This window comes from Caballeronia sp. HLA56 (assembly GCF_054655155.1).
Map to the genome: position 1 here is coordinate 1,033,163 of NZ_BAAHOB010000005.1, position 109,679 is coordinate 1,142,841.

General features: G+C 62.4%; 111 protein-coding genes, 1 tRNA gene and 1 riboswitch (2 of these 113 running past the window's edge). Of the genes, 58 read left to right on the forward strand and 54 right to left on the reverse strand.

Annotated features, from left to right (window positions below; genetic code table 11):
• On the forward strand, positions 1-204 hold the end of the coding sequence (locus ACYQ47_RS24390; RefSeq protein ID WP_459907313.1) for a DUF2827 family protein. It extends 324 nt beyond the left edge of the window; 204 of the gene's 528 nt are visible here — the last part of the coding sequence; its start codon lies off the left edge, out of view; its stop codon occupies positions 202-204.
• On the opposite strand, the gene ACYQ47_RS24395 is transcribed toward ACYQ47_RS24390, so the two are convergent.
• Entirely contained in the window at positions 89-1,204 is a 1,116-nt protein-coding gene (locus tag ACYQ47_RS24395) for a hypothetical protein (RefSeq protein ID WP_459907315.1), read from the reverse strand. The two genes, ACYQ47_RS24390 and ACYQ47_RS24395, sit on opposite strands and share 116 nt — an antisense overlap.
• On the opposite strand from ACYQ47_RS24395, the gene ACYQ47_RS24400 reads away from it, so the two are divergent.
• From ACYQ47_RS24400 to ACYQ47_RS24415, 4 genes are all read left to right on the forward strand, one after another.
• Positions 1,176-2,282 (forward strand): YadA family autotransporter adhesin, encoded by a 1,107-nt coding sequence (locus ACYQ47_RS24400; RefSeq protein ID WP_459907317.1) that lies wholly within the window; start codon positions 1,176-1,178, stop codon positions 2,280-2,282. The genes ACYQ47_RS24395 and ACYQ47_RS24400 overlap by 29 nt on opposite strands.
• A gap of 110 nt (positions 2,283-2,392) precedes the next feature.
• Positions 2,393-2,704, forward strand: a complete 312-nt coding sequence (locus ACYQ47_RS24405) for a hypothetical protein (RefSeq protein WP_459907319.1) — start codon at positions 2,393-2,395, stop codon at positions 2,702-2,704.
• A 262-nt stretch (positions 2,705-2,966) separates the two neighbouring features.
• The gene (locus tag ACYQ47_RS24410; RefSeq protein WP_244826209.1) at positions 2,967-4,331 is read left to right on the forward strand and encodes a GntP family permease; all 1,365 of its coding nucleotides are present in this window, start codon (positions 2,967-2,969) and stop codon (positions 4,329-4,331) included.
• A gap of 10 nt (positions 4,332-4,341) precedes the next feature.
• Entirely contained in the window at positions 4,342-4,836 is a 495-nt protein-coding gene (locus ACYQ47_RS24415; protein WP_244826208.1) for a gluconokinase, read from the forward strand.
• A 107-nt stretch (positions 4,837-4,943) separates the two neighbouring features.
• On the opposite strand, the gene purB is transcribed toward ACYQ47_RS24415, so the two are convergent.
• From purB to ACYQ47_RS24430, 3 genes are all read right to left on the reverse strand, one after another.
• Entirely contained in the window at positions 4,944-6,332 is a 1,389-nt protein-coding gene (purB, locus tag ACYQ47_RS24420; protein WP_459907322.1) for an adenylosuccinate lyase, read from the reverse strand.
• A 95-nt stretch (positions 6,333-6,427) separates the two neighbouring features.
• Positions 6,428-7,135 carry an N-acetylmuramate alpha-1-phosphate uridylyltransferase MurU gene (murU, locus tag ACYQ47_RS24425; protein ID WP_309844336.1) on the reverse strand — a complete coding sequence of 236 codons (708 nt, stop codon included), beginning with the start codon at positions 7,133-7,135 and terminating at the stop codon, positions 6,428-6,430.
• 6 nt (positions 7,136-7,141) lie between these two features.
• Positions 7,142-8,167, reverse strand: a complete 1,026-nt coding sequence (locus tag ACYQ47_RS24430) for an aminoglycoside phosphotransferase family protein (RefSeq protein WP_459907324.1) — start codon at positions 8,165-8,167, stop codon at positions 7,142-7,144.
• A gap of 247 nt (positions 8,168-8,414) precedes the next feature.
• Here ACYQ47_RS24430 and ACYQ47_RS24435 point away from each other — a divergent pair, with 247 nt between their 5' ends.
• From ACYQ47_RS24435 to rsmA, 4 genes are all read left to right on the forward strand, one after another.
• Positions 8,415-10,805 carry an LPS-assembly protein LptD gene (locus ACYQ47_RS24435; protein ID WP_459907326.1) on the forward strand — a complete coding sequence of 797 codons (2,391 nt, stop codon included), beginning with the start codon at positions 8,415-8,417 and terminating at the stop codon, positions 10,803-10,805.
• A gap of 125 nt (positions 10,806-10,930) precedes the next feature.
• On the forward strand, positions 10,931-12,295 hold the full coding sequence (locus tag ACYQ47_RS24440) for a peptidylprolyl isomerase (RefSeq protein WP_409014962.1): 1,365 nt from the start codon (positions 10,931-10,933) through the stop codon (positions 12,293-12,295).
• A 6-nt stretch (positions 12,296-12,301) separates the two neighbouring features.
• Positions 12,302-13,303, forward strand: coding sequence for a 4-hydroxythreonine-4-phosphate dehydrogenase PdxA (gene pdxA, locus ACYQ47_RS24445; RefSeq protein WP_459907328.1), 1,002 nt, complete (start codon positions 12,302-12,304; stop codon positions 13,301-13,303).
• A 47-nt stretch (positions 13,304-13,350) separates the two neighbouring features.
• Positions 13,351-14,160 (forward strand): 16S rRNA (adenine(1518)-N(6)/adenine(1519)-N(6))-dimethyltransferase RsmA, encoded by an 810-nt coding sequence (gene rsmA, locus ACYQ47_RS24450; RefSeq protein WP_250492708.1) that lies wholly within the window; start codon positions 13,351-13,353, stop codon positions 14,158-14,160.
• Positions 14,161-14,163: 3 nt separating this feature from the next.
• Here rsmA and ACYQ47_RS24455 read toward each other — a convergent pair whose 3' ends face one another.
• A complete protein-coding gene (locus ACYQ47_RS24455; RefSeq protein ID WP_244826201.1) occupies positions 14,164-14,391 on the reverse strand; it encodes a hypothetical protein in 228 nt (75 codons plus the stop codon).
• A 175-nt stretch (positions 14,392-14,566) separates the two neighbouring features.
• Here ACYQ47_RS24455 and ACYQ47_RS24460 point away from each other — a divergent pair, with 175 nt between their 5' ends.
• Entirely contained in the window at positions 14,567-15,835 is a 1,269-nt protein-coding gene (locus ACYQ47_RS24460) for a metallophosphoesterase family protein (protein ID WP_459907330.1), read from the forward strand.
• Positions 15,836-15,839: 4 nt separating this feature from the next.
• Positions 15,840-19,289 (forward strand): ATP-binding protein, encoded by a 3,450-nt coding sequence (locus ACYQ47_RS24465; protein WP_459907332.1) that lies wholly within the window; start codon positions 15,840-15,842, stop codon positions 19,287-19,289.
• Here the strand turns inward: ACYQ47_RS24465 and ACYQ47_RS24470 are convergent.
• The gene (locus ACYQ47_RS24470) at positions 19,286-20,359 is read right to left on the reverse strand and encodes a helix-turn-helix transcriptional regulator (protein WP_459907334.1); all 1,074 of its coding nucleotides are present in this window, start codon (positions 20,357-20,359) and stop codon (positions 19,286-19,288) included. The genes ACYQ47_RS24465 and ACYQ47_RS24470 overlap by 4 nt on opposite strands.
• Before the next feature lie 164 nt (positions 20,360-20,523).
• On the opposite strand from ACYQ47_RS24470, the gene ACYQ47_RS24475 reads away from it, so the two are divergent.
• The gene (locus ACYQ47_RS24475) at positions 20,524-21,117 is read left to right on the forward strand and encodes a hypothetical protein (RefSeq protein ID WP_459907336.1); all 594 of its coding nucleotides are present in this window, start codon (positions 20,524-20,526) and stop codon (positions 21,115-21,117) included.
• A 71-nt stretch (positions 21,118-21,188) separates the two neighbouring features.
• Here ACYQ47_RS24475 and ACYQ47_RS24480 read toward each other — a convergent pair.
• The 9 genes from ACYQ47_RS24480 to ACYQ47_RS24520 form a co-directional block, all read right to left on the reverse strand.
• Positions 21,189-21,264 (reverse strand) — tRNA-Lys (locus tag ACYQ47_RS24480).
• Between the two features lie 165 nt (positions 21,265-21,429).
• Positions 21,430-22,179: a tol-pal system protein YbgF gene (ybgF, locus tag ACYQ47_RS24485; RefSeq protein WP_244826196.1), complete on the reverse strand. Its 750-nt coding sequence runs from the start codon at positions 22,177-22,179 to the stop codon at positions 21,430-21,432.
• Between the two features lie 55 nt (positions 22,180-22,234).
• Entirely contained in the window at positions 22,235-22,741 is a 507-nt protein-coding gene (pal, locus tag ACYQ47_RS24490) for a peptidoglycan-associated lipoprotein Pal (protein WP_244826195.1), read from the reverse strand.
• A gap of 54 nt (positions 22,742-22,795) precedes the next feature.
• A complete protein-coding gene (gene tolB, locus ACYQ47_RS24495) occupies positions 22,796-24,088 on the reverse strand; it encodes a Tol-Pal system beta propeller repeat protein TolB (RefSeq protein ID WP_244826194.1) in 1,293 nt (430 codons plus the stop codon).
• 120 nt (positions 24,089-24,208) lie between these two features.
• Entirely contained in the window at positions 24,209-25,306 is a 1,098-nt protein-coding gene (tolA, locus tag ACYQ47_RS24500; protein WP_459907339.1) for a cell envelope integrity protein TolA, read from the reverse strand.
• On the reverse strand, positions 25,303-25,746 hold the full coding sequence (tolR, locus tag ACYQ47_RS24505; RefSeq protein ID WP_244826192.1) for a protein TolR: 444 nt from the start codon (positions 25,744-25,746) through the stop codon (positions 25,303-25,305). The genes tolA and tolR overlap by 4 nt, the downstream gene beginning before the upstream one ends.
• A gap of 9 nt (positions 25,747-25,755) precedes the next feature.
• The gene (gene tolQ / locus ACYQ47_RS24510) at positions 25,756-26,433 is read right to left on the reverse strand and encodes a protein TolQ (protein WP_016346195.1); all 678 of its coding nucleotides are present in this window, start codon (positions 26,431-26,433) and stop codon (positions 25,756-25,758) included.
• Positions 26,434-26,575: 142 nt separating this feature from the next.
• A complete protein-coding gene (ybgC, locus tag ACYQ47_RS24515; RefSeq protein ID WP_244826191.1) occupies positions 26,576-27,028 on the reverse strand; it encodes a tol-pal system-associated acyl-CoA thioesterase in 453 nt (150 codons plus the stop codon).
• Between the two features lie 134 nt (positions 27,029-27,162).
• Positions 27,163-27,912, reverse strand: a complete 750-nt coding sequence (locus ACYQ47_RS24520; RefSeq protein WP_250465598.1) for an SDR family NAD(P)-dependent oxidoreductase — start codon at positions 27,910-27,912, stop codon at positions 27,163-27,165.
• Between the two features lie 193 nt (positions 27,913-28,105).
• Positions 28,106-28,203: riboswitch (ZMP/ZTP riboswitch) on the forward strand.
• Positions 28,204-28,381: 178 nt separating this feature from the next.
• Here ACYQ47_RS24520 and glyA point away from each other — a divergent pair.
• The 7 genes from glyA to ACYQ47_RS24555 all read left to right on the forward strand — a co-directional run bounded on the left by glyA (position 28,382) and on the right by ACYQ47_RS24555 (position 32,985).
• Positions 28,382-29,629 carry a serine hydroxymethyltransferase gene (gene glyA, locus ACYQ47_RS24525; RefSeq protein WP_250465596.1) on the forward strand — a complete coding sequence of 416 codons (1,248 nt, stop codon included), beginning with the start codon at positions 28,382-28,384 and terminating at the stop codon, positions 29,627-29,629.
• 30 nt (positions 29,630-29,659) lie between these two features.
• Positions 29,660-30,142 carry a transcriptional regulator NrdR gene (nrdR, locus tag ACYQ47_RS24530; RefSeq protein WP_250465595.1) on the forward strand — a complete coding sequence of 161 codons (483 nt, stop codon included), beginning with the start codon at positions 29,660-29,662 and terminating at the stop codon, positions 30,140-30,142.
• A gap of 155 nt (positions 30,143-30,297) precedes the next feature.
• A complete protein-coding gene (locus tag ACYQ47_RS24535) occupies positions 30,298-30,846 on the forward strand; it encodes a GspH/FimT family pseudopilin (protein WP_244826187.1) in 549 nt (182 codons plus the stop codon).
• On the forward strand, positions 30,843-31,274 hold the full coding sequence (locus tag ACYQ47_RS24540; protein ID WP_250465593.1) for a type IV pilus modification PilV family protein: 432 nt from the start codon (positions 30,843-30,845) through the stop codon (positions 31,272-31,274). The genes ACYQ47_RS24535 and ACYQ47_RS24540 overlap by 4 nt, the downstream gene beginning before the upstream one ends.
• Positions 31,271-32,038, forward strand: a complete 768-nt coding sequence (locus ACYQ47_RS24545) for a PilW family protein (RefSeq protein ID WP_250526231.1) — start codon at positions 31,271-31,273, stop codon at positions 32,036-32,038. The genes ACYQ47_RS24540 and ACYQ47_RS24545 overlap by 4 nt, the downstream gene beginning before the upstream one ends.
• On the forward strand, positions 32,035-32,526 hold the full coding sequence (locus tag ACYQ47_RS24550; protein WP_459907344.1) for a pilus assembly PilX family protein: 492 nt from the start codon (positions 32,035-32,037) through the stop codon (positions 32,524-32,526). Before ACYQ47_RS24545 ends, ACYQ47_RS24550 begins: the two co-directional genes overlap by 4 nt.
• Before the next feature lie 9 nt (positions 32,527-32,535).
• Positions 32,536-32,985 carry a type IV pilin protein gene (locus ACYQ47_RS24555; protein WP_459907346.1) on the forward strand — a complete coding sequence of 150 codons (450 nt, stop codon included), beginning with the start codon at positions 32,536-32,538 and terminating at the stop codon, positions 32,983-32,985.
• A 4-nt stretch (positions 32,986-32,989) separates the two neighbouring features.
• Here ACYQ47_RS24555 and ACYQ47_RS24560 read toward each other — a convergent pair whose 3' ends face one another.
• From ACYQ47_RS24560 to ACYQ47_RS24575, 4 genes are all read right to left on the reverse strand, one after another.
• The gene (locus ACYQ47_RS24560; RefSeq protein WP_459907348.1) at positions 32,990-33,502 is read right to left on the reverse strand and encodes a DUF3318 domain-containing protein; all 513 of its coding nucleotides are present in this window, start codon (positions 33,500-33,502) and stop codon (positions 32,990-32,992) included.
• A gap of 21 nt (positions 33,503-33,523) precedes the next feature.
• Positions 33,524-33,904 (reverse strand): phage holin family protein, encoded by a 381-nt coding sequence (locus tag ACYQ47_RS24565; protein WP_244826182.1) that lies wholly within the window; start codon positions 33,902-33,904, stop codon positions 33,524-33,526.
• 197 nt (positions 33,905-34,101) lie between these two features.
• Positions 34,102-34,404, reverse strand: coding sequence for an ElaB/YgaM/YqjD family protein (locus ACYQ47_RS24570; RefSeq protein WP_244826181.1), 303 nt, complete (start codon positions 34,402-34,404; stop codon positions 34,102-34,104).
• 250 nt (positions 34,405-34,654) lie between these two features.
• On the reverse strand, positions 34,655-35,845 hold the full coding sequence (locus tag ACYQ47_RS24575) for an acyl-CoA dehydrogenase (protein ID WP_459907351.1): 1,191 nt from the start codon (positions 35,843-35,845) through the stop codon (positions 34,655-34,657).
• A 381-nt stretch (positions 35,846-36,226) separates the two neighbouring features.
• Between ACYQ47_RS24575 and ACYQ47_RS24580 the strand changes: the two genes are divergently transcribed.
• Positions 36,227-36,979 (forward strand): IclR family transcriptional regulator, encoded by a 753-nt coding sequence (locus ACYQ47_RS24580; RefSeq protein WP_244828103.1) that lies wholly within the window; start codon positions 36,227-36,229, stop codon positions 36,977-36,979.
• A 124-nt stretch (positions 36,980-37,103) separates the two neighbouring features.
• On the opposite strand, the gene kynA is transcribed toward ACYQ47_RS24580, so the two are convergent.
• The 3 genes from kynA to kynB are packed head-to-tail and all read right to left on the reverse strand — an operon-like array spanning position 37,104 to position 39,931.
• On the reverse strand, positions 37,104-38,000 hold the full coding sequence (gene kynA, locus ACYQ47_RS24585; protein WP_459907353.1) for a tryptophan 2,3-dioxygenase: 897 nt from the start codon (positions 37,998-38,000) through the stop codon (positions 37,104-37,106).
• Between the two features lie 12 nt (positions 38,001-38,012).
• Positions 38,013-39,263 (reverse strand): kynureninase, encoded by a 1,251-nt coding sequence (kynU, locus tag ACYQ47_RS24590; RefSeq protein ID WP_310396665.1) that lies wholly within the window; start codon positions 39,261-39,263, stop codon positions 38,013-38,015.
• Between the two features lie 35 nt (positions 39,264-39,298).
• Positions 39,299-39,931: an arylformamidase gene (gene kynB / locus ACYQ47_RS24595; protein ID WP_309844259.1), complete on the reverse strand. Its 633-nt coding sequence runs from the start codon at positions 39,929-39,931 to the stop codon at positions 39,299-39,301.
• Between the two features lie 130 nt (positions 39,932-40,061).
• Here kynB and ACYQ47_RS24600 point away from each other — a divergent pair, with 130 nt between their 5' ends.
• Positions 40,062-40,568, forward strand: a complete 507-nt coding sequence (locus ACYQ47_RS24600; RefSeq protein WP_244826176.1) for an Lrp/AsnC family transcriptional regulator — start codon at positions 40,062-40,064, stop codon at positions 40,566-40,568.
• A 32-nt stretch (positions 40,569-40,600) separates the two neighbouring features.
• Here ACYQ47_RS24600 and ACYQ47_RS24605 read toward each other — a convergent pair whose 3' ends face one another.
• Positions 40,601-41,113, reverse strand: coding sequence for a flavin reductase family protein (locus ACYQ47_RS24605; RefSeq protein WP_250465581.1), 513 nt, complete (start codon positions 41,111-41,113; stop codon positions 40,601-40,603).
• A gap of 437 nt (positions 41,114-41,550) precedes the next feature.
• Between ACYQ47_RS24605 and msrA the strand changes: the two genes are divergently transcribed.
• The gene (msrA, locus tag ACYQ47_RS24610) at positions 41,551-42,111 is read left to right on the forward strand and encodes a peptide-methionine (S)-S-oxide reductase MsrA (protein ID WP_244826174.1); all 561 of its coding nucleotides are present in this window, start codon (positions 41,551-41,553) and stop codon (positions 42,109-42,111) included.
• Positions 42,112-42,355: 244 nt separating this feature from the next.
• Here msrA and ACYQ47_RS24615 read toward each other — a convergent pair whose 3' ends face one another.
• The 3 genes from ACYQ47_RS24615 to pdxH form a co-directional block, all read right to left on the reverse strand.
• Positions 42,356-43,369: a DUF72 domain-containing protein gene (locus ACYQ47_RS24615; RefSeq protein ID WP_459909294.1), complete on the reverse strand. Its 1,014-nt coding sequence runs from the start codon at positions 43,367-43,369 to the stop codon at positions 42,356-42,358.
• 155 nt (positions 43,370-43,524) lie between these two features.
• The gene (locus ACYQ47_RS24620) at positions 43,525-44,739 is read right to left on the reverse strand and encodes an SAM-dependent methyltransferase (RefSeq protein WP_244826172.1); all 1,215 of its coding nucleotides are present in this window, start codon (positions 44,737-44,739) and stop codon (positions 43,525-43,527) included.
• Between the two features lie 139 nt (positions 44,740-44,878).
• Positions 44,879-45,520, reverse strand: a complete 642-nt coding sequence (gene pdxH, locus ACYQ47_RS24625; protein ID WP_250465577.1) for a pyridoxamine 5'-phosphate oxidase — start codon at positions 45,518-45,520, stop codon at positions 44,879-44,881.
• A 267-nt stretch (positions 45,521-45,787) separates the two neighbouring features.
• Here pdxH and ACYQ47_RS24630 point away from each other — a divergent pair, with 267 nt between their 5' ends.
• Positions 45,788-46,633 (forward strand): tRNA threonylcarbamoyladenosine dehydratase, encoded by an 846-nt coding sequence (locus ACYQ47_RS24630; RefSeq protein WP_459907357.1) that lies wholly within the window; start codon positions 45,788-45,790, stop codon positions 46,631-46,633.
• A gap of 274 nt (positions 46,634-46,907) precedes the next feature.
• Here the strand turns inward: ACYQ47_RS24630 and trxA are convergent, their stop codons facing one another.
• Both trxA and ACYQ47_RS24640 read right to left on the reverse strand, forming a co-directional pair.
• Complete coding sequence (gene trxA / locus ACYQ47_RS24635; protein ID WP_250465574.1) at positions 46,908-47,756, reverse strand: thioredoxin; 849 nt, start codon at positions 47,754-47,756, stop codon at positions 46,908-46,910.
• A gap of 97 nt (positions 47,757-47,853) precedes the next feature.
• Positions 47,854-48,753 carry a pirin family protein gene (locus ACYQ47_RS24640; RefSeq protein WP_250465572.1) on the reverse strand — a complete coding sequence of 300 codons (900 nt, stop codon included), beginning with the start codon at positions 48,751-48,753 and terminating at the stop codon, positions 47,854-47,856.
• Positions 48,754-48,966: 213 nt separating this feature from the next.
• Here ACYQ47_RS24640 and ACYQ47_RS24645 point away from each other — a divergent pair, with 213 nt between their 5' ends.
• Together ACYQ47_RS24645 and ACYQ47_RS24650 are read left to right on the forward strand one after the other, a co-directional pair.
• Positions 48,967-49,233, forward strand: coding sequence for a hypothetical protein (locus ACYQ47_RS24645; RefSeq protein ID WP_244826168.1), 267 nt, complete (start codon positions 48,967-48,969; stop codon positions 49,231-49,233).
• A 172-nt stretch (positions 49,234-49,405) separates the two neighbouring features.
• Positions 49,406-50,287, forward strand: a complete 882-nt coding sequence (locus tag ACYQ47_RS24650; protein ID WP_250492687.1) for an EamA family transporter — start codon at positions 49,406-49,408, stop codon at positions 50,285-50,287.
• A 613-nt stretch (positions 50,288-50,900) separates the two neighbouring features.
• Here the strand turns inward: ACYQ47_RS24650 and ACYQ47_RS24655 are convergent.
• The 3 genes from ACYQ47_RS24655 to tsaE form a co-directional block, all read right to left on the reverse strand.
• Complete coding sequence (locus tag ACYQ47_RS24655; RefSeq protein WP_370652123.1) at positions 50,901-52,172, reverse strand: IS256 family transposase; 1,272 nt, start codon at positions 52,170-52,172, stop codon at positions 50,901-50,903.
• 131 nt (positions 52,173-52,303) lie between these two features.
• Positions 52,304-53,839: an N-acetylmuramoyl-L-alanine amidase gene (locus ACYQ47_RS24660; protein ID WP_459907361.1), complete on the reverse strand. Its 1,536-nt coding sequence runs from the start codon at positions 53,837-53,839 to the stop codon at positions 52,304-52,306.
• Positions 53,821-54,384, reverse strand: a complete 564-nt coding sequence (gene tsaE / locus ACYQ47_RS24665; protein ID WP_244826165.1) for a tRNA (adenosine(37)-N6)-threonylcarbamoyltransferase complex ATPase subunit type 1 TsaE — start codon at positions 54,382-54,384, stop codon at positions 53,821-53,823. The genes ACYQ47_RS24660 and tsaE overlap by 19 nt, the downstream gene beginning before the upstream one ends.
• A gap of 18 nt (positions 54,385-54,402) precedes the next feature.
• On the opposite strand from tsaE, the gene queG reads away from it, so the two are divergent.
• The 5 genes from queG to plsY all read left to right on the forward strand — a co-directional run bounded on the left by queG (position 54,403) and on the right by plsY (position 58,315).
• Positions 54,403-55,662 carry a tRNA epoxyqueuosine(34) reductase QueG gene (gene queG / locus ACYQ47_RS24670; RefSeq protein WP_459907363.1) on the forward strand — a complete coding sequence of 420 codons (1,260 nt, stop codon included), beginning with the start codon at positions 54,403-54,405 and terminating at the stop codon, positions 55,660-55,662.
• Complete coding sequence (locus ACYQ47_RS24675; protein ID WP_250465565.1) at positions 55,659-56,135, forward strand: methylated-DNA--[protein]-cysteine S-methyltransferase; 477 nt, start codon at positions 55,659-55,661, stop codon at positions 56,133-56,135. The genes queG and ACYQ47_RS24675 overlap by 4 nt, the downstream gene beginning before the upstream one ends.
• Positions 56,132-57,058: a site-specific tyrosine recombinase XerD gene (gene xerD / locus ACYQ47_RS24680; protein WP_244826162.1), complete on the forward strand. Its 927-nt coding sequence runs from the start codon at positions 56,132-56,134 to the stop codon at positions 57,056-57,058. The genes ACYQ47_RS24675 and xerD overlap by 4 nt, the downstream gene beginning before the upstream one ends.
• An 81-nt stretch (positions 57,059-57,139) precedes the next feature.
• Positions 57,140-57,631: a Cys-tRNA(Pro) deacylase gene (gene ybaK / locus ACYQ47_RS24685; RefSeq protein ID WP_244826161.1), complete on the forward strand. Its 492-nt coding sequence runs from the start codon at positions 57,140-57,142 to the stop codon at positions 57,629-57,631.
• A gap of 39 nt (positions 57,632-57,670) precedes the next feature.
• On the forward strand, positions 57,671-58,315 hold the full coding sequence (gene plsY / locus ACYQ47_RS24690; protein WP_250492682.1) for a glycerol-3-phosphate 1-O-acyltransferase PlsY: 645 nt from the start codon (positions 57,671-57,673) through the stop codon (positions 58,313-58,315).
• Between the two features lie 140 nt (positions 58,316-58,455).
• On the opposite strand, the gene ACYQ47_RS24695 is transcribed toward plsY, so the two are convergent.
• Positions 58,456-58,941, reverse strand: a complete 486-nt coding sequence (locus tag ACYQ47_RS24695; RefSeq protein ID WP_244826159.1) for a YajQ family cyclic di-GMP-binding protein — start codon at positions 58,939-58,941, stop codon at positions 58,456-58,458.
• A gap of 149 nt (positions 58,942-59,090) precedes the next feature.
• Here ACYQ47_RS24695 and murB point away from each other — a divergent pair, with 149 nt between their 5' ends.
• The gene (gene murB / locus ACYQ47_RS24700; protein WP_459907367.1) at positions 59,091-60,125 is read left to right on the forward strand and encodes a UDP-N-acetylmuramate dehydrogenase; all 1,035 of its coding nucleotides are present in this window, start codon (positions 59,091-59,093) and stop codon (positions 60,123-60,125) included.
• 158 nt (positions 60,126-60,283) lie between these two features.
• Here the strand turns inward: murB and argF are convergent, their stop codons facing one another.
• Positions 60,284-61,213, reverse strand: a complete 930-nt coding sequence (gene argF, locus ACYQ47_RS24705; protein WP_250465558.1) for an ornithine carbamoyltransferase — start codon at positions 61,211-61,213, stop codon at positions 60,284-60,286.
• Positions 61,214-61,718: 505 nt separating this feature from the next.
• Between argF and ACYQ47_RS24710 the strand changes: the two genes are divergently transcribed.
• Positions 61,719-62,054, forward strand: coding sequence for a DUF3579 domain-containing protein (locus tag ACYQ47_RS24710; protein ID WP_244826156.1), 336 nt, complete (start codon positions 61,719-61,721; stop codon positions 62,052-62,054).
• Between the two features lie 135 nt (positions 62,055-62,189).
• On the opposite strand, the gene rpsT is transcribed toward ACYQ47_RS24710, so the two are convergent.
• A complete protein-coding gene (gene rpsT, locus ACYQ47_RS24715) occupies positions 62,190-62,468 on the reverse strand; it encodes a 30S ribosomal protein S20 (RefSeq protein WP_244826155.1) in 279 nt (92 codons plus the stop codon).
• 499 nt (positions 62,469-62,967) lie between these two features.
• Between rpsT and murJ the strand changes: the two genes are divergently transcribed.
• Complete coding sequence (gene murJ, locus ACYQ47_RS24720; RefSeq protein ID WP_309844240.1) at positions 62,968-64,518, forward strand: murein biosynthesis integral membrane protein MurJ; 1,551 nt, start codon at positions 62,968-62,970, stop codon at positions 64,516-64,518.
• Positions 64,518-65,363 carry a SirB1 family protein gene (locus tag ACYQ47_RS24725; protein ID WP_244826153.1) on the forward strand — a complete coding sequence of 282 codons (846 nt, stop codon included), beginning with the start codon at positions 64,518-64,520 and terminating at the stop codon, positions 65,361-65,363. Before murJ ends, ACYQ47_RS24725 begins: the two co-directional genes overlap by 1 nt.
• Before the next feature lie 30 nt (positions 65,364-65,393).
• Here ACYQ47_RS24725 and ACYQ47_RS24730 read toward each other — a convergent pair whose 3' ends face one another.
• The 5 genes from ACYQ47_RS24730 to lpxK all read right to left on the reverse strand — a co-directional run bounded on the left by ACYQ47_RS24730 (position 65,394) and on the right by lpxK (position 69,254).
• A complete protein-coding gene (locus tag ACYQ47_RS24730; RefSeq protein WP_250509450.1) occupies positions 65,394-66,152 on the reverse strand; it encodes a 3-hydroxyacyl-CoA dehydrogenase in 759 nt (252 codons plus the stop codon).
• A gap of 149 nt (positions 66,153-66,301) precedes the next feature.
• Positions 66,302-66,964, reverse strand: coding sequence for an adenylate kinase (adk, locus tag ACYQ47_RS24735; protein WP_244826151.1), 663 nt, complete (start codon positions 66,962-66,964; stop codon positions 66,302-66,304).
• A 285-nt stretch (positions 66,965-67,249) separates the two neighbouring features.
• Complete coding sequence (kdsB, locus tag ACYQ47_RS24740; RefSeq protein ID WP_244826150.1) at positions 67,250-68,041, reverse strand: 3-deoxy-manno-octulosonate cytidylyltransferase; 792 nt, start codon at positions 68,039-68,041, stop codon at positions 67,250-67,252.
• A 9-nt stretch (positions 68,042-68,050) separates the two neighbouring features.
• The gene (locus ACYQ47_RS24745; protein ID WP_244826149.1) at positions 68,051-68,257 is read right to left on the reverse strand and encodes a Trm112 family protein; all 207 of its coding nucleotides are present in this window, start codon (positions 68,255-68,257) and stop codon (positions 68,051-68,053) included.
• On the reverse strand, positions 68,238-69,254 hold the full coding sequence (lpxK, locus tag ACYQ47_RS24750; protein ID WP_250509448.1) for a tetraacyldisaccharide 4'-kinase: 1,017 nt from the start codon (positions 69,252-69,254) through the stop codon (positions 68,238-68,240). Before lpxK ends, ACYQ47_RS24745 begins: the two co-directional genes overlap by 20 nt.
• Positions 69,255-69,727: 473 nt before the next feature.
• Between lpxK and xseA the strand changes: the two genes are divergently transcribed.
• From xseA to ACYQ47_RS24765, 3 genes are all read left to right on the forward strand, one after another.
• On the forward strand, positions 69,728-71,095 hold the full coding sequence (xseA, locus tag ACYQ47_RS24755; protein ID WP_459907372.1) for an exodeoxyribonuclease VII large subunit: 1,368 nt from the start codon (positions 69,728-69,730) through the stop codon (positions 71,093-71,095).
• A 198-nt stretch (positions 71,096-71,293) separates the two neighbouring features.
• Positions 71,294-71,875, forward strand: a complete 582-nt coding sequence (locus ACYQ47_RS24760; RefSeq protein ID WP_250465492.1) for a superoxide dismutase — start codon at positions 71,294-71,296, stop codon at positions 71,873-71,875.
• 199 nt (positions 71,876-72,074) lie between these two features.
• Positions 72,075-72,227: a hypothetical protein gene (locus tag ACYQ47_RS24765; protein WP_244826145.1), complete on the forward strand. Its 153-nt coding sequence runs from the start codon at positions 72,075-72,077 to the stop codon at positions 72,225-72,227.
• Between the two features lie 9 nt (positions 72,228-72,236).
• On the opposite strand, the gene ACYQ47_RS24770 is transcribed toward ACYQ47_RS24765, so the two are convergent.
• The 3 genes from ACYQ47_RS24770 to ACYQ47_RS24780 form a co-directional block, all read right to left on the reverse strand.
• Positions 72,237-73,511, reverse strand: coding sequence for an EAL domain-containing protein (locus tag ACYQ47_RS24770; RefSeq protein WP_244826144.1), 1,275 nt, complete (start codon positions 73,509-73,511; stop codon positions 72,237-72,239).
• 281 nt (positions 73,512-73,792) lie between these two features.
• Complete coding sequence (gene mdtD / locus ACYQ47_RS24775; protein WP_250492674.1) at positions 73,793-75,226, reverse strand: multidrug transporter subunit MdtD; 1,434 nt, start codon at positions 75,224-75,226, stop codon at positions 73,793-73,795.
• A gap of 19 nt (positions 75,227-75,245) precedes the next feature.
• Positions 75,246-75,992 (reverse strand): GntR family transcriptional regulator, encoded by a 747-nt coding sequence (locus ACYQ47_RS24780; protein ID WP_244826142.1) that lies wholly within the window; start codon positions 75,990-75,992, stop codon positions 75,246-75,248.
• A gap of 257 nt (positions 75,993-76,249) precedes the next feature.
• On the opposite strand from ACYQ47_RS24780, the gene ACYQ47_RS24785 reads away from it, so the two are divergent.
• The gene (locus tag ACYQ47_RS24785; protein ID WP_459909297.1) at positions 76,250-76,558 is read left to right on the forward strand and encodes a type II toxin-antitoxin system RelE/ParE family toxin; all 309 of its coding nucleotides are present in this window, start codon (positions 76,250-76,252) and stop codon (positions 76,556-76,558) included.
• A 3-nt stretch (positions 76,559-76,561) separates the two neighbouring features.
• Positions 76,562-76,867, forward strand: a complete 306-nt coding sequence (locus ACYQ47_RS24790; protein WP_244826139.1) for an addiction module antidote protein — start codon at positions 76,562-76,564, stop codon at positions 76,865-76,867.
• Positions 76,868-76,872: 5 nt separating this feature from the next.
• Here the strand turns inward: ACYQ47_RS24790 and ACYQ47_RS24795 are convergent, their stop codons facing one another.
• Positions 76,873-78,087: an MFS transporter gene (locus ACYQ47_RS24795; RefSeq protein WP_459907377.1), complete on the reverse strand. Its 1,215-nt coding sequence runs from the start codon at positions 78,085-78,087 to the stop codon at positions 76,873-76,875.
• A gap of 352 nt (positions 78,088-78,439) precedes the next feature.
• On the opposite strand from ACYQ47_RS24795, the gene xdhA reads away from it, so the two are divergent.
• Genes xdhA through xdhC form a run of 3 tightly spaced genes read left to right on the forward strand, consistent with a single transcriptional unit; the run spans position 78,440 to position 82,845 of the window.
• A complete protein-coding gene (xdhA, locus tag ACYQ47_RS24800; protein ID WP_250509438.1) occupies positions 78,440-79,963 on the forward strand; it encodes a xanthine dehydrogenase small subunit in 1,524 nt (507 codons plus the stop codon).
• Between the two features lie 15 nt (positions 79,964-79,978).
• Positions 79,979-82,342, forward strand: a complete 2,364-nt coding sequence (gene xdhB / locus ACYQ47_RS24805; RefSeq protein WP_244826134.1) for a xanthine dehydrogenase molybdopterin binding subunit — start codon at positions 79,979-79,981, stop codon at positions 82,340-82,342.
• Positions 82,339-82,845: a xanthine dehydrogenase accessory protein XdhC gene (xdhC, locus tag ACYQ47_RS24810; protein ID WP_244826133.1), complete on the forward strand. Its 507-nt coding sequence runs from the start codon at positions 82,339-82,341 to the stop codon at positions 82,843-82,845. Before xdhB ends, xdhC begins: the two co-directional genes overlap by 4 nt.
• Positions 82,846-82,855: 10 nt before the next feature.
• Here xdhC and ACYQ47_RS24815 read toward each other — a convergent pair whose 3' ends face one another.
• From ACYQ47_RS24815 to ACYQ47_RS24830, 4 genes are all read right to left on the reverse strand, one after another.
• Positions 82,856-83,776, reverse strand: a complete 921-nt coding sequence (locus ACYQ47_RS24815; protein WP_459907380.1) for an AraC family transcriptional regulator — start codon at positions 83,774-83,776, stop codon at positions 82,856-82,858.
• A 57-nt stretch (positions 83,777-83,833) separates the two neighbouring features.
• Positions 83,834-84,805, reverse strand: a complete 972-nt coding sequence (locus ACYQ47_RS24820; RefSeq protein WP_244826130.1) for a LysR family transcriptional regulator — start codon at positions 84,803-84,805, stop codon at positions 83,834-83,836.
• A 196-nt stretch (positions 84,806-85,001) separates the two neighbouring features.
• A complete protein-coding gene (locus tag ACYQ47_RS24825) occupies positions 85,002-85,661 on the reverse strand; it encodes a 2-hydroxychromene-2-carboxylate isomerase (RefSeq protein WP_244826128.1) in 660 nt (219 codons plus the stop codon).
• Positions 85,662-85,790: 129 nt separating this feature from the next.
• A complete protein-coding gene (locus ACYQ47_RS24830) occupies positions 85,791-87,233 on the reverse strand; it encodes a TAXI family TRAP transporter solute-binding subunit (RefSeq protein ID WP_244826127.1) in 1,443 nt (480 codons plus the stop codon).
• Between the two features lie 677 nt (positions 87,234-87,910).
• Here ACYQ47_RS24830 and ACYQ47_RS24835 point away from each other — a divergent pair.
• The gene (locus ACYQ47_RS24835) at positions 87,911-88,273 is read left to right on the forward strand and encodes a BON domain-containing protein (RefSeq protein WP_244826125.1); all 363 of its coding nucleotides are present in this window, start codon (positions 87,911-87,913) and stop codon (positions 88,271-88,273) included.
• A gap of 258 nt (positions 88,274-88,531) precedes the next feature.
• Positions 88,532-90,655: a D-(-)-3-hydroxybutyrate oligomer hydrolase gene (locus ACYQ47_RS24840; protein ID WP_459907383.1), complete on the forward strand. Its 2,124-nt coding sequence runs from the start codon at positions 88,532-88,534 to the stop codon at positions 90,653-90,655.
• Between the two features lie 278 nt (positions 90,656-90,933).
• Here ACYQ47_RS24840 and ACYQ47_RS24845 read toward each other — a convergent pair whose 3' ends face one another.
• Both ACYQ47_RS24845 and ACYQ47_RS24850 read right to left on the reverse strand, forming a co-directional pair.
• The gene (locus ACYQ47_RS24845; protein WP_459907385.1) at positions 90,934-91,665 is read right to left on the reverse strand and encodes a DUF2242 domain-containing protein; all 732 of its coding nucleotides are present in this window, start codon (positions 91,663-91,665) and stop codon (positions 90,934-90,936) included.
• Between the two features lie 185 nt (positions 91,666-91,850).
• On the reverse strand, positions 91,851-92,168 hold the full coding sequence (locus ACYQ47_RS24850; protein WP_250509435.1) for a DUF4148 domain-containing protein: 318 nt from the start codon (positions 92,166-92,168) through the stop codon (positions 91,851-91,853).
• A 368-nt stretch (positions 92,169-92,536) separates the two neighbouring features.
• Here ACYQ47_RS24850 and ACYQ47_RS24855 point away from each other — a divergent pair, with 368 nt between their 5' ends.
• Together ACYQ47_RS24855 and groL are read left to right on the forward strand one after the other, a co-directional pair.
• On the forward strand, positions 92,537-92,827 hold the full coding sequence (locus ACYQ47_RS24855) for a co-chaperone GroES (protein WP_244826120.1): 291 nt from the start codon (positions 92,537-92,539) through the stop codon (positions 92,825-92,827).
• A gap of 93 nt (positions 92,828-92,920) precedes the next feature.
• Entirely contained in the window at positions 92,921-94,561 is a 1,641-nt protein-coding gene (gene groL, locus ACYQ47_RS24860; protein ID WP_244826118.1) for a chaperonin GroEL, read from the forward strand.
• A 119-nt stretch (positions 94,562-94,680) separates the two neighbouring features.
• Here groL and ACYQ47_RS24865 read toward each other — a convergent pair whose 3' ends face one another.
• The 3 genes from ACYQ47_RS24865 to ACYQ47_RS24875 are packed head-to-tail and all read right to left on the reverse strand — an operon-like array spanning position 94,681 to position 96,827.
• Positions 94,681-95,109 carry a hypothetical protein gene (locus ACYQ47_RS24865; RefSeq protein WP_459907388.1) on the reverse strand — a complete coding sequence of 143 codons (429 nt, stop codon included), beginning with the start codon at positions 95,107-95,109 and terminating at the stop codon, positions 94,681-94,683.
• Between the two features lie 28 nt (positions 95,110-95,137).
• Positions 95,138-95,914, reverse strand: coding sequence for a DUF72 domain-containing protein (locus ACYQ47_RS24870; RefSeq protein ID WP_459907389.1), 777 nt, complete (start codon positions 95,912-95,914; stop codon positions 95,138-95,140).
• 37 nt (positions 95,915-95,951) lie between these two features.
• Positions 95,952-96,827: a hydroxymethylpyrimidine/phosphomethylpyrimidine kinase gene (locus ACYQ47_RS24875; RefSeq protein ID WP_244828100.1), complete on the reverse strand. Its 876-nt coding sequence runs from the start codon at positions 96,825-96,827 to the stop codon at positions 95,952-95,954.
• Between the two features lie 322 nt (positions 96,828-97,149).
• Here ACYQ47_RS24875 and ACYQ47_RS24880 point away from each other — a divergent pair, with 322 nt between their 5' ends.
• On the forward strand, positions 97,150-97,320 hold the full coding sequence (locus ACYQ47_RS24880; protein ID WP_025527884.1) for a rubredoxin: 171 nt from the start codon (positions 97,150-97,152) through the stop codon (positions 97,318-97,320).
• 397 nt (positions 97,321-97,717) lie between these two features.
• Positions 97,718-99,109 carry a hypothetical protein gene (locus ACYQ47_RS24885; protein ID WP_459907390.1) on the forward strand — a complete coding sequence of 464 codons (1,392 nt, stop codon included), beginning with the start codon at positions 97,718-97,720 and terminating at the stop codon, positions 99,107-99,109.
• On the opposite strand, the gene ACYQ47_RS24890 is transcribed toward ACYQ47_RS24885, so the two are convergent.
• Positions 99,099-100,628 (reverse strand): cryptochrome/photolyase family protein, encoded by a 1,530-nt coding sequence (locus tag ACYQ47_RS24890; protein ID WP_459907391.1) that lies wholly within the window; start codon positions 100,626-100,628, stop codon positions 99,099-99,101. The two genes, ACYQ47_RS24885 and ACYQ47_RS24890, sit on opposite strands and share 11 nt — an antisense overlap.
• A 30-nt stretch (positions 100,629-100,658) precedes the next feature.
• On the opposite strand from ACYQ47_RS24890, the gene ACYQ47_RS24895 reads away from it, so the two are divergent.
• From ACYQ47_RS24895 to ACYQ47_RS24920, 6 genes are read left to right on the forward strand one after another with little or no spacing between them, the layout of a single operon-like run.
• Positions 100,659-101,237 carry a YqgE/AlgH family protein gene (locus ACYQ47_RS24895; RefSeq protein WP_244826109.1) on the forward strand — a complete coding sequence of 193 codons (579 nt, stop codon included), beginning with the start codon at positions 100,659-100,661 and terminating at the stop codon, positions 101,235-101,237.
• Positions 101,234-101,680 carry a Holliday junction resolvase RuvX gene (gene ruvX, locus ACYQ47_RS24900; protein WP_250465470.1) on the forward strand — a complete coding sequence of 149 codons (447 nt, stop codon included), beginning with the start codon at positions 101,234-101,236 and terminating at the stop codon, positions 101,678-101,680. The genes ACYQ47_RS24895 and ruvX overlap by 4 nt, the downstream gene beginning before the upstream one ends.
• Positions 101,667-102,182: a bifunctional pyr operon transcriptional regulator/uracil phosphoribosyltransferase PyrR gene (gene pyrR / locus ACYQ47_RS24905; protein WP_244826106.1), complete on the forward strand. Its 516-nt coding sequence runs from the start codon at positions 101,667-101,669 to the stop codon at positions 102,180-102,182. Before ruvX ends, pyrR begins: the two co-directional genes overlap by 14 nt.
• A gap of 27 nt (positions 102,183-102,209) precedes the next feature.
• Entirely contained in the window at positions 102,210-103,238 is a 1,029-nt protein-coding gene (locus ACYQ47_RS24910) for an aspartate carbamoyltransferase catalytic subunit (RefSeq protein ID WP_244826104.1), read from the forward strand.
• Positions 103,239-103,247: 9 nt separating this feature from the next.
• Positions 103,248-104,525, forward strand: a complete 1,278-nt coding sequence (locus tag ACYQ47_RS24915) for a dihydroorotase (RefSeq protein WP_244826102.1) — start codon at positions 103,248-103,250, stop codon at positions 104,523-104,525.
• 15 nt (positions 104,526-104,540) lie between these two features.
• Positions 104,541-105,356, forward strand: coding sequence for a lysophospholipid acyltransferase family protein (locus ACYQ47_RS24920; protein WP_250465469.1), 816 nt, complete (start codon positions 104,541-104,543; stop codon positions 105,354-105,356).
• Here ACYQ47_RS24920 and ACYQ47_RS24925 read toward each other — a convergent pair.
• The gene (locus ACYQ47_RS24925) at positions 105,316-106,182 is read right to left on the reverse strand and encodes a symmetrical bis(5'-nucleosyl)-tetraphosphatase (RefSeq protein ID WP_459909300.1); all 867 of its coding nucleotides are present in this window, start codon (positions 106,180-106,182) and stop codon (positions 105,316-105,318) included. The genes ACYQ47_RS24920 and ACYQ47_RS24925 overlap by 41 nt on opposite strands.
• A gap of 365 nt (positions 106,183-106,547) precedes the next feature.
• Here ACYQ47_RS24925 and rfbB point away from each other — a divergent pair, with 365 nt between their 5' ends.
• The 4 genes in view from rfbB to rfbD are tightly spaced (at most 10 nt apart) and all read left to right on the forward strand, a layout consistent with a single transcriptional unit that may run on beyond the window.
• The gene (rfbB, locus tag ACYQ47_RS24930) at positions 106,548-107,609 is read left to right on the forward strand and encodes a dTDP-glucose 4,6-dehydratase (protein ID WP_459907395.1); all 1,062 of its coding nucleotides are present in this window, start codon (positions 106,548-106,550) and stop codon (positions 107,607-107,609) included.
• Positions 107,610-107,619: 10 nt separating this feature from the next.
• On the forward strand, positions 107,620-108,513 hold the full coding sequence (gene rfbA, locus ACYQ47_RS24935) for a glucose-1-phosphate thymidylyltransferase RfbA (protein WP_459907397.1): 894 nt from the start codon (positions 107,620-107,622) through the stop codon (positions 108,511-108,513).
• Positions 108,498-109,049, forward strand: coding sequence for a dTDP-4-dehydrorhamnose 3,5-epimerase (gene rfbC, locus ACYQ47_RS24940; RefSeq protein ID WP_459907399.1), 552 nt, complete (start codon positions 108,498-108,500; stop codon positions 109,047-109,049). The genes rfbA and rfbC overlap by 16 nt, the downstream gene beginning before the upstream one ends.
• Positions 109,050-109,056: 7 nt before the next feature.
• Positions 109,057-109,679, forward strand: the 5' portion of a protein-coding gene (gene rfbD / locus ACYQ47_RS24945; protein WP_459907401.1) for a dTDP-4-dehydrorhamnose reductase. It continues 277 nt past the right edge of the window; the window shows 623 of its 900 coding nt (coding positions 1-623); its start codon is at positions 109,057-109,059; the stop codon falls past the right edge of the window.

A 109,679-nucleotide genomic window follows, 5' to 3' on the forward strand; every position in this document is an offset into this window, starting at 1 on the left:
GGCGGCGGAAAGATCATTACGATGCGCGTGGGTAATGACTACGTCATTGACATCGAGCGAATGGTCTTCAACCTGCAACACGCGCTGCTTATCTCGGGTGCGCCGTATGACGAGGTTTGGACGCTCCCGGAATACGAGCGCAGTTGTGCGCCATACTTCGAGACGCTCTTCCGTGCGCCCGTGAAGCTGATGCCGCAGGCTTGAGCACGACCAATAGCGCGGTCAATAGTCTTTCTACCGGGCTGAGCACCACCAACATCGCGGTCAACAGCCTTTCTTCGGGCTTCAGTACTGTCAATGGCAGTGTGAACTTGATGTCGTCGTCCGTGAGCTCCTTGTCCACCGGACTGAGCACGACGAATAGCGCGGTGACGAGCCTTTCCACCGGCGTCAGCACGGTGGGCAGCAAGGTTGACAGTATCTCCACCGGATTGAGCACCACGAGCAGTCGAGTGGACACGCTATCGACAGGCATGAGCTCGCTTTCGAGTTCCATCTCGACTGGCGCCAGCTCGTTGTCGACGGTTCTCGACACCACGAATAGTGCGGTGAGCAGCCTGTCTTCCGGCCTGAGCACCACGAACAGCTCGGTCGACAGCCTGTCGACAGGTTTTAGCACGACCTCAAGCGCGGTTAATGGTCTGGCGACGACGGTCACTTCGTTGTCGACCGGTTTGAGCTCCACCAACGGCGCGGTGAGCAGCCTGTCCACTGGTCTGAGTTCGACCAATAGCTCGGTCAGCACGTTGTCGACAAGCCTGTCCACGGGTGTTGATTCGCTCTCAACAGGCGTCAGCTCGTTGTCCACGTCGTCTTCGACGGCGATGAGTTCGTTGTCCACGGGTATCGACTCCATTTCGACGTCTTCGTCAACGGCCATCACCTCGCTGTCGACCGGTGTTGACTCGCTCTCGACGGGTGTCAATTCGCTGTCGACGTCGTCTTCAACGACGATCAATTCGATGTCCACGGGCGTGGATTCCTTGTCGACGGGCATGTCCTCGCTCTCGACAGGTGTGTCCTCGCTCTCGACGGGCTTCAGTTCGCTCTCCACGTCGATCTCAACGACCGTCAACTCGATGTCGACCACTGTGAACTCACTGTCGACGGGCATCGACTCGATGTCGACGACCGTGAGCACTGCGATGACCGACGTCACGAGCATCTCGACGGCCATGAGCACTGCCGCGAACGGGGGTGGCATCAAGTACTTCCATGCCAACTCCGTCTTGATCGACTCGTCGGCAACGGGCAAGAACTCGATCGCAATCGGCGGCAACGCCGTGGCGACGGCCGACAACGCGGTGGCTTTGGCTACCAACGCTGTCGCCGACCAGGCGAACACAGTGTCGTTCGGCAACAGCACGGACAAGCTGCGTATTACAAACATCGCGAACGGTATTGCTGACAGTGACGTCGCAACGGTTGGTCAGTTGAAGGATTCTGGCCTCTACGGCAATCAAACCGCGAAGACGGCCGCAACGTTCGACACGGATGCCAACGGCAACACCGACTACAGCAACATCACGCTGAGCGGCGCCCAAGGCACGCAGATCCATGGCGTTCAAGCAGGTGTCGCTCCGACCGACTTGGCCAATAAGGCGCAGCTCGACGCGCTGGCCAGTTCCATCCAGAACGTCACCGCGAGTGCGAATCCGCTCTTTGCGGCTGATGGCGACCGCACGACCGAAGCGGCCGTGGCTAGCGGTCCGCACGCTGTAGCAAGCGGCGCGAACGCACAAGCCACGGGCATGAGCACCACCGCAATGGGCACGAATGCCCTTGCGAGCGGGAACTACGCAACGGCGATCGGCGCAGGCAGCCAGGCTACGGCGGACAACTCCGTTGCCTTGGGTGCAAGTTCCGTGGCGGATCGTGCTCAGACGGTGTCGGTTGGTGCGGTGGGAAGTGAGCGTCAGATCACCAACGTCGCGGCTGGTACGCAAGACACGGATATGGTCAACGTGAACCAGTTGAACGACGCGGTCGCGCAATCCAACAGCTACACGGACGGTGCGGTTGCCGGGATGCAAAGCCAGGTCAACAACATCGGTCGCACTGCCTACTCGGGTATTGCAGCGGCTACGGCTCTGGCCATGGTCCCGCACATCGATCAGGACAAGGATATGTCCGTCGGTGTGGGTGGCGCCGCGTATCAGGGTTATGCGGCGGCTGCCGTCGCGATGAACCTGCGCGTCACGCAGAACCTCGTGTTGCAGGCGGGTGCGGGTACGAGCCGCAATGGCACCGTGTACAGCGCCAACGCTTCGTACCGGTGGTAAAGCAAGCTTCCTGACGTGAAAGTCAGGAAGCAAAGCCTGGGCATTCGCGTAGTCGCGCGTTTGCCCAGGCGCTCGATTCAAGCAACCATCAATTACCCGGCAGTTACAAGATGTTCAAGTATCTTATTTCCATCATCTCCGCAGCGGCAATGTTGTCTGCATGCACCACCGACACAGGCATGGCCTATACGGCTCGAAAGGTGAACATCGCAAATCAGGGCGAAGCCTATCGTGTCACATGCTCCGGTCTGTTCGAGTCGCAGAAGTCGTGCATGAGCGCGGCGACAAAGATTTGCCAGGATCGCCAAGTGGTTCTGGTGCAGGCAGTCGACGGTCTGCAAGGCAATCAAGGCCGTAACGATCCGCGTGAGATCACCTTCACCTGCGGTTCTGCCGCATCGACCGCGCATCCTGCGTACTGATTCAAGCTGTTCGAATTAGCGCGAAGCAATTTGCACGAAAGAGCCGACTCTCAACAAGTCGGCTTTTTTCACATTCAAGCGACGGCGCGCGCATCCAAATTCAGCTTTATGTTGTCCTTCGACCGCTTTACGGACGACTTTTCCGCTTACCAGTAAAATCCCGATTCTTCGGCGCGGTGCACGCGCTTGCCTGTTGCTTCTTTGCAGCGACGGCAAACGCACGCATAGCGCCAAAAACCTCAACAAAATCAAAGGAGGCGTCATGCCGGCCGTTCACGGGAGCATGCTCCTGCTCTATGCGGTAATCGCGATCGCGGTTCTGATCCTGATGATCGCGCGTTATAAGGTTTACCCGTTTCTCGTTCTGATCATCGTGTCCGTGCTGCTCGCGCTTGCGGTCGGCATGCCGATGGACAAGATCGTCAAGGCGTTCGAGACCGGCAACGGCAATACGCTCGGGCATATTGCCATCGTCGTGGGTCTCGGTACGATGCTCGGCAAAATGATGGCGGAATCCGGCGGCGCCGAGCGCGTCGCCAATACCCTGATCAATGTCTTCGGCGAAAAGAACATTCACTGGGCGATGATGGTCGTGGCGATCATCGTGGGCTTGCCGGTGTTCTTCGAGGTGGGTTTCGTGCTGCTGATTCCGATCGCGTTCAATGTCGCCAAACGCACGGGCAAATCCTTGCTGCTGATCGGTCTGCCGATGGTCGCCGGCCTTTCGGTCGTGCACGGTCTGATTCCGCCGCACCCGGCCGCGTTGCTCGCGGTGCAGGCGTATCACGCCGATATCGGCAGGACGATTGCATATGGTCTGATCGTCGGGATTCCGACCGCCATTGTCGCCGGGCCGCTTTTCGCGCTCATGATCCACAAGTACATCAAGCTGCCGGACGCCAACGCGCTGGCCGACCAGTTCATCAGCAAGCATGGCGACACGGAAAAAAAGCGCGATCTGCCGAGCTTCGGCATTACGCTCTTCACCATTCTGTTGCCGGTGATTCTCATGCTCGTCGGTAGTTGGGCTGACTTGGTCTTCACGCCGAAGACGCTGCCCAACGACCTGCTACGCTTCGTCGGTCAGTCCGACATGGCGCTTCTGATTGCCGTGCTGGTCAGTTTCTGGACTTTCGGTGCGGCGCGCGGCTTCAATCGCGATCAGATCCAGAAGTTCTGCGGCGAATGTCTTGCGCCGATCGCGGGCATCACGCTGATCGTGGGCGCGGGCGGAGGTTTCGGCAATATCCTGCGTGAGAGCGGCATTTCTCAGCAGATCGTCGCCACGGCTTCGCAAGCGAATCTTTCGCCCTTGCTGCTCGGCTGGTTCGTCGCCGCGCTGATTCGCCTGGCCACCGGCTCGGCGACTGTCGCCATGACGACCGCTTGCGGTATCGTGGCGCCGATTGCAGCGGCGGCAGGCGGTCACGTCAGTCCCGAGTTGCTGGTACTTGCTACCGGCTCTGGCTCGCTGATCTTCTCGCACGTGAACGATGGCGGCTTCTGGCTGATCAAAGAGTATTTCGGGATGACGGTCGGACAGACGTTCAAGACCTGGTCGTTGCTCGAAACGCTGATTTCCCTGATGGGTTTAGGTTTGACCTTCGCGCTCGCGGCGGTCGTGTAAGGAGATTTTGATGATTCTCATCGCGATGGGCGTCTCGGGCGCCGGCAAAACCCGCATCGGCGAAATGCTGGCGGAACGCCTGCAATGCCCGTTCACTGACGGCGACGCGTTCCACAGCGCCGCCAACAAGGAAAAGATGCACAAGGGCATCCCGCTGACGGACGACGACCGCTGGCCGTGGCTCAAGACGATCCGCGCGGCGATCGAAGAGAAAAAGCGCGCGGGCGAAACGGCGGTGTTCACGTGCTCGTCGTTGAAGCGCTCGTATCGCGACATCTTGCGCGATGGCGACAAGGACGTCGTTTTTGTCTATCTGCAAGGCACGTTCGACGTGTTGAAGGAGCGCCTGCAAACGCGCACAGGCCACTTCTTCGAGCCGTCGCTGTTGCAAAGCCAGCTCGATACGCTCGAGGAGCCGGGCGAAGACGAGGCGATCATCGAGAGTATTGAACTCACGCCTGAGCAGATCGTGGATAACGTGATCGAGAAGCTCAAGACGCGCTGAGTCAGGAGCGATAGGCATCAAAAAAGGCCCCGCGTGTTCAAGCGCGGGGCCTTTTTTTATGAAGCGAGCAAGTGCGGAAGGGCCGGCTCAAGCGGCCCAATCGAACGTCAAGCGATTCGCTTCGCCAGCTCGACCGCCTTGCCGATATACGAACCCGGCGTCATGTCGAGCAGCAACTGCTTCGCATCCGCGGGAATCGCGAGACCATTGATGAACGTCTGCAAGCCTTCGCGCGTAATGCCTTTGCCGCGCGTCAGTTCCTTCAGTTGCTCATACGGATTCTCGATGCCGAAACGGCGCATTACCGTTTGCACGGGCTCGGCGAGCACTTCCCAGCAATTGTCGAGATCTTCGTTCAGGCGCGCCGCGTTCACCTCGAGCTTGTCCAGACCGCGGATCAGCGCGTCGTAGGAGAGCAGCGAGTAGCCGAACGCCACGCCGATATTGCGCAGCACCGTCGAATCGGTGAGGTCGCGCTGCCAGCGCGAAATCGGCAGCTTGTCGGAAAGATGGCGCAGCGTCGCGTTCGCTAGGCCGAGATTGCCTTCCGAGTTTTCGAAGTCGATTGGATTGACCTTGTGCGGCATCGTCGATGAACCAATCTCGCCCGCCTTCGTGCGCTGCTTGAAGTAGCCAAGCGAGATATAGCCCCACACGTCGCGATCGAGGTCGAGCAGAATCGTGTTCGCGCGCGCGACGGCATCGAACAGTTCGGCCATGTAGTCGTGCGGCTCGATCTGGATCGTGTACGGATTGAACGTGAGCTTCAAACGGTTTTCGACGACATCCTTCGAAAACGCTTCCCAGTCGAACTCCGGATACGCTGACAGATGCGCGTTGTAATTGCCGACCGCGCCGTTCATCTTGCCAAGCAGCGGCACCTCGACGATACGTTCGATGGCGCACGACAGACGCGCCGCCACGTTGGCGATTTCCTTGCCGAGCGTCGTCGGGCTCGCGGGCTGGCCGTGCGTGCGCGAGAGCATTGGCTGTTCGGCGTGTGCGTGCGCGAGCTTCACCAGGCGCTCGTGCACCGAGCGCAGCGCGGGCACGATCACATGTTCGCGCGCGCCGGCGAGCATGAGCCCGTGCGACGTGTTGTTGATATCTTCCGACGTACACGCGAAGTGAATGAACTCGCTCGCGCGTTCCAGTTCCGGCTGACCCTTGACCGATTCCTTCAGCCAGTATTCGACTGCCTTCACATCATGATTCGTGACGCGCTCGATGTCCTTGATGCGCGCCGCGTCGTGCGCCGTGAAGCGCTCGGCCAAGCTCAGCAGAAATTGCTCGGATGCCTCGGAAAAGCGCGGCACTTCGGCGAAGCCCGCACGCGACAGCGCGATCAGCCAATGAATTTCGACCGTCACGCGGTGACGCATGAATGCGGCCTCGGAGAGCCATTCGCGCAGGGCTTCGGTCTTGGAGGCGTAGCGACCGTCGAGCGGCGAAAGCGCGGTGAGCGCGAAGAGGGTATCGGGACGGGTATCGGACATGATGGCTTGGCGTGTCAGCTTCTGCTTGCGGCTGGAAGGAAAAGACGGCAGAACTGCGCATTTTACCATCGGATGCGTCCCAATCCCGGCGCGCCTCAGGCTTGGGCGCGCAATTCCCGGTCGAGCGCGTCGAGTTGCGCGGGCGTGCCGACGTTCTCCCAGCGGCCTACGTACAACTCGCCGGTGGCGCGTTTCCCCACGATGGTCTCGCGGTAATACGGCGTCAGCGCGCGGCGCGTACCCGGAGTCAGGTCATGGAACATGCGCGTGTCGTAGAGACCGATGTTGCCGAACGTATGGCGCGGCGCGCCGTCGATGGCGAGCAGCCCGTCTTCGCGCAACGCAAAGTCGCCGTTTGGATGGAAGGGCGGATTGGGCACCATCACGAGATGCATGCCGGGCGTATCGCGCGATGCGAGCTTGTCGGCGCGCTCACCGAGCGACGCGTAGTCGAACTCGCAGAACACATCGCCGCTCACCGCGATAAACACGCCGCGCCCGATCAGATGCAGCGCCTGCGCGATTCCACCCGCCGTTTCCAGCGCGTCGGTCTCGGCGGAATAGCGCAACTCGACGCCCCAGCGCGAACCGTCGCCGAGCGCGTCTTCGATCTGCTCGCCGAGCCACGCGTGATTGATGACGATGGTTTGGATGCCCGCCGCCGCGAGCCGCTCGATCTGCCAGACGATCAACGGCTTGCCGCCGACTTCAAGCAGCGGCTTCGGGCAGGAATCGGTGAGCGGGCGCATGCGTTCGCCGCGGCCGGCGGCGAAGATCATCGCCGTGTTGAGGGTTTGACTCATGGCCGCTCAGAACGTATAGCCGACTTCGATCGCGCGGCCTTCCCACTGATCGAGCAGCCGCGCGAAGGGGAAGAGCGGCGCGTAGCGTTCGGCCACCTTGCGCGCGTAGCCGATGAAGCGCGGCAAGTCCGCCAGATAGTGCGACTTGCCATCGCGATAATGAATGCGCGCGAACAGCCCGAGCACCTTGATGTGCCGCTGCAGGCCCATCCACTCGACCTGACGATAGAACTCGCCGAAGTCCGCATCGACCGGAAGGCCGGCCTTTCGCGCGCGTTCCCAGTAGTACACGATGCAGTCGAGCTGAAACTCCTCGTCCCAGCTGATGAACGCGTCGCGCATGAGCGATGCGATGTCGTACGCAATCGGCCCGTACACCGCGTCCTGAAAATCCAGCACGCCGGGGTTCGGCTCCGCGACCATCAGATTGCGCGGCATGAAGTCGCGCAGCATGAAAGTGCGCGGTTGCGCGAGCGCGCTTTTGACGAGCAGATCGAAGGTCTTGTCGAGCGTCTTGCGCTCGGCTTGTGTGACCTCGCGGCCAAGGTGACGGCCGATGAACCACTCGGGCATCAACTCCATCTCGCGACGCAGGAACGCTTCGTCGAACGGCGGGAGCACGCCTTCGCGCGAAGTCTGCTGAAAGCGGATCAGCGCGTCGATGGCGTCGCGCATGAGCCCGCGCGCGTTCTTTTCATCGAGGACGGAGATGTAGGTGGTCGTGCCGAGATCGGTCACGAGCATGAAGCCGGCCTCGAAGTCGGCTTCGAGAATCTTCGGCACATGCACGTTGGCGGTTTCGAGCAAGCCTGCCACTTGCACGAACTCACGGCATTTCTCGGGCGGCGGGGCATCGACGGCGATGAGCGTGCTGCCATGCTCCGATGCGCTCTCCAGCCTGAAGTAGCGGCGAAAGCTGGCGTCGGCCGAAGCGGGCGCGAGCGTCGCGACATCGAGCCGGTAACGATCGGTGAGGGCTTGCAGCCACGAACGAAGTTGTTCGAAGCGGGAATCGGGGGGAATGTGCGTCATAAATTCGAGAGGCAAAACATCTTGCCATATAATACCCCACGACTTTTTTAAGCGATCCGTTTCCAAGCCTGGTGCCAGGCCCGACGACTGTCCGCGTCACCGTTCGATCGAGTGTCGTCCCTGCCTGGCAACGGACCGTCCAGTTTCGACCTCGACGCATGTGCGGTCACAGCGCGGCCAAAAGCGCGGCCGCAGACTTGTCGGCATCGCGCTCAGGACGCGAACGGGATCGAACCGCCACCCATACATGCCGCCACGACAGTTTCCCGCATCGAAGATTCCAGGCGACGCTCAGCCACGCCGGCGGCGGCTCGTCGCCGCGCTTTTATCCGTTCCGGGCCTGATGCCCGCTTTCGCGCACGCTCAGCTTTTAGGACCCGCAGCCGAACCGCAGCCAATCGACGGTCCCGGCAGCCTGCGTCTCGCGCCCCAACTGGAGGAGCGCCCGCTGAAGAGCGGCCAGCAGCCAACGAGTTTTCTTCTCGGCGACAAGACCACAGGCACGTCCGACGAGGACATGGCGGCGAAAGGTTCGGCGGAAATCCGGCGCACGGTGACGGTCATCAAGGGCGATGCGCTCCATTACGACCAGGACACCGACATGGCCGATGCTTTCGGCAATGTCAGGCTCATCAACAACGGCGTGTCGTTCGTGGGTCCCGAAGCGCATTTGAAGGTGGAGGCGAACGAAGGGTTCATGACGAACCCGAAGTACCACTTCCTGCTGACGGGCGGCTCGGGCAGCGCGGAGCGCATCGATATCATCGATAACGAGCGGGCGCGTGTCGATCACGGCACCTACACGGCCTGCGCGTGCGAAACCAATCCGGCCTGGTACATCAAGGGCAGTTCGTTCGATTTCGATACCGGCGCCGAAGACGGCGTCGCGCATAACGGCGTGCTGTTCTTCCAGGGCGTGCCGGTATTCGCAAGCCCGTGGCTGTCGTTTCCGTTGACGGGCGACCGCCGCAGTGGCTTTCTGCCGCCGACTTTTTCGGTAAGTTCGAACACGGGCTTCGAACTGACGGCGCCGTACTATTTCAACATTGCGCCTAATCGCGATCTGACGGTGACACCGCGCGTCATGACGCAGCGCGGTGTGCTGATGGAAGCGACGTACCGCTATCTGTCGCCTACTTACTCCGGCTCGTTCACTGGCGACTATTTGCCGAACGATCGCGAAACGCACACGAACCGCTATGCCATCTTCTGGAAGCATTTTCAGAACTTCGGCGGCGGCTTTGCGGGTTACGTCAATTACAACAAGGTTTCGGACAGTCAGTATCCGGAAGACCTGGGCAACGCGTCGAACCAGTTCCTGAACGGCACGCAGTTGCTCTACCAGCAGGAAGCGGGTCTGACATACAGCAACGGACCGTGGTCCGTGCTTGCGCGCGAACAGCGCTGGCAGACGTTGCAGCCGTCGGTCCCGCCGTATGCGCGCGAACCGCAGTTGAACGTGCAGTACAGCAAGTTCAACGTCGGCGGTTTCGACTACGGCGCCGAAGCGGATTTCACGCGCTTCACGATCACCGAGGAAGGCGCGACCGACGGTCAGCGCATGTACTTCAACCCGTACGTGAGTTACGGGGTCAACGCGCCGGGCTACTTTGTCACGCCGAAGATTCAGTGGCACTTCGCGTCTTACGACCTGAGCCATATCGCGACCGGGCCGATTGCGGGTCAACCGCTGACGCCGGCAGGTCAGCCGAAGAACTTCACCGAATCGATCCCGACGCTCAGTTTCGACTCGGGTCTCGTGTTCGACCGCTCGGTGCGGCTTTTCGGCCAGGACTACATCCAGACGCTGGAACCGCGGCTTTACTACGTCTACACGCCGTATCACAACCAGAATTTCGCGCCGATCTTCGATACCGCCGAAGCCGACTTCGGTCTCGCCGAGATCTACACGCCGAACACGTTCGTCGGCAACGACCGGATCGCGGACGCAAACCGCATCACGGCGGGCCTCACGACGCGCTTCATCAACCCGGCGACGGGCGATGAACGTGCGCGTTTCGTCATCGCGCAGCAGTACTATTTCACGAGCCAGCGCGTCACGATCTCCGAGGATCAGCCGATCAACGAGGCCAAGCACTCGGACCTCATCGCGGGCGCGGCGATCAAGCTGGGAGCTGGTTTCGCCTCGGAAACCGCGTTCCAATATAATGTCGACAATAATCAGCTCGTGCGCTCGAGCATCGGCTTCGCGTTCAGTCCGGCCGACCGCAAGGTGATCAACGTCGGCTACCGCTACACGCGTTCCAACCAGACCACGCTCGTGAACGAGCCGATCAACCAGATCCTGGTGTCCGGCGAGTGGCCACTCACGAATCGTCTCTATGCGGTCGCTCGTGTCAATTATGATCTTGCGAGTCATCGGCTCGTCGACGGCCTCGTGGGCTTCCAGTACGATGCCGACTGCTGGGCGCTTGGTTTCGGCGCGCAACGTTACGCCAATGGCGTCAACACCAGCGGTCAGCCCTCGTCCGGCACGCGCGTGCTCGCGCAGCTTACGTTCAAGGGCCTGTCGAACGTCGACAACGGCCTCGTCAGCGCGTTCCGCGCGAGCGTCCAGGGCTACCAGCCTCCGCCGCCAGCAGCGCCGCCGCTCGCCCGCTACAGCAACTACGAGTGAGCCTCGGGGAACGCAGGCGGACAAGGCATCCTCTAACACGCAGCTAAGAAGCAGTAAGGCGGCTCGCCAGAACCGCACGAGAAGCAGCATACGAACGGGCACGACCCGTATTTGATGGAGTATCTGTGGCAAACGTGAATATGTTTCGATCGACGGTAGTTGCAACAAGCGTGATCGCTGCCGCTCTGATCCTGAGTTCGCCGGCCGGTGCGCAGGCGTTGTCGAATGGCAGCAGTGCCCAAGTCACCGATTCGGTCGTCGCGATCGTCAACGACGGCGTCATTACGCGGCGCGAACTCGAAGACCGCTCGCGCCTCATCGCGCAGCGTCTGCAACAACAGAACGCGCCTGTGCCGCCCGCTGAACAATTGCAGCAGCAGGTGCTCGATCAGATGGTGCTCGAGCGCATTCAGTTGCAGCGCGCGAAGGAAGACAACATCGTCGTCGACGACGCCACCGTGAACCGCACGCTCGAGCGTCTCGCGCAGCAAAACCAGATGACGCTCGACGTCTACCGCTCGCGCATCGAGGCGCAAGGCGTGCCTTGGGCCACCTTCACGCGCGACGCCCGCACCGAACTCACGCTTTCCAAGCTGCGCGAAAAGGAAGTGGACAGCAAGATCACCGTGTCCGACGGCGAAGTGGCGAACTACATCGCCAGCCAGCGCGGTCCCGGCGCGCGCAACTCGAGCGATCTGCACCTGCAGCACATCATGTTCAAGCTGTCTTCCGACGCATCTTCCGCCGATGTCGCGAAGGTGCAGGCGCAAGCCGACGCCGTGCTTAAGCAAGCGCAAAACGGCGACGACTTCGCGAAACTTGCCAAGCAGAATTCGCAGGACACGGACGCAGGCAAGGGCGGCGACCTCGGCTTTCGCACGCCGGGCACGTTGCCGGCGGGCATCGTGTCGGCGGTGGCCACGTTGCGTCCCGGTCAGGTCGTGCCGACGCTTCTGCGCACCGACGGCGGCTTCGAGATCGTCAAGCTGGTCGAACGCCGCGCGAGCCAGGGCACCGCGGCCGATGCGCCGAAGCTCGTGCAGACGCACGTGCGTCACATTCTGCTGCGCGTGTCGGATGGCATGTCGGAACAATCCGCGCGCCAGAAGCTGCTCGACATCAAGCAGCAAGTGCTCTCGGGCGGCGATTTCGCGAACTTCGCGCGCACGTATTCGCAAGACGGTTCGGCCTCGCAAGGCGGCGATCTCGGCTGGATCAGCCCGGGCGAAACCGTGCCCGAGTTCGAACGCGCGATGAACAGCCTGCAGGACGAAGCCGTGAGCGACCCGGTGCGCAGCGAATACGGCTATCACCTGATCCAGGTGCTGGGTCGGCGCGACGCGGAAGGGTCGGCCACGCAGCAGCTCGATATCGCGCGTCAGGCCATTGGTCAGCGCAAGGCGGAACAGGCGTACTCCGACTGGCTGCGCGAACTGCGTGACACCGCCTACGTGCAGTACAAGGGCATTGCGGCGCAAGCCCAGCAGTAAGAAAGCATGAACGCCGACACCCATCCGCTCGCCCCGGCGATCACCATCGCGATCACCACGGGCGAACCGGCGGGCGTCGGTCCGGAATTGACGGCGGCCGCCTTGCAGGAAGCGCAGGCGCGCTGGCCGTTAGCGCGCTTCGTCGTGCTGGGCGACCGCGAGTTGCTCAAGGCACGCGCCGCGTCCTGGCCTGCCGCGCATGGTGGAATCGAGATCGAGCATCATGCGCTTGCCGCGCCCGCCGAGGCCGGCAAGCTGAACGCGGCCAACGGCCGTTACGTGCTGAATCTGCTCGATGCAGCCATCGACGGCGCGCTCGCAGGCCGGTTCGACGCCATCGTTACCGCACCGCTGCAAAAGAGCACGATCAACGACGCCGGCGTGCCTTTCACCGGCCACACCGAATATCTCGCCGAGCGCACGCATACGCCGCAAGTCGTGATGATGCTGGCGGGCACGGGCGAGCGGCCATTACGCGTTGCGCTTGCCACCACGCATCTGCCGCTGAAGGACGTGTCCGCGGCACTGACCATCGACGGATTGGTCGAGACGCTGCGCATCATCGATCACGATCTGCGCGCGCATTTCGGCCTCGCCGCGCCGCGTATTCTCGTGACCGGGCTGAACCCGCATGCGGGCGAGAACGGTTATCTCGGCCGCGAGGAAATCGATGTCATCGCGCCCGCGCTCGAACGTGCTCGCGCGCTCGGTATCGACGCGCCGGGTCCGTATCCGGCGGATACTCTGTTTCAGCCGCGCTATCTGAAAGACGCCGATTGCGTGCTCGCGATGTTCCACGACCAGGGCTTGCCGGTACTGAAATTCGCAACCTTTGGCGAAGGCATCAATGTCACGCTGGGTTTGCCGATCATCCGCACTTCCGTCGATCACGGCACGGCGCTCGATCTCGCGGGCACGGGCCGCGCCGATGCGGGCAGCATGATCGCGGCCATCGACGCCGCCGTCACGATGGCGCGCCACAAGCACCGAGACAAGCGCGGCGTCTGAGCGTCGCGCGGTTCTTCATCCACATCAGTTTCAAAGGCGTCAGACCGATGTCCACCAGACACCAGGGCCATTTCGCGCGCAAGCGCTTCGGGCAGAACTTTCTCGTCGATCAAGGCGTGATCGATTCGATCGTCGATACGATCGCGCCGAAACACGGCGAACGCATGGTCGAAATTGGACCGGGGCTTGCCGCGCTGACCGAGCCGCTGATCGAACGGGTGGCCACGCCCGAGTCGCCGCTGCACGCAGTGGAACTCGACCGCGATTTGATCGGCCGGTTGGAAAAGCGCTTTGGCGAGCGTCTCGTCGTGCATTCCGCCGATGCGCTCGAATTCGACTTCGGCTCGCTCGCGCTGGAAGGCGACAAGCCGACGCTGCGTATCGTCGGGAATCTGCCGTACAACATTTCGAGTCCGCTCTTGTTTCACCTGACGAGCTTTGCGCCCAAGGTGATCGACCAGCACTTCATGCTGCAGGACGAAGTGGTCGATCGCATGATTGCCGAGCCCGCCAGCAAGGACTACGGCCGCCTGTCCGTGATGCTGCAATACCGCTACGTGATGGACAAGCTGATCGACGTGCCGCCCGAATCTTTCCAGCCGCCGCCGAAAGTGAATTCCGCGATCGTGCGGATGATTCCGTTCGCGCCGCACGAACTGCCCGTGGTGGATGAGGCGACCTTGAGTGAAGTCGTCAAGGCTGCTTTCGCGCAGCGTCGCAAGGTCCTGCGCAACAATCTCGGCGCGTATCGCGACCGAATCGACTTCGACGCGCTCGGCTTCGATCTCGCGCGTCGCGCCGAAGAAGTGCCGGTGGCGGAGTTCGTTGCGCTGGCACAAGCGCTCGTGCGGGCTTGAGTGTCATAGACATAGCGCGGCGCTCGAAACGTCCGAAAGCAGCCGCATGAGACGTTCGAGCCGCATGCGCTGGTCGCGGTGCAGGCCGCGCGTCGCGCTGACCTGCTGCACGCGACTGCGCCAGTACGTCTGGCCGAACAGCGAATTCGCGCCTTCCTTCGACAGGACGCGTTCCAGATGCACGATGGCGGCATCGACTGTCTGCGTGGTGTAAGGGCTCGTTGCGCTCACTTGTTCTCCTCGTTCTGTTCGTTCTTCGGCGGATGCGAGTGAGTCATTGTGCAAGCCCGCAGGGACACATCGCGTCCCGAAGAAACGCGTTCCAACGCGACGCGATTCGTTCTTTGCGGCTGCTATCATCGTCGCTCCGCGCGGTCATCGAGTACATCAAAAAGGAGGCAACGCCATGCGGTTCGTTCACGCGGCGGATATCCATCTGGACAGCCCGTTGCACGGTCTCGCCGCTTATGCGGACGCGCCCGCCGATCTCTTGCGCAACGCCACGCGCGACGCATTCACGAAACTCGTCGATGTCGCGCTCGAAGAGGCGGTGGACTTCATGGTCATCGCGGGCGATCTCTACGACGGCACCTGGCGCGACTACAACACGGGCATCTTCTTTTGCCGCGAGATGGGGCGCTTGCGACGCGCGGGCATTCCGGTTTATGTGCTCTTCGGCAATCACGACGCCGAGAGCGAGATGACGAGCCAGTTGCAGCTGCCCGACAACGTGCACACGTTTTCGAGCAGAAAGCCGCAGACCTTTCGACTCGACGCCCTGAAGGTGGCGCTGCACGGCCACAGCTTCAAGGAAAAAGCGGTCACGACGAATCTCGTCACCGCGTATCCGCAGCCGGTCGAGGGCTACTTCAACATCGGCGTGCTGCATACCGCGCTCGAAGGCAGCGCGGCGCACGCGTGTTATGCGCCGTGCTCGATCGCCGAGTTGCACGCGCGGCAATATCACTACTGGGCGCTTGGCCACGTGCACGATTTCGCCATCTGGCAAGAGGCCTCCACGATCGTGTTTCCTGGCAACTTGCAGGGCCGCAATATCCGCGAAACGGGCCGGCGCGGCGCGGTGATCGTCCACGTTTCGGAGACGGAAGAGGTGAGCGTCGAGCGGCTTTTCATCGATGTCTTGCGCTGGGAGTCCGTTATCGTCGATGCCAGCGAAGCCGTCACGCTCGATGACGTCGCGCTCGCGGTCGGACGCGCGCTCGATGCGCTCGTCGAATCCGCCGCGCAACCCGTGCCGCTCGCGGTGCGGGTGACGATCACCGGCGCGACCGAGGCGCATGGCGCGCTATTCGGTCTCGAAGCGCAACTGCGCGCCGAAGTGCTGGCGCAGATCGCGGCGATCAGCCACGACCGTCTGTGGCTGGAAAAAGTGAAGATCGCGACGCAGCCGATCGTGCATTCGAGCGCGGCGGGCGAACCGTTCGCCGGCGGCGCCGATGCGCTCGCCGACCTGCACGCCTTGTTGGTCGAAGCCGAGTCCGACCCGGAATTTCTAAGCATGTTGAAAGAGCGTTTGATCGGTCTGGCGTCGCAGGCGCCGAGCGAATTACAAAAGTCGGTGCCTGAACTCGAATACGTGCGCAACGACGATCTCGCGCGGATCGTCGCCGAAGTGCGCTCCGGTCTGATCGCCCAACTCGCGGATGCGGAATAGGCTCATGCGCATCGGCAAGCTAAAACTGATTCGCTTTGGCAAGTTCACGGATCGCGTCATCGAATTTCCGGCGGCGCCCCAGGATTTTCACTTCATCGTCGGACCGAACGAGGCGGGCAAGTCGACCATCAAGACGGCGATTGCCGAATTGCTGTTCGGCATTCCGCAGCGCTCGCCGCTCGCGTTCGTGCATCCGCAGAGCGATCTGCAACTCGGCGCAACGCTGCAACTGAACGACGAGACGCTCGCGTTTCATCGCACCAAGAGCCGCAAGGCGTCGCTTGCCAAACCCAATGGCGACGCGCTCGCCACCGATGCGCTCGCGCCCTTCATCGGCACGGCGGACAAGAGCTTCTTCGAGCAGATGTACTGTCTCGGCCACGAAGGATTGATTGCGGGCGGACGAAGCATTCTCGATGCATCGAGCGATGTCGGGCAGGTGCTGTTTCAATCGGCTGCGGGCATTGCGAGTCTCGGCGCCGTGCGACAACGCCTGGCTGAGGAAGCGGACGCGCTCTGGGCCAAGCGCAAGTCAGGCGACCGCGCGTATTACATCGGCCTCAAGCAATTCGAGGAAGCCACGAGCGAACTGAAGACGGCAAGCGTGCGCACGACGCAATGGCGCAAGACATATACGGCGGTCGATGAAGCCGAGGAGCGCGGCCGCGCGCTCGAAACGCGTCGCGCGGAACTCGAAGCGAAACGCGGCAAGCTGGAGCGGATTCGCCGCGTCGCGCCGTATTTGAACGTGTGGCGCGAGAAGGCGGCCGAGCTTGCGGAACTCGGCGAAGTCACCGATCTTCCCGCCGACGCCGAAGCTGTCTTGCAAAGCGCGCTGACACGGCTTGCATCGGCGCAAACCGCGCACGAGCTGCACGCGAAGGCGACGGCGCAACGTCAGGCGGAGCTGAACGAAATCCGTATCGACCACGCGTTGCTCGCGCTGGAAACCCGGATACGCGCGCTCGACACCACGCGTCATCGGTGCGCGCATCACGCGACCGACATCGCGCGACTCGAACACGATGTCGCCGCGCGCTTGCGCCAAGTCGCGCAGGATTGCGCGGAACTCGGCTGGCCGCAAAACGAAGCGGGCGCGCGTCAGGCGCTGCCCGGACAGCTTGCGTTGCAGACGGTCACGAGCCTGATGCGCGAACGCGGCACGTTGGAGACGGCGGCGCGCAATGCGGCGCGCTCGGTCGATGAGACGCTCGGCCAGATCGGGACATTGAAGGCGCGACTTGGCGGCATCGCCGAGGGCGAGGTCTCGCAGGAGTTGCGTCGCGCGCTGCGGCAGGCGCAGAAGTATCGCGAAACGGGCGCGGCGCAAGACCGTCTCGGCGACGCGCGCCGCGAAGCCGCGCAAGCGCTCGAAGCGGGCCTTGCATCGCTTGGCCAATGGTCGCGGCCAATTGCCGAACTGCAAGCGATGAACTTGCCGTCGATCGAGCGTATCGCCATCTTGCGCAGCGAGCGGCAGGAGTTCGCGCTTCGGCTGACGCGCGCCGCCGATCGCATGAACGAAGCGCACGACGCGCTGCACGCCACGCAAGCCGAACTCGCCGATTTCACGCAGACGCATGATGTCGTCACGGGCGATCAGGTTCGCGGTGCTCGCAAGACGCGCGATACCGCGTGGCACGCGCTCAAGAGTGGCGCGACGCCGCTCGATTCGGGCGCGCCGCTTTTCGAGACGGCGATGCACACCGCCGATGACCTTGCGGACCGCAGACTCGATTCCATCGGACAAGCCACGCAGTTCAGCGCGTTGCAGCGTCGCGTGGCGGTCGATCAGGAAACGCTCGCACGAAGGCAACGCAGCGCGGACGAAGCCGCAAAAGCGCTCGCGGACGTCGATGCGGCGTGGCACGCGCTCGCATCACAAAGTCAGATCGCGGAGATGGCGCTCGACGACGTCCCTTCATGGCTCACGCGTCGCGAGCACGTAATCGAGGCGGCGCGCACGCTTGCCCGGCGCGCGGAAGAGTTCGAGCGCGAAAGCGCCGAAGCGGCCACGCGCCATGAAGACCTCGCGCGGCATTTGCCGTTGGCGGAAGCCACCGCCGACTTTGACGCGCTCTGCGACGCCGCCGAAGCGCATATCGGCGCCATCGACGAAGCGGTGATCGAGCGGCGTCATATCGCCGGGCAACTCGACGAAGCGCAAGCGGAACTGGTCACGCGGCAGAACACGGCCAAGGCCGCTGCGCTTGCCTTCGAGCGATGGCAAGCCGAATGGTCGCAAGCCGCGGCGAAAGCGGGCGTGGCGGTCGCGGCGGACTCGCAGGCGGCGGCCGAATTGGCCATTGGTATCGTCCACAAGATCGGCGAACAGCTCGTGCAGATCGACGCCATTCGCCACGGACAGATCGACGCCATGCGCGCGGCGCTCGCCTCGTTCGAGTCCAATGCAAGGCAGCTCGCGCTTGAACTCGATGGCACGAACCATGTGCGTGAGCCCGGCGCAATCGCGGCCGAACTCTCGGCGCGGCTCGATACCGCGTGCGCGGCGCGTGCCGATGCCGAGCGTCTGAAGAAGGAACTGGCATCGGCGAGCGAGCAGGTGAGCCGGGCCGAGGCGGGCGTCGAGGAAGCGAAGTCGGCGCTGCGTCCGCTTTACGAGCGGGCCCGCGTGGACAGCGCGGAGTTGCTCGCGCCGCTCATCGGCAAGTCGCAGAAGAGGCGCGCGTTGCTCGCCGCGATCGATGCCGCGCGCGATGCGCTGATCAAAGGTGGCGACGGCCTCGCGCTCGACGTTCTGATCGCGGAAGTGGAGGGCGCGGACCTGTCCGGTCTGCACGGCGAACTGTCGCTGATCGGCGCGGCGCTCGGCGATTCCGTGAAGGCATCGAGCGAACTGGCGACGGAGCTCGATGCCGCGCGCCGCGAACTCAACGCGATCTCGGGCGAAGGCAACGCCGCGCGCGCCGAAGCGAAGCGGCAGGAAGCGCTATCCGTCATGGCCGATGCCGCCGAGCGCTTCGTCAAGGTGGAGACGGCATCGACGCTCCTGAAGTGGGCGATCGACCGATACCGCGAACGCCGTCAAGGCCCGATGCTCACGCGCGCAAGCACGATTTTCTCGGAGCTCACGCTCGGCGCGTTCTCGCGGCTCGCCGTGGATTACGACCGCCAGCCGATGGCGCTCGCCGCCATTCGCGAGAGCGGCGAACACGTCGAGATCACCGGCATGAGCGAAGGCACGCGCGATCAGCTTTATCTCGCGCTGCGTCTGGCTGCGTTGGAGGAGCATGCCGAGAAGGCGTCGCCGCTACCGTTCGTGGCCGACGATCTCTTCATCAATTTCGACGACGGCCGCGCGCGCGCCGGCCTGCGCGTCTTGAGCGCAATCGCGATGCACACGCAGGTGATTTTTTTGAGCCATCACGATCATCTCGTGGACATGGTGCGCGAAGTGTTCGGACCGAAGGTCAACGTGCACTTCATGCGCTAGGCGGTTTCACTCGCACGTGCGTACCGAGCCGCGAGCTTGCGGAAGTCGTCCGCGAATTCGTCTCGCAGCGTTTGCGGCGCGAGAATCTCGACGCCCGCGCCGAGCGCGCGCAGCCACCAGCGCAGCTTGAGGCTCGGCGTCACCGTGCCGGTCACCTTCATGCGGCCGTCGGGCAGCATGTCGATGTGCTGATCTTTCGACATCGGCGACTCGCGTAGCTGGTTGCCCGAACTGCCTTCGAACGCGAGTGCGAGGCGCACGGGCGGCTCGGGCAGAAAGTCGAAGACCTGCTGCGTCTCGATGTACTTGCGCAGCTTGAAGTCTTCGGGATACGTGAAGGACTCGCCTGACTCGGACACCGAACGAATGCGGTCCAGCCTGTACAGCGCGCGCACCCATTCCTTTTCGCCTTTTTCCGGGCGCGGCGCACGGCCCGGGTCCTGCGCGACCATGTACATCACGCCAGCGGATTCGACGAGCGCGAGCGGCCAGAGCGTCCTGGTTTTTGGCGCGTCGCCTTGCTCGCCTTTGTACGCGGCGCGGTACTGCACGAGCAGTTCGCGCTCGAAGAAAGTCGCTGTCGCCACGGCCTGAAAGATGTCCGGACGCAGCTTCGGACGAATCAGCGTGAAGGCGCCATCGACGGAATCGATCTTGTCCGCCCACGCGCGGTAGATGCGGCTGTCCGCCTTTTCCTGCGAGAGCCGCGCTTCGGCTGCCTTGAAGAGCGGGTCGATGTCGCGCGTGACAGCGTTCGGTAGCTTGTTGCCGGCAAAGCGCTGCAGGATGTGAAACGCCACCGCTTCCGATGCGCTCATCAAGCCGACGCCTTCCTGCAGACCATGCAGCCATGGCTTGCGTTGCCAGAGCAGTTCGCGGCCATTTTGCATCGACATGACGCGCGATTCGGCTTCGAGCGCGGTGAGATGCCGCTGCACTTTTTTCGTGTATCCAACGCGATGCCCGCGCTCTTCGAGACGACGGCGAATTTCGGGTGTGGAGAGCCACGCGAGCGCGTCGCGTTCGGTTGGCAGCACGCGGAGAATGGCTTCGTCGAGGCTCGAGGTCATGACGGTGCGTTGGGTTGGAAGCGGAGAGGTTTGATTATAGGCAGCATTGGGACAGAGGATGTCCCGAACGGTCGAGCGCTGTTTAGGATTGTTCTAGTGACGTTTCGCGCGGCGAGCGGAAAGAATGCCCACGGTTAAACGAGCGTCGAGGAGCATTCAGAAGCATGAGCAAACGAGAGCAAGCCAACGAGCAGCTTTTACAAAAGCTCAAGGGCCGGACAACACATGCCATCCAGCGGTATTTCTTCTCGCACGGCGTGTGCGTGAGCCGGTTGGACATTCATCGCGCGATGCGGCTGCCGGAACATGAACCGACTTTTCTCGCGCTGAGACCTTCGTTTGCGCAGGTCAACGAAGCGATCGGTTTGCTGGGCGATATCGGATCGTTGTCACTTCCGTCGAAGGAAAAGTCGATGCGCGCGGTGTACGAGATCGAAGCGCGGTTGCAAGAGCGGCACGGCGCCGTCGACGGATTGGATGCGGCGCTCGCGCGACTCGATGTGGCCATGCGTTCGGTGCCAGCCCTGCCAAAGCTCTGGCCTCATGCAGCGTGGGGCCTGTTATTGCTGATGATGGCTTACATCGAGTGGCCATTCGCGCTCGCCGGACTGATCGTGTTCGGCGCGGGACTTGGCAAGCACTTGAAGTACAAGCGGCGCCGTGCAGACGCGGATCGCGCTGTGAGCGAGGCCAACGCGAACTTTGAATCGGTAGCGGCGCTTGAGTTGACGCCAAGGGTCGAATTGCTCGAACGATGAAGACTGGTGCTGGTGCGAAGCCAGCGAAGAAAAAGGAAAGGGCCGCGCTAAGCGCGGCCCTTCGATTTCTTTGGTAGGCCGTACGGGATTCGAACCTGTGACCAACGGATTAAAAGTCCGCTGCTCTACCAGCTGAGCTAACGACCCAAAGAGGCGAAATTATAATCGGCCGTTTCGGATTCTGTCAAGGCAGCGCGGGCTGCGCGCGCATCGACGAAACAAAGAAAAACGCCCGCGGCGCAACGGCCCGCGGGCATTCGTCTCGAGAGGCGCGAAACCCGAAAGCTTCGCTCGATGCTTCGATGCTTCTTGTCACTTCACCTGCGACATCTTGCTCTGCGCCGACTGTGCGACTTCAGTGCCGGAATACTGCGAGATGATCTGCTGCAGCGTCTGTTTAGCAGCCGCTTTCTGACCCTGTTCGATCTGGTTATTCGCGATTGCGAGCAACGCCTCAGGCGCTCGCGGATGCGTTGGGTACGTCTTCACCAGATTCTGCCAGACCGCAGTCGATCCCTTGTAGTCGCGCTGCGCGTACAGCGCGTTGCCGAGCCAATACTGCGCGGTCGGCTGATACGGGCTCTGCGGATACTTCGAGACGAATGCCTTGAACGAAGTCGCGGCATTCTTGTAGTCACCGTTGCGGAACTCGGTCGATGCCGCGTTGAACGCTTCCGTCTCGCCAGGTTGCACGGCGCCCGATACGCCGTCGATAGTCTGCTGCTGCGGCTCGAACTTCTTCAAGCGCGTATCGAGGTCTGCGTAATAGTCTTTCTGCTGCTTCTGCAGCGTGGCAACCTGATTGCCCAGATCCTCGTTCTGCCCTCGAAGCGTCGCGACCTGCTGATTAAGCTGATCGATACGATTCGACTGATCGAGGATCGTGCGCTGCGCGGCGGACAACTGGTTGCCCAGACTGTCCGTCTTCGTGCGCAGATCGAGTACGGCCTTGCGCGCTTCGTTGTCGTCGAAGACGCCAGCGTGCGCGGGCACGGCAAGCATCGTCGAACCTGCGACGCACGCGGCTGCGGCAAGGCGCAGCAAGGAAAAGCGATACAACATAGGGCAACTCACCCGTGACTAAGTTACGTTACGTGGACTACTGCTATTGCTGCTGTTATTGCTGGTAGGCGAGATCCGCACGGCGGTTCTGGGCGTACGACGAATCGTCGTGACCCGTCGCCATCGGCTTTTCCTTGCCGAGGCTCACGGCTTCCATTTGCGAATCGGCAACGCCCATCAACGACATGGCGCGACGCACGGCTTCCGCACGCTTCTGACCAAGCGCCAGGTTGTACTCGCTCGTGCCGCGCTCGTCGGTATTGCCTTGAATCAGGACGTGACGTTCCGGGTGGCTCTTCAGGTACGTCGAGTGTTGTTGCAGCAGCGGCTGATAGTCGTCCTTCACGGCGTAGCTGTCGAAGTCGAAGAAGATGCTGCGCTTGGCGAGCGGGCTGTTCGGGTCGTTCAGCGGGTCGATGTTGACCTGCTTGACGTCCGTCGGGTTCGGCTGCGTGCCGACCGAGCCCTTGTTCGCGCCTTCATCGAGCTTCACGCCCGAGTGACAAGCTGCCAATGCGCCGACCATCGCAACTGCCAGGCCGATACGAAGTTTCGACATCATGGTACCTCTCCTTGTGTTGTAGCTGAACGTTGTATTTGAACGTGTTTGCTGAACTTACTGCATGAACGGACCCCAGGACGGCTCGCGCACCACACCGCCCTGTACGGACAAGACTTGCCGCGTACGACCATCGGTCGATACGGCTGCCAACACGCCACGTCCGTTCACTTGGGTGGCGTAGAGGATGTACTGACCATTCGCCGCGAAGCTCGGCGATTCGTCATGCGTCGTGTCGGTCAGCCCCGTCGCCGTGCCGGACCCGAGGTCCTGCAAATACAGCTTGAAGCCGCCACCGGTGCGCGAAATGTACGCGAGTTGCTTGCCGTCCGGACTCACGCGCGGGCTTGTGTTGTAGCTGCCCGTAAACGTGACCCGCTGGGCCGCGCCGGCGTTTTCACCCGCCGCCGGCATCTTGTAGATCTGCGGTTGGCCGCCGCGATCGCTCGTAAAGTAAATGGAGTTGCCATCGGGCGAGAAGGCCGGCTCGGTATCGATGGAACTGCCTTGTGTCAGACGACGCAGGCCAGAGCCGTCCGCGTTGACTTCGAAAACCTGCGTATTGCCGGTGCGCGACAAAGCCACGGCCAGCTTGCTGCCGTCAGGCGACCACGCCGGCGCACTGTTGTTGCCCTTCTGATTCGATACGACCACGCGCCGCCCGGTCGGCAGATCGTGGATGTAGACCACCGGCTTCTTCTTTTCGAACGACACGTAGGCGACCTTCGTGCCGTCCGGCGACCATGCCGGCGAAATGATTGGCTCCGGGCTGGAAAGGGCGATCTTCGCGTCCTGACCGTCCGAGTCCGAAATCTGCAATTGGTAGCGTCCGCCCGTCTGAATGACGTAGGACAGACGGGTTGCGAACACGCCGCGGCCACCGAGCAACTTGGCGTAGATGTAGTCCGCGATCTTGTGTGCGCTCATGCGCAGGCCGCTTTCGGCGGAAACGAGCGACAAACCGCCGAGATTCTGCTGCTTGACCGTGTCGTAGAGACGGAAGCGCACTTCGTACTGGCCGTTCGGCAGCTTGTTCACGCTACCCGATACGAACGCGTCCGCGCCCTTGGCTTTCCATGCGCCGAGATCGACGGAATCAGTCTCGGAAACCGGCGTGCCGCCCGCGTCGATGTTCGTGAATTTGCCGCTTCTCTGCAGGTCCTGACGAATGATCGCGCTGACCTGTTGCGGTGAGCTGCCCTCATTGGCGAAGTTGGCCGTGGCGATCGGAAACTGGGTAGAACCGACGCCAGTCACGAGCACGTTCAACTGGGCATGTGCGGCGGTACCGGCGGCGATCAGACAGGATGCGACCAGCGTTTTCAAGCCAAGCTTCTTCATCAAACTCATGCTGTATTCGTTCCAGAAAAATACGTTTTCAAGTGACCCGAGACTGCAGAAACAGACCCCCGATTGCACAATTCGTTCCCGTGCGGCAACGGTCTTGCGCTTTGCAGTGATCCCGCGCAATCAACTGCCAGCCGGGCGCAGCGTGATCGTAAATGACCCTGGCGCCTGGTCGTTAATGTCCTTCGGCATGGGATCGGAGCGCTGCACCGCGCGCAACGCGGCAGCGTCCCACTGCTCGTTGCCGCTCGACCGCGTAATGGTCGCCGAAAGCAGCGTGCCCGAAGGCGCGCAGCGCACCGACACGACCGTTTCCAGCCCGGACGTTTCGCCCGACCAGATGATATTCGGCCGCACGCGACGCTGCACCTTCTCGGCATAACCCGCCGACGCCGCGTTGCCGCCCGCGCCCTTGCCGGTGCCACCCTTGGCCAGCCCTTCGCCGCTCGAATTCGTGCCGCCGCCGAGCTGCCCTTGCAGCTGCGCGAGGCGCGACTTGCGTTCGGCATCGACCTTCGCCTTCGCTTCCGCATCCGCCTTGGCTTTTGCCTGCGCCGCGGCCTTGGCCTTGGCTTGCGCATCGGCTTTTGCCTTGGCTTCGGCATCGGTTTTCGCCTTGGCTTCCTTCTGTTCCTGAAGCTGCTCGGCCTTTTGCGCTTCGGCTTGTTGCTGCTGACGCGCCTTGTCCTGTTGCAGCTTCGCCTGCTGTTGCTTTTGCAGGTCGGCCTGACGTTGCTGTTCGATCTGCTTCTGCTTGTCCTGCATGGCCTTCTGCGCGGCGGCCGCCGCGGCGGCCTGAGCGGCGACTTGCTGCTGGCGCTTCGCTTCGGCTTCCTGCTGCGCCAATTCCTGCTGGCGGCGCTGCTCGGCCACTTGTGCATCGCGTGCGGCGGCTTCCTGCTTACGCTTCTTTTCCTGCAGCGCGATGTCCGCGTCCTCGTCCTTCGCGGGCGGCGGCGCAGGCTGCGGCTTCACGGCCACGGGCGGCGGGGGCGCGACGCGCGGCGTGGGAGCAGGCGTGTCGGGAATCTCGGTCCACAGTTCCGCCTCGGCTCCGGCGGGGGTGTTGTTCTGCCAGTTGATGCCGTGATACAGCAGCCAGCCAAGCAGCAAGTGCATGACGGCGGCGAGTGCGAAAGCGCGGCCCGTACCGCGTTCGCGCGGCGGGCGGATGGGTCGCGCTGATGAGCCGCGCGTCTGCCGGTTCTGCAAAAGGGTCATTGCGATTTGACGAGCAATCCGACGCGCTTCACGCCGCGCGCCTTCATATCGGACATCACGTTCATGACGACTTCATACTTCACGGTCTTGTCCGCCGCGATGACGACGGGTTGATCCGGATGCGACTCCTGACGATTGAGCACGAACGTGTTCAGGTCGTCCTTGGTCATTCTCTGCTCTTGCGTCGCGCCGCCTTCTTCCTTGTAGCGCACGTTCATGCTGCCGTCGGCTTTAATATTGATGACGAGCGGCGGCTGCTGTTCCTGCGGCTGCGCGTTGCCGACGGTCGGCAAGTTGATGATCGAAGGCGACACGAGCGGCGCCGTCACCATGAAGATGACGAGCAACACGAGCATCACGTCGATATACGGCACGACATTGATGTCGGCCATGGCGCGGCGCGAACTGCCGCGCATGCTGGAACGGGACGAGCCTGCCATCGTGACTCCTTAGTGCGCCTGACGCTGCAAGATGTTCGAGAACTCTTCGATGAAGGTCTCGAAGCGGATCGCCAGGCGGTCGATATCGTGAGCGTAGCGGTTGTAAGCGACCACGGCGGGAATCGCGGCGAAGAGGCCGATCGCGGTCGCGACGAGCGCTTCGGCAATGCCGGGCGCCACGTTGGCGAGCGTCGCCTGCTGTACGTTTGCGAGGCCGCGGAACGAATTCATGATGCCCCAGACCGTGCCGAACAAACCGATATACGGACTGACCGAGCCGACCGATGCAAGAAACGCGAGATTCGCTTCGAGCACGTCCATTTCACGCTGAAAGGCAGCCCGCATGGCGCGGCGCGAACCGTCGAGAATCGCGCCCGGATCGGTGATGCGGCGCTCCTTGCCCTTCAAGAACTCGCGCATGCCCGATTCGAAGATACGCTCGAGCGCACCGATGGTGTGACGGTTGTTCGCCGCGCTTTGATACAGCGCCTGCAGGTCGCCGCCGGACCAGAAATCGCGTTCGAAACGCTCGGTTTGCGCGCGCGCGCGCCGAATGGCGAACCACTTGCGGAAGATGAAAGTCCACGACAGCAGCGAGAGCAGAAGCAGCAGGGCCATGACGGCCTGCGCGAGCAGGCTCGCATGAATGACGAGAGATACGATCGACAAGTCTTGTGTGTTGTTCATAAAAGTCCGCTGCTTCCACCTGCTATTAGCTGCTATTTACGTCCGGAAAAGGGGCTTCCGGTCAAAGGCGCGTCAGGCTTTCGTGACCGCGACATCAATAAAACGAAAGCCGCCTCGTGGCCGGCTCTTGCTCGTGAAGCGTTCAAACCGGGTGCGCGCGATGCTCGTCCGCGGCAAGCACGACCTGCCCGGCATGAGGACCGCGCCTCAATCCTTCGAGAACTCGTTCGGGAATACCGGCAGGGCGAATCGTTGCGCGATCCACCGAAGCGACGCGAATATCGCCGCTTGCAAGAAGAACCGCGTCACGCCACGCTTCCTGATGAAAATCCACCGATGCGCGCCCGAGCCGCGCGATACGGCTCACGATGCGAATGGAGTCGTCCAGGCGCGCGGGAGCCGAATAATCGACGGATGTTCTTCTCACGACGAACACGATGCCGGCCGATTCGGCCAGCCGCTGCTGGTCGATACCGCACGCGCGCAGCCATTCGGTGCGCGCACGCTCGAAGAACTTCAGGTAGTTCGCGTAGAAGACAATGCCGCCCGCGTCGGTGTCCTCGTAGTACACCCGAATCGGCCATTCGAAATTCAACGAATCACTCACCTTTGCGCCGCCCCGCTCGCGCGGAGGCTTTTGGACCCGCTCCGGCTCGCTTTTTGACAAATAAACATCCGCGGCATTTTACCGGAAGCGGAAGTTGGGCCACCAAATACAGTCGATTCCTCTTACGAGCCGCGGTGTATTTGCAACGGTCCGAAGGTTTGGGCCACGGGCATGAGTTCGATCGCGTTGATATTCACGTGCGCGGGGCGCGTCGCAATCCAGTAGATGGCGTCGGCGATATCCTCGGCGGTGAGCGGCTGCACGTCCTTGTAGACGGCGCTGGCCTTGTCGTCGTCGCCCTTGAAGCGCACGTTGGAGAACTCGGTGCCGCCGCACAGGCCCGGCTCGATATCCGTCACGCGCAACGCGGTTCCGGCGAGGTCGGCGCGCAGGTTCAGGCTGAACTGCCGCACGAACGCCTTGGTCGCGCCGTACACGTTGCCGCCCGGATACGGGTACGACGCCGCGACCGAACCCAGGTTGAACACGTGACCGCGATTGCGCGCCACCATGCCGGGGAGGACGGCATGCGTGACATCGACGAGTCCCATGCAGTTGGTGTCGATCATGTTCTTCCAGTCGTCGAGATTCGCGCGTTGTGCCGGTTCGAGGCCAAGCGCGAGGCCCGCGTTGTTGACCAGCACGTCGATCTGGGCGAACGATTCGGGCAGCGAGGCGATGGCGCTCTTGATGGCGTTGCTGTCGCGCACGTCGAGTTCGACTGGCAAGAGCGAGTCGCCGAGTTCCTTCGATAGCGCGGCGAGCCGGTCTTTACGGCGCGCGGCCGCGACGACGCGATGGCCGCCCTTGACGAAAGTGCGGGCAATGGCTGCGCCGAAGCCGGCAGAGGCGCCGGTGACGAATACGATCATGAGCGGGCTCCGGAAAGTGGGGGTTGGGCTGTACCGGAGCGCGCGCGGACACACGACCGGCAACGGCGCACAGAGTACTTCCAATGATGCGATGCGGCAAGCAACTGCAAACCCGAACGATCGTGCGTTTCAAGCGTTTCGCAGACGCTCGCCAAGTTGCCTAAACCCGGCCGCACCATTACACTACAACGCTCAAACCCCGCGTGACTGGCGATAGAATCTTCGGATTCAAGGTGGAACGACCACTAGGAAGCGCGGAGTGTCGTTTTGCCGTTCGCCTGGGCAGCTGAGATCCGCGCGCCGTCGCTGCGTTGCCGGTGGCTGTCCGTTCCGCGAACCTGGATTCTTCCCTCATCCGTCGCGTGTGGACCCGTCTGGCGTCCTGCGTCTTCCTTGCGTTTTGCGTTCGTGCTTCGAACGCATCGTCACGCGCGATCCGGTCAACCTGTTTTGATCTCACGGAAAACGTATGTTTGACAGAGCCGAAAGTACCCTCGCCAAGGTCGATCCCGAACTGCTCAAAGCGATCGAGCAGGAAAATCGCCGTCAGGAAGATCACATCGAGCTGATCGCCTCGGAAAACTACACGAGCCCGGCCGTCATGGCCGCGCAAGGCTCGCAACTCACCAACAAATACGCCGAAGGCTATCCCGGCAAGCGCTACTACGGCGGTTGCGAATACGTGGATATCGTCGAGCAACTCGCAATCGACCGCGTCAAGCAACTGTTCGGCGCCGAAGCCGCGAACGTGCAGCCGAACTCCGGTTCGCAGGCCAACCAGGGCGTGTTCTTCGCCGTGCTGAAGCCGGGCGACACGATCATGGGCATGAGCCTCGCCGAAGGCGGCCACCTGACGCACGGTTCGCCCGTCAACATGTCGGGCAAGTGGTTCAACGTCGTGAGCTACGGCCTGAACGAAGCCGAAGACATCGACTACGAAAAGACCGAAGCGCTCGCCAAGGAGCACAAGCCGAAGCTGATCGTCGCGGGCGCGTCGGCGTTCGCGCTGCGTATCGACTTCGAGCGCCTGTCGCAAATCGCGAAGAGTGTCGGCGCTTACTTCATGGTCGACATGGCGCATTACGCAGGTCTCGTCGCGGCAGGCGTCTATCCGAATCCCGTTCCGCACGCGGACTTCGTGACCACGACCACGCACAAGAGCCTGCGCGGGCCGCGCGGCGGCGTGATCCTCATGAAGGCCGAATTCGAGAAACAGATCAACTCGGCCATTTTCCCGGGCATTCAGGGCGGTCCGCTCATGCACGTGATCGCGGCGAAGGCCGTCGCGTTCAAGGAAGCGCTGACGCCGGAGTTCAAGACGTATCAGCAGCAAGTGGTCGATAACGCGCGCGTGCTGGCCGAAACGCTGGTCAAGCGCGGTCTGCGTATCGTCTCGGGCCGCACGGAAAGCCACGTCATGCTGGTCGATCTGCGCGCGAAGAAGATCACCGGCAAGGCGGCCGAAGCCGCGCTCGGCGCCGCGCACATCACGGTCAACAAGAACGCCATTCCGAACGATCCGGAGAAGCCGTTCGTCACGAGCGGCGTGCGTCTCGGTTCGCCCGCCATGACCACGCGCGGTTTCGGCGTGAAGGAAGCGGAGCAGGTTGGCAATTTGATTGCGGACGTGCTCGACGCACCGGAAGACCAGGCGAACCTCGAGCGCGTGCGCGCTCAAGTGACCGAGCTGACCAAGCGTTTCCCGGTCTATCGCTGATATTCGAACCGAGCCAGGAACCAAGCCCCGATGCGCTGCCCCTTCTGCCGACACGAAGACACCCAGGTCGTGGATTCTCGCGTGTCGGAGGACGGCGCAGCCATCCGGCGGCGGCGACGCTGTCCATCCTGCGACAAGCGTTTCACCACGTATGAGCGCGTCGAACTGGCGCTGCCGTCGGTCGTGAAGAAAGACGGCAGCCGCACCGAGTTCGATCGCCGCAAAATCGTCGCGAGCATGAAGCTGGCGCTGCGCAAGCGGCCGGTTGCGGCGGACGCCATCGAGGCAGCCGTCGCGCGCATCGAATATCAATTGCTTGGCAGCGGCGAGCGAGAAGTGCAGAGCGAACGTCTCGGCGAACTCGTGATGAACGAGTTGCGGCAGCTCGACACCATCGCTTATGTACGGTTTGCGTCGGTCTACAAGCGTTTCGAAGACGTGTCCGAGTTCGAGGACGTGCTCGAGGAATTCCGCCGCGCCGCGCCCAAAAAGACCACTTCCCGCAAGCGCTGATTGCGCGTCTGTACCGAGCATCTTTCCCCCAGTCGATCTTTTGCCCTCGGGCAGTGTGCCCCGTGCGAACGCGCGTGAACACTCGTCCATTCGGCTAATGGCGGCGCGCGTTCCTTATCGCTAGATTGAGCATTCGTTCAACTCGTCGATAAGGCATGCAGATGAGCCGCTTCTCGAATTCCGGTTTCACACTCGTCGAACTTTGCGTGGTGCTTGCCGTGATGGCGATCCTCGCGACTTTCGCCACGCCTTCGTTTCTCTCCTGGCAGGCACGCGATCAGATCGATGCCCGCGCTCGCTCGCTTTTCTCGACGCTTTCGCTCGCGCGGGCCGAATCGCTCAAACGCGGCGCGCGCGTCACGCTATGCCGCGTCGATGCGAGCCGGCATTGCCTCGCGGCGGGCAAGGCTTGCGACGCGGGTATCGCGGACTGGTCGTGCGGCTGGGGTCTGTTCGTCGATAAAGACGGCGCGCTGACGCTCTTGCGCTTGCAGCCGGCGATGACATCGGTCGCCATTGCGGGCGCATCGACGGATCTTTCGTTTACGCCGCCGATGGGCCAAGTGATCGGCGGCTTCCGTAGCTTCGATTTCGGCCCGCGCAGCGCGGATGCCAACGCGAATGCGTCGTCGCGGCGCTGCATTCGACTGGCTGCGGGCGGGCGTGCACGAATGACTCAAGGCGCTTGCGGAGCATCGGCATGAACGCGCGATCGGTCATGGCGAGCGTCAGGCGCGGCGGGCGCACTCGTTCCGTTCGCCCGCGCGGCGATTCGCTGATCGAGGTGATGATCGCCCTGTCGATCGCGGCGGTCACGGCGCTCGGACTCGTCGCCATGCAAAGCGCGCTGGCAAAAGCCGAACGAACGGCGCTGTTGAGCGAACGCGCGGCACTGATTGCCGACTCCATCGGCGAGGCAACGCGTGGCAGCGCGGATAGCTCGGCCATGTTGTCGAGGTGGCGGGCGAGGGCGGCTGCGTTGCTGCCCGATGGAGACATCGCCATCTCGGATCGCGGCAACGGCGTGCAGGTCGCAACCGTCAGCTGGCATGTCGCGGAAGGCGCGGAGCCTTGTCCCGAACCGCAGGCGCGACCGCACACGTCATGCATCGCGATGGCCTTTGCACGATGAACACGCGGCTCATTCATTCACGCGGCCACACGCTGCTCGAACTTTCGATTGCGCTTGCGCTCGGGCTGTTGATCCTGGCCGCGTCGCTGTCGGTTTATCGCGCTCAGCGTGCGGGCTTCGAACGTGCCGCCGATGCCGCGCACATTCACGATGCCGGCGTCGGCGCGCTCGATCTCGTCGCTCAACAAGTGCAGATGGCCGGATTTTCGGCCGCGGGCGCGACCGACGCGCCGCTCTTCGGCTGTTCGCAGGGGCGCGTGACCGGCGCGGAGACGTCGGCGTCGTGCGAGTCGCTCGCGAGTCACTCGGACGGTCTGCAGGTCCGCTACGCGGCCGACACGGTTTCGACGTGGCCATCGACGAGCGGCACGCCTACCGACTGCATCGGCCAGACGGTTTCGGATGCGTTCGTCTTCAACCGCTATTACGCGAAGCCCAGCACGTCGAGCGGCGAGCCGGAGCTTTATTGCGAGGGCGGGGGTCGTCAGGCGCAACCGCTGGTGGAGGGCGTCGAACGGATGCGCGTCGTCTACTGGATCGCGGGTGCACCGGCCGCGCTCGACGCGTCGGCCATCGCGCGCGAACGCTGGCCGGATGTCTACGCCGCCGAGGTTTGCGTGCTCGTGCGTGGCGCGGCGATTCAGGCGAAACGTCGGGCGAACTATGTCGATTGCGATGGCGCACCAGCCGTCAGCGATGACGGACGCACGCGCATGGCCTTCTGGCGCACGGTTGGCATACGCAACGCGCGAGGCGCCTCGTGAGGCGGCGCGCGCGTTCGCGCGGCACGGTGCTGCCTATCGTCCTCTTGCTCGCCGCGATGATGCTCGTGACCGCCAGCGCCTGGCTGCAAGCCTCGCTCGTTGCGACCCGCACGGCCGTGTCGGCGCGCGAGCGGATGCAGGCGTTCCATGCAGCCGACAGCGCGTTGGTCCGCTGCGTTCGCATGATTGCCGATGCGCCCGTCATGACGAGTTCGGGCGCGCAGGAGCCCGTGGGCTGGCGCAGCAAGGCGTCGTTCGAAGGAGCGTCGGCCGTCGCCATCGAGCCGTTTGGCGACTGGCCGTATGCGCGCCGCGCGCCGCAATGTCTGATCGAGGCTTGGTCGCATACGGACCAGGCGGTGGCGGTGACGTCGTATCTCGTGACGGCGCGTGGCTTCGGCGCATCGCCCGAGACCGAGGCGTGGCTGCAATCAAGAATCGATGGCGCGACCCGACATTGGCGGCGCGTCGTAGCGAAGCCGTTTTGAGGACGAACCATGAAGGACAAGGGCTTTACGCTGCTGGAATTGATCATCGCGCTCTGCATCGTGGCGATCATCGCGACGTTCGCGGTGCCTGCGTATCGGCAGCACGTGGCGAAGGCGCATCGGCTGGATGCTGCGGCGGCGTCGATGCGCGCCGTGCAATTCCTCGAAAGTACGCGGCTCGCGCAGTCGGCGACGGATGCAGTGACGCTTTCCGCCGGCATGGATCAGGCGCCATCGAGCGGTGCGCCGGTTTATCGGCTTGCGGTGCTGCCGGAATCGGCGACGAATGGCGGATACAGCATCGAGGCGACGCCAGTCGCAAATGGTCCGATGCAGGACGATTCTTGCGGCGTATTCATCGTCGACGCGACGGGCGTGCGGTCGAACCGCACGACGGGATCAGCGGCGACTGCACTGAATAACGCGCAGTCCACCGCTTGCTGGGGAGGGAAAAATTAAGCGTTCAGAAGACCGTCGGGTCGACGGCTTCGGTAGTGGCTTCGGTATGCGGGGCTTTCATCTGTTGCCAGATGCGCCAGCCTTCCCAGGCGACCAAACCCAGACCGCCCCACTTGAGCGCGGGCTTGGCACCACGCACCACGGCGGTCCGCACAGGCTTGGTCAGCACGAGCGACGCCACCGAGCCGATGATCGGATACTGCTTGAAGAGCAGGCCGAGATTGCTGCCCTTGCCGCCAAGCATCGAGCTGACCGAAGCCAGAATGCCGCCGATGCCGCCACCCGATGCACCGCGCTTCGGCGTGCGCCGGTTGCCGCCGCCAGGCATCAGAAAACGCAGGAAACTGAAGTGCGTGATCGACGTGCGCAGATCGTGCGTGGCCTGTTGAAGCTCCATGCGTTCGACATCGGCGCGCGCAATCAGCAGTTCCTTGCGCAGCGCGCGCATGTGCGGCGTGCGCAGCGCCTTGGCGTTGTCACGCTTGGGCGGCTTGAAGGTATCGTCTTTTTTGCTCATGGTCGGACTGCCCGTGTAAGTTCAGTGGAACGTGTCGCGGTCCTTGCGGAATTCGGCGAGCGTGTCGTCAAACATGTTCGGCGCGTCGAGCAGCGTGCTGCGAGCACGCAGTCCGCAGGCGATTGCAATCAGCGCATAAACGAGCGTGATGCCGCCAAGCGCCTGCCAGCGATACGTGTCCCAGAAGAATATGGCGATGAGCACGGTGAGGGAGATCAGCGCCATCATTGCCAGCATCATGGCGGCGAGACCAAGAAACAGTACGCCGATAAGCCGCTCCTTCTCTTCCTGAAGCTCGATACCGATGAGTTCAAGGCGCGTCTCGAAGATGGCGAAGGCAGAACTGATGATTCGTCGCAACGGTCCGGGGGACGATTGCTGCGGTGGCCGTTCGGTCGTCATGGCTTGGGTGCGAGAAGCGCGTTGGGTGCCGCTTTGATATTGTCCCGGTCGCCGCACGAGGCGGCGTTCCGGCGCGAGAGTCGATCCGCGCGCCCCGAGCGGGCGTTGGCGGTTCGGTCCTTTCTTGATGATGGACCGTGACTGTTACGAACGTAGCAATCACCGGGCCATTGTCGAGGAGCGTGGGTAAGTGCTGCTTATTTGCGGTTGATGAGAAGCCCGATCACCGTGCCGAGGCCTGCCGCAATACCAATGGATGCCCACGGGTGTTCGTGGACGTAATCGTCCGTGGCGCGTGCGGCTTTTCTGCCTCGTTCGATCACGACGACTTGTGCATCGGCGGCTTTCTCCTTCGCTTGCTTCAGTCGAGCGAGCGCGCTCTCGCGCAGTTCGGAAGCGCGTTCGCCCGTGGCGCTGGCGGCTTGCTTGAGAAGATCTTCGGCGTCAGCGAGAACGGTTTTGATGTCCGACATGAATCGCTCCTTATTGATTTCTGACATTAAAGGCTCCAATCGGTGAGGCTACCTGATTCGCAGCCAGAGATGCGATTGCTGACGAGCAGGCTGGAACCTGCAACACAGACTCCTTGCAGGTTTCATTCCACTCGATGCTAATCAAAGGAAATCGCCGCAGCCTTGTCAAACTCTCGACATCACTGACGGTGGGAGCCGATCTGACCCGTAAAAGTTTCAGCAAACTGATCGAAAGTTACAAAGAGGATCGATCAGTCCGAGTCGCACCATACGCCTTTCAGAAAAAAGCCTGAATCCCGGTTTGCGCGCGTCCGAGAATAAGCGCGTGGATATCGTGGGTGCCTTCGTAGGTATTCACCACTTCGAGATTGACGAGGTGACGCGCCACGCCGAACTCGTCCGAGATGCCGTTGCCGCCCAGCATGTCGCGCGCGAGCCGGGCGATGTCGAGCGCCTTGCCGCACGAGTTGCGCTTCATGATCGAGGTGATCTCGACCGCTGCCGTGCCTTCGTCCTTCATGCGCCCGAGTCTCAGCACGCCTTGCAGACCTAGCGTGATTTCCGTCTGCATATCGGCAAGTTTCTTTTGGATCAACTGGTTTGCCGCAAGCGGACGACCGAACTGCTTGCGATCCAGCGTGTATTGCCGCGCCATATGCCAGCAGGCTTCGGCGGCGCCGAGCGCGCCCCACGAGATGCCGTAGCGCGCCGAGTTCAGACAGGTGAACGGCCCTTTGAGCCCGCGAACTTCCGGAAACAGGTTTTCTTCGGGCACGAACACTTCGTCCATCACGATCTCGCCGGTGATCGACGCGCGCAATCCAACCTTGCCGTGAATGGCTGGCGCGGACAGTCCGTTCCAGCCCTTTTCGAGGACGAAGCCGCGAATCTCATCGCGTCCGTTTTCCTCCAGCTTCGCCCAGACGACGAACACATCCGCGATAGGCGAGTTCGAGATCCACATCTTCGAGCCCGAAAGCGAATAGCCGTTCTGCACTTTCTTCGCGCGCGTCGTCATGCTGGCGGGATCGGAACCGGCGTTCGGCTCGGTGAGCCCGAAGCAGCCGATCCACTCGCCGCGCGCGAGCTTCGGCAGATACTTTTCCTTTTGCGCGTCGCTGCCGAAAGCGTGAATCGGCACCATTACGAGCGACGATTGCACCGACATCATCGAGCGATAGCCGGAATCCACGCGTTCCACTTCGCGCGCGATCAGGCCGTAGCTCACGTAGTTGAGGCCCGGTCCGCCGTATTGTTCGGGGATGGTCGGGCCGAGCAGACCGAGCTCGCCCATTTCGCGAAAGATCGACGGATCGGTCGTTTCCTCGCGAAACGCCTGCGTCACGCGCGGCAGCAGCTTGTCCTGCGCGTAGGCGCGCGCGGCGTCGCGGACCATGCGTTCTTCTTCGTTGAGTTGCTGATCCAGCAAGAGCGGGTCTTCCCAGTTGAAGCGAGCGGCGTCGGCCATGTGCGTCTCCTCCCATGCAGTGTCGATCGAAAAGCGCCTCGCTTCGGCGCTTGACTTGCGTTCCGCTTAGCGGAACAATGTTTTGCAAATTAGCTTCGAGTTTAGCACCCGATGTCTGCTGCTTTCAAACGTGGTTCTGGGCGTGAAACCGACGGCGGATCTCGCCGGAAAGCCGAACGTGCACCATATGGCAGAACCGAAGACGCATTAGCCGGCGACTCCAAAGGCGCTTCTAGCCGCGAATCTGTCCGCGCTTCAGGCCGTGAATCGAGCCGCGAGTCCGGCCGTGAATCCATCCACGAACTCGGGCGTGTGGATGAGCGTAATCCCGGACACGCGTCCGACCGCGCTTCAGATCACGAGTCCGACCGCCACTCCCACCTGTCGCCCAACGCATCCGACGATCGCAAGTTCGTCGTCGCCCTCGCACGCGGTCTCGATATGTTGCGCGCATTTCGCCCTGGCGAGACGCTTCTCGGCAATCGCGATTTCGTCGCGCGCACGGGATTGCCCAAGGCGACGGTCAATCGTCTGGCCTACACGCTGACCACGCTCGGTTACCTGCGTTTCGACGATGCCGCCGGCAAGTACGCGCTCGACACGGGCGTGCTCTCGCTCGGCTTCTCGCTATTGGCGGGCGCGGACACACTGGAACTCGCCCGGCCACATATGCGGGCGCTGGCGCGTGAGATCGGCGCGGCGGTATCGCTCGGCTGTCGCGATGGCCTCGACATGATCTATCTGGAAACCATTCGTAGCGAAACCGCGCTCACGCTCGGCCTCGCGCCCGGATCGCGTCTGTCGATGCTCACGAGTTCCATGGGACGCGCCTATCTCGCCGTGCTCGACGCCGATGAGCGCGCGGCCTTGCTGGAAGAATTGCGGGAACGGGAAGGTGCCGAACGAGTGGCTTCGGCACAGCGCGCGATCGAAGATTTCGCGCGCGACGGCTGCTGCTATTCATTCCGTGAATGGCACGACGACGTCAACGCGATTGCCGCGCCGTTTCGCGACGTGCGCAATGGGCGCTGGCTGGTGTTGAGCAGCAGCGGGCCGGCGTCGTCGATGGATGAGGGTTATTTCCGCGAGTCGATTGCGCCGAAGCTAAGGGCGTTGGCGGGACGGCTCGCCTGAAGGACCGCTCGATTGGGCTGCTCGCGGCATCGTGAAGCAGCCGTGCTCGAAGCGTCGCCGGGCGGCGAGGGTCGCGCGCGATTGCGCAGTCGCCGCAGCTTGAGCTCATCGACCGCACGCAACCTCAAAGCATCGTGCGCACATGCCAAAGCTCCGGAAACAGCACCACGTCCAGCATCTTGCGCAGATACGAAGCGCCCGCCGTGCCGCCCGTTCCTTGCTTGAAGCCGATGATGCGCTCCACCGTCGTCACATGCCGAAAGCGCCATTGCCGGAAGGCGTCTTCCAGATCGACGAGTTCCTCCGCCATCTCATAGAGCTCCCAGTAGCGTGACGGATCGCGATACACCGCGAGCCACGCCGCTTCGACCGACGCGTCGTGCGTCGTGGGCTGAGTCCAGTCGCGCTGCAGCCTTTCGGGCGCGATCTGGAAGCCACGTCGCGCGAGCAGTCGGATCACTTCGTCGTAGAACGAAGGCGCTTCGAGCGTCTGTCGCACCTGCGCGAGAATCTCCGGCCGATGCGCATGCGGCTTCAGCATCTGCTCATTCTTGTTGCCGAGCATGAACTCGATCTGCCGATACTGATGCGACTGAAACCCGGATGACGCACCGAGATACGGCCGCATCGCGGTGTATTCGGAAGGCGTCATGGTCGCGAGGACGTTCCACGCCTGCACCAGTTGCTCGAAGATGCGCGACACGCGCGCGAGCATCTTGAAGGCGGATGGCAGGGCGTCGGTATGAACCGCTTGGAGGGCGGCGTGCAGTTCGTAGAGCGCGAGCTTCATCCAGAGTTCGCTCGTCTGGTGCTGCACGATGAACAGCATCTCGTTGTGATCCGGCGAGCGCGGATGCTGCGCGGTCAGAATCGAATCGAGGCCGAGATAGTCGCCGTAGCTCATCGAATCGGAGAAATCGAGCTTGGCTTCGTGCCAGCCTGATTCTGCCGGATGCACCGCCCGTGCGGCATCGGCTGCACCGTGGCCGAACGGACATCCGCCGCCTTTAACCTCATTCATGGCCGCCACCTCTCAAGTCACCGAAGCGCGTTCGCCAAACTCCGGCGCACGCCAGCTTTCGGTCGCGAGCACATCGCGCAAGGTTTCAACCGCGTCCCAGACATCGACGAAACGCGTGTAAAGCGGCGTGAAGCCGAAGCGCAAAATACGCGGCTCGCGATAATCGCCGATCACGCCACGCGCGATCAGCGCCTGCATCACCTCATAGCCGTTCGGATGCTCGAAGCTTACTTGCGAGCCGCGTCGCGCATGTTCGCGCGGCGTCGCGAGCGTCAGCGGAAACTCGCCGCAACGCGCTTCCACCAGCTCGATGAACAGATCGCCAAGCGCAAGCGACTTGCGCCGCAAGGTCTGCATATCCGTTTGCAGGAATACATCGAGCCCGCACTCGACGAGCGACATCGAGACGATAGGCTGGGTGCCGCACAGATATCGACCGATACCATCGTCCGGGCGATACACCGGGTCCATCGCGAACGGTTTCTTGTGCCCCCACCAGCCCGAGAGCGGCTGCGAGAATGTGTTCTGATGGCGCTTGGGCACCCACACGAACGCAGGCGAACCCGGTCCGCCGTTCAGATACTTATACGTGCAGCCGACGGCATAGTCTGCGCCGACGCCGTTCAGATCGACCGGCACCGCGCCTGCCGAATGCGCCAGGTCCCAGACCGCGATTGCGCCCGCGCGATGAATCGTCTCGGTGAGCGCAGCCATGTCGTGCATGTAGCCGGTGCGATAGTTCACGTGCGTGATCATCGCGATGGCGGTGTGTTCGTCGATGGCGGCAGGCAGTTCGGACGCGTCATCGACGAGACGCAGTTCATAGCCGCGATCGAGCTGCTCGATCAGACCCTGCGCGATATACAGGTCGCTCGGAAAGTTCGAACGTTCGGAGACGATCACGCGACGTTTCGGATCGCGCTCGTTCGCGAGCTTGAGCGCCGCGGAGAGGATCTTGAAGAGATTGGCCGAGATCGTGTCGTTCACGACGACTTCATCCTCGCCCGCGCCGATGAGCGGAGCCAGCTTGTTGCCGAGCCGTCGCGGCAGCGCGTACCATCCGGCGGTGTTCCAACTGCGGATCAGCCCTTCGCCCCATTCTTCGGCGATCACGCCGGCCGCGCGCGCGGCAGCCGCTTTGGGCGGCACGCCGAGCGAGTTGCCATCCAGATAGATCACGTCGTTCGCGAGCACGAATTGATCGCGCAGGGCATTCAGCGGGTCGTCGCGGTCGAGTGCGGCGGCGTCGTCACGGTTTTTCATCGAAAAGTCCAATTGTTCAGGGAAGATCGGGGCGATCAGGAAAGGGGGCGCAGGACGGCGCGCACCGGGCTCGCATCGAGCGTCGAAAATTTGAGCGGCAGCGCGATGAGTTCGTAGTCGCCGGGCGCGACGGCATCGAGCACGAGGCCTTCGAGAATCGCCATGCCGTGCGCGCGAATCCGGCGATGCGCGTCCATCGTCTTCGATTCCTGCGGATCGAGCGATGGCGTGTCGATACCGATGAGCTTCACGCCACGCGCCGCCAATAGATCGATGGTCGCGGGCGCGACGGCACAAAATGCGCTGTCCCAAGTATCGAGCGGCGCACTCGCGTAGGTACGCAGGAGGATGCGCGGCGGGGCGTTGTCATCGTCGAGAAAATCGGCGATATGTTCTGGCAAAACGAGCGGCGCCGCGCCAATGCAATGCACGACCCGGCAAGCGCCGAGATACGTGTCGAGCGGCACCTCGCCAATAGCCGCGCCGTGTTCGTCGTAGTGCAGCGGGGCATCGGCATGGGCGCCGGTGTGCGGCGAAAGCGTGAGACGCGCCACGTTCACGGGCGAGCCCGCTTCCATGCGCCAGACGCGTTCGATACCAACGGGCGTATCGCCCGGCCAGACCGGCGTGTCGGTGGAAATCGGCGGAGAAATATCGAGAAGCGTCATGTCGGCTAACAGAAAGCGCTGGGATGCGTCAAATCATAGCCGTGCTATCTCGAAATGTGATTGCAAAAAAACTACCCAAAAACGTTGTGGCTAGAACATAATTCGATGAAACGGGCTAGGGGACTAAAAAATGACCGGATTCACGCTCGATGCAACAGATTGCCGAATTCTGGCGGTACTGCAGGAAGATGGACGGATCAGTAACCTGGACCTTGCGGAGCGCATCGCGCTCTCGCCTTCGGCGTGTTTGCGCCGCATGCGCCTGCTCGAAGAAGAGGGCGTGATTGCGAGCTATCGCGCGTGTCTGGACCGTGAGCGGCTGGGCATCGAGCTCGAAGCCTTCGTGCACGTCTCCATGCGCAACGACCAGGAAAACTGGCACGAGAAGTTCGCGGCCGCCGTGCGCGAATGGCCGGAAGTGGTGGGCGCGTTCGTCGTCACGGGCGACACGCATTACGTGTTGCGCGTGCTCGCGCACAACCTCAAGCACTACTCGGATTTCATTCTGAGCAAGCTGTATAAGGCGCCGGGCGTTATCGACATTCGCTCGAATATCGTCTTGCAAACCATGAAGGACGATGCGGGTGTGCCCGTCGCGCTGATCGAACAACCGGCGCGGCCAAGCAGCCCGCCTTGAGCCTGAGGGTTGATACTCAAGCGTCGAGGGGCTTATTCGATCGATCCCAACGTGTGGAATCCGCCGGCGTGAAACACGAGCGGAGGCGCGCTGTCGTCTTTCGCGCGCACGCCACAGCGCTCCACTTCGCCGACAAAGATCACGTGGTCGCCTTCGTCGTAGCGGCTGCGATTGTGGCATTCGAACCAGGCAATCGCGCCGTCGAGCACTGGCATGCCGGTGTCGCCCGCCGCGTGCGAGACGCCCGCGAAGCGGTCGCCCTTGACCGTGGCGAAGCGCCGGCAAAGCTCCAGTTGCGATGCCGCGAGCACGTTCACCACGTAGTGACTATTGGCGCGAAACACCGGCATCGAAGCTGACTTGGTGGCGAGGCTCCACAGCACGAGCGGCGGGTCGAGCGATACCGAGTTAAACGAACTGGCCGTGATGCCGATCAACTGCCCGGATTCGGTGCGCGTGGTGATGACGGTCACACCCGTCGCAAACTGGCCGAGCGCGGCGCGGAATTCTTTCGGATCGAAGTTCGGGGTTTTGGCGCTTGTCATCGGGCAAAGTCGTCTTGTTTTTTCGCCGACCTGACGAGTTTCGCTTGGAGCGAGAGGACTTGTCATCGGTTAGAAGTGTCTTGTTTTATGCCGATCCGGACGCGCGTTTCCTCGGGGCGAAAGGGCTTGTCATCAGGTGATGGAATCTCGTCTTGCCGAACCGGATACGTGTTGCATTCGAATCGGAAGGGCCTGTTCTCGTGTTGTCTAAAAGCTGGAGATTGGCTCGATTCTAGCGGAATCAGCCGTCCGGAACCGCCATAAGCCAGCGTCGGCAGTGTGGCCAACGCCGCTTTGTAAAAGCCGGTAAGCTCGGAGCAAGCCCTTCGCGCGCATCGAAACATCGAAGAAACCGTGGGGAATGTTGAAGAAGCGGCGAGGCGCATCCATATGGGTGATCCGCGGCATGGCCGCATGCACTTGACGAGGAGTTGCGCATGACCCAGCAGAATGAGCAGGCGAGAACTGAAACCGCGACGCTCGGCGGCGGTTGCTTCTGGTGCACGGAAGCGGTGTTTCTGGCGGTCGAAGGCGTGGTGTCGGTCGAATCCGGCTATGCGGGCGGCAAGGTGGTCGATCCGTCGTACGAACAGGTCTGCGACGGCGAAACCGGCCACGCGGAAGTGGTGAAGGTCGTGTTCGATCCGGCGATCATCAGCTACCGCGAAGTGCTTGAGATTTTCTTCGCGACGCACGATCCGACGCAGCTCAATCGCCAGGGTAATGACGTGGGCACGCAGTATCGCTCGGCGGTGTTCACGCATTCGGACGAGCAACGAAAGGTCGCGCTCGAAGTGATCGATGAACTGCAGCGCGAGGATGTCTTCGGCGGCAAGATCGTCACGCAGGTCACCGCGCTCGATAACGACTACTATCCGGCCGAAGCGTATCACCAGAACTACTTCGAGCAGCATCCGAACCAGGGGTATTGCGCGGCGGTCGTCGGCCCGAAGGTCGCGAAGTTCCGCAAGAAGTTCGCGCATCGGTTGAAGAAGTAAAGGGCGGGGCGATGTGGAGGCCGCGCTTGAGGGCGGTCTGCATACCGTGTCGGAGCCGAGAAGTCGCCGCGTTCAGTCCATGCCATAAGGCGAGGCATCTTGGCGTGCAAGTCGCGCTTGAAGCAAAGACGTGACGGCATGCGAGCGGTGCCTGAAGTGCGGCTCGACAGCGGTGGATAGAGCGTTCAGCCAATACGCCGGGGAGCCCGGTCGATTTCAGCCGTCGCACGTTATAGCTTTACCGCTAGCCGCGTTGTACGCGCTCGCATTCCCGCGCAATCCCACGCGCAAGCTCGAAGCACGTAAGCGGCGCGGAACCCTCCGCCTTGTTGTTCGCCGCGATGACCACCGGCTGGCCCGCGATTGCATATCGCGCGGCCAGTTCGGCCAGCGCCTCGCGCGTGTCGCGGTCTTCATCGACTATTTGGTCGAACGGCTCGTACTTCGCCTTCGCCTGTTCGTAGCGAAAGCCGCTGTGCAGACTCCAGCGCACGACGAGCGGCCCTAGCGTTTCTTCGTCCAGCAACGCGAGCGCCTTCGCCTGGCGACGCACGTCCGGCATGCGCGCGTGCACGCCGATGCAATAGCGCACGTTCGCGTCCCGCAGCGCGCGTATGAAGCGCGGTGTCAGCATGACGGCGTCGCGCAATTCGACGGCGTAACGCGTCTCGCCTTCGAGCGGCGGAAGCGCGCCGAGAAACGCCGCCAACCGGTCGATGAAGCGCGATGGCTCGACGATCATCGCATCCGGCAGCGGCGAGAACTGGAACACGAGCGCGCCAGCTTTCGTCCCAAGCCCGCCGATGCACGGCGCCACGAATTCGTCGATGGCAATCCGCGCGTTCAGAAACGCGGGGTTCTCCGCATCGGGCGCGCCGCGCTGGCCGCGGATGAAGGCGTCGGTGACGGCGGCAGGCGCCTTCACGATGAAGCGAAAGTGCTCCGGCACCTGGCTCGCATACCGCGCGTAGTCGGCGAGCGAAAGCGGTGCGTAGAACGAGCGGTCGATGGACACGCAGCGCAACAACGGATGCGCGCTGTAGGCGGTGAGGCCGTCGCGCGAGAGCTTCGTGTTCGAATACGCGTCGCCGTAGACAATTCCGCGCCAGCCCGGAAACGACCACGTCGATGTGCCGAGATGAATGGCTTCGGGCAGTTGTTTCGCGAGCGCGTCGAGATCGGCGTTCAATGGCGCGGGCAGGACGCCGCGTGCCTTCGGCTGGCTCGCGGGCTTGCGCGGCGCGGGTTCGTCGAACAGGTCGGGTTCTGTTGCTTGCCCGTTTTCCGCCGACGCCGGCAGGCACTCTGGCTCACCGGCTGGCGCAATCTCACTCGGCGCCGTGTCGTCGAGCAGGGAGCCCTGCGCGTCGCCGTCACGCGCAGCGTCCTCTTCCGAAAACTTCGATCCCTGCTTCAGAGCGCCTTCTCGTAAATGTATTTCCGCGACCACGGCAAGGTCGTCGCGCTGCGGCCCGCCTTGCGGCACACCACTTGATAGATCGACACGTCGTCGTTCTCGAACGCGTACGCGCAACCCGCGAGATACACGCGCCAGATGCGGAATTTTTCGTCATCGACGAGCTTCTTGGCTTGCTCGGCGTTTGCCTCGAAGCTCTCGGCCCAGATGTCGAGCGTGCGCGCGTAATGCCGTCGCAAGCTTTCGATGTCGATCGCTTCCAGCCCGCCGCGCTGCATGCTTTCGAGCGCGAGACCGATATGCGGCAACTCGCCATCCGGAAACACGTAGCGGTCGATAAACTCGCCGCCGCCGAGCGCGGTCTCGCCGCTGTCGGCGTCGGATGACGTGATGCCGTGATTCATCGCGACGCCGTCATCGACCAGCAGATCGCGAATCTTCGCAAAGTAGCCCGGCAGATTCTTGCGTCCGACGTGCTCGAACATGCCCACGCTCGTGATGCGGTCGAATTGCCCCGGCACGTCGCGATAATCTTGCAGACGGATTTCGATCTGATCTTCGAGGCCCGCATCTTTCACGCGCTGCGTCGCGAGCTTGAACTGGTTTTCCGAGAGCGTCACGCCCACGCACTTCGCGCCGAACTTCTGCGCGGCACGGATCACGAGCGCGCCCCAGCCGCAGCCAATGTCGAGCAAACGATGGCCCGGCTGCACCTGAATCTTGGTCAGGATGTGATCGATCTTCTTGATCTGCGCGGTGGCCAAATCTTCGTCGCCGTTTTCGAAGTACGCGCACGAGTACACCATGTTCTTGTCGAGCCAGAGCTGATAGAACTCGTTCGACACATCGTAGTGGTACTGAATGGCCTTCTTGTCCGACGCCTTCGAGTGATTGAAGTAGCGCCGCACGCGAGCCAGCTTGCCCGCGCTCGTGACGGTGTTCTTCGCGAGCGAATAACCGACGTTGATGATGTCCGAGAGCTTGCCCTCGATATCGATCTTGCCTTTCACGTACGCTTCACCGAGATTGTCGAGACTCGGTTCCAGCAGATAAGGCAGCGCCGTCGCGCTCTTTACATGCAACGTGACTTGCGGCGCGGCGAACTGCCCGAAGTCGTGCTGCTGTCCATCCCAAAGCACGAGGCGCGCAGGCAGGTTGGCCCTGGCCCGCACTTCCTCGACCCATTGCGTCAGCTTCTTCTCCCAGAACATGCTTGCTTCTCCGCGCTAAAGAAAATCAAGGGGAAGGCCCGCCGTGCCGGTTCTGGATGCCCGTGCATCGACGCGCCTTCATGTTCGTTGCCGTGGTGCTGCGTTTTATGACGACGTACTGCCTGCTACCGGACCCGTCTTAGGGTGCGAGCCTCTTGATATCCCACGGGCCGTCCGCGCGCTCGCGCTCATAGACGATGCGGTCATGCAGCCGCGACGGACGTCCCTGCCAGAATTCGATCGTGTCCGGCACGAGCCGGTAGCCGCCCCAGTGTGGCGGGCGCGGCGGTGCGTCGCCGAATTTTTCGATCATTTCGCGCTCGCGCGCTTCGAGCGCCTCGCGGCTTTCGAGCGGCTGACTCTGTTCCGACGCCCACGCGCCAATGCGCGATCCGAGCGGCCGGGACTGAAAATAGGCATCGCTTTCCTCGGCGCTCGTCTTGACGATCACGCCTTCGACACGCACCTGACGTTCGAGCTCGATCCAGTGGAACAGCAGACTTGCCGCAGGATTGGCGGCGATTTCGCGGCCTTTGCGGCTATCGTAATTGGTAAAAAAAACGAAGCCACGTTCGTCGAACCCCTTAATCAGCACGATGCGCGCGGAGGGCCGGCCGTTCTCGTCGACGGTGGCCAGGGTCATGGCGTTGGGTTCGGGCAGTTTCGCGTCGAGCGCCTGGGCGAACCAGGTGTCGAACTGGCGCACCGGGTCCGGCGCGACGTCGGCGGCGTCGAGTGAGCCGCGAGAATAATTTTTGCGAAGGTCTGCGAGGGTGGTCATTTTTATGCAAACGCTACAGTCGGCGTCAGTATAGCCAAGGTGGTTCTTTCTTGCCCTTGCCGTGGTGAATCCGGTCCGGCTATCACCCCTTGGGTTTCGATAAGGCAGAATACGCAATTCGCGCGCTTTCTGCATGAATGGTCTACCAACTTTGTCAATTAGACAGGCGCTTGTAAGCTATGCCTGACGGGCCGCAGCGGCGTTTGGCTTGTTTTTGCCCATGCTCCGCGAAGCCCTCCCGCGCTTTTTCGGTTTCTGCTTCCACCTATGACTGCCACCATCGCTCCCAACGAGTCACCTTCCGCCGACGAGATCGCCGACCGCGGCCGACGCTTCGGCGGCATCGCGCGTCTATATGGCGCGCCTGCGCTTGCCGCGTTCGAAGGCGCGCATGTCGCGGTGATCGGCATAGGCGGCGTGGGATCGTGGGTGGCTGAAGCGCTGGCGCGCAGCGCAATCGGCAAGCTCACGTTGATCGATCTCGACAACGTCGCCGAAAGCAACACCAACCGGCAGATCCACGCGCTCGACGGCAACTACGGCAAGGCCAAGGTCACGGCGATGGCCGAGCGCATCCGTTTGATCGATCCCGCCTGCGACGTGCGGCAGATCGAGGACTTCGTGGAGCCGGGTAATTTCGATGCGATGCTCGGCGGCGGTTTCGACTTCATCGTCGATGCCATCGACAGCGTGCGCACGAAAACCGCACTCATTGCGTGGTGTGTCGCGAACAAGCAGCCGCTGATCACGGTGGGCGGCGCGGGCGGGCAGCTCGATCCGACGCGTATTCGCATCGACGACCTGGCGTCGACCATTCAGGACCCGCTGCTTTCGAAAGTGCGCGGCCAGTTGCGCAAAATGCACGGCTTTCCGCGCGGACCGAAGGCGCGTTTAAAGGTCAGCGCGGTGTATTCGGACGAGCCGCTCATTTACCCGGAAGCGGCCGCTTGCGATATCAGCGAGGGCGCGGAGCATCTGGAGACCGGCGCGGGATACGCGGGCCCGGTCGGGCTGAATTGCGCGGGTTTCGGGTCCAGCGTGTGTGTGACGGCGAGCTTTGGGTTCGCGGCGGCGGCGTTCGTGCTTCGGGCGTTGGCGAAGAAGGCGGCTTAGGGCGGCAGGTTCTTGCGGGGACGTAAAAACGGCGCGCGGATAGAGTCACAGAAGCATGAATGGTGGTGGCTTGCGTCGATGGCAGGTCGGTTTTCGCACGAATATGACGAGCTGGCGTCGCGGCAAATCCGCCAGTTTCATGCATGCACGCGAGTCGACGTGGCCACACGGCGAACATGCGCTGCTTGACATCACGCGACCAACCGCAGCCAACAAAAAACGGCCAGCTTCCACGAGCTGGCCGTTTTTGCATCCACGAGCCGATCATGCATGCTCAATTCATCGCGGCACTCAGCCTGCGCCGCCAGTACGCCACGACATCCGGCTGATTCGCCGCGAGTTCGAACACCGATAGCATCGTCTTGCGGCCAACGTCGTCCATGAACGCGCGATCGCGCACAACGATTTCGAGCAGATGTTCCAGCGCACCACCGTAATCGCGGCCGGCGATCAAACGGTTCGCAAGCGCAAAGCGCGCTTCGAGATCGTCCGGTTTCGCGTGCACCGCCGCGATGAGATCGTCGGCGGGCGGCAGTCCGGCGGCTGCATCGGCGGCGTCGAGTTCGGTCTTGAGCGCGTTGTAGCGCGCGTCGATGCCCTGCGTCGTCTTAGGCGAAAGCAGCTTGTCTTCTTCCTTCGCTTCGTCGATCCGCCGTTCCGCGATCAGCCATTCGATCAAATCGAGGCGCGCATCTTCGTAACTCGGATCGAGCGCGATCGTGGCCTTGATGCGATCGATCGCGTCCTTGCGGTTACCGCTCGCCCACGCGTCGTGCGCGGCGCGGCGCTCGGCCTCGGCGCCAGCGGGCACCAGCCGGTCGAGAAACTCGCGCAACTGGCCTTCGGGCAACACGCCGATGAACTGGTCCACTGGCCGGCCTTCCGCAAACGCGATAACGTGCGGAATGCTGCGCACCTGGAAGTGCTGCGCGAGTTCTTGATTCTCGTCGACATTCACCTTGACGAGCTTCCAGTTGCCGGCGGCTTCGGCTTCGAGCCGTTCCAACATCGGACCGAGCGTCTTGCACGGGCCGCACCACGGAGCCCAGAAATCGACGAGAACGGGCGCGAGCATCGACGCGTTGATGACGTCGTTTTCAAACGTAGCGAGGGTCGTTTCCATGCGTTCTCTCCTAATGCCTGCAATGTGTCTTGAAATTAGATGGGGACGCTTGCATAACTCTCAACGGCCACGGCGTTGATTCACGCCGATGCACGTCTCATGCCTCGGGCGCGCGATTCTCGCGGCGCGCGGGCGGCAGCGGAATGAACTCCGTCTCGCCGGGAACGTGCCCCATGCGCTGCTCGCTCCATGCCTGTTTCGCGGCCTCGATCTTGTCGCGCGAACTGGCGACGAAATTCCATTCGATGATGCGTGCGCCGTCGAGCGGCGCGCCACCGAGAATCATCACGCGCGCGCCGTTCGTGCTCTCGAAACGCACCGGCGCGCCCGGTTCGAGCACGGCCATTTGCTGTTCGGGCAGCGCTTGGCCGTCGATGGACAGATCGCCTTCGACGAGATACACGCCGCGTTCCTCGTGTTCGGTATCGAGCGTGAGCGCGCTGCCGCGAGCGAAATCGGCGGCGACGTAAAGCGTTGGCGAGAACGTGCGCGTGGGCGCTTGGGCGCCGAACGCGGTGCCCGCGATTACGCGCAAAGTCACGCCGTCGCGCTCGATTTGCGGCAAGGCGGACGCCGCATGATGCTCGAACGAAGGCTCGACTTCCTCGCTTGCCACCGGCAGCGCGACCCAGGTCTGGATGCCATGCATCGTCTGGCCTCGCTCGCGTTCCTCGTCGGGTGTACGTTCCGAATGGACGATGCCGCGCCCGGCGGTCATCCAGTTGACGTCGCCGGGCACGATCTTCTGCACGGAGTCGACGCTGTCGCGATGCATGATCGCGCCTTCAAAGAGATACGTGACGGTTGCGAGCCCGATATGCGGATGCGGCCGTACATCCAGTCCCTGTCCGGGCACGAGGGTTGCGGGACCGATGTGGTCGAAGAAGATGAAGGGTCCGACAGTGCGTGCCGCCAGTGCGGGGAGCACGCGCCTCACCGTGAGGCCGCCGACATCGTGTTGATGTGGTTTGAGCAGGACGCGGATCGACGTGGACATTAGCGGTTCCGGTAGCTGACGCGCCGGTTGCGCGCCTGGAACCGCCGATTCTACCGGCCGCTGCGGCGATGCGCTCTCATCGGGGATGTGGAAAACGCTTCATCGACTTCGTGCGGAGTTACGCGTGCTTCACGTGTTTTTTACGAAGGGACCGCGCTTTTTGCAGCATGCGTGCAGAATTTGCGCAAACGTCAATTGATAGGAGAGGAAACCATGAGCAAGAATAAACTGTTGATCGCCATCACCGCAGGTCTTTTGAGCGCCACGGCTGCAACCGGCGCAATGGCCCAGACCTCGTCGGGCAACTCGTCGGCGGCCATGGGCCAGACCGACACTGGCGCGTCGACCGATGGCACGTCGTCGTCGGGTACGACCAAGCACAAGATGCGCAAGCACAGCGCGCATCCGTCGGCAGGCAAGAAGACGCCTGACGTCGAAACCGGCAACAATGCGGCAGCGGAATCCGGCCAAAGCAAGTAAGCGGTCTGGATTGCTGTGAAGCGCCCGCGCTTCCCTTGGGAGGCGCGGGCGTTTTTTTGTCTGCATGCGCTAAGATGCCAAGGCGTTGTGAGCGCAGTTTTTCACAAGCCACCGCAGAGTGCGCCCCGCTAAACTCGTGTGACTTTCAATCGAAGTGCACGAAGGAGCGGCGATGTCGCCAAGGGATTTGTTGATTGCGTCGGTGGTGATTCTCGCGTGGGGCGTGAATTTCGTTGTCATCAAACTGGGTTTGCACGGCGTGCCGCCGTTCTTGCTGGGCGCCTTGCGATTCGCGCTGGCCGCGGTGCCGGTCTTCTTCGTCAAGCGCCCGCGAATTCCGCTGCGCTGGCTTTTCGCTTATGGCCTTTCCATTTCGTTCGGCCAGTTTGCGTTGTTGTTCTATGGCATGTCGGTCGGCATGCCGGCGGGACTTGCTTCGCTCGTCTTGCAGGCGCAGGCGTTCTTCACCTTGATCTTCGCCGCCTTCATGCTTGGCGAGCGCATCCGCGCGATGAACATAGCTGGACTCTTGATCGCGGCGGCCGGGCTAGCGCTGATCGGCATGCAGGGCGGCCACGCGATGACCCTCACAGGGTTCTTGTTCACGCTTGGCGCGGCGTCGATGTGGGCGCTTGGCAATGTCGTCACGAAGCGCATGGGCAAGGTCGACTTGCTGTCGCTCGTAGTGTGGGCGAGCCTGATACCGCCGCTGCCGTTTCTTGCGTTGTCGTTGATTTTCGAGGGCCCGGCGCGCATTGAAGCGAGCCTTGCGGCGATCCCGTCGATATCGATCTTCGCGATCGTTTATCTCTCGTTCATCGCGACCATCATTGGCTACAGCTTGTGGGGCAAATTGCTTGCGCGCTATCCGGCGGCGCAGGTCGCACCGTTCTCGTTATTGGTGCCGGTGATAGGTATTGCATCGGCGGCGGTGTTTCTAGGCGAGGCGCTGACACCGGCGGAAGTAGCGGGCGCGGCGCTGGTGATGGCGGGATTGGCGGTCAATGTATTCGGCGCACGCTTGAAACAGAGACTATTCCCCGTCCCGCGATAAAAAAAGCCGCAAAAAATGAACCCTTAAAGAAGGCGCTAAAGAAAAAAGCAATACAACGGCCGACTTCCTTGAAAGTGCCAGAGAAGAAACTTGAACAGCGACTCCGAAAAAAGCTTTGATCTTGTGAGTTTTACCGAGAGCGTGAGTGGAGGGGGAGTGCACAAGGGGTTTGTGGTAAATAGCGGGGAACCAGTTGTGCTTCAGAAGCCGGTTCCAAAGCTGCTTTCTTTGGTTCCTTTCTTTGCAGCAGCAAAGAAAGGGACCCCCCCGCCGGGGAGGCGGCTACTGAACAGAAACGCAAGGCAACGGCTCGATTCATCAGAAGCGCAAAAAAACATCAGACCGCAAAAGAGGTCCCAGCGCAGTCAAAAAAAACCGCATGCCTAGTAATTGACTACCACGAGCGCGAGCAATGGGAAGTGCCCAAAGGGTTTGTGAGAAACAGCGGGGAACCAGTTGTGCTTCAGAAGCCGGTTCCTGAGCTGCTTTCTTTGGTTCCTTTCTTTGCAGCAGCAAAGAAAGGGACCCCACCGCCGGGGAGGCGGCTACTGAACGAGACTGCCCGAGAACCGCGAACCTGTCCGCATTTTTGTGTGCGAGGCGGTTAGCGGAGTCACCCGCGTGCGTTGGTGAAACGCTCTCCAAACAGGATGGCAAACTGGTTCATCGCGGACGACCAGTCGAACGCCGCGCGTACTGACTTTGCCAGCACGTTGCGCAATGCCAGCCACAGCAGCTTGATGGCGGCCTCGTCATTGGGGAAGTGGCCGCGTGTCTTGATGATCTTGCGTAGTTGCATGTTCAGACTCTCAATGGCGTTTGTGGTGTAGACGACACGGCGTATGTCCGGCGGAAACACGAAAAACGGTGTGACGTTCTCCCACGCCCGTCGCCACGACTGCACGATAGTCGGATACTTCGCACCCCACGGGCCTTCGGCAAAGGCCTCCAGGGCCTGCTGAGCGGCCTGTTCACTCGCGGCGGCATAGACCGGCCGCAGCGCTGCGGCCACGCTCTTGCGGTCCTTGTAGCTGGCGTACTCCAGACTGTTGCGGATCAGATGCACGATGCAGGTCTGCACGGCCGTGCGCGGGTACGCCGTGCCAATCGCCTCAGCCAGTCCCTTCAGGCCGTCGACCACCGCGATCAGGATGTCCTGGCAGCCCCGGGTCTTCAGTTCGTTGAACACTTTCAGCCAGAACTTCGCCCCTTCGGTCTGTTCGATCCACAGGCCGAGCACATCGCGCTGGCCGTCGGCCTGAATGCCCAGCGCCAGATACACCGCCTTGTTGCTCACCACGCCGTCGCCACGGATCTTCACACGCAGCGCGTCGAAGAACACCACCGGGTACATCGGCTCAAGCGGACGGCTTTGCCAGGCGAGCGCTTCAGCCATGACTTCGTCGGTGACCGAGCTGATGAAATCGGGCGAAACCTCGGTGCCATAGGCTTCGGCCAGAAACGCCTGGATCTCGCGCACACTCATGCCGCGCGCGTACATGGCGATGATGCGCTCGTCGAAACCGGTAAAACGGCGCTCGTGTTTCGGAATCAGGATGGGTTCAAAACTGCCGTCACGATCACGCGGCAGATCGACCCTGAGCGGGCCATAATCGGTGATGAGCGTCTTGCCGCTGGCGCCGTTACGTTCGTTGTCCTGGCCGTCGGGTTTCGGCTGCCCCGCCAGGTAGCCCAGATGCATCTTCATCTCGGCGCCCATTGCGCGCTCGATGAGTGCCTTGTTGAACGCCAGCATCAGGTCCTGGACCTCGGTGGGCGTCATCGGGCCTTTGACCAGGTCATCCAGCAGACCTTCCGGAAGGGCAGGCAGCGGCCCTCGGGCCGCTGCCTGAGAAGCGACGGTGCGTTTCTTCTTCATCGGCATATCCATGACTTTTACCTCTCATAATATGCCTCGCCCACAGAATTACGGATAGGTCCAGAACCGCAAAAGAACCGCAAAAGAACCGCAAAAGAACCGCAAAAGAACCGCAAAAGAACCGCAAACCAACGTCTTCAAGTCATGCGACTCTTAGCCAAAGGCGGATTAGCAGCAAAATACCGCCTGATGCCTTTCATAATGGCGCTAGCCATCTTGTCCCGATAGGCATCATCGTTAAGGCGAGTCTCCTCATCCGGGTTACTGATAAACGCGGTTTCGACGAGAATCGAGGGAATATCCGGTGCCTTGAGCACGGCAAACCCTGCCTGTTCGACCGACCCCTTGTGCAGTTTGTTAATGCCCCCGATTTCATTCAGCACGAAACTCCCATACCGCATGGAATCGCGAATCTGCGCCGTAGTGGACATGTCGAAAAGCGCGCGATTCACGCTAGCGTCTTGCGATTTCACGTTGATGCCACCGACCTGATCCGACGAATTCTCCTTGGCGGCCATCCACCGCGCCGCCGCGCTCGACGCACCATGTTCCGACAACGCGAAAACGGAAGAACCACGCGCCGAAGACTCGGTAAACGCGTCCGCATGAATCGACACGAATAGATCGGCGCCGACACGCTGCGCCTTCTGCACACGCACATTGAGTGGCACGAAGAAATCGGCATCACGCGTCATCATGGCGCGCATGTTGGGTTGCGCGTCGATCTTCGCGCGCAGCTTCTTCGCGATATCGAGCGCAATGTGCTTCTCATACGTCCCCGCGCCGCCGATGGCGCCGGGATCTTCGCCACCGTGACCCGGATCGATGGCCACAGTCAGAAGGCGCGTCGTCCCCGAGCGATCCTGCTTGGGCTGCGAGAACGTGTATTGGTCGCTGTCGTCGTCATCCTTCTTCGCGATCACGGGCGGCACGACGCGCGACGGCTTCGGCACGGATGGCGCAGGCACAGGCGCGGGCTTCGGCGCCACCGACGCAGTGTTGTCCGGGGCATCGCCCTGAGCGTACTTCTGGAAAAACTCGTCGGTCGAATCCTGCGAGAGCGATTTCTGCGGCGTGGCCGGCCCCGAAAGCGTGGCGGGCGGCGGCGCGGAAGGATTCGGATTGGCGCGGTCGAAGGCCTCCTGCTTGTGCTCGGACTGCGCGAGCAGTTCCATCAGCGGATCGGGCGCGACGGCCGGGTAAAGATCGAACACGAGCCGATACTTGTAGCTGCCAATTGGCCCTAGCGTGAAGACCTGCGGCTTCACCGAACCCTTGAGGTCAAACACCATGCGCACGACATGCGGCTGGTACTGACCGACGCGCACCGATTGAATCTGCGGATCGTTCGGCGTGATCTTCGAGACGAGATCGCGCAGCGACTGATCCAGATCGATGCCGTTCAGATCCACGACGAGTCTGTCCGGGCCTTGCAGCGTCTGATTGCTGTTCGTGAGCGGCTGGTCGGATTCGATGGTCACGCGCGTGTAATCGCGCGCGGGCCAAACGCGCACGCCGAGCACGGAACTCGCGTGCGCGAGCTTCGGTGCGACGAGCGCAAGCGCAAGCGTCGATGCGCCCGCGCGCAGCACCTGACGCCGCCGCCAGTTGTGCGGCGCGCTCGCACCTGATTCGATCGAATGAAACGGCTTGATCAGCATCTTTCGAGACATGTCTTTCCTGTTTCGCTAAACGCCCGCGCATTCAGCACGCGGCCTTCTTCGACTTCACGGCTCTCGTCGGGCAAGGCAAGTTCGAACACGAGGTCCGGCACGCCGAGCAGTCCGCCTGCTTGCTGCGGCCATTCGATGAGGCACACCGCGCCGCGATCGAAATACTCGCGAAAGCCGGCATCGGCCCATTCGGCGGGATCGGCGAAGCGGTAGAGATCGAAGTGATAGACATCGAGCGGCCCGCCTGGCGTGTCGAGCGAATAGGGCTCGACGAGCGTGTAAGTCGGACTCTTCACGCGGCCCGCATGACCGAGCGCGCGCAAGGTCGCGCGCACGAGCGTGGTCTTGCCCGCGCCCAAGTCACCGATCAACTGGACCTGCAAGCCCGAAAAACGTTCGGCCGAGGTTTGCTTGCGCGTCTCGTCGATGGCGCGTGCAAAGCGTTCCCCGAAGGCGAGCGTTGCCGCTTCGTCGCGCAGATCGAAGCGGCGTTCGAGGAGCGCGGAAGGAAAATCAGGCGTCGTTCGTACAGGGCTTTCGGGCATTGCTCGTAAAATGTCGTGATGAACCGATTGCCGGAACATTCCGTTGAAATCACGACCGCGTCCAGCGACGCCGCCGATGAGTCGCGCGCCTTGCATCACGTCGAACTAGGCGATGAGGCCGCGCTGGCGGAACTCGCGCTACGCATCAAGACGTGGGGGCGCGAGTTGGGATTCGGTGCGGTTGGTATCGGCGATACCGACCTGACGGATGCCGAGGAAGGCCTTGCCAGTTGGCTTGAAGCAGGCTATCACGGCGAGATGGATTATATGGCCAAACATGGGATGAAACGCGCAAGGCCCACCGAGCTTGTGGCCGGCACGCGACGGGTCATCACGGCGCGCATGGCTTATCTGCCTGGCGCGACGCTCGAGCACAAGGGCGCTGAAAGTGTCGCGACAGCCGATGGTCAGAAGAACGACTGGCGCGCCGTCGAATGGTCGCGCCTGAGCGATCCATCGCAGGCGATGGTCTCGATCTACGCGCGCGGCCGCGATTATCACAAGGTCATGCGCAACCGGCTGCAGCAACTGGCCGAGCGCATCGAAGCTGCCATCGGGCCGTTCGGGCATCGCGCGTTCACGGACTCCGCGCCGGTTCTCGAAGTCGCGCTGGCGCAAAAAGCAAGCGTCGGCTGGCGTGGCAAGCATACGTTGCTGCTCGATCGCGATGCCGGTTCGCTCTTTTTCATCGGCGAGATTTACGTCGATATTGCATTGCCCGTCGACCCGCATCCCGAGACGGACGGCGCCCATTGCGGGCAGTGCACGCGCTGTATCGGCGCATGTCCGACTGGCGCGATCGTGGCGCCGTATCGAGTGGATGCGCGGCGCTGCATTTCGTATCTGACGATAGAACTGCAAGGCAGTATTCCCGAGGAGATGCGGCCTTTGATCGGCAATCGCGTGTACGGGTGCGACGATTGTCAGCTCGTGTGTCCGTGGAACAAGTTCGCGGAGGCCGCTCCGGTCGCGGACTTCGATGTGCGGCATGGGCTCGATCGTTCCACGCTCGTCGAGTTGTTTGCGTGGAGCGCCGAGGACTTCGACACGCGCATGCAGGGCAGCGCGATCCGGCGTATCGGACACGAGCGATGGCTGCGCAATATCGCGGTGGCGATGGGCAATGCACTGCGCGCGTCGCTCGAAAGCGTGGAGCGCGAGCGTATCGTGCAAGCGTTGCAGGCGCGCATGGACGATCCTTCCGCGCTGGTTCGCGAGCATGTGCAATGGGCGCTCGCGCAGCGCGCGGCGCCAGACGAAATAGCGAGGCCGGCATGAAGCATTTCGATGCAGTGATCGACGCGCCCTTCGGCAAAGTCGGCATTCGCGCCGACGAGCGCGCCGTGCGCGAGATCGTCTATCTTTCGGCCGAGGTCGAAAGCATCGAGTCGGACAAGCCGCTCGTGCAACAAGCCATCGCACAGATTCGCCAATATTTCGAGCAACCCGCCATGCGTTTCGATCTGCCGCTCGGCACCGGCGGCACGGCGTTTCAAGAGCGCGTGTGGAAGGGCATTTCTGGCATCGCGGCGGGACAAGTGTGGACCTACGGCCAGCTCGCGCGCGAAGTCGGCAGCGTGCCGCGCGCGGTCGGGCAAGCGTGCGGCTCCAATCCGCTGCCGATCGTGATACCGTGCCACCGGGTGGTTTCATCGAGCGGGATAGGCGGCTTCGCGCATACGCCCGGCGATGGCTTTTTTCGTGACGTGAAGCGCTGGTTGCTGGCGCATGAGGGTGTATCGATCGCATGAGCGCAATCGCCGAGGAACTGCCGACGCCGGAACTGATCGCGAGTTCGGACTCGATCGATCTCTTTTGCGACGCGCTCTGGCTCGAACACGGGCTCGCCAAGAATTCGCTCGAAGCGTATCGCCGCGACCTGAAGCTCTTCGCCGAATGGCTCGCGAAGACGCGCGGCGGGTCCATCGACACGGCGAGTGAAAGCGACTTGAACGGCTACATGGCCGCGCGCCGTGGCGACAAGGCGACCTCCGCGAACCGGCGTCTGTCCGTGTTCCGCCGATATTACGGCTGGGCGTTGCGCGAGCATCGCGCGACGGTCGATCCAACCTTGAAGCTGCGCTCGGCGAAGCAGCCGCCGCGCTTTCCATCGACGCTCAACGAAGCGCAAGTCGAAGCGCTGCTCGGCGCGCCGGACATCGAAACGCCACTCGGTCTGCGCGACCGCACCATGCTCGAACTGATGTATGCGAGCGGCCTGCGCGTCACCGAACTCGTCACCTTGAAGACGGTGGCCGTCGGCCTGAACGAAGGCGTGGTGCGCGTGATGGGCAAGGGCTCGAAGGAACGCCTCGTGCCCTTCGGCGAACAAGCGCACGAGTGGCTGATGCGTTATCTGCGTGAATCGCGTCCCGCGTTGCTAGGCGCGCGCGCCGCGGATGCGCTCTTCGTCACCTCGCGCGGCGAGGGCATGACGCGGCAGCAGTTCTGGAACATCATCAAGCGTCATGCGCTGAACGGCGGCGTGCAGGCGCCGCTTTCGCCGCACACGCTGCGTCACGCGTTCGCGACGCATCTGCTCAATCACGGCGCGGATTTGCGCGTCGTGCAGCTTCTGCTAGGTCACTCCGATATCTCGACCACGCAGATCTATACGCACGTCGCGCGCGAGCGCTTGCAAAAGCTGCATCGGGAGCATCACCCGCGCGGTTGACTTGTTCGCCAGAACGATCGTGCCGCTGCATTGGCCGTTCAGCCGATGGTGAGCATGAAGCCGCGCCGCTACAATGCCTCCATGTCGAAAACCAAACATGTCTCCGAAACCCCGGCGACGCAGTTTCTGCGCCGTAACAAGGTCGAGTTCGGCGAGCATCCCTACGATTATGTCGAGCACGGCGGCACGGAGGAGTCCGCGCGGCAACTCGGCGTGGACGAGCATCGCGTCGTCAAGACACTCGTGATGGAAGACGAGAACGCGAAGCCGCTCATCGTGCTCATGCATGGCGACCGCACGGTGTCGACCAAGAACCTCGCGCGGCAGACGGGCGCGAAGCGCATCGAGCCATGCAAGCCCGAAGTGGCGAACCGGCATTCGGGCTATCTCGTGGGCGGCACGTCGCCGTTCGGCACGAAGAAGGCAATGCCCGTGTTTGTCGAATCGAGCATTCTCGAACTCGACATCATCTATCTGAACGGCGGCCGGCGCGGCTATCTCGTCAGTCTCGATCCGGCGGTGCTCACCGGCTTGCTCAACGCGAAGCCCGTGCAGTGCGCGAGCGTCGATTAGAATGCTGACCGCATTCGCCACGTCAAAGAAAGAGCCAACATGATTCCTCTGATCGTCGCCGTCGTGTCCTATCTGATCGGCTCGATTTCATTCGCCGTCGTCGTCAGCAAGTCGATGGGACTCGCCGATCCCCGTTCGTACGGCTCGGGCAATCCCGGCGCGACCAACGTGCTGCGCACCGGCAACAAGAAAGCGGCCATCCTCACGCTGATCGGCGATGCGTTCAAAGGCTGGCTGCCCGTGTGGGTCGTCGTGCACTTCGGCGCGGGCTGGGGGCTCGATCCGGCCGGGCTCGCGAGCGCGATCGCGCTGTCGGCCATCGCGGTTTTTCTCGGGCATTTGTACCCGATCTTCTTCAAGTTTCAGGGCGGCAAGGGCGTCGCGACGGCGGCGGGCGTGCTGCTCGCCATTCATCCGGCGCTCGGGGCGGCTACCTTGCTGACCTGGCTGATCATCGCGTTCTTCTTTCGCTATTCGTCGCTCGCGGCGCTCGTCGCGGCGGTCTTCGCACCGTTTTTTCAGGTGTTCCTGTTCGGGCCGAGCCGCATCTCGCTCGCCGTGCTGGCAATGAGCGCGCTGCTCGTCTGGCGGCATCGGGCCAATATTTCGAAGTTGCTGGCGGGGCAGGAGAGCCGTATCGGCGACAAGAAAAAAGCGGCGCAAGCGGCGAGCGAGGCGGACTGAGCGCGGACCGGCGCAACTCTCGGCCTACCAAACAAAACGCCGTTCCACAGGCATGCGGAACGGCGTTTTTGCGTGCGCTGCATGGCGCTGCGGGAAAGTCCTGCAGTGCGCCGTTGGCCCGCTTGCTAAAGGTGAAAACCTCAGTCGCGGAAGTTGTTGAAGTCGAGCGGCGTGTCCGTGACTTCCTTCTTGAGCAGCGCGATGGTGCTTTGCAGGTCGTCGCGCTTCGTGCCTTGTATGCGCACCGCGTCGCCCTGAATGCTCGCCTGCACCTTGATCTTGCTGTCCTTCACGATTTTCACGACCTTCTTCGCCAGATCGCCCGACACGCCTTTCTTGATGGTCACGACCTGCTTGAGCTTGTCGCCGCCGATCTTTTCCTGCTTGCCATAGTCGAGAAAACGCACGTCGACGCCGCGCTTGGCCAGCTTGCCGACCAGCACGTCCTTGACCTGGCCGAGCTTGAAATCGTCGTCGGCGTAGAGCGTGAGGTCGCGCTCCTTCTGTTCGACGCGAGAATCCGAACCCTTGAAGTCGAAACGCGTCGAGATTTCCTTGTTCGATTGTTCGATCGCGTTCTTCACTTCGATCATGTTTGCTTCGCTGACGACGTCAAACGATGGCATCTTGTTTTCCCCTTCAATGAGGCGAGCGCGCAGCGGGCGCGGCTCGCGCAATCGCTATAATCACAGACCTGACGTCATTCTACCGACGCGCCTGCGGTTCCCCAAGGTTGCGCCGATTCTCCCGGTTCGCCACGCGGTTTTTCCCTGTCATGTCCCACGCTTCCTTCACGCCGCCACCGTTGCTCGACGACTATTCGCTGCGAGCGCACAACACGTTCGGCTTCGACGTGCGAGCGCGTCACGCCATGCACGTCGATAGCGTCGATGCCGCGATCTCGCTCGCCGCCGATGCGCGCATCGCCAACATGCAGCAGTTCGTGCTCGGCGGCGGCAGCAATGTCGTGCTGACGCGCGAATTCGACGGCGTCGCGCTGATCGTCGGCATCCGTGGCAAGCGCGTGATCCACGAAGACGACGACGCCTGGCTCGTCGAAGCGGGCGCGGGCGAGAGCTGGCACGAGTTCGTCGCGTGGACGCTTGCGCAAGGCATGCCGGGCCTCGAAAACCTCGCGCTCATTCCCGGAACGGTCGGCGCGGCGCCTATCCAGAACATCGGCGCGTATGGCCTGGAAATGGGCGAGCGCTTCGAACGGCTGCACGCGGTGGAACTCGCGACTGGCGCGCACGCCCGTTTCGACCGGGCTGAATGCGCGTTCGGCTATCGCGACAGTTTCTTCAAGCGGGCAGGGCGCGGGCGTTTTCTGATCACGTCGGTGGTGTTCCGGCTGCCGAAGGCGTGGCAGCCGCGCGCAGACTACGCGGATGTCGCGCGGGCGCTGGAAGGCGCATCCAGCCACGATGCACGAGCCATCTTCGATGCCGTCGTCGCCGTGCGCCGCGCCAAATTGCCGGACTGGACCGTGCTCGGCAACGCGGGCAGCTTCTTCAAGAATCCGGTGGTGAGTGCGGAAGCGTTCGATGCATTGCGCGTGCGCGAACCCGGCGTCGTGTCGTATCGTCAGCCGGACGGAGCGGTGAAGCTGGCCGCGGGTTGGCTGATCGACCAGTGCGGGTGGAAGGGGCGTGGCGTCGGTGGCGCGGCGGTGCATGACCGGCAGGCGCTCGTGCTCGTGAATCGTGGCGATGCGACCGGCGCGCAAGTGCTCGAACTCGCCGAAGCGATCAAGCGCGACGTGCTCGCGCGCTTCGACGTCGAACTGGAGATGGAGCCGGTTTGCTTGTGAAACCGATGAGCGTCGGGTTCGTGCGTCGAGGGCCGACGTTGGCGGCATGCGGTCGCGTTGACCGCGATCAGGTCAGCCACGCGCGCGTGACCGGACCCTGACAACGCCGCGAAGAAGGGCGGCACTTCGATTCGAACCCCGCCCTTCCCGACAGCAAGTCAGTGATTGAGCTTGCCCAGCAGCAAAAACTCCATCAACGCTTTCTGCACATGCAGACGGTTTTCCGCTTCGTCCCACACGACGCTTTGCGGGCCGTCGATCACTTCGGCGCTCACTTCCTCACCGCGATGCGCCGGCAAGCAGTGCATGAAGAGCGCATCCGGGTTGGCGCGCGACATCATCTCGCTATCGACGCACCAGTCCGCGAAGGCCGCCTTGCGCGCTTCGTTTTCCGCCTCGAAGCCCATGCTGGTCCAGACATCGGTGGTGACGAGATCGGCGCCCGCGCACGCTTCGTTCGGGTCTTCGAATGCTTCGTAGAACGGCTTGCTGTCTTCAGAAACCAGTGCGTGATCGAGCGTGTAGCCGGGCGGCGTCGAGAGGCGCAATTTGAAGCCCAGAATCTGCGCGGCTTCTATCCACGTGTAGAGCATGTTGTTCGCGTCGCCGACCCACGCGACCGTCTTGCCGTGAATCGGCCCGCGTTGTTCGTAGTACGTGAAAATGTCCGCGAGCACCTGACACGGGTGATACTCGTTGGTCAGCCCGTTGATGACCGGCACGCGCGAATTTTCCGCAAAGCGCTCGATGATCTCCTGCCCGAACGTGCGGATCATGATGATGTCCACCATGCGCGAGATGACCTGCGCCGCGTCCTCTACCGGCTCGCCGCGCCCGAGCTGCGTGTCGCGCGTATTGAGGAACACCGCGTGGCCGCCTAGCTGGAAGATGCCCGCCTCGAAGGAAAGGCGCGTGCGCGTCGAATTCTTCTCGAAGATCATCGCGAGCGTGCGGTCGTGCAGCGGATGATAAGTCTCGTAGTTCTTGAATTTGCGCTTCAGAATGCGCGCGCGTTCGAGCACGTACTCGTAGTCGTCGAGTGAAAAATCCTTGAACTGAAGATAATGGCGAATTTTTTTGGCGGTCATGAAACGCAAGCGGCGGCTTCGACCCGGTGCCCGCCGATGCGCGAAGCGGCATCGAAAAGACCGGACGGCGCCGCCGTCGGGAGTGGTATCGCGTTCGAGCATAAAGGATTTTGCGATGTTTGACGAGGCTACCGAGGAGCTGATCGCTTTCTCCAGAAGGCTTCTGGACGGCCTTGCAAGGCGCTTGCAAGCATTGGTGCGCTGCGGAAGAAGGGTCGCTGCTGTATAATTGCGCTCGCTCGTTTCAACCGCTCTGCAACATTCAGCACCGTTTCACGCGTATGTGTACGAAGGCTCGCAAGAGCCGCTCGTGTTACCCCTTGCGTGTCTGGATTCAACAGTGCAGTCGAGTCCGTCTTCAGGGTGCGGGCGTGGCCAAGTCGGGAATTTTCTGTGACTGCCGCGTTCAGAGCCGCTAGTGCCTGCCAATGCAGGGCTCGTGGTTTCCGCGTCCGGTCGGCGCGTTCGCCGGTGTGCATCACCGGCTGTCAAAAGGTAATGCTACATGGCTGAATCATCCCCTACCGAGTACTTCATACAAGGCATCACCAAGAGCGGGCGCACGTTTCGGCCAAGCGACTGGTCCGAGCGCCTGTGCGGAGTGATGTCGGCTTTTGGGCCGGGGAAGAAAGGGCCGAACGCGCGCCTGCAATATTCCATCTATGTGCGGCCGACCATCATCGGGGACATCAAGGTCGTCATTCTCGACTCGCGCCTGCGCGACATCGAGCCAATGGCTTTCGACTTCGTGCTGAACTTCGCGAAGGACAACGATCTGGTCGTGACCGAGGCGTGCGAACTGCCGCCGCATCACGGCACGCAGACTCAGCAGAAGCGTTAATCAGCGCTTGTGGACCGACGAAAAAAAGCCCGCGTTTGCGGGCTTTTTCTTTACTGCGCAGCGGAAACAGGAAGCTGCTTCCAGTCAACTGCGGCAAAGCATTGCATGCGCGCGTTTTCCGGAAGCAAGCCGGAATTACTGGGCAGCGGGGGCCTGCAAGCCCTTGATGGCTGCGGCCAGGCGGCTCTTATGACGAGCAGCCTTGTTCTTGTGGACGATCTTCTTGTCCGCGATGATGTCGATCGTCTTGACCGACGACTTGAACAATTCGGCTGCCTTGGCTTGGTCGCCGGCGTCGATCGCCTTGCGAACTGCCTTGATGGCCGTGCGGAACTTCGAGCGCAGCGCCGAGTTGTGCGAGTTGGCTTTGGCACCCTGACGGGCGCGCTTGCGAGCTTGTGCGGTATTTGCCATGACGGTTCCTTATCCTGTTTCTGCTGTTACTTGTCTGGAGCGCGTTACCCTTGTCTCGATGACTCCGGCGCCTTGCCGGGAGCGCTCGACATGAGCACGAGAGGGCGATTCTTAACGCACTGCCTATGATCGGAATTCCCGGGAACGATTGCCCGGGAGCCTTGAAACTTGGCCTGACAGCGTGAATCTTGCTGTCGACTCTATGCCATTTCCACGTGTCTCCCTTGCCTCCCTTGCCTGTTAGGCAAGAAATGACATGAAGCGTCGAACTGTGCGAACTGTAAGTGCGTCACGACTGCGTGGATTGTAGCAGTGCGCGAAAGCCGAGCTTCGAAACCCGCGATTATAGCAAGCAAATACGAGATGTGACAAGAAAAGCCTCGCTCTGACGCCATTGCGCCGCAAATTCGATGCAATGGGTCAAAGTGACGTGCGCGAACGCCGATGCGGCCGCCGCGATCCGAAGCGCATCGCGCACGCCCCGTATAATAAGCGCCCCATGAATCTATTCCGAGCCCTCCTGACGGTCAGCGGCTTCACGCTTTTGTCGCGCGTGACCGGCCTGATCCGCGAAACGCTGATCGCCCGTGCCTTCGGCGCCAGTCTCTACACCGACGCGTTCTATGTCGCGTTCCGCATACCGAACCTGCTGCGGCGTCTGTCCGCGGAAGGCGCGTTCGCGCAGGCGTTCGTTCCTATCCTCGCCGAGTTCAAGAACAGTCAAGGTCACGATCCGACCAAGGCGCTCGTCGATGCCATGTCCACCGTGCTCACCTGGGGCCTCGTCGTGCTGTCGCTCGTCGGCATGGCCGGCGCGAGCTGGGTCGTCTTCGCGGTCGCGTCCGGCCTGAAGCACGATGGTCAGGCGTACGTCCTTGCCGTTGAGATGACGCGGATCATGTTCCCGTACATCATCTTTATCTCGCTGACGACGCTCGCCTCGGGCGTGCTCAATACGTACAAGCAGTTCTCGTTGCCCGCGTTCGCGCCGGTGCTCCTGAACGTGTCGTTCATTTTCGCGGCGGTGTTCGTCGCGCCGCATCTGAAAGTGCCGGTGTACGCGCTGGCCTACGCGGTGATCGCGGGTGGCGCGTTGCAGTTCCTCGTGCAGTTTCCGGGGCTGCGGAAGATCGACATGGCGCCGCGCATCGGGCTCAACTTCTTGCAGGCGCTGCGGCATCCGGGCGTGAAGCGCGTGCTGCTGAAGATGGTGCCCGCCACGTTCGCGGTGTCGGTCGGACAACTGAGCCTCATCATCAACACGAATATCGCGTCGAATATCGGGCAGGGCGCGGTGTCATGGATCAACTACGCCGACCGGCTGATGGAGTTTCCCACCGCGCTCCTCGGCGCGGCGCTCGGCACGATCCTGCTGCCGAGTCTCTCGAAAGCCCACGTCGATGCCAACAACGACGAGTATTCCGCGCTGCTCGACTGGGGTTTGCGCATCACCTTTCTGCTCGCGGCGCCGAGCGCGGTCGCATTGTTCTTCTTCGCCGAACCGCTCACCGCGACGCTCTTTCACTACGGCAAGTTCGACAGCCATTCCGTCGTGATGGTCGGCCGCGCGTTGTCGGCGTATGGCATCGGGCTGATCGGGCTGATCCTCATCAAGATCCTGGCGCCGGGTTTCTACGCGAAGCAGGACATCAAGACGCCGGTGAAGATCGCCATTGGCGTGCTCATCATGACGCAGGTGAGCAACTACATCTTCGTGCCGATCTTCTCGCACGCGGGTCTTACGCTCTCTATCGGCCTCGGCGCGCTCGCGAACGCACTGCTGTTGTTCATCGGCTTGCGGCGCCGGCAGATCTATAAGCCGTCGCCCGGCTGGCTGCTATTCTTCGTGCAGATGATCGGGGCATGCCTCGTGCTGGCTGGAACCATGCACTGGGTCGCTGGCAACTTCGACTGGATCGCCATGCGCGCAACGCCGTTCACCCGGATCGCGTTGCTGGGTGCGAGCCTTGTCGTGTTCGCCGCGTTATATTTCGGTATTCTGGCGGCGATGGGCTTCAAATACGCCTATTTCAAGAGACGAACGCTTTGATGACGACAACGCGTATCCTCGATTACTTCACTTCGCTCGTGGCGGACGACGAGAGTCTTCCGCTCACGGAAGCGGCTTTGTCGCTTGCGCAGGACGCGTATCCCGATCTCGACATGCAAGCGGTGCTCGCGGAGATCGACGAACTCGTCGTGCGGGCGCGCCGCCGCATGCCCGACGACGCGGACATGAAGCAAAAGGTCGAGGCGCTCAATCGTTATTTCTTCCGCGAACTGGGTTTCTCGAGCAACCTCAACGATTACTACGACCCGGACAACAGCCATCTGAACGTGGTGTTGCGACGGCGTCGCGGCATTCCGATTTCGCTTGCGGTGATCTATCTGGAAATGGCCGATCAGCTCGGTCTGCCCGTGCGCGGCGTGTCGTTTCCCGGGCATTTCCTGCTGCGTGTCTCGACGCCCGATCACGATCTCATGCTCGATCCGACCACCGGCCAGACGCTTTCCGAAGCGCAGATGGTCGAAATGCTGGAGCCGTACGTGCAGCGCGTGGGCGAATCCATTGGCAGCGCGTTGCGCGTGTTGTTGCAGCCCGCGACGCGCCGCGAGATCGTCGCGCGCATGCTGCGCAATCTGAAAAGCATCTACTTGCAGACGGAGCGCTGGCAGCGCTTGCTCGCCGTGCAGCAGCGGCTCGTCATCGTGTTGCCGGGAAGTATCGAGGAAGTGCGCGATCGTGGTTTTGCCTACGCGCGGCTCGATTATCTGCGTCCGGCGCTCGAAGATCTGCAGCGTTATCTGGAAGATCGTCCCGATGCGGAAGATGCAACCGTCGTCGAAACCGAGCTGCATGAACTGAGGCAGCGCACGCAGCACGACGGCGACTAAGAACGGCGGAGCAATCCGCCGTTTTTTTGCTTACTTCGGCTGCATGCGAATTGCGCCGTCGAGACGGATGACTTCGCCGTTGAGCATCGGGTTATCGAAGATCTGTTTGACGAGCAGCGCGTATTCGTTCGGCTTGCCAAGACGCGGCGGGAACGGAACCATGGCGCCGAGCGCGTCCTGTACGTCTTGCGGCATGCCGAGCAGCATCGGCGTTTCGAAGAGACCAGGCGCGATGGTCATCACGCGGATACCGTTTCTCGACAAATCGCGCGCGATGGGCAACGTCATGCCGGCCACGCCGCTCTTGGACGCGGCATAGGCCGCCTGACCCATTTGCCCGTCGAACGCCGCGACCGACGCCGTATTCACGATCACCCCGCGTTCGCCCGTTTCGTTGGGCGCGTTCTTCGACATGACCTCGGCCGCGAGCCGAATCATGTTGAACGTGCCGATGAGATTAACCGCGATGACCTTGCTGAACAGATCGAGCGGATGCGGCCCGTCGCGGCCCACCGTCTTCGATGCCGGCGCGATGCCCGCGCAGTTCACCAGTCCACGCAGAGTGCCGCGTTGCGTGGCGGCTTCGATGGCGCGCTGGCCGTCGCTCTCCTGACTGACATCGCATTTGACGAACTCGCCGGACAACTCCTTCGCCAGCGCGGCGCCCGCCGCTTCGTTCATGTCCGCGATGACGACCGTTCCGCCTAGCCCGGCGACGAGCCGCGCGGTGGCCTCACCCAGGCCGGACGCGCCGCCGGTGATCAGAAAAACGTTGCCTTGTATCTCCATGTCTCTTCTCCTTGATATGAGGAAGTGCTGCATTCGCGGCCCTCGTGAGGCCGTTCGATTTTATGGCTCGCCGTTTTAGCTTGGCGAGAAGTTTGAAGGCGTAAAAAAACCCGCTCGGCGAAGAGCGGGTTTTCCGTGACGCGGGCAAGTTACTTCAAAGCATCGAACACGCGCGTGCGGATTTCATCGACCGCGCCGAGCCCGGAAATCTTGCGATACTCCGGCGCCTTCAGCCCGTTCGTTTCACCGCGCTTCGCCCAGTCGTTGTAATACGCAATGAGCGGCTTGGTCTGCGCTTCATACACGTCGAGCCGCTTCTTCACGGTTTCTTCCTTGTCGTCGTCGCGCTGGATCAGCGGCTCGCCGGTGACGTCGTCCGTCATGTCGTTCTTCGGCGGATTGAACTTGACGTGATACGTGCGGCCCGACGCCGCGTGGACGCGACGCCCGCTCATACGCGTGATGATCTCGTCGAACGGCACGTCGATTTCCAGCACGTAGTCGATTACGACAGCCGCGTTCTTCATGGCTTCCGCTTGCGGAATGGTGCGCGGGAAACCGTCGAACAGATAGCCGTTCTTGCAGTCGTCCGCGAGCAGCCGCTCCTTTACGAGATTGATGATGAGCGTGTCCGGCACGAGCTCGCCCGCGTCCATATAGCCCTTGGCCTCGACGCCGAGCGGCGAGCCCGCCTTCACGGCCGCGCGCAACATGTCGCCGGTCGAGATCTGCGGAATGCCGAACTTTTCCTTGATGAAGTTTGCCTGGGTGCCCTTGCCCGCGCCGGGTGCGCCCAACAGGATCAAACGCATGGTGATATCTCCGAATCGTCTAGAAACCGCGCGGCGAGTCTGAATCTGCATCCGGTGGCCAGGCTCGCGCGGCGTCGACGACAGAGCGCGCAGCCGATTCGAAAGTCGGCGCGGCACCCGCGGACAGCGGCGCAACGTTGAGCGTGGCGCTGACCGGAAGGCTCGCGCAATCGCTTGATTATGCCACGGCTCATTACGAACGCGGCCGTAATAACGGCGATAGAAATCGCTGTGATTCCCGCCGCGCAAGCGTTTGGCGGGGGTATACACGGGTTGTGCGAGCTTTCAGCCGGCGCTGGAAAAGAGCGCCTGGACGCGCGCGAGATCGGCGGGTGTATCGACGCCCGGTGCAGGTGTTTCATGCGTGACGCGCACCGCGATGCGCTCGCCATGCCACAACGCGCGCAGTTGTTCGAGCGCCTCGGCGGCTTCGATGGGCGCTTGCGCGAGGTTTGGAAACTCGCGCAGAAACTTCGCGCGATACGCATACAGGCCAATATGCCGCAGCACGTTTTCGGGCACCGCGGGCAGCGCCGAAAGCGCGGCGACGTCCGGCCAATGCGATTGCCACGCGTCGCGCGTCCAGGGAATGGGCGCACGCGAGAAGTAGAGCGCGACGCTCTTCGCATCGAGCACGACTTTCACGACATTCGGATTGAACACGTCGGCGGGATCGTGAATGGGATGCGCGGCCGTGGCGATTGCGCATTCGGGATGCGCCGCGAGATGCGCGGCGACATCGCGCACGAGTTGCGGGTCGATGAGCGGCTCGTCGCCCTGAACGTTCACGACGATGGCGTCGTCGGGCCAGTTCAGACGCGTCGCCACTTCGGCGAGACGGTCGGTGCCGGTGGGGTGATCCGAGCGCGTGAGCATCACTTCGATGCCGTGATCGCGCGAAGCCTCGACCACGCGGTCGGAGTCGGTTGCGACGATCACCTGGCTCGCGCCGGACTCACGCGCGCGTTCGGCGACGCGCACGACCATCGGCTTGCCGCCGATGTCGGCGAGCGGTTTGTTCGGCAGCCGCGTGGAAGCAAGACGCGCCGGAACGACGGCGATGAACGGCACGGACATGATCGGACCTTACGCGCCGCCAACCGGCTTCAACGGCTCGACCGGCGTGCCTTCCACCGTTTGACGCGCTTCGTCGACGAGCATCACGGGAATGCCGTCGCGAATGGGATAAGCAAGTTTGTCCGCGCTGCAGACGAGTTCCTGCGCCGCGCGGTCATAGGTGAGCGGACCCTTGCAGATCGGGCAGACGAGGATTTCAAGCAGACGTGCGTCCACGGAGTTTCTCCACAACTAGAGCGATGAGGCGAGGCCTGAGCACGGCTTGCACGGGAACGACCCAGATGCGCGCATCACGCCAGGCCCCAAATTTTACTGCATCCTTCTCGGTGATCAGGATGGCGTCGGCTTTCACGTCCTCGAAAGGATTCTCGCGATACGAATAGTGATCGGGGAACGCGCGCGTGCCAGGCGTGATGCCGGCGGCGCGCAAGGTCGCGAAGAAACGCTCGGGCGAACCGATGCCCGCGGCGGCGACCACTTTCTCGCCTGCGAACTGCGCGAGCGGTCGGCGCACCGATGGATCGTCGAGCAGCCAGGCATCGCCCGATTCGAGTTCGAGCGCAAAGGTGTTGGGCCACGGCGGCAAGGTGCGGTCGTAGGGACTGTTGATGAGCGTCGCGTCGCGATGGCGCGACATCGGTTCGCGCAACGGGCCGGCGGGCAGCAGGAAGCCGTTGCCGCCGAGGCGGTCGTCGAATACGACGAGCTCGAACACGCGCGCGAGCCGATAGTGCTGCAGGCCGTCGTCGGACACGATGACATCGACTTCGGGATGCGCCTCGACCAGCGCACGCGCCGCCGCCACGCGATCCGGGCACACGAAGACCGGCGCGTGAGTGCGGCGCGCGATCAGCAGCGGCTCGTCGCCGACTTGCGCGGCGGCCGAAGTCGGCGCGACGCTCGTCGGCTTCGCGATCTTCGCGCCGTATCCGCGCGAAACGACGCCCGGCTGATGCCCTGCCGCGCGCAGAGCCTCGACGAGCGCGATGACCGTCGGCGTCTTGCCCGTGCCACCGACCGTCACGTTGCCGACGACGACCACCGGCACGCCGACATCGACGCGCTTGATCCAGCCGAGTTCGAAGAACGCTCGGCGCGCCGCGGCAATCGCGCCGAAGATGCAGGCGAAGGGCGTGAGCGCCCACGCAACGGGACCGCGCTTGCGCCATTCGCGTGCGAAAAAGTTTTCGATGGGCGGTTTGAAGTCAGACATGGTCCGCCTTCGCGACGATGGCGTTTGAGCCGGTCAACGGGTGAAGCTTGGCGCGCAACGGCAACTCCTTCTATACGGTCAGCGTTGAACGGAATGCATGGCCGGCGACGATTGCTACGCAGGGTCAGGCCGGTGCTCGAACCCCGGACTCTATCGCGCGGACGGCCTCGACGCCAGCCGGTTAGCCAAACGGCCGAGGGCGCGCGCCTGTGGATAACTCTGTGAAAAACTCGCGGCCGAAGAGCAGCGAATCCGCGTCAGGAAAGAGTTGCTTCGGATAATGCAGACATAAGACGAATATAAGCGAGTTAAATCAACGAGTTGCAACGTACTCAAAGGCTCGCCGGGGTGCTTGCGATCAGCAAGCGGTAAGTCTTTCTGTGTGGACACTTGCTACACTGGCGTACCTTATCCGGCGGATCTTGTCCATCAGTCAGATGGTTCTTCCGGCCCGATCTTTCGCTTTCTTGCCCATGACTCCCGATTCTTTGATGCCGCAAGGCAGCGATGCCGTCATCCCCGTTTCCGTGCTCAATCGTGCGATCAACACGATGCTCGAACGGTCGTTTCCGCTCGTGTGGGTATCGGGCGAAGTCTCGAACTTCACGCGCGCCGCGAGCGGACACTGGTACTTCTCGATCAAGGATGCGGGCGCGCAGATGCGCTGCGTGATGTTTCGCGGCCGCGCGCAATACGCCGAATTCACGCCGCGCGAAGGCGACAAGATCGAGGTGCGCGCGCTCGTCACCATGTACGAGCCGCGCGGCGAACTGCAACTCAACGTGGAAGCGGTGCGGCGCACGGGGCAGGGGCGGCTTTTCGAGGCATTTCTGCGGCTGAAGGCGCAACTCGAAAGCGAAGGCTTGTTCGCGGCGGAACGCAAGCGCGCGCTGCCGACGCATCCGCGTGGCATAGGCATCGTGACGTCGCTGCAGGCGGCGGCGTTGCGCGACGTGTTGACGACGCTCGCGCGCCGCGCGCCACATGTGCCGGTCGTCGTTTATCCCGCGCCGGTGCAAGGAACGGGCGTCGGCGCGAAGCTCGCGGCGATGGTCGAAGCGGCGAGCGCGCGGCGCGAAGTCGATGTGCTGATCGTGTGCCGGGGCGGCGGGTCCATCGAAGATTTATGGGCGTTCAACGAGGAAGTGCTCGCGCGGGCGATCGCGGCGAGCAGCGTGCCGGTGGTGAGCGGCGTCGGCCATGAGACCGACTTCACGATCGCCGATTTCGCCGCCGACATGCGCGCGCCGACGCCGACCGCCGCTGCCGAACTCGTCAGTCCGCAGCGCGTGGTGTTGCTGCAGGAACTGGATCAGCGTCACGCGGCGCTCGCACGAAGTTTTGGCCGGACGATGGAGCGTCGCGCCCAAGAACTCGACTGGCTCGCGCGCCGCCTCGTGAGTCCCGCCGAGCGTCTGGCAAGGCAACACGTGCATCTGCGGCAACTGGCGAGCCGGCTCGCCGCGGCGGGCGCCCGCCCGGTTCGCGATGCACGCGCGCATTTCGCGCTGGTGCAGTATCGATGGCAACGCAGAAGGCCGGATGTCGCGACGCAGATCGAGCATCTCGGCCGTTTGGCCGAGCGCATGCAGCGTGCGCGCGAGCGTCATCATGAGCGTGCGTACGCGCGCGTGTCCGAGCTTGCGGCGCGCTTGCAGGTGCTGAGTCCGCAGCGCACGTTCGAGCGCGGTTACGCCGCCCTGATCGATACCCAAACCGGCCGTGCGCTGCGCGCGCCAAACGCACTCAAGCCGAAGCGTCCGATGACCGTGCATCTCGCGGAAGGCTCCGCCGATGTCCTTCTCGCCGATGTCCAGCCGCGTTTGTCCGACGAATTCTGACGGCCTCGACACCGGCCTTTTGACGAAGCCGCCAAGTGCCGCAGGAGCACTTTTGACGCTGCATTCAAGCTTTGGAAAGCAATCTTGCTCATAAAGGCAGGCGGTTTGCGGGGTTATCCCAAGTCGCCTACAATCCATTGCTCCAGCGCTTCACTCCCCACAGTCCCTACAAATCACATAGAAAAGGAAGCTGCAATCATGGAACATACCCTCCCGCCGTTGCCGTTCGACAAGAACGCGCTTGCTCCGCACATGTCGGAAGAAACGCTCGAGTATCACTATGGCAAGCATCACCAGACCTATGTGACGAACCTCAACAAGCTGATTCCGGGCACCGAATTCGAGAACCTTCCGCTCGAAGAGATCGTGAAGAAGTCGTCGGGCGGCGTGTTCAACAACTCGGCGCAAGTCTGGAATCACACGTTCTTCTGGAACAGCCTGTCGCCGAACGGCGGCGGCGCACCGACGGGCGCGCTGGCTGATGCGATCAACGCCAAGTACGGCTCGTTCGACAAGTTCAAGGAAGAGTTCGCCAAGGTCGCGACCGGCACGTTCGGTTCGGGCTGGACGTGGCTTGTAAAGAAGACGGACGGCTCGCTCGATATCGTCTCCACCAGCAACGCCGCCACGCCGCTCACGACGGATGCCAAGCCGCTCGTGACCATCGACGTATGGGAACATGCTTATTACATCGATTACCGCAATGCGCGTCCGAAGTTCATCGAAGCGTATTGGAACATCGTGAATTGGGACTTCGCTTCGAAGAATTTCGGGGCTTAAGGCTTACGGTTTGCGCCGATCCCGCATCGTCGTTCGCGATGTCGGATCGAACGAAAAAGCCCTCTGCGGAGGGCTTTTTTGCATGGCGAGGAACGTTCGCGCGTCGTCGGTTTCTGCGTCTTGCCGCCGGGAAATCTAGAATGTCGCTTTGATCGGCCGTGCCGCATTGCTTGGGTCGGCCCTCACGCGTGATATCACGATGAAACGCTTTCTCGCCCTCTGTCTCGCCGCATGGTCCGCTGCGGCGCTTTTATATTTCGGACGCCATTCCACCGCGTTGATCGTGCTGTCCGGCGTGCTCGCGCTTGCAGGGTTCGATATCGTCAAGCCCGACGCCGAGCGCCGGTCGTAATCCCGCGATTCAGCGCCGCCGCGGCACCGCTTCCCAGTTGATATCGACGCATAGCACCTGCAAGCCATACGGCGTCTGCGCGGCGATGGATGCCGTCACGCAAAGATGCGCCTCGTTGATGGATAGATACGGCGCGGTCAACTGCACGCGTCCTGGCGCGCGCAACGCCTCGATGAAATACGGCCGACGCTCCCAGCTCGCGCCTTCCGAATGCAGCAGCGGACTGAAACGCTTCGCGCGCTGCGATGTACGCACGACCGGCACGACGTTATCGCCGATCTGCCGGCCTTCCTGATCGAGCAGAAAACAGCGCGCCGTATCGACCAGTTGCAGCAGCTCGCTCGTCGCGGCGGCCAGCGTTTCGCCTTCCATCAGCTTGACTGCCGCGCGTTCGAGGCCGCTCACGTAGGGTTCGAGACGCGCGGCTTGCGCCCGGTCGCGCGCGCCCACGCGTTCGCGCGACGCAGCCGACAACGCATCCATCACGCCCGCGGCGACTTGCGGATGCACGGCATCGACGCTCGGCTGCGCGAAGTACGCGCCCTGCACGAAATCGACATTGCATTCGAGCGCGATCAGCGCGTCGCGCTCGGTCGCGAGGCCGCCCATCAACACGAGTTGCCCGGATTCATGCAGCAGCGATACGAGCCGGGGCAACACGCGCTCGATATGCGAATGCTCGGTCGCCTGCTGGAGAATGCAGCGGTCGAGCGTCACGATGTCAGGCCGCAACTGCCACACGCGATCGATATTCGAATGCTTCACGCCGAAGCCATCCAGCGCGATCAGAAACCCCGACTTGCGCATGGAATCGATGATTTCGGTGAAGCGCGTCGTCTCGCCGCCCGCCTGTTCGGGCACTTCCAGCACCACGCGCTGCGGCGGCAAGCCGATGTCCTTCAACGCGGCGAGGAGCGCGTCGCCGTAGCTCGTGTCCATCAGCGCGGCGGGGTGGAGGCTCAGAAAGAGCCATTCGTCGTGGCTGTCGAACGCGTTGAAGTTGCCCAGATGAAGGGACTCGGCCAATCGTCCCAGTTCCAGAAGATCGCCGCGCCGTGCCGCCTGGGTGAACACTTCGTGTGACGGTACATGACGATGTGTCTCGTCCCGTGCACGCAAGGACGCGTGATAGCCGATCGCACGCCGATGCGAAACCGAGAACACCGGCTGAAACACGCTGAACACGGTGTACTCGCCGTACAGCACGGTGCGACGCGAGCCGTCATCGCCCGCGACGGGACGCGGAGACTGGAAGCGGGGTGGATCGATGTCAACCATGCTCATGGTGTCGAGGGCCGGGCAATTTACTTAATGAGACAGTTTACAAGATCGGGCACATCACGTTCGAGCAAAAAGCGTGCGAATTCAATGTGCAAGCGGGGGAGCGCGATTAATCGGCGCGCTTTTGTGTGTACATTGGCTCGGCGCACGGCCGGACGGAAATGCACGATGCGGCGGCATGCCGCTTGAAGGTCGTGTAGCGGTGCTGTCCGCACTCTGTCGGTGCGAAACGCACAATCGGATGGCGCGGCGAAAATTTTCGGCCGAGCCGACGAAACCCCGGCTTAGTTCGCCTCAGAAGGATCTGTCTTTCGCTTCGTCGAGCGCACTTCCGGCGCAAGCTGTCCGAAAATCCACGCCGTTGCCGCCGTGATGATGCCCACGCAAAGGAAGGTTGCGTGAAACGCGGGCAGCGAATTGGTTTCCGTCACGCGCGGGAGGATGCCGGTGAAGGTGGCGAGGATCGCGCCGGCGATGGTCACGCCAAGGCTCATCGACAGCATCTGCACGAGCGAAAACAGGCTATTGCCGCTGCTCGCGCCGCCGGTGCCGAGGTCTTTCAGCGTGAGCGTGTTCATGGCGGTGAACTGCATCGAGTTGACGCCGCCGAAGATCGCCAGTTGCACGAGACGCAGCCAAAGCGGCTGATGTTCGCTCGTGAGTCCGAAGCTCGCCATCATCAGCCCGACGAGCACGGTGTTCACGACCAGCACGCGCCGATAACCATGCTTTTCGATCAGCCGCGTCACGAGCCGCTTGCACAGCATGCCGGCCGCGGCGACCGGCAGCATCATCATGCCCGCCTGAAACGGCGTGTAGCCGAGGCTCACCTGCAAGAGCAGCGGGATCAGATAAGGCATCGCGCCGCTGCCGATGCGCGCGAAGAGATTGCCGAGCAGGCCGACGCTGAACGTGTGGATCTTGAATAGATCGAGCGAGAAGATGGGTTGCGCGGCGCGCGTTGCATGCAAACCATAGGCGACGAAGCATCCGAGGCTCAACACCAGCAACACGATGACGATGGCATGCGGCAGACCGAGATCGGCCAGGCCATCGAGCGAGATCGTCAGCGCGACCATGCCGACTGCGAGCAGCAGATAGCCGGCAAGATCGAAGGGCGCGGTGGCGGGATTGCGGCTATCGGGCAAAAACATCTTGGTCGCGATGCAGCCCACCACACCCACCGGCACGTTGATGAGGAAAATCCAGTGCCACGACGCGATCTGCACGAGCCAGCCGCCGAGCGTTGGCCCGATGAGTGGCCCGATAAGCCCTGGAATCGCGACGAACGCGAGCGCCGACAAATAGCGTTCGGCGGGAAACACGCGCAACACGGCCAGACGTCCGACAGGCAACAGCATCGCGCCGCCGATGCCTTGCACGACGCGGAACGCGACCAGCGCCGTCAGCGACTGCGCGTTCGCGCACAAGAGCGAGCCGATGGTGAACACGAGAATCGCGCTGAAGAACACGCGCTTCGTGCCGAGCTTGTCGGCGAGCCAGCCGGACACGGGGATCATCATCGCCATCGTGAGCGAATAGCCGATCACGACGCCTTGCATGCGCAGCGGCGCTTCGCCGAGACTTTTCGCCATCGCGGGCAAGGCCGTGTTGACGATGGTTGAGTCGAGCGTCTGCATGAAGAAGCCCGTGGCGACGAGCCACAGCATGACGGTGAGTGAGCGTTCCGAAGGCGGCGTGGCGGCGATGTCGGTCATGGGCGCGTCGGCGCGTGAGTCACTTGCGCAACTCGGCGACGAAGTCGTAGTAGTCGTTGCGGCAGTAGGTATCGGTGAGTTCGATCGCGCGTTGATCGGCGGTATAGCCTACGCGCGTGATGAGCAAAAGCGCGTCGTGCGGCGCGATGCCCATTTGCTGCGCGATCTCCGCGCTCGCGTTCACCGCGCGAAAGTGCTGCAACGCGCGCACGATCGAGAGGCCGCGCGTGTCGAGATAACTGTAGAGCGAGTCGCCGATGACCAACGGATCGGGAATGAGCGAGGCGGGAAACGTGGAGTTTTCGACCGCCATGACGATGTCGTCGGCGAGACGCAGGCGCTTCAGGCGCGTGACGGCGGCGGCGGGCGAGAGGCCGAGTTGAATGACTTCGTCGCGATTGGCGGGCTCGATCTTGCGCGAGAGCCATTGCGAGCTCGGCGTAAAACCTCGGCGGCGTAGCATCTCCGAGAAGCTCGACAGACGCGAGAGCGGGTCTTCGTAGCGCGGCGTGATGAAGCTGCCCGCGCCTTGTTCACGGCGAATCAGCCCTTGTTCGACGAGCAACGCGATGGCTTTCCTCGATGTGATCCGCGAGACGCCCAGCGCTTCGGACAGCACACGCTCGGAGGGCAGGGCTTCGCCTGCGTTCCAGCGATTGTCGTGGATGGCGTTGGCGAGCTTGCGTGCGAGTTGCAGATAGAGCGGAGTGTCGCTGTCCGGGTCCGGGCGCAGGTCACGCCAGCGGTCTTCCGAGGTCTGGTTCATAAAGCGGACGCTTGTGGGCCGAGCGGTGATTTTAAGGCAAAGGTGTGCGGATCGTTCGGGGGTTTTTGATGAGCGGCGCGATGGCTCGGCGGCTGGCCTCTCAGCGGCGATCGATTCGAGACTTACTCCCTGACGCGGGTGGCGACTTTTACGGTGTCCCTGCGAAAAATAGACAGAGGCAAATTCTTGCCGTGAATTTCCTATTAGATAGACTGACCTGTCAACTGTGGTTGACGGTTTGTGAACCATGGATTACGATGACTTTTAGGCTTAACATTCGGACCACAGAGCTTTTTGACGACTGGTTCGTTGCATTGAAGGACCGCATCGCAAAACGCCGAATTCAAGCTCGTATCGACCGACTCGCGTCGGGCAATCCAGGCGACACTAACTCGGCCGGCTCACCGGTGATTGAAATGCGGATCGATCATGGACCAGGCTATCGTGTTTATTACGTTCATCGTGGAGACGTGTTGGTGATCCTGCTATGTGGGGGCGATAAGTCGACTCAAGACAGAGACATCAAGTCCGCACACGCCATGCTGCCTCACCTTGACATGGAGTAATCAATGACCCCAACCAAGATCAAAACTCGTCCCTGGGACTCGGTCGAGCACCTTAAGACCGAGGAGGACCTTGCTGAGTATTTCGATGCATGTCTTCAAGAAGGCGGCGACGATTCCGCGTTTATTGCACACGCGCTTGGCGTGATTGCGCGAGCGCGCGGCATGGCGCAGTTGGCGCGCGATACAGGCATCAGCCGCGAAGGGCTTTACAAAGCGCTCTCGGAAGACGGCAACCCCAGCTTCGCAACCATCCTCAAAGTAGTCAAAGCCCTCGGCCTGCAATTGCATGGCTCGAAAGCCGGCGCCTGATCAACTCACGCCGTGGCGGGCCCACCCAGACCGCGCCCGCCACGCATATAAAGCGCCACCGACAAGCCCACCGCCAACGCCGCAGCCAGCGCGGCAAACAAGAACACCGACCCGTATCCAAACTCGCCAGCGACATAACCCGCCAAAGGCCCGGTCAATCCCAGCGACAAGTCCAGAAACACCGAGTAGGCCGACAACGCCGCGCCGCGCGAAGCCGGCGGCACGAGTCCCACCGCCTCGACGCCCAGCGCCGGAAACACGAGCGCGAAGCCGAAGCCGGTCAACGCAGCGCCTGCCAGCGCGAAGGTCGGCTCGGCTGCGAGCCATAGCATCAGCAAGCCCGCGCATTCGAAACAGAACGAGACGATCGCCACACGGAAGCCGCCATACACCTTGATCGTGTTGGCGAACAAAAGCCGCGCGCCGACGAACGTCGTGCCGAACACCGTGAGCGACAGCGCCGCGTGCGGCCAGTTGTGCGCGGCATAGAAGAGGGTTATGAAAGTCGCAATGGAACCGAAGCCCGCCGAACCCAGCGCAAGCCCAATCCCGTGCGGCAGCACGCGGAAGAACACGCTGCGGTACGACATGCGCTCGCCATGCACCACCGGCACGCTTTCCATGCGCTTCGCGAGCCAGTAACCGAGGCCGCCCAGCGCGATCACGATGAGCGCAAGCGCGGAAAAGCCCAGCGAATTGTCGATCGCCACGCCGAGCGGCGCGCCGATAGCCAGCGCGCCGTATGTCGCAATACCGTTCCACGAAATCACTTTTGCGTTGTGCGAGACGCCCACGCGGCCGATTCCCCACGTAATCGATCCCGTGCCGACGAGACTTTCGCCGACTCCGAGCACGAGCCGCGCGCTCACCAGCAGCACGAGACTCACCGCATGCCACTGCGTCGCGAGCGCGGAGGTCAGGAGCATTGCGCCGCTGATCGCGCAGGCCACGAGACCGTAGAGCACGGTTTGCTTGGGGCCGGCGGTATCGGCTGAACGACCGGCGAGCGGCCGCGACAATAAGGTGGCGAAGTACTGAACGCTGATCGCGGCGCCCGCCATCACCGAGCCGTAGCCCAGCTCCGTGTGCACGAAGCCCGGCAAGACCGCCAGCGGAATGCCGATGGTCAGATAGCAAAGGAACGTGTACACGACGACCGACACGATTCGAAGCGTGACGGCGAAGTCGCCTTGCGGCGCGGTGGCGGGTTGGGTGGACATAGAAAGGCGCGGGTTACTACGGGGTTGATTTCGACGCTAAAGCGTGATTGTCACATAGCTTGCGACCCGATGTCGCGCCAGTTTTGTAACCACGTGGTCCAAATTGCCTGTCCGAACGGTCGGGCGGCATGTCGGGAAGCCGCGCTGCATAAGGGTTTCACGACTTATCGCGATGGGAGTATGTCGTACATGCAATGTCGCCTATGGGTTCCGGATTTTGGCGGTGATAGCTTTCGAATCATCGAAGCGCTAGGAGTAATCCGAGAAAGCGCCGGAACCATCCGAAGCCACCGGCTGCGCACTCCGCGCAACCAGCAAAAAGAATCATCGAAGCCCCGCGAGACAGAATTTCATGACCCAGCCGATCCGCTTTTATCATCGCAATGCGATCCGCGAAGTAAGCGGCGCGTCGACCACACGCACCGTCCTGCAATACCTGCGCGAAGACGCGCGCTGCACCGGCACCAAGGAAGGTTGCGCCGAAGGGGATTGCGGCGCGTGCACGGTCGTAATCGGTGAGCCGGACGGCGCGGGCGGCGTCGCGTTCAAGGCGGTCAACGCGTGCGTGCAGTTTCTGCCGACGCTCGACGGCCGCGCGCTCTTCACTGTCGAAGACTTGCGCCAGCCGGACGGTTCGCTGCATCCGGTGCAGCAGGCGCTCGTCGATTGTCACGGTTCGCAGTGTGGTTTTTGCACGCCCGGCTTTGCCATGTCGATGTTCGCGCTCTACGAAAAGCATGGTCATGCAACGCAAGGCTGCGCGCAGGCTTGCGACAAAACGCGGCCGTCGCGCCAGGAGATCAGCAACGCGCTGACCGGCAATCTGTGCCGCTGCACGGGGTATCGGCCGATCATCGAGGCTGCCGAGCAGATGTTCGATCACGCGCCGCTCGCGCCGTTGAACGTCGAGGCGCTGGCGCGTTCGCTCGACGGCATCGCGCGTGACGACACTTTCCACTACGAGCACGCGGGCCGCCAGTTCGACGCCCCGCGCACCGTCGACGCGCTCGCGCAACTCAGAGCCGAAAAGCCAACGGCGCGCATTCTCGCGGGCAGCACGGACGTCGGCTTGTGGGTGACGAAGCAGTTGCGCGATCTCGGCGACATCGTCTATGTCGGACAGATCGAGGCGCTCAAGCATGTCGAGACGACCGAGGAGTGGATCGAGATCGGCGCGGGCGTGTCGGTCGAGCGCGCGTATGCCGAACTCGTGAAGACGTATCCCGAACTCGAAGAGACGCGTCAGCGCTTCGCCTCGCTGCCCATCCGCAATGCGGGCACGCTCGGCGGCAACGTCGCCAACGGCTCGCCCATCGGCGATTCGATGCCCGGTCTCATCGCGTTGAACGCACGCGTCGTGTTGATGAGCGTCGATGGCCCGCGCGAGATGCCGCTCGAAGATCTCTACATTGCATATCAAAAGAAGGACATGGCGGAGAACGAGTTCGTCGCCGCCATCCGCGTGCCGACGCGCGGCGGCCAGCGCGCGAAGCTGCAATTTCGCGCCTATAAGCTCTCGAAGCGCTTCGATTCGGACATTTCCGCCGTGTATGCCGCGTTCTCGTTTATCGCGGATGGCGACACGATCCGCGAGCCGCGTCTCGTCTTCGGCGGCATGGCCGCGACGCCCAAGCGCGCCACGCACGCCGAAAGCGTGCTCGCCGACGCGCACTGGCACGAAGCCACCGCGCAGGCCGCGATGCTAGCGCTTGGCAAGGACTACGCGCCGCTCACCGACATGCGCGCGAGCAGCGACTATCGGCTGGATACCGCGAAGAGCGTGCTGTATCGATTCTGGCTGGAGACGCGTCCGCACAATCCGATGCCCAAGTCGAAGCTGGATGTGCGTGCAATCGAACTCGTCGAAGTGAAGTAAGGAGCCGATAAGAACATGAACCAACAAGCCGAAGCCTTTCTCGCCGAAGCACAGTCGCTCGCCAACGAAGCCGACGATTTCAAGCAGGTCCACGTTTCGCGTCCGCACGAGTCGGCGCATCTGCATGTGAGCGGGCGCGCGAGCTATACGGACGACATTCCCGTCGTCGCGGGCACGCTGCACGCCGCGCTCGGCATGAGTCCGAAGGCGCACGCGAAGATCGTGTCGATGAACTTCGACGCCGTGCGCGCCACGCCCGGCGTCGTCGCCGTCTTCACCGCCGAGGACATCCCGGGCGTGAACGACTGCGGCCCGATCATCCACGACGATCCGGTGCTCGCGCCCGGTATCGTGCAATACGTCGGGCAGCCGATGTTCATCGTCGTCGCGACGTCGCACGATACGGCGCGGCTCGCGGCGCGTCGCGCGAACATCGAGTACGAGGAATTGCCGGCCGTGCTGACCGCCGAAGACGCGCGCAAAGCCGAATCCTACGTGCTGAATCCGCTCAAGCTCTCGCGCGGCGATGCAGCGAGCCGTCTGCAAAAGGCCGCGCATCACGAACGCGGCGCGATGAAGCTCGGCGGTCAGGAACAGTTCTATCTCGAAGGGCAGATCGCGTATGCCGTGCCGAAGGACGACGACGGCATGCACGTGTACTGCTCGACGCAGCATCCGACCGAAATGCAGCATCTGGTGGCGCACGTGCTCGGCGTGCATTCGCACAACGTGCTGGTCGAATGCCGGCGCATGGGCGGCGGCTTTGGCGGCAAGGAATCGCAGTCGGGCATTTTCGCGTGCTGCGCCTCGCTTGCCGCGTGGAAGCTCTTGTGCCCGGTGAAGCTGCGTCCGGACCGCGACGACGACATGATGATCACCGGCAAGCGCCATGACTTCCAGTACGACTTCGAAGTCGGCTACGACGATCGCGGCGTGATCGACGGCGTCGCGCTCGACATGACATCGCGTTGCGGTTTCTCGGCGGACCTTTCCGGCCCGGTGATGACGCGCGCGGTCTGCCACTTCGACAATGCGTACTGGCTCGCGGATGTGAAGATCGAAGGCTATTGCGGCAAGACCAACACGCAGTCGAACACCGCGTTTCGCGGCTTCGGCGGGCCGCAGGGCGCGTTCGCCATCGAGTACATCATGGACAACATCGCACGGTCGGTCGGTCGCGATTCGCTGGATGTGCGCTTCGACAATCTGTACGGCAAAACGGAAAACAACAAGACGCCTTACGGACAAACCGTGGAAGACAACGTGCTGCAGGAGTTGATTGGTGAACTGGCCGAGTCGAGCGAGTATCGGCGTCGCCGCGAAGCCGTGCGCGAGTTCAATGCGAACAACGAGATCCTGAAGAAAGGGCTGGCGCTGACGCCGGTGAAGTTCGGCATCGCGTTCAACGTGACGCACTTCAATCAGGCCGGCGCGCTGGTTCATATTTATACCGATGGCTCGATGCTCGTGAACCACGGCGGCACCGAGATGGGCCAGGGTTTGAACACGAAGGTCGCGCAGGTGGTCGCGCATGAACTCGGCGTGGATTTCGGCCGCGTGCGCGTGACGGCGACCGACACGAGCAAGGTGGCGAATACATCGGCGACGGCGGCTTCCACCGGCACCGATCTGAACGGCAAGGCCGCGCAGGACGCCGCGCGTCAACTGCGCGAGCGGCTTGCGAAATTCGCGGCGGAAAAGTTCGGCGGCGGCAAAGTGGAAGCGTCGCAAGTGCGCTTTGCGAACGACCGCGTGATCGTCGGGGAAGATGTCATTCCGTTCGGCGAGATCGTGCAGAAGGCCTACCTCGCGCGCGTGCAGTTGTGGTCCGACGGCTTTTACGCCACGCCCAAGCTCTACTGGGATCAGGCGACCATGCAGGGCCGTCCGTTCTTCTACTACTCGTATGGCGCGGCGGTCGCGGAAGTGGTGATCGACACGCTCACGGGCGAAATGCGCGTGCTGCGCGCGGATGCCTTGCACGACGTGGGCGCGTCGCTGAATCCGGCGCTCGATATTGGCCAGGTCGAAGGCGCGTTCGTGCAGGGCATGGGCTGGCTCACGACCGAGGAACTCTGGTGGAATCAGAACGGCAAGCTGATGACGCACGCGCCGTCCACCTACAAGATTCCGACGATCAACGACATGCCGCCTGATTTTCGCGTGTCGCTCTTCAAGAACCGCAACGCGGAAGACAGCATCCATCGCTCGAAGGCGGTGGGCGAGCCGCCGTTGCTGCTGCCGTTTTCGGTGTTCTTCGCGATTCGCGACGCCGTATCCGCCGTGGGCGATCACAAGGTGAATCCGCCGCTGAACGCGCCCGCGACCGCCGAAGAAATTCTTAAGGCAGTGAACGCGGTGAGGAGCGCGCGGACATGATGCATATCGTTCTGTTCGGCGCGGGTCACGTCGGCCACGCGCTCGTGAAAGTGCTCGGCACGCTGCCGTGCGTCGTCCAATGGGTCGACGCACGCGACGAACTTTTCCCCGACGAAGTCCCCGCGAACGTGCAGGTCGAAGCCACGGATCTGCCCGACGCCATCGTCGATGAAGCGCCGGCGGGCGCGTATTTCATCGTGATGACGCACGATCACTCGCTCGACTTTTCGTTGACGCAGCGGATCATGCGCCGCGAGGACTTTGCGTACTTCGGCCTGATCGGCTCGAAGACCAAGCGCGTGAAGTTCGAGCGGCGCCTGATGGAGCGCGGGCTTTCGGCGGAGCGTCTGCCGGAAATCACGTGTCCGATCGGCGTCGAGGGAATCGTCGATAAAGCGCCGGGTTCGATCGCGCTGGCGGTGGCGGCGCAGTTGCTGCGCGTGAGGGAAATGACGGCGCGGCTCGGTTTGCCGGCGCTCAAGGCGGCGCGGTTGGCCGCCTGAAAACGCGGATTCAGCTCAGGCCGTTCGTCTGCCGGAAACGACCCGGCGCCACGCCGTACAACTCCTTGAATCGCTTCGAGAAAGCCGCCTCGGACTGATAGCCCACGTCCGCGGCGACATCCGCGACGCTTTTCCTCGTGTGCATGAGCATGGTGCTCGCAAGCTGCATGCGAACGTGGCTCAGCAACGCGAGCGGCGAACTGTCCGAATGCGCCGAGAACGCGCGCATGAAGGTGGCGCGCGACATCGCCGCTTCCTTCGCCAGCATTTCGAGCGTCCACGGATCGGCAGGCCGTTCGAGCATGGCGATCACCGCCGCGCCCAGACGCCGGTTCGCCAACAAGCCCAGCACCCCCGCGAGCGACGGCTGCTCGGTGAGCCATGCACGCAGCACCATCGTGAAAAGCGCGGTGGAGAGCGCCATGACGATCGACGGCGCACCGGGCTGCGCTTCCTCCGCCTCGCGCCGCATCGCCGCGACGAGCGGCCCGAGATAGGGCGCCGATGCATTCGTGAACGACACGTGCACGAAGTCGGGCAACACGTCGATGAGAAGGGCGCGCGGCGCATACAGAAAGCGTCCGCACAACAAATCCAGCGCCGCTTCCCGACCGTCCACATTGGTCCGCACCGTGATGGCGCCGTTATCGCGCGAAGTCATGGCGCCGATTTTCTCGCTGGCATCGACGGGACCGACGCTCACCACGTGTGCATCGGCGCGCGGCAGCATGAAGATATCGCCCGCGTTCAACGCGACGCTCGCATGCCCCTTACGCTCTACCGTGCACGCGCCTTCCAGCACGACGTGATAGAGCGCCTCGCCGGGCGCACCCGGCGCGTGGTCGAGTTCGAGCGGCCCGGCAAGCAGGCAGCGGAGATCGAGCGCACCGGAAAGGCGCGCAAGCTGAATGAGTCGATCGAGGGCGTCCATGCGCGAAAGAATAGTTCTTGTTTCGCCGATGGTAGCGGAGATGCGCCCGAGCCGTCACTACTTGGCGGCGAGGCTCAGCAGTTCTTCGATGCTTGCATTTTTCTTGCGCCCGGTAAGCGTCTCGGAGACGCTCGCGATCATTTCGCGCAGCCATGCGACGTCTGTCGGCTGATCGGGTTGCGGCAGCGAGAGCTGATAGCACTTGATGCGCGGAAACGGCACCGGCGAATCGAGCACCGCAAGCGGCAGCATGGACGCGTAATGCTGCGCGAAACGGCGCGGTGCGGTAAAGATCAGATCGGATTGCAGCAGCACTTGCGGCACGAGTCCGAAGTACGGAATGGTCGCGACGATGCGCCGCTTCACGCCCGCGCGCGCCAGGCCGATATCGATCGGATGCCGCTTCGCTCCGCTATAAGGCGTCGGCGCGAGATGCGCGGCGAGTGCGTAGCGCTCGACCGTGAGCGGCTCGCGCGCGAGCGGATGGTTCGCGCGCATCAGGCAGACGAATACGTCGGCGAAAAGGTCCTGCTTTTCGAAGCGCGGCTCGGGCTTGGTCCAGTTGGCCATCATCACGTCGATCTCGCCTTCGTCGAGCGCGCGTTCGTGATCGCGCATCGGATTGAGCGATTCGATTTCGAGCCGCGCGTTGGGCGCTGCATCGCGGAAGGCGGCGACGAGCGTCGGCATGAAGAAATCGTTCAGATAATCCGGCGCGGCAAGGCGAAAAGTGCGACGCGAACTCGCGGGATCGAATTCGCCGTGCGGTGTCGCGACGAATTCGACTTCGCGCAAAGCGCGCTGCGCCGGCGCAAGCAGCGATTCGCCGTACTCGGTCGGCACCATGCCCTGCTTGCCGCGCACGAGAATAGGGTCGTTGAGGATCTCGCGGAGCCGCCGCAGCGCGGTGCTGATGGCCGGCTGCGTCTGGTTCAGCCGCTGCGCGGTCTGCGTCACGCTGCGCTCCAGAAGCAGCGTGCGCAAGACGCGGATGAGCCAGATATCGAGTGAGTCGGCGGGATCGTTCATGGGCGAAGCTGCGGTTTGAAGACGGACACGGCGGCTGATCGCAACGAACGCGGAATGCCGGAGCGTGCGTTTGCGCGCCCCGATGCATCACCGTTCACAAAATAGTCACGCAGCTAACCCGAGGTTAAACGCTTTCCGCTTTTTGACGCCATAGCGCACGCGCTATGCGTGGCATCAGCCGCCGAGCCGCGAAGCGTCAGCTGAAGTCCGCGTCTCGCGGCGCGACCGGCAGCGCGCTGATGCGTTTCACTTCGGCGCCATCGAGCCAGTTCGGCGAGCGCGCGACGTAAAGCACCATCGGCAAGGTGTCTTCGCCCCAGAAGAGCTGGTCGTTGACGACGAACGTCGGCACGCCAAAGACGCCCATCGCGACGGCGCGGTCGGTGTTCTCGCGCAGTTTCGCCTTGATGTCTTCGTCTTCGACGCGCGTTTCCGCTTCGGGCATGCCGACCCGCTCGCACAAGCCGCGAAAGCCTTCTGGCGTCGACGGATCGCGTCCTTCGCGCCAGATATAGCGGAAGATTTCGCGCACGCAGACGAGATCGCCCTTTGCGATTACCGCGAGCCGCAGCGCCTTGAGCGGATCGAACGGATGCGCGGGCGGCATTTTGAACGGAATGCCAAGCTGCTCGGCGCGAAAGAGCGCATGCCGATACGTAAACACGCGTTTCGACGGAATGGTCGCCGCGTGCGGCTGTCCCCAGCGGTCGAGCAGCTTCAACAACTGCACCGGCACGAACTCGAACGGCATGTCGGGCCACTTTTCGTGTTGCTCCAGCAGCAGATACGAGAACGGCGATATGAAATCGAAGAAAAAGTACGGCTGGCCAGGGCCGTTGGCATGCGCTGCGCTCATCTAGATTTCTCCCTTGATCCTGCCGCGCCCGGCTTTTCGGGCTTATTCATTGTCCGACCGCATCGCGCAGGGTGGTACGTGGACCCGCGCCTTTATTCCGCTCGCATCTTTCGATCCTACCTGGCGATATTACGTGCTGCTCGGCTCGCTGTCTGCCTGCGCCGGTTCACGGCGCGGCTCCGTTTCGGCGACGGGCGCATGCGCGAGCCGTTCGCGCACGAAGCCGATATGTTCGCGCAGCACGTAGAATTGATCGGCGAAGGCAAGCGGCATTTTCATGCGATTGACCGCCGATTCGATCGCGTCGATCCGGTCGATCAGGGCGTCGCGCTGCGCGGTGTCCGGGCCGCTGATCGCTTCCCGTTCGATTGCAATGAGCGCGCCATACCACTTGTAGATACGCGATTTCACGCGCCAGCGATAAAGCCCCGGCACCAGTCGCAAGCCCGGAATGAGCACGACGATCAACGGCACCAGCACGACTAGCACGCGATCCGCGAGACTCGCCATCCAGAACGGCAGCGTCCGGTAGATAAAGCTCTTGCCCGACTTGTAATAGCGCTCGGCGTTGTCGCTGATGCGAAATTCGTGGACGAGCGGCGCGGGAAACTCGTTTGCGCGCTGCAGCAGGTTGGCGCGGCTGTGCACTTCGCGCGCCGCTTCGATCAAAAGATCCGAGAGCGCGGGATGCAGACTGTCGCGCGCCACCAGTTCGGCCGTCGGCGCGATGGTGTGGACGGCGCGCGGCGGCAGATTGCGGGCGAAATCGAATGCACCCATCGGCAGTTCGATTTCGGTGAGATAGGGGAAGCGGCGCGCGTAGGCATCGGCTTGAGTGAAGTCCATGAAACGGATGCCAGATGTGCGCAGGAGCTTGGCCATCGTCGGCGGTTGCGCGGAATCGCCCGTCAGGAACACGGCGTCGATCGTGCCGTCTTCGAGCGCGGCCGCGGCCTTGTCGCCGGCGAGCGGCAACAGTTCGGTATCGCCGCCCGGCTCGATGCCATTCGCCTTCAAAAGCGTGAGCGCAAGCGCGCGCGTGCCGCTGCCTTCCGCGCCGATGGCGAGCCGCTTGCCCTTCAGTTCGGACAAGCGCGTGACGGTCGCGCCACGATAAAACACGGCGAGCGGCACATACGACACGCTGCCGAGCGATTCCAGGTTTGCGTGCTGATCGCTCGCCGCGTCCGGCGTCATGCCGCCTTGCACGAAACCGACATCGACGTCGGATTTTGGATCTTCGAGGCGCGTGAGGTTGTCGAGCGAGCCTTGCGTTTCCAGCACGTTGAGCGTGACGCGGTTGCGCGCGAGGATTGCCTTGTACTTCTGCGCGCTGTTCCAGAACGAGCTGCCCTTGGGGCCTGCCGCTATCGTTAGCGTGCTTGGCGGCGCGGGCTGGATCAGCCGCACGGCAAGATAGAGCGCCGCGATACTGACGAGCAGAATCGGACCGAAGGTCAGCGCGAGATCGCGCCAGGAGATCGCGACGAAGCGCGCGACGATCCTCTGCGGCTTGCGTCCCGTGGCTTTATGAGCGGGGTCTTCGGGTTGGTGTCCTGGAGGTTGAATCATCGCGGCGGCAAACTTGAATAAGCATGGAAGTTTCGAGGTTTCCGCGAGCTTACCTGAAGCCATCCGCATTCAAGATGCCGTCGAGTTGCGCCATGTCACGCGTGCGAGTCGTTGGCTCGGCGGCCGTGCAAACCACGAGTGTGACACGCGTGTGTGCATGCCGCAGCACTCGTGCCGCCGATGTTGCGCCACGCCGCATCCAGTTCCTTGCAACGTTAAATGTTTTGCGCTTAAGGCCGCGCTGGGCTAAATTGACGTTCGCCGCCAGTTGGCGGGAACCATGCGCGTCGTAGCCCGCTCATGCGCCGGACAGTTTTCCCGGCATGTGGGTAAATTGGGCGAACGCCATGCTCTTCGGAGTGTCGCGCGACGGTTTCCTGTTCCGCATCCGCCATACGGCAGGCCACATATTCGAGCCGACGGGCACTTGCCCCAAGTAACCGGCCGTAGTCAGTTTGTTAATTTCGCCAGTCTCTCGCAGCACCGCATTGCAGCATCAGGCCGCATCGAGCGTCTTGCCATCGAGCCATCCTCGGTGGAAGGCGCATTCGAGGCTGCGGCGTGTCCTTCGGGGCCGCCGCCGGGCTGTTGCACGAAAGCGGTTCGGTTTGTTTTGATGTGCCAACGAGTGAAGTAGTAACTGTGCGAAGTCAATAAGCGAAACAAAAGGAGAAATCATGAAAGCTGTCGATCTGTTGAAGGCGCTGGGCGTGGTGGTGTGCGTGGCCGTGGCGTCGAGCGCTTATGCTCAAGCGAGCGATGCGGACGCCACGTCGGCCGCGCCGACCAAGGCTCAGAAATCGGCGACCAAGAAGACCGACCGCAAGCTCGGCTACGACGTGCGCCGTGCGTTGTCGAAGGCGCAAGGCTTCGACGTGTCCAACGTATTCGTACGCGCGCGCTCCGGCGCTGTCGTGCTCTCGGGCACCGTGCCGGAGGGCGGCCAGATCGCCCAGGCAGAAGAAGTGGCCAAGGGCGTTCCGGGCGTGAAGTCGGTTTCCAACAAGATTTCGCTGGGCGTTCAGAACGGCGGAGGTTAAGCACGCCGTTTGCGTTGTTTCTGGCGGCGCGGTTTAGCGCTGTCATCGGCGGCGCTTCATGCGGGTCACTCGACGGGCTCCGGCATCACGCCGGGGCCCGTTGTCGTTCTGACATCCTCTGACTTCTCTTTGCTCTAAGGGAAGTTCAGCAATTACGCGATGGCTGTTTGCGCGTAATACTTGTTGTCGGCAAGGCCGTGCGTGCGGCACGGTGCAGAAGTCGATCAACAACAAGCGACCGGATGGCGGAGACACACAATGAAAAGATTCGCACGAGTCCACGGGTTGTCACGCGCGGCGACGCTCGCCGTGCTGGCGGCATTTGCGGCGACCACGCTCGTCGCCTGTCACGGCGGCGATGACGACGGCCCGCAGTTCCCGTCCAACACCTTGCCGAGTTTCGTCTCGGGAACGGTGAAGACGCAGACTTACGACGGCAATACCGACGACCTGCTGACCGCCGGACTCGGCAAGACAGGACTTGCGTCGGCGACGCCGCCTTCAATCGCCAATGCGGCCGCGCCGACAGCGGCGGAACTGCGGCGCCTGGCTATCTATTCGAACTATCGTGCGCTCGTCGATATGTCGGCGAACGGCGGCTACGGGCGCTTCTGGGGACCGAATGTCGATCTGAACGGCGGCGACACGCTCGGCGAAGGCAAGATCGCGGGCAAGGAGTATCTGGCCTTCTCGGACGACGGTTCGGGCACGAAGAACGTCAGCCTGCTCGTGCAGATTCCGACGAGTTTCAATCCGGATCAGCCTTGCATCGTGACGGCGACATCGTCGGGATCGCGCGGCGTATATGGCGCGATTTCGGCAGCGGGCGAGTGGGGCTTGAAGCGCGGCTGCGCGGTTGCGTACACGGACAAAGGCAGCGGCAACGGCGCGCACGAGTTGTCGACCAATCTCGTCACGCTGATCGACGGCACGCTTTCCAATGCGACCTTCGCGGGCAATTCGGCGATCTTCAAGGCGAACCTGAGCCAATCGGCGCTTTCGGCTTACAACTCGGCGTATCCGAATCGCTACGCTTTCAAACACGCGCACTCGCAGCAGAATCCCGAAAAGGACTGGGGCAAGAATACGTTGCAGGCGATTCAGTTCGCGTACTGGGCGCTCAACGATACCTATGGCGTGGTCAACGGCTCGACGCATTCCGCGCGCTACTCGAAGGGCAGCATTACGACGATCGCGGCATCGGTGAGCAATGGCGGCGGCGCGGCGCTTGCAGCCGCCGAACAGGACACTGATGGCTGGATAAGCGCGGTCGTCGTCGGCGAACCGCAGATCAACATGAATCTGCCGGCGCAGGTTGCGGTGCGCGAAGGCGGCCAGGCCGTCGGTTCGTTCGGGCGTCCGCTTGCCGATTACATGACCTACGCGAACCTGCTTCAGCCATGCGCGGCGCTAGCGACGGCGGCGGTCGGCGCGCCGTATCTGACGGCACTGCCGCTCGCGACCACCGTGGCGATTCGCACCGCACGCTGCACCACGCTCGCGGCGAGCGGCGCGATTGCCGGGGGCGATACGCTCTCGCAAGCCAACGACGCGCTCGCGAAGCTGCATCAGGCGGGCTACCAAGCCGACTCCGACACGCTACATGCGCCGATGTGGGACTCGCAGGCCGTGCCGGCCGTCGCCGTGACTTACGCCGATGCCTACATGCTGGCGAGCGTCGCCGACAACCTGTGCAACTTCAGCTTCGGCACGACCAACGCGCTGACCGGCGCGGCGGGCGTGAACCCGCTCGTTTCGCCGATGCCCACGGTCTTCGGCAACGGCAATGGCGTGCCGCCGACCAACGGCATCAACCTCGTCTATAACGCGGGGACATCGGGCGCGGCGGATCATCGGCTTGCGACGCCCGATGCGAGCTTCGCGGGCGCGGCCTGCCTGCGCGCGCTCTGGGCGAACGGCAATCCGACGATGACGGCGAGCGTGAACGCGATTCGCGTCAACGCGAATCTGCGTGGCAAGCCGGCGATCATCGTGCAGGGAAGGTCGGATGCGCTCGTGCCGATCAACCATGCCTCGCGGCCGTATCTCGGCGCGAACAAGGTGGTGGAAGGCAACAATAGCCAGCTCTCACTGTACGAAATCACGAACGGTCAGCACTTCGATGCGTTCCTGAGCGTGGCTGGCTTCGATACGCGCTTCGTGCCCGTGCACTACTACAACCTTCAGGCGCTCAATTTGATGTGGGCTCACCTGAAGAACAACGCGCCGTTGCCGCCGTCGCAAGTCGTGCATACGGTGGCGCGCGGCGGCACGCCGGGTGCGGCGCCTCAATTGACGGTGGCGAATCTCCCGGCGATCGCGGCGAGCCCCGGCGCGAATGCGATTTCGGTGAACGGCGGCGTGGTGAATGTGCCGAATTGAGGGATGATGGGAGTGGCGTGCGGATTGGCGTCGCTGTCGGCGGCAGGCGGAGCTTCAGCTTTAGGCGGCGCGTGATGAGCGCGCTGCATCGATGCGTTCGGGTGGGCTAGCTGCGCGATGAGCGGGGCGTCACAGGTCACGCGGGTACATTTTGCGAACGGCGACGGGTGCTGAATGAGGTTCGCGGTGAGCTGATCACGCAGCTGCAGCCGCCGTTGCCCGCGTGCTTGATGCTTGCATCGACGAAGCGTATCCCGGAACGACGCGCGTGCTCGATCTCACTGAACCGGCGCCGATGCCGCGACGCCCTCGGACGCGGCGTGTTTCGCGTCGGATGACTGGATGGCCGTCGCCGCCGCAGCGGGCGCCTGTACGACGATCGGCGTTGGCGTGAGATCCGGTGAACTCACGATCAGCGACGGAGCGAGCGGCTTGCTATTGACCTCATCCGATGCGATGGGCGAACTGCGCGGCACCGTGCTCAGATAGTGCCCCATCAGCCCGAAGAATCGGTCATAGAACTTGCCGGCGGGCACGGTTTCGCTGGAAATCTTGACCATTGCATCGCTGTTCGAACGGATCGGCAGCGAAAGCGAGCCCAAGACGCTCAAGCCCACGCTTGCGGAGGTATCGCTCTTCTTGAGCGCATAGCCGTCCTGCACCGCGTTCACATAAGCGATGCTCGTATTAGTCGTGTTTTCGCCGGGCGTGCAGACCACATGGAATGAGACGACCACGTGCGTTTCGGTGGACGGCTGGAAGTTCTTGGTGGCGTCGACGGTATCGGCTTGCGCCATCGTCGTGAGAAAGCCTTGCGAGAGCAGCGCGCGGCGGGCCGCCTCGCAGGTTTCGTTCACGGTGGCGTCGAAGTTGCGCGCGAACGGGCTCGCACCGGAGTCGAAGAGTTCCTGCTGATAGCTCGGCGTGGTCGCCGCGCGTCCGCCACAGGCGGCAAGGGCAAGAATTCCGAGGGAGAGAAAGGCAAGGCGCAGCGACGACGACATAGGCATGAGAGGCAACGAAGACGAAATTTGTGATGCAACAAACACAAATTGTAGTGCCCTCCGACTGCGCGAGAAAAAAACGTAGTCCAAAAACATCGTCGAATCCGTGGCTTTACAGAAACTTTTCCTTCGCGATGCGCAAAAAGCAAAAGCCCGGCATGCGTGCCGGGCTTCGTTACGCGAATCGACGATTACGGGCGATTGAAGTCGACCGGATTCGGGTCGATAGCCGCGCGGCGGGCAGCACCCGAAGCGGCAGCGCCTTCGCCGGCACCGCCAAACGACGAAGCAGCCGTGCCTTGTTGCGCGTTCAGGCGTGCTTGCGCGGCCTGAATGTTGGCGGGGTATTGGGTTTGATCGCTGGCCGGGTTGTAGCCTGCGCGTTCCAGTTGAACCAGTTGAGCCTTCACTTCAGCCCGCGTCACCGGCGCGTTTTCTTGCGCTTGGGCGAAAGCGGGGACTGCAAGGACGGCAGCAACGGCGATTGCGGGGATGATCGACTTGAACATGATGAACCTCCTAGGTACTGATCTCGGGAACGTTGCGGGTGGAGAGTTTGTCTCTTCACTGCTTCGTCGTTGAAATGCAGTCTAGGCCTCGCCGACCCTAGTAGAAACCCTAATTAAGCGAAATCAGAATTGACGGATTGACATTAATCCAGCCAATCGACCTTACGAAATCCATAAATTTCCCCGTGTCCAGACAAAAGTACGCGAGATAGGGAATGCCCGTCTGTCCCCGTCCTTGAAATTGTCAAACTCGGTCCATATAATTAGCACTCACTGCACGAGAGTGCTAACAAATTGCCGCTCGGGCAGCTTTGCTTACCGGGCGGGTTTCCCCCGCGTTTTCAGTCTCAATCAAGAGAGGAGTGTGTATGAATCTTCGTCCTTTGCACGATCGCGTCATCGTTAAACGTCTGGATCAGGAAACCAAGACTGCCTCGGGCCTCATCATCCCCGAAGCTGCAGCCGAAAAGCCGGATCAAGGCGAAATCCTGGCCGTCGGCCCGGGTAAGCGCGATGACAAGGGTGTGCAGAACGCCCTCGACGTGAAGGTGGGCGACCGCGTGTTGTTCGGCAAGTACGCCGGCCAGACCGTCAAGGTCGACGGGCAAGAACTGCTCGTGATGCGCGAAGAAGACATCATGGCCGTTCTGGTCAAGTAAGCACCTTCCTGCACTTCGGCTTCGCCGCAGAGCCGCTCCATTGGAGCCTGCCGCCCGAAGCCTCCAAACTGAATCGACTCAAGGAGTTTGAATATGGCAGCTAAAGAAGTCACTTTTGGCGATACCGCACGCGCCAAGATGGTCGAAGGCGTGAACATTCTGGCCAACGCGGTCAAAGTCACGCTGGGTCCGAAGGGCCGCAATGTCGTGCTCGAGCGCAGCTTCGGCGGCCCGACGGTCACCAAGGACGGTGTCTCGGTCGCGAAGGAAATCGAACTGAAGGACAAGCTCCAGAACATGGGCGCGCAAATGGTCAAGGAAGTCGCTTCCCGGACCAGCGACAACGCCGGTGACGGCACCACGACCGCTACGGTTCTGGCGCAATCCATCGTTCGCGAAGGCATGAAGTACGTTGCATCGGGCATGAACCCGATGGACCTGAAGCGCGGTATCGACAAGGCAGTGGCTGCAGCTATCGAAGAACTGCGCAAGATCAGCAAGCCCTGCACGACGAACAAGGAAATCGCTCAAGTCGGCGCGATTTCGGCGAACAGCGACACGTCCATCGGCGACCGTATCGCTGAAGCAATGGACAAGGTCGGTAAGGAAGGCGTGATCACGGTTGAAGACGGCAAGTCGCTGGAAGACGAGCTGGACGTCGTGGAAGGCATGCAGTTCGACCGCGGCTACCTGTCGCCGTACTTCATCAACAACCCGGACAAGCAAGTCGCCCTGCTCGAAAACCCGTTCGTGCTGCTGCACGACAAGAAGGTTTCGAACATCCGCGATCTGCTGCCGGTACTGGAACAAGTCGCGAAGGCTGGCCGTCCGCTGCTGATCATCGCTGAAGACGTCGAAGGCGAAGCGCTGGCTACGCTGGTCGTGAACAACATCCGCGGCATTCTGAAGACCGTTGCCGTCAAGGCTCCGGGCTTTGGCGACCGTCGCAAGGCCATGCTGGAAGACATCGCTATCCTGACCGGTGGTCAAGTGATCGCGGAAGAAACCGGCCTGACGCTCGAAAAGGCTACGCTGGCTGAACTGGGTCAAGCAAAGCGCATCGAAGTGGGCAAGGAAAACACGACGATCATCGACGGCGCTGGCGAGGCAGCAAGCATCGAAGCGCGCGTGAAGCAAGTGCGCACGCAGATCGAGGAAGCAACGTCGGATTACGACCGTGAAAAGCTGCAAGAGCGCGTGGCCAAGCTGGCTGGCGGCGTGGCAGTGATCAAGGTCGGCGCTGCGACCGAAGTCGAAATGAAGGAAAAGAAGGCACGTGTCGAAGACGCACTGCACGCAACTCGTGCGGCTGTGGAAGAAGGCATCGTGGCCGGCGGCGGCGTCGCGCTGATCCGCGCTCGCAAGGCTGTCGAAGGCGTGAAGGGCCTGAACTCGGACCAGGACGCGGGCATCCGCATCGTTCTGCGTGCGATGGAAGAGCCGCTGCGCCAGATCGTCACGAACGGCGGCGAAGAAGCTTCCGTCGTGGTGGCGGCTGTTGCTGCGGGCACGGGCAACTACGGCTACAACGCGGCAACGGGCGAGTACGGTGACCTGGTGGAAGCCGGTGTCGTCGACCCGACCAAGGTAACGCGCACGGCATTGCAAAACGCGGCATCGGTGGCAGGCCTGCTGCTGACGACCGACGCAGCCGTCGCGGAACTGCCGAAGGAAGACTCGGCCATGCCTGGTGGCATGCCCGGCGGCATGGGCGGCATGGGCATGGACATGTAATTCGGTTTCGACCGGTTACTTGCTTCATCCTCAGGGCGTGGGTTTCGAAAGAAGCTCACGCCGCAAAGAAAAACCCGCAGCAATGCGGGTTTTTTTTCGTCCGTGGCAAACGCGGACCGTTACTTGTTCATCTGATCGCGCAAGTTTTGCGCGGCGGCCTTGTAGTCGTAGGTTGGATAAAACTCCGTCGTATAGCCGCCCCACGCGGTGGTTTCGATCGCGCGATTCACTTCGCGCAGGCGATCGGCCGGCACGCGCAAGGTCACGACCTGACCGACGCCCATCATCACGTACCACGACACCACTTCGATTCCCGGCGGCGGAAACGTCTTGAAGAAGCCTTGCTCCTTCAACTGCTCGTTGATCTTCGGAAGCGGTTTGCTTTGATCGTGCTTGAGGAAGATGGTCAGCAGGAAGGTGCCGTCGCCAGTCGGTGTGACGGGCGGCGCCGTGCTTTGCTGCGCGTTTGCGGGCAGGGCGATGTGAATCAGCGAGGCGAACATCGTGGCTTGGAAAAGGCGTGCAATTCGTCTTGCTGATCGATGCATCGGGAATGCTCCTCGTGAACGAATCGGTTTAACGATGGTGGGTGCGCAGACGTTCGATCATATGCAGCGCGTTGGGTTGCGCATTGCCTTCGGCGGTGTTGTCGAAGATGCACCAGACCTCGGGCGTTTTCTTCGCGCGCGTGTGCAGCGTGCGCGCGAGGTCGTCGAGATAGGTGTAGTTGTAGGAAGACTTGTAGAGCTCGGGCGAGCCATGCAGCCGCACATACACGAGCGAAGTGTCCGCGCGATGCTTGATCTCGCACTCGTCGGGGATCGGGTCCGCATCGACATAAGCCATGTGATGCGCCTTCAGGAGCGCGGCCGTGTAGGTGGTGAACCAGGACGAATGCCGCGCCTCGATTGCAATCGGCAACTTCGTGCGCTCGCGCAACGCCTTGATGAAGGCTTCGGCCGTGGCCTGATCGAAGGGCAGACTGGGCGGCAGTTGCACGAGCCAGCAACCGAGCTTGTCGCCGAGTTGCCCCGCGCTTTGCAAGAATTCGTCGAGGAGCGCCTCGGTGCCGACGAGCCGCGCGTCGTGCGTAATGGACTTGGGCAATTTCACCGAGAAGCGAAACGACTCGGGCACGCTCTGCGCCCAGTTCGCGTAAGTCGATTCGCGATGCGGTTTGTAGAAGCTCGAATTGATCTCGACGCAAGTCAGCACGTGTGCGTAGCGTTCGAGATGCGTGCCTTCATGCGGAAAGCTCGACGACACGGCGCTCGACAAACCCCAACCCGCGCAGCCGATACGGATCGCGCCTTGCGGGCCGGGCTTGTGCAGATGGGGCAGTCGGTACGGCATGCGTTCTCCCGGCGACTCGATTGGTCAGTGTTTTGGGCTAATGGCGTACTTCCCCAGGCAGTCCCGCCGACTCGTCGGGGAGGGACGACGTCTCGCCTTCTTCGTCTGCATCGTTCGAGCGCGCCCAGAAAAACCGGTCCGGCAAATAGGCGCCCATGCCCGGACGGAACGCGGCGCGCGCCGCCTGGAACACATACTCCTGAGCCTCGCGTGCGGCCTCGGCGGGTTCCTGTCCGTTGGCAAGCAAGGCCGCGACCGCGGCGCCAAGCGTATCCGTCAGCCCCATGATGCGATGCACACCGCGATCCCACGTATCTTGCCGCACCTGGCCTTCTTCGCTGTACAGCGTGTTCACATGGCGATGCGTGCCGGTTTCCATTGCGAGCACATATTCGCAACCTTGCGCCAGGATATGCGAGATCGCGGCATCCAGCGTTGGCGCCTCAGCGTCGCTGTCGGGTTGCGCGAGCTGCAACAACGTGGCGTGATCGGCGATCAACATGGTCGTTTGCGGCACGAGCAGGTCGGCAAGCGACTCACGCAGCTCGTCGGCGGACAAAACGTGTTCATCGTCGAGTGTGAAGTCCGGCGCGAGGATCAGCGGTACGTCGTCGTAGTCGGACACCACTTCGGCGATAGCGGAAACCACTTCCGCGCGCGTTGCCGCGCCGATCTTGAACGCGGCGATCGGCATGTCCTCTAGCAACATGCGCGCCTGCGTGGCGACGACGTCGGGATCGATGCCGGTGACTTCGTCGCAGCTCGCGGAGTCGCGCACCGCGTAGCCCGTCAGCACCGTCACGCCGTGGCAGCCCATGCTTGCGAGCGTCAGCACGTCGGCTTGAAGCCCCGAACCGCCTGTGGGGTCCGTCAGGCCGAAGGTGAGAACGATCGGTGGGGAGTCGCCGGTCATGGCAAAAGCGGACATTGTTTTCTTGATTGCACGAATGGAACGGAAGGGCCGCGAACGCCCGCGCCTCGAAGTGCACTGGCGGCGGCCAGCTCGGTCATGATTCGACCGTGGTTCGACTATGGTTCAATGTTTCGATTATGCGGCCTAACGCCGTCAGGCTACAGTCTTTGCGCACTTTTTTCCGGTACGGCGGCGCTTGAGAGAGCCAGTACGGCGGTCGAAGGCTTGGCCACGCGTGAACGGGCATCTCGCTAGGCATTGACACGCCAACACGGTACCATCATGTCCTAATTTCAATCGACCATTTCGACGCGGCATAAGTATGGAATATAGAAGCTGGATGTGCCTGATCTGCGGCTGGATCTATGACGAGGAGGCGGGATTGCCCGAAGAGGGCATCGCGCCGGGTACGCGCTGGGAGGACGTTCCGATCAACTGGACTTGTCCCGAATGCGGAGCCCGCAAGGAAGATTTTGAGATGGTCCAGATCTGATCCGCACGCTCTACCGCGCCGCATGACTCGCGTCATGCGGCGCGCGTTTTTTGCGGACCGCTTTTTTGTTCGCTGCTTTCGTTGCTGTTTTTGTCCGGCAGCGCTGCCGGTGTTGCGTCGTGCATCGAAATCGATGCGCGCGTCGGTCGCATGTTTGGCCGCTGCAAGCTGCATGGGCGCCACGACGCGTGCCGATGCCAATGCGAACCGGCGCCTGAAGGCATACGCTTGAGGCTGGTCCGTGGTTCGGCGAGACGGGCGCAGGCAGTAAGCGGTCCGTCGGTCGAGAAAATCGTGAGCGCGGTCAAGTACCGACGCTTTCATCGATGATGCTATTTCACCGCGCGCGCCCATGTTCGACTCACGGCGCCTGCGAACCGGTTTGTGAGCGCCAGATATGACATCTCGTCCCGATCTTCCAGTTACGTTCGAAGCTCTGCCCAATCCGCGCGGCGGCTCGGTGCGGCTCGCCGAAATGGCGCTGACCGACGCCCATCACGCGTTCCAGCGTCAGGGCGAAACCGCGCCCGCGTTGAAGCGCGCGATCTCCGCGCTGCATTCGGCGGGTTGGCTGCCTGCGCAGCGTTTCGCGGAAGCGCTCGCGCTCGTCGCGCCGCTCGGCGAGGAATCGGAGCCGACGCGTGCACGCATCGCGGCTGCGCTCGCGGACTTCGGCGCGGCGGTGGAGCGCCACAATCTGCGCGAGTTGTCGTGCTCGACGGTGTTGTTCGATCACTATCGCGGGCTTCATGCGTTGCTCGCCATGCATACGCGCGTCGCGCCGGTTTCCTACGATGACCTCGCGCTCGCGGGCCGCGCCATCGCGCCCGCGACGTTGCGCGGCATCGCGCCCGAGCGGCTTGCGCGTGTTCGGGCGCACTACGAACAGGCCCTGCTCAAGCTCTTGCGCGGGCCCGAGCAGGAATCCGCCGATGCCTTCGCGCGACTCGACGAGTGCCTGGGCGAACTCGGCGGCCCCGATCCTTACGACTTCTGGCGGCTCGCGCTCAACACTATTTGGGCGCTGCGCGAGCGCGCGGAGCGTCGCGGCGACGCCGATTTCGCCGCAAACGCCGACGCCAAGCGCCTTTACGCGCGCTTCAATCTCGTGTTGGCGGATCAGGCGCACGCGTCGACCTATGCGCCGCGCTCGCTCGTACGCGCGACGCTTGCGCTCCTCTGGCGCGACTTCGCACTCTACGGCGCGATGCCGGAAGACGCGGAACGGGTCGACGTCTTGCGGGACTACGGTTTGACGGTGGCGTGGCATGTCGCGGCGAATCCCGCGTCGGAGGCCGCGTGGGAGCAGGGCGCGGCGCAGGCGATCGAGGAAAACGCCCGCGACGGTTCATCGCGCGATCTGGGTGCGCTGCGCGTGAACGCCACGGCTTACGAAGACTTTCTGCAGAGCGCGGAAGCCTCCATCGAGGGACTGGTCGAGCGCGGTTCGCAAGCAAGCGAAACAGGCACGGTGGACGCGGACGCGGCGCTGCACTCGGCGAACGCGTCGCACCGGCTGGGCGCGGCGGCTTGCGCGCTCGGCTTGGGCCATGTCGCGTTGCTCGCCGATACACTCGGTCTCGCATGGCGGCGCGTCGCGCATCAGGGCGCGCATGAATCGGCGGATAGCGTCGCGCGCGAACTCGATGCCACCGTTCCCGAACGGGCGGCCCAGATGCTGCGCTCCATGCTGCACCAGGCCGCGGCCGGCATTGCGCCGTCGGAAGGCCGCGCGTCGATTGCCGCGCTCACCGCCATGATCGAGCGGCCCGCCACGGTCAATCGCTAGCGTCGGCGTGCGGTTCGTCGGCGGCGTCCGCGCTGCTGCTGCGTGAATCGTCGGCGCGCTTCGCGGGTCCGCGCACCACGTCGTATCGCGCGAGCGTGCGTTTGCGCGCGGCGTCGTGATCGACTACCGGCTGCGGATAGTCCGCGCCAAGCGAAATCCCCGCCTTCGAGAGTGCGTCGGGCTTGGCGAGCCACGGCGCGTGAATGTCCCGGTCCGACAAGCCCGCGATTTCCGGCACGTAATGGCGGATGAACTTTCCCGCCGCGTCGAATTTCTTCGACTGCGTCGTCGGATTGAATATGCGGAAATACGGCTGGGCATCGCAGCCGCTCGATGATGCCCACTGCCATCCGCCGTTATTCGACGACAGTTCGAAATCGTTCAGCAGCGCTTCGAAATAGGCTTCGCCGCGCCGCCAGTCAAGGCCGAGGTCCTTGGTCAGAAAACTCGCCACGACCATGCGCAGGCGGTTGTGCATATAGCCTGACTGGTTGATTTGCCGCATCGCGGCATCGACGAGCGGATAACCTGTGTGTCCCGCGCACCATGCGGCGAAGTTCGCGTCGGCGGCATCGCCTGTCTCCCACTGGATGCGGTCGTATTCCGGCTTGAATGCACGATGATCGCCCGGTACGCCGACATGCGGAAAATGGTGCAGCACGGAGAGATAGAAGTCTCGCCAGATAAGCTCCGACAACCAGGTTTCCGCGCCCTTGTTGCCGTGGCGCTGCGCATCGTGCGCGGTGCGAGCGAGTGCGCGAATCGAAACCGTGCCGTGTCGCAGATGAACGCCGAGATAGCTCGGGCCCTTCAGCGCGGGGAAATCGCGGGCGTGATCGTAGTCGGCCATGCGGTCGATGAAGTCATCGAAAAGCTCATACGCGCCGCTCGTGCCAGCGGGAAAGGCGGGCGCGTGCTCCGCGCCGAAGCCGAGCGCGTCAAGCGAGGGAATGGCGTGCCTGACGTTACCCGGCGGCTTCGCGAGCACGTTCAAATGATCTTCGGATGCGTACGGCTTGAGCGCGTCCGGCGTGAGTGTCGCGAGCCACTTGCGCTTGTACGGCGTGAAGACGGTATAGGGTTTGCTGCTGCCTGTGAGCACATCGTCATGATCGAAGATCGACTGATCCTTGAACGTGAAAAACGCGATGTCCTTGCTCGCCAGCTTCTGCGCCACTGCCGCGTCACGCGCCTTCGCACTCGGTTCGTAATCGCGATTTGCAAACACCGCGTTCGCGCCGCATTCGACCGCAAGCTCAGGTATCTCATGCAGAGGCACGCCATGTCGAACCATCAGCGTCCCGCCAGCGTCGCGCAACGTGCGATCCAGTTCCACCACGCTCGCATGAATGAACGGCACGCGCCGGTCGTTTCGCGCAAGCGGCGAGAGGATGTCGCGGTCGAAAACGAACGCGCACAGCACCCGACGGCACCTTGTAAGCGCGTGATAGAGTGCAGCATTGTCGGCTGCGCGCAGGTCCCGCCGAATCCACACCAGACCCACATCAAAGTCGGCCATCTGTCAGCGCCTTTGTTAAAATCCTGAATTATGTCCAAGACTTCCGATCGCATCAATTTGACGAATCAGTTCCTGATCGCCATGCCGTCCATGGCCGATCCGACGTTTTCAGGAACCGTGGTCTACCTTTGCGATCACACCGATCGCGGTGCGCTGGGTCTCGTCATCAACAGGCCGACCGATATCGACCTCCAGTCGCTGTTCAATCGTATCGATCTCAAACTCGAAATCGAACCTCTCGTTCACTTGCCCGTGTACTTCGGCGGTCCCGTTCAGACCGAGCGCGGCTTCGTGCTGCATGAAGAACGCGACGGCGAACCGTATAGCTCGTCCATGAGTGTACCCGGCGGCCTCGCCATGACCACTTCAAAAGATGTACTCGAAGCAGTCGCTAGCGGCAAGGGCCCAGAGCGCTTCTTGCTCACGCTCGGTCACGCAGGCTGGGGCGCCGGTCAGCTCGAAGAAGAAATCTCCAAGAACGGCTGGCTCACGGTGGAAGCGGACTCGCGCATCATCTTCGACGTGCCCGCCGAAGATCGCCTCGAAGCGGCGCTCTCGCTGCTCGGCGTATCGCGTTCCATGCTTTCCGGCGAAGCAGGGCACGCATGAGCGGGGCAGCCACGCTGCTGGCATTCGATTACGGCGAGAAGCGCATTGGTGTCGCCGTTGGCAATACATTGACGAAGCAGGCACGCGCGCTCGCCGTGCTCGAAAACCGCAACCGCGACTATCGTTTCGATGAAGTCGGCAAACTGCTCGACGAGTGGAAGCCGCAAACGGTGGTCGTCGGCATGCCGCTGCATCCGGACGGCACGCCGCACGAAATGAGCGCGCAGGCCAAGCGCTTCGGCAATCAGGTGAACGGGCGTTTCAACGTGCCCGTGCAATGGGTCGACGAACGTTACAGTTCCGTCGATGCCAAAGCCGACCTTCGTGCGCGCGGCGTGCGTCCGAACGCGCGCGGCCGTTTCGACGACATCGACGCCGAAGCCGCCCGCGTCATTCTTCAACAATACCTCGACGGACTTCCCGACGATCATGAGTTCCATTGACGCCGAAGCGCTGTATCGCGCGCTCGTCGAATCGATTCATGCCGCGTATGAAAACGCGCTCGCCGAAGAAGAGGGTGTCGCGCTCGTCGGCATCTACAGCGGCGGCGTGTGGCTTGCCGAGCGTCTCGCCAAGGAGTTCAACGCGCCGCACTTCGGCGTGGTGAACGTGGCGCTGCATCGCGACGACTACGCGAAGAAGGGCCTGCATAGCCAGGCAAGCCCGACTTCGTTACCGTTCGCGGTCGACGGCCGCCGTATCGTGCTGATCGACGACGTGCTGTCCACGGGACGCACGGTGCGCGCGGCCATCAACGAACTCTACGATTACGGGCGTCCCGCTTCGGTCGATCTCGCCGTGCTCGCCGATCGCGGCGGACGCGAGTTGCCCATTGCGGCGCGCTTCGTCGGCGGCACGGTGGACGTCCCCGCGAACGAAGGCCTCGTGCTCGCGCGACGCGCGGACGGCGGCTTCGACTTCACCACTGAATCGCGCGCTCAGTAACCCATTCAAGGCAACACCGGGATCATCATGAACACCGCCACTCAGGGTTCCGCCGATGCAGGCGCGCCCGCTGCCGCCGACAAGTTCCGCTACGGCTTTCTACGCGGCAATCCGCAGCTCACGAAGAACGGCGAGCTGAAGCACTTGCTGACCATCGAAGGACTGCCGCGCGCCGTCGTCACGCATATTCTCGATACCGCCGAGCAGTTCGTGAGCGTCACGGATCGCGAAGTGAAGAAGGTGCCGCTTTTGCGCGGCAAGTCGGTGTTCAACCTCTTCTTCGAGAACTCGACGCGCACACGCACGACCTTCGAGATCGCGGCCAAGCGCTTGTCGGCGGACGTGCTGAACCTGAACATCAACGCGTCGTCGACGAGCAAGGGCGAATCCCTGCTCGACACCATCAACAATCTCTCCGCCATGCATGCCGACATGTTCGTCGTGCGTCATGCGTCGAGTGGCGCACCGTATCTGATCGCCGAGCATTGCGCGCCGCACGTGCACGTGATCAATGCGGGCGATGGCCGTCACGCGCATCCGACGCAAGGCCTGCTCGACATGTACACCATTCGCCACTACAAGCGCGACTTCACCAAGCTGCGCGTGGCGATCGTCGGCGACATTCTGCATTCGCGCGTCGCGCGTTCGGACATTCACGCGCTGACCACGCTCGGCGTGCCGGAAGTGAGGGCCATCGGACCACGCACGCTTTTGCCCGGCAATCTCGACCAGATGGGCGTGCACGTCTACCACAACCTCGACGAAGGCTTGAAGGGCGTCGACGTCATCATCATGCTGCGCCTGCAGAACGAGCGCATGAGCGGCGCGCTCTTGCCTTCCGCGCAGGAGTATTTCAAGAGCTGGGGACTGACGCCCGAGCGTCTTGCGCTCGCCGCGCCCGATGCCATCGTGATGCATCCGGGGCCGATGAATCGCGGCGTGGAAATCGACTCGCAAGTGGCCGACGGCCCGCAGTCGGTGATTCTCAATCAGGTGACCTTCGGCATCGCCGTGCGCATGGCGGTCATGGGCATCGTGGCCGGCAACAGTGACTAAGAACGCGACATGAAGATCCAGATTCAAGGCGGCACGATCATCGACCCGGTTGCCGGCACGGAAGCGCGCAAGGACGTGTTCATCGCGGCGGGCCGCATCGTTTCGATTGGCGACGCGCCGGCCGACTTTCACGCGGCCAAGGTCATCGCGGCCAACGGGTTGCATATCGCGCCGGGTTTCGTCGATCTCGCGGCGCGTCTGCGCGAACCGGGCTTCGAACACAAGGCAACGCTCGAATCCGAAATGGCCGCGGCAATGGCGGGCGGCGTGACGAGCCTCGTCTGTCCGCCCGACACCGATCCCACGCTCGACGAACCCGGCCTCGTCGAAATGCTCAAGTTTCGCGCGCAGAAGCTGCATCAGGCGCATGTTTATCCGCTGGGCGCGCTTACTGTCGGCTTGAAGGGCGAGGCGATTACCGAGATGGTCGAGTTGACCGAGGCGGGTTGCATCGGCTTTTCGCAGGCGGATAACCCTATCGTCGATACGCGCACGATGCTGCGCGCGTTGCAATACGCGACCACTTACGGCTATACCGTGTGGCTGCGTCCGCAAGACGCGTTCATGGCGAAAGGCGGCGTGGCGGCAAGCGGCGCGGTGGCGTCGCGGCTCGGGCTGTCGGGCGTGCCAGTGTCGGCGGAGACCATCGCGCTGCATACCATCTTCGAACTCATGCGCGTGACGGGCGCGCGCGTGCATCTGTCGCATCTGTCGTCGGCGGCGGGCGTCGCGCTCGTGCGCGCGGCGAAGGCCGAAGGCATCGCGGTCTCGTGCGATGTCACGATCAACCACGTGCATCTGACGGACGTGGATATCGGCTACTTCGATTCCCAGTTCCGCCTCGATCCGCCGCTGCGTCAGCAACGCGACCGCGAAGCAATACGCGCGGGTCTCGCGGACGGCACCATCGACGCGATCTGTTCCGATCACACGCCGCTCGACGACGACGAAAAGCTCCTGCCTTTCGCCGAAGCCACGCCGGGCGCGACCGGCCTCGAATTGCTGCTCTCGCTGACGGTGAAGTGGGCGCACGAAGCCAACTTGCCGCTCGCGAAGGCGCTGGCGCGCATCACGTCCGCGCCCGCCGACGTGCTGAAGCTGCCGGCCGGACGCATTACCGTGGGCGCGCTCGCCGACCTGTGCGTGTTCGATGCCGCCGCCGAGTGGCGCGTCGATCCGAAGAAGCTCAAGAGCCAGGGCCACAACTCGCCGTTCCTCGGCTACGAGTTGCCGGCGCGTGTGCGCGCGACGATCGTCGGCGGTCATCTGGCTTACGAAAGCCGTTAAGCGTACGAGTCGCGCATGAACCAGGCATTACGCAAGCTGCGGCTTCTGGTCCATCTGCTGTATGGCATGTGGGTCGTCGCGCGGCGTTTTCCGCGCGCATCGGTGGATGAGCGGAGCGCGATGAATCGCGCGTGGTCGCTTGAGATGCTGCGTCTGTCCGGCATGAAACTCGTCGTGCACAACGACGAAGCGCGGCTCGATCGCGGCGTGCTGGTGGTCGGCAATCACGTTTCGTGGATGGACATTTACGTCATCAATGCATGGCGGCCGACGCCGTTCGTCTCGAAGGCGGAGATACGCAACTGGCCGGTTGTTGGATGGCTCGCGCATCAGTTGGGCACGGTGTTCGTGCAGCGCGAGAAGCGTAGCGACGCGAAGCGCATCATGCATGAACTCTCGAACCGCCTGCTCGCGGGCGAGATGATGTGCGTGTTCCCCGAAGGCACCACCAGCGATGGTCAGGCGCTCCTGCCGTTCCACGCGAACATGTTCCAGGCGGCGGTATCGGCATCGTGTCCGGTGCAGCCGGTGTGCATCATGTACGAGGATGCGCACGGCAAGCAGTCGCTCGCGCCGGCGTATATTGGCGACATGACGCTGAGCGACTCCCTCGACGCGCTTCTGAACGCGACGCCGCTCACGGCGCATCTCTATGTGTGCAATCCGCTCGCGCCGGGCGCTGACCGCCGTCTGCTTGCGAGCGAAGCCCAAGCCGCGATTCTCGCCGCGCTCGACACCATGCGTGGCGGCGCGGCGACGGCGGCTGATCTCGTGCCGCTCGCCGAATCGCTCAACGCTGTTTCGGCTTCATCGCGCAACTCACCTGCGTGATTACGCGCTGAGCCGGGTCTTTGGTCAGCCGCACCGCTGAGAGCTTGTTGCCCCAGACGCAGCCTGAATCGAGACACAGCACGTCGTTGCGGACCATCAGACCAAGCGCGGCCCAGTGTCCGAACACCACCGTCACGTCCTGCGTCTTGCGACCGGGCACGTCGAACCACGGCAGATAGCCGGGCGGCGCGGCATCCGGGCCGCCATTGTTGGCGAATTCCATCGCGCCGTCGGCGGTGCAGAAACGGATGCGTGTCAGTGCGTTATAAGTCACGCGCAGGCGGTCGGCGCCGGTGAGCGACTCATCCCATCGATGCGGCTCGTTGCCATACAGCGTGGCGAGCGTCGCTTTCCAGTCGGGCGCGCGCAACGCTTTTTCGAGTTCATGCGCGAGTTCGAGCGTCATCGTCGCGTCCCATTGCGGCAGCACGCCGGCGTGAACCATGAGCGCGCCGTCCTTGAAGTGCGCGACGGGCTTGTGGCGTACCCATTCAATCAGGTCAGCCACGTCGGGTGCGTTGAGGATGTCGTCGAGCGTGTCGCCTTTCTTCGGCTTCCGCAGGCCAGCCGCGACCGACAGCAGATTCAGGTCGTGATTGCCGAGGACGACGGTGGCGCGCGAACCGAGCGCGATGATTTCGCGCAGCGTTTCCAGCGACTTCGGTCCGCGATTGATGAGGTCGCCTGCGAACCAGAGAGGCGTATCGGCATCGGGCGCGGCTTTTTTCAGCAGTCGATGGTAGGGGTCGCAGCAACCTTGCAGGTCGCCGAAGACGAGCGGGGCGGAGCTAGCGTGAATTACGGTGGCGTTGGTGACGTCGGTCATCGATGGAAAAAGTGAGACAGTGGACGCGCGGCGTCGGATAGCGAGCATTATGAAACACGCGATAACGACTTGGCTGCCGCTTCATTAAGCATTCCGCGAACCTTCCACTACGCGCGTGACGACGCGGCGGGATTGGCTTGTAATCGATAATCGCTAGCTGTATCAAGTTGTTAGCCGTGTAGTTTTTGCACTTGGTGGCCTTATAATTGACGGCTTACCAAAGTGGGGCATCCGGCGAATCAAGATTGGTGACAATCGGTCAATGTTTTCGCTGGAACGCGCACATCGCGCGAAATGCGCAATTTTTTCCATAATTCGAGCGCGCTTTCAGTCGAGCAAAGCTGTGAGCGGTGAAGAGGGCTTCTATGATTCTCGTGACGGGCGGTGCTGGTTTTATCGGCGCCAACTTTGTGTTGGATTGGCTCAATGGCTCTGACGAACCCGTTTTGAACGTCGATAAGCTGACGTATGCGGGCAATCTCGGAACGCTTCAGTCGCTCAAGGGCGACGCCCGTCATGTGTTTGCGCGTGCCGACATTTGCGACCGCGCGGCCATGGACGAACTGCTCGCGAAGCACAAGCCCCGCGCTATTCTGCACTTTGCCGCCGAGAGTCACGTAGACCGCTCGATCCACGGCCCGGCAGATTTTGTTCAGACCAATGTGGTCGGTACGTTCGTTCTGCTCGAAGCCACGCGCCAATACTGGAGCGCGCTGCCTGAAGCCGAGAAGCAAGCCTTCCGCTTCCTGCATGTTTCGACCGACGAAGTGTTCGGCTCGCTGTCCGCAACTGATGCACAGTTCTCCGAGACCACGCCGTACGCACCGAACAGCCCGTACTCGGCTACGAAGGCCGGCTCGGATCATCTGGTGCGCGCATATCACCACACATACGGCTTGCCGGTTGTCACGACCAACTGCTCGAACAACTACGGCCCGTACCAGTTCCCGGAAAAGCTGATCCCGCTGATGATCGCGAATGCGCTCGGCGGCAAGCCGCTGCCCGTTTATGGCGATGGTCAGAACGTGCGCGACTGGCTCTACGTGGGCGACCATTGCTCGGCTATTCGCGAAGTGCTGGCGCGCGGTGCGCTTGGCGAGACGTATAACGTCGGCGGCTGGAACGAGAAAAAGAACCTCGAAGTCGTGCATACGCTGTGCGATTTGCTCGACAAGTTGAAGCCTAAGACGAGCGGTTCGTACCGCGATCAGATCACGTACGTGAAGGATCGTCCGGGCCATGACCGCCGCTACGCTATCGACGCGCGCAAGCTCGAGCGCGAGCTCGGCTGGAAGCCTGCGGAGACGTTCGAAACGGGGCTCGAGAAGACGGTTCAGTGGTATCTGGACAATCAGGCGTGGGCTGACGAAGTGGCTTCCGGTGAGTATCGGAAGTGGGTCGAGACGAACTACGCGCAGCGCGCGTGAGGAACTGACAATGGCGCGCAAGGGCATTATTCTCGCCGGCGGCTCCGGCACGCGGCTTTATCCGATTACGCATGTCGTATCGAAGCAACTGCTGCCGGTCTACGACAAGCCGATGATCTATTACCCGCTGTCCACGCTGATGGTAGCGGGCATTCGCGATGTGTTGATCATCTCCACGCCGCAAGACACGCCGCGTTTTGCAACCATGCTTGGCGACGGCAGTCAGTGGGGCATGAACATTCAGTACGCGGTGCAGCCGTCGCCGGATGGTCTTGCCCAGGCGTTCGTCATAGGCCGCGACTTTGTTGGCAACGATCCGTCGGCACTCATTCTTGGCGACAACATCTTCTACGGTCACGATCTCGCGAAGCAGCTTGAAAGCGCGGATTCCCGTTCGAGCGGCGCAACGGTGTTCGCTTATCACGTGCATGATCCGGAGCGCTACGGCGTGGTTGAATTCGACGAGCGTTTTCGTGCGCTTTCCATCGAAGAGAAGCCAGTCAAGGCGCGTTCCAACTACGCGGTCACCGGGTTGTATTTCTACGACAACAAGGTGTGCGATATCGCGGCCGACATCAAGCCGTCGCCGCGTGGCGAGCTCGAGATCACGGATGTGAACTCGCGTTATCTCGCGGATCAAACGCTCAACGTCGAGATCATGGGCCGCGGTTATGCGTGGCTCGATACGGGAACGCATGAGTCGCTGATCGAAGCGGCAACCTTCATTGCCACGCTGCAAAAGCGGCAGGGGTTGGTGGTGGCTTGTCCCGAAGAGATCGCGTATCGCCAGGAATGGATCAACGACGAGCAATTGCTCGCGCTCGCCAAGCCGCTGGCGAAGAACGCTTACGGTCAATATCTGCTCAATCTTCCGAAGGACCAAGTCGCATGGCCATCCAAGTAACTGCAACGGCATTGCCCGAAGTCAAGATCATCGAACCCAAGGTGTTCGGTGATGCGCGTGGCTACTTCTACGAAAGCTTCAATGCTCGCGAGTTTTCCGAGCACGTCGAAGCTGGCGTTGAGTTTGTTCAGGACAATCACTCGCGTTCCGCAAAAGGCGTTCTGCGCGGGCTGCATTACCAGATTCAGCATCCGCAGGGCAAGCTCGTGCGTGTAGTCGAAGGCGAAGTGTTCGATGTCGCTGTCGATATTCGCAAGAGCTCGCCGAACTTCGGCAAGTGGGTCGGTGTACATCTCTCCGAGGAGAACCATCGCCAATTGTGGGTGCCGCCGGGCTTTGCGCATGGCTTCGTCGTGCTGTCCGAGTCGGCGCAGTTTCTCTACAAGACCACGGATTACTGGTATCAGGCGCATGAGCGCAGCATCGTTTGGAATGATGCGGAGATCGGCATTGAATGGCCGATCGACTTTGAGCCGCTGCTAGCCGCGAAGGATGCAGCGGGCAAGCGCCTTTCAGAAGCCGATTGTTTTGAGTAAGGACGCCATGACGACGCCTCAACAACGGACCATTCTGCTGACGGGCATCAACGGTCAGGTCGGCTTCGAACTGGCCCGTACGCTGCAGGGACTCGGCAATGTAGTAGCGCTAGACCGCAATGGCCTCGATCTCGGCAATCTCGACCAGATTCGCCAAGTGGTGCGAGATATCAAGCCGGCTTTGATCGTGAATCCGGCAGCTTATACAGCCGTCGACAAAGCCGAGACCGACGCGGATGCAGCCATGCGTCTGAACGCCGAAGCGCCGGGCGTGCTTGCCGAAGAGGCCAAGAAGCTGGGCGCAGCGCTCGTCCACTACTCGACTGATTACGTGTTCAATGGCAAGAAAGACGGCGTCTATCTCGAAGACGATGCCGTCGATCCACAAAATGTCTACGGCAAAAGCAAGCTTGCAGGCGAGCAGGCGATCGCTGCTTCCGGTTGCGACCACTTGATCTTTCGCACGAGCTGGGTGTACGGCACGCGTGGCAAAAACTTTCTTCTCACGATGCTGCGTCTGGGCGCGGAGAAAGAAGAGCTCAATGTCGTAGCGGACCAGATTGGCGCGCCGACCTGGTCCAACACCATCGCCACGTTGACGGCGGGCGTACTGGCGCAAGCCCGCGCCGC

What these genes read in the sequence shown, in the direction of transcription:
- ACYQ47_RS24710 (WP_244826156.1), top strand. Translation starts at nt 61,719, where the DNA reads ATGGCTGAATCATCCCCTACCGAGTACTTCATACAAGGCATCACCAAG.
- ybgF (WP_244826196.1), bottom strand. Translation starts at nt 22,179, where the DNA reads ATGTTGTATCGCTTTTCCTTGCTGCGCCTTGCCGCAGCCGCGTGCGTC.
- ACYQ47_RS24430 (WP_459907324.1), bottom strand. Translation starts at nt 8,167, where the DNA reads ATGACGCACATTCCCCCCGATTCCCGCTTCGAACAACTTCGTTCGTGG.
- trxA (WP_250465574.1), bottom strand. Translation starts at nt 47,756, where the DNA reads ATGGAAACGACCCTCGCTACGTTTGAAAACGACGTCATCAACGCGTCG.
- ACYQ47_RS24820 (WP_244826130.1), bottom strand. Translation starts at nt 84,805, where the DNA reads ATGAACGATCCCGCCGACTCACTCGATATCTGGCTCATCCGCGTCTTG.
- rpsT (WP_244826155.1), bottom strand. Translation starts at nt 62,468, where the DNA reads ATGGCAAATACCGCACAAGCTCGCAAGCGCGCCCGTCAGGGTGCCAAA.
- ACYQ47_RS24840 (WP_459907383.1), top strand. Translation starts at nt 88,532, where the DNA reads ATGAAAAGATTCGCACGAGTCCACGGGTTGTCACGCGCGGCGACGCTC.
- kynU (WP_310396665.1), bottom strand. Translation starts at nt 39,263, where the DNA reads ATGAAAAACCGTGACGACGCCGCCGCACTCGACCGCGACGACCCGCTG.
- ACYQ47_RS24765 (WP_244826145.1), top strand. Translation starts at nt 72,075, where the DNA reads ATGAAACGCTTTCTCGCCCTCTGTCTCGCCGCATGGTCCGCTGCGGCG.
- ACYQ47_RS24885 (WP_459907390.1), top strand. Translation starts at nt 97,718, where the DNA reads ATGACATCTCGTCCCGATCTTCCAGTTACGTTCGAAGCTCTGCCCAAT.
- ACYQ47_RS24650 (WP_250492687.1), top strand. Translation starts at nt 49,406, where the DNA reads ATGTCGCCAAGGGATTTGTTGATTGCGTCGGTGGTGATTCTCGCGTGG.
- murU (WP_309844336.1), bottom strand. Translation starts at nt 7,135, where the DNA reads ATGAGTCAAACCCTCAACACGGCGATGATCTTCGCCGCCGGCCGCGGC.
- ACYQ47_RS24555 (WP_459907346.1), top strand. Translation starts at nt 32,536, where the DNA reads ATGAAGGACAAGGGCTTTACGCTGCTGGAATTGATCATCGCGCTCTGC.
- ACYQ47_RS24730 (WP_250509450.1), bottom strand. Translation starts at nt 66,152, where the DNA reads ATGGAGATACAAGGCAACGTTTTTCTGATCACCGGCGGCGCGTCCGGC.
- ACYQ47_RS24565 (WP_244826182.1), bottom strand. Translation starts at nt 33,904, where the DNA reads ATGACGACCGAACGGCCACCGCAGCAATCGTCCCCCGGACCGTTGCGA.
- ACYQ47_RS24910 (WP_244826104.1), top strand. Translation starts at nt 102,210, where the DNA reads ATGAACACCGCCACTCAGGGTTCCGCCGATGCAGGCGCGCCCGCTGCC.
- ACYQ47_RS24815 (WP_459907380.1), bottom strand. Translation starts at nt 83,776, where the DNA reads ATGGACGCCCTCGATCGACTCATTCAGCTTGCGCGCCTTTCCGGTGCG.
- ACYQ47_RS24470 (WP_459907334.1), bottom strand. Translation starts at nt 20,359, where the DNA reads ATGACCTCGAGCCTCGACGAAGCCATTCTCCGCGTGCTGCCAACCGAA.
- ACYQ47_RS24870 (WP_459907389.1), bottom strand. Translation starts at nt 95,914, where the DNA reads ATGCCGTACCGACTGCCCCATCTGCACAAGCCCGGCCCGCAAGGCGCG.
- ACYQ47_RS24725 (WP_244826153.1), top strand. Translation starts at nt 64,518, where the DNA reads ATGACGACAACGCGTATCCTCGATTACTTCACTTCGCTCGTGGCGGAC.
- mdtD (WP_250492674.1), bottom strand. Translation starts at nt 75,226, where the DNA reads ATGACCGACATCGCCGCCACGCCGCCTTCGGAACGCTCACTCACCGTC.
- tolB (WP_244826194.1), bottom strand. Translation starts at nt 24,088, where the DNA reads ATGAGTTTGATGAAGAAGCTTGGCTTGAAAACGCTGGTCGCATCCTGT.
- groL (WP_244826118.1), top strand. Translation starts at nt 92,921, where the DNA reads ATGGCAGCTAAAGAAGTCACTTTTGGCGATACCGCACGCGCCAAGATG.
- ACYQ47_RS24570 (WP_244826181.1), bottom strand. Translation starts at nt 34,404, where the DNA reads ATGTCAGAAATCAATAAGGAGCGATTCATGTCGGACATCAAAACCGTT.
- xseA (WP_459907372.1), top strand. Translation starts at nt 69,728, where the DNA reads ATGACTCCCGATTCTTTGATGCCGCAAGGCAGCGATGCCGTCATCCCC.
- ACYQ47_RS24465 (WP_459907332.1), top strand. Translation starts at nt 15,840, where the DNA reads ATGCGCATCGGCAAGCTAAAACTGATTCGCTTTGGCAAGTTCACGGAT.
- ACYQ47_RS24575 (WP_459907351.1), bottom strand. Translation starts at nt 35,845, where the DNA reads ATGGCCGACGCCGCTCGCTTCAACTGGGAAGACCCGCTCTTGCTGGAT.
- ACYQ47_RS24405 (WP_459907319.1), top strand. Translation starts at nt 2,393, where the DNA reads ATGTTCAAGTATCTTATTTCCATCATCTCCGCAGCGGCAATGTTGTCT.
- ACYQ47_RS24785 (WP_459909297.1), top strand. Translation starts at nt 76,250, where the DNA reads ATGACTTTTAGGCTTAACATTCGGACCACAGAGCTTTTTGACGACTGG.
- ACYQ47_RS24395 (WP_459907315.1), bottom strand. Translation starts at nt 1,204, where the DNA reads ATGCCACCCCCGTTCGCGGCAGTGCTCATGGCCGTCGAGATGCTCGTG.
- rsmA (WP_250492708.1), top strand. Translation starts at nt 13,351, where the DNA reads ATGTCCACCAGACACCAGGGCCATTTCGCGCGCAAGCGCTTCGGGCAG.
- nrdR (WP_250465595.1), top strand. Translation starts at nt 29,660, where the DNA reads ATGCGCTGCCCCTTCTGCCGACACGAAGACACCCAGGTCGTGGATTCT.
- ybaK (WP_244826161.1), top strand. Translation starts at nt 57,140, where the DNA reads ATGTCGAAAACCAAACATGTCTCCGAAACCCCGGCGACGCAGTTTCTG.
- kynA (WP_459907353.1), bottom strand. Translation starts at nt 38,000, where the DNA reads ATGAATGAGGTTAAAGGCGGCGGATGTCCGTTCGGCCACGGTGCAGCC.
- ACYQ47_RS24410 (WP_244826209.1), top strand. Translation starts at nt 2,967, where the DNA reads ATGCCGGCCGTTCACGGGAGCATGCTCCTGCTCTATGCGGTAATCGCG.
- ACYQ47_RS24655 (WP_370652123.1), bottom strand. Translation starts at nt 52,172, where the DNA reads ATGCCGATGAAGAAGAAACGCACCGTCGCTTCTCAGGCAGCGGCCCGA.
- ACYQ47_RS24535 (WP_244826187.1), top strand. Translation starts at nt 30,298, where the DNA reads ATGCAGATGAGCCGCTTCTCGAATTCCGGTTTCACACTCGTCGAACTT.
- tolQ (WP_016346195.1), bottom strand. Translation starts at nt 26,433, where the DNA reads ATGAACAACACACAAGACTTGTCGATCGTATCTCTCGTCATTCATGCG.
- ACYQ47_RS24790 (WP_244826139.1), top strand. Translation starts at nt 76,562, where the DNA reads ATGACCCCAACCAAGATCAAAACTCGTCCCTGGGACTCGGTCGAGCAC.
- ACYQ47_RS24915 (WP_244826102.1), top strand. Translation starts at nt 103,248, where the DNA reads ATGAAGATCCAGATTCAAGGCGGCACGATCATCGACCCGGTTGCCGGC.
- ACYQ47_RS24400 (WP_459907317.1), top strand. Translation starts at nt 1,176, where the DNA reads ATGAGCACTGCCGCGAACGGGGGTGGCATCAAGTACTTCCATGCCAAC.
- ACYQ47_RS24880 (WP_025527884.1), top strand. Translation starts at nt 97,150, where the DNA reads ATGGAATATAGAAGCTGGATGTGCCTGATCTGCGGCTGGATCTATGAC.
- rfbC (WP_459907399.1), top strand. Translation starts at nt 108,498, where the DNA reads ATGGCCATCCAAGTAACTGCAACGGCATTGCCCGAAGTCAAGATCATC.
- ACYQ47_RS24850 (WP_250509435.1), bottom strand. Translation starts at nt 92,168, where the DNA reads ATGTTCAAGTCGATCATCCCCGCAATCGCCGTTGCTGCCGTCCTTGCA.
- ACYQ47_RS24520 (WP_250465598.1), bottom strand. Translation starts at nt 27,912, where the DNA reads ATGATCGTATTCGTCACCGGCGCCTCTGCCGGCTTCGGCGCAGCCATT.
- lpxK (WP_250509448.1), bottom strand. Translation starts at nt 69,254, where the DNA reads ATGTCTGACTTCAAACCGCCCATCGAAAACTTTTTCGCACGCGAATGG.
- tolA (WP_459907339.1), bottom strand. Translation starts at nt 25,306, where the DNA reads ATGACCCTTTTGCAGAACCGGCAGACGCGCGGCTCATCAGCGCGACCC.
- ACYQ47_RS24640 (WP_250465572.1), bottom strand. Translation starts at nt 48,753, where the DNA reads ATGTCCACGTCGATCCGCGTCCTGCTCAAACCACATCAACACGATGTC.
- murJ (WP_309844240.1), top strand. Translation starts at nt 62,968, where the DNA reads ATGAATCTATTCCGAGCCCTCCTGACGGTCAGCGGCTTCACGCTTTTG.
- ACYQ47_RS24545 (WP_250526231.1), top strand. Translation starts at nt 31,271, where the DNA reads ATGAACACGCGGCTCATTCATTCACGCGGCCACACGCTGCTCGAACTT.
- pal (WP_244826195.1), bottom strand. Translation starts at nt 22,741, where the DNA reads ATGATGTCGAAACTTCGTATCGGCCTGGCAGTTGCGATGGTCGGCGCA.
- ACYQ47_RS24435 (WP_459907326.1), top strand. Translation starts at nt 8,415, where the DNA reads ATGCCGCCACGACAGTTTCCCGCATCGAAGATTCCAGGCGACGCTCAG.
- ACYQ47_RS24475 (WP_459907336.1), top strand. Translation starts at nt 20,524, where the DNA reads ATGAGCAAACGAGAGCAAGCCAACGAGCAGCTTTTACAAAAGCTCAAG.
- ACYQ47_RS24825 (WP_244826128.1), bottom strand. Translation starts at nt 85,661, where the DNA reads ATGAGCGCAGCGCATGCCAACGGCCCTGGCCAGCCGTACTTTTTCTTC.
- ACYQ47_RS24675 (WP_250465565.1), top strand. Translation starts at nt 55,659, where the DNA reads ATGAAGCATTTCGATGCAGTGATCGACGCGCCCTTCGGCAAAGTCGGC.
- ACYQ47_RS24645 (WP_244826168.1), top strand. Translation starts at nt 48,967, where the DNA reads ATGAGCAAGAATAAACTGTTGATCGCCATCACCGCAGGTCTTTTGAGC.
- ACYQ47_RS24560 (WP_459907348.1), bottom strand. Translation starts at nt 33,502, where the DNA reads ATGAGCAAAAAAGACGATACCTTCAAGCCGCCCAAGCGTGACAACGCC.
- ACYQ47_RS24605 (WP_250465581.1), bottom strand. Translation starts at nt 41,113, where the DNA reads ATGACAAGCGCCAAAACCCCGAACTTCGATCCGAAAGAATTCCGCGCC.
- ACYQ47_RS24845 (WP_459907385.1), bottom strand. Translation starts at nt 91,665, where the DNA reads ATGCCTATGTCGTCGTCGCTGCGCCTTGCCTTTCTCTCCCTCGGAATT.
- kynB (WP_309844259.1), bottom strand. Translation starts at nt 39,931, where the DNA reads ATGACGCTTCTCGATATTTCTCCGCCGATTTCCACCGACACGCCGGTC.
- kdsB (WP_244826150.1), bottom strand. Translation starts at nt 68,041, where the DNA reads ATGTCCGTGCCGTTCATCGCCGTCGTTCCGGCGCGTCTTGCTTCCACG.
- queG (WP_459907363.1), top strand. Translation starts at nt 54,403, where the DNA reads ATGAACCGATTGCCGGAACATTCCGTTGAAATCACGACCGCGTCCAGC.
- ACYQ47_RS24920 (WP_250465469.1), top strand. Translation starts at nt 104,541, where the DNA reads ATGAACCAGGCATTACGCAAGCTGCGGCTTCTGGTCCATCTGCTGTAT.
- ACYQ47_RS24630 (WP_459907357.1), top strand. Translation starts at nt 45,788, where the DNA reads ATGACTGCCACCATCGCTCCCAACGAGTCACCTTCCGCCGACGAGATC.
- ACYQ47_RS24795 (WP_459907377.1), bottom strand. Translation starts at nt 78,087, where the DNA reads ATGTCCACCCAACCCGCCACCGCGCCGCAAGGCGACTTCGCCGTCACG.
- purB (WP_459907322.1), bottom strand. Translation starts at nt 6,332, where the DNA reads ATGTCCGATACCCGTCCCGATACCCTCTTCGCGCTCACCGCGCTTTCG.
- ACYQ47_RS24895 (WP_244826109.1), top strand. Translation starts at nt 100,659, where the DNA reads ATGTCCAAGACTTCCGATCGCATCAATTTGACGAATCAGTTCCTGATC.
- ACYQ47_RS24660 (WP_459907361.1), bottom strand. Translation starts at nt 53,839, where the DNA reads ATGTCTCGAAAGATGCTGATCAAGCCGTTTCATTCGATCGAATCAGGT.
- ACYQ47_RS24620 (WP_244826172.1), bottom strand. Translation starts at nt 44,739, where the DNA reads ATGTTCTGGGAGAAGAAGCTGACGCAATGGGTCGAGGAAGTGCGGGCC.
- adk (WP_244826151.1), bottom strand. Translation starts at nt 66,964, where the DNA reads ATGCGTTTGATCCTGTTGGGCGCACCCGGCGCGGGCAAGGGCACCCAG.
- ACYQ47_RS24415 (WP_244826208.1), top strand. Translation starts at nt 4,342, where the DNA reads ATGATTCTCATCGCGATGGGCGTCTCGGGCGCCGGCAAAACCCGCATC.
- tsaE (WP_244826165.1), bottom strand. Translation starts at nt 54,384, where the DNA reads ATGCCCGAAAGCCCTGTACGAACGACGCCTGATTTTCCTTCCGCGCTC.
- ACYQ47_RS24830 (WP_244826127.1), bottom strand. Translation starts at nt 87,233, where the DNA reads ATGATTCAACCTCCAGGACACCAACCCGAAGACCCCGCTCATAAAGCC.
- ACYQ47_RS24835 (WP_244826125.1), top strand. Translation starts at nt 87,911, where the DNA reads ATGAAAGCTGTCGATCTGTTGAAGGCGCTGGGCGTGGTGGTGTGCGTG.
- plsY (WP_250492682.1), top strand. Translation starts at nt 57,671, where the DNA reads ATGATTCCTCTGATCGTCGCCGTCGTGTCCTATCTGATCGGCTCGATT.
- xdhB (WP_244826134.1), top strand. Translation starts at nt 79,979, where the DNA reads ATGAACCAACAAGCCGAAGCCTTTCTCGCCGAAGCACAGTCGCTCGCC.
- argF (WP_250465558.1), bottom strand. Translation starts at nt 61,213, where the DNA reads ATGACCGCCAAAAAAATTCGCCATTATCTTCAGTTCAAGGATTTTTCA.
- ACYQ47_RS24875 (WP_244828100.1), bottom strand. Translation starts at nt 96,827, where the DNA reads ATGACCGGCGACTCCCCACCGATCGTTCTCACCTTCGGCCTGACGGAC.
- xerD (WP_244826162.1), top strand. Translation starts at nt 56,132, where the DNA reads ATGAGCGCAATCGCCGAGGAACTGCCGACGCCGGAACTGATCGCGAGT.
- ACYQ47_RS24770 (WP_244826144.1), bottom strand. Translation starts at nt 73,511, where the DNA reads ATGAGCATGGTTGACATCGATCCACCCCGCTTCCAGTCTCCGCGTCCC.
- rfbB (WP_459907395.1), top strand. Translation starts at nt 106,548, where the DNA reads ATGATTCTCGTGACGGGCGGTGCTGGTTTTATCGGCGCCAACTTTGTG.
- pyrR (WP_244826106.1), top strand. Translation starts at nt 101,667, where the DNA reads ATGAGTTCCATTGACGCCGAAGCGCTGTATCGCGCGCTCGTCGAATCG.
- pdxH (WP_250465577.1), bottom strand. Translation starts at nt 45,520, where the DNA reads ATGACCACCCTCGCAGACCTTCGCAAAAATTATTCTCGCGGCTCACTC.
- ACYQ47_RS24460 (WP_459907330.1), top strand. Translation starts at nt 14,567, where the DNA reads ATGCGGTTCGTTCACGCGGCGGATATCCATCTGGACAGCCCGTTGCAC.
- pdxA (WP_459907328.1), top strand. Translation starts at nt 12,302, where the DNA reads ATGAACGCCGACACCCATCCGCTCGCCCCGGCGATCACCATCGCGATC.
- ACYQ47_RS24600 (WP_244826176.1), top strand. Translation starts at nt 40,062, where the DNA reads ATGACCGGATTCACGCTCGATGCAACAGATTGCCGAATTCTGGCGGTA.
- ACYQ47_RS24925 (WP_459909300.1), bottom strand. Translation starts at nt 106,182, where the DNA reads ATGACCGACGTCACCAACGCCACCGTAATTCACGCTAGCTCCGCCCCG.
- tolR (WP_244826192.1), bottom strand. Translation starts at nt 25,746, where the DNA reads ATGGCAGGCTCGTCCCGTTCCAGCATGCGCGGCAGTTCGCGCCGCGCC.
- ACYQ47_RS24760 (WP_250465492.1), top strand. Translation starts at nt 71,294, where the DNA reads ATGGAACATACCCTCCCGCCGTTGCCGTTCGACAAGAACGCGCTTGCT.
- xdhC (WP_244826133.1), top strand. Translation starts at nt 82,339, where the DNA reads ATGATGCATATCGTTCTGTTCGGCGCGGGTCACGTCGGCCACGCGCTC.
- ACYQ47_RS24540 (WP_250465593.1), top strand. Translation starts at nt 30,843, where the DNA reads ATGAACGCGCGATCGGTCATGGCGAGCGTCAGGCGCGGCGGGCGCACT.
- rfbA (WP_459907397.1), top strand. Translation starts at nt 107,620, where the DNA reads ATGGCGCGCAAGGGCATTATTCTCGCCGGCGGCTCCGGCACGCGGCTT.
- ACYQ47_RS24780 (WP_244826142.1), bottom strand. Translation starts at nt 75,992, where the DNA reads ATGAACCAGACCTCGGAAGACCGCTGGCGTGACCTGCGCCCGGACCCG.
- ruvX (WP_250465470.1), top strand. Translation starts at nt 101,234, where the DNA reads ATGAGCGGGGCAGCCACGCTGCTGGCATTCGATTACGGCGAGAAGCGC.
- murB (WP_459907367.1), top strand. Translation starts at nt 59,091, where the DNA reads ATGTCCCACGCTTCCTTCACGCCGCCACCGTTGCTCGACGACTATTCG.
- xdhA (WP_250509438.1), top strand. Translation starts at nt 78,440, where the DNA reads ATGACCCAGCCGATCCGCTTTTATCATCGCAATGCGATCCGCGAAGTA.
- ACYQ47_RS24695 (WP_244826159.1), bottom strand. Translation starts at nt 58,941, where the DNA reads ATGCCATCGTTTGACGTCGTCAGCGAAGCAAACATGATCGAAGTGAAG.
- msrA (WP_244826174.1), top strand. Translation starts at nt 41,551, where the DNA reads ATGACCCAGCAGAATGAGCAGGCGAGAACTGAAACCGCGACGCTCGGC.
- ACYQ47_RS24890 (WP_459907391.1), bottom strand. Translation starts at nt 100,628, where the DNA reads ATGGCCGACTTTGATGTGGGTCTGGTGTGGATTCGGCGGGACCTGCGC.
- ACYQ47_RS24855 (WP_244826120.1), top strand. Translation starts at nt 92,537, where the DNA reads ATGAATCTTCGTCCTTTGCACGATCGCGTCATCGTTAAACGTCTGGAT.
- ACYQ47_RS24865 (WP_459907388.1), bottom strand. Translation starts at nt 95,109, where the DNA reads ATGCATCGATCAGCAAGACGAATTGCACGCCTTTTCCAAGCCACGATG.
- glyA (WP_250465596.1), top strand. Translation starts at nt 28,382, where the DNA reads ATGTTTGACAGAGCCGAAAGTACCCTCGCCAAGGTCGATCCCGAACTG.